This is a genomic window from Streptomyces sp. NPDC101181, from assembly GCF_044767975.1.
GTDB lineage: Bacteria > Actinomycetota > Actinomycetes > Streptomycetales > Streptomycetaceae > Streptomyces.
The window spans coordinates 1-111,110 of the sequence record NZ_JBIWOX010000010.1 but is presented as its reverse complement, the minus strand read 5'-3'; the positions used below and the strand labels follow the sequence as shown (position 1 = coordinate 111,110).

Genomic DNA, 111,110 nt, shown 5'->3' with positions numbered 1-111,110 from the left:
TCCGCGCCGAGGCTGCGGAGGTGGTCGTGGTTGCGGGGGCTCGCGGTGCCGACGACCCGGCAGCCGGTGTGCCGGGCGATCTGGACGGCGAGCGACCCCACGCCGCCGGCGGCCGCGTGGACCAGCACGGTGTCGCCCTCGCGGACCTTCAGGGTGCGGTGCAGGACCTGGTACGCGGTGAGCCCGGCCAGTGGCAGGCCCGCCGCCTCCTCGAAGCTCAGGCTCAGCGGCTTGCGGGCGAGGGTGCGCACGGGGGCCGCCACGTACTCGGCGAACGTGCCGCGCGAGAGGAAGTCCTCGCGGACGTAGCCGATGACCTCGTCGCCCACCGCGAACTCGTCGACGGCGATACCGGGCTGCACGACCACCCCGGAGACGTCCCAGCCGGGGATCACCGGGAAGACCGCTTCGAGGCCGCCCTGGAGGTGGCCCTCGCGGGCCTTCCAGTCGACCGGGTTGACGGCCGCCGCCCGTACCTTCACCAGGACCGTGTCGGGGCCGACCTTCGGGTCGGGCCGCTCGCCGTACTCCAGGACGTCGGCCGAGCCGTACGCGTCGTAGCTGATCGCCTTCATCCCTCGACCTTCCGCGCGGGCCGGGGATGCCGCAACTCAGGGGTACCGGCAGCTCCGGGGCCGTGGCAGGCGCCCTCGCGGGAGAAGCGGCGCGGCAGGCACTGGACGACATACCGACTGGTCGGCATCATGGTGGGCGATCGTTCCGTCGCCCCGGAGGTGCGCCCCATGAGTCCCGTCCCCCCGCCAGGCATCGACCCCGAACGGCTGCGCGCCCACCTCGACCGCGCGCTGCCGGGACTGGTGAGCGGGCCGCTGGAAGCGCGGCTGATCGAGGGCGGCCGCTCGAACCTGACGTATGTCGTCGGCGACGGCGCCGGGCAGTGGGTGGTGCGCAGACCGCCGCTCGGTCACGTCCTGGCGACCGCGCACGACATGGCGCGTGAGCACCGGGTGATCAGCGCCCTGCACCCCACCGCCGTCCCCGTGCCGGAGCCGCTGCTGCTCTGCGAGGACGACACGGTGACCGGGGCGCCGTTCTACGTGATGGAGTACGTGGCCGGGACGCCCTACCGCACCGCCGAGCAGCTCGCGCCGCTGGGCCCCGAGCGCACCCGGGCGGCGGTCCTCGGCCTGGTCGACACCCTGGTCGACCTGCACGCGGTGGACCCGCGGGAGGTCGGGCTGGGGGACTTCGGGCGGCCGGAGGGGTTCCTGGACCGGCAGCTGCGGCGCTGGGGCAAGCAGCTGGACGCCTCCCGCAACCGCGATCTGGCCGGCATCGACGAACTGCACGCCGCGCTCGGCCGGGAGCTGCCCTCCTCCCCCGCGCCCACCGTGGTGCACGGCGACTACCGGCTGGACAACGTGCTGCTCGGCTCCGACGACGACCGGATCAAGGCCGTCCTGGACTGGGAGATGTCCACGCTGGGCGATCCGCTGACCGACCTCGGGCTGCTCGTGATGTACAGCTCCGACCTGGGTCTGCCGGCGTCGCCCGTCTCCACCACCAGCGGGGCACCCGGCCACCCCTCCCCCGCCGAACTGGTCGAGCGCTACGCGGCCCGCTCGGGCCGCGACACCTCAGCGATCGCCTGGTACACCGCGTTCGCCTGGTTCAAGCTGGCCGTGATCCTGGAAGGCATCCACTACCGCTACACCCTCGGCCGGACCGTCGGCGCGGGCTTCGACCGGATCGGCGAGCTGGTCCCGGTCTTCATCGCGCACGGCCTCACCACTCTCCAGGAAGGCTGACCACAGATGGACTTCGCATTCGACGCCCGTACCGAGGAGCTGCGTTCCCGCCTGCTCGCGTTCATGGACGAGCACGTGTATCCGGCCGAGCAGGTCGCCGAGGAGCAGCGGGCGCGGCTCGCCTCGCCGTGGGAGACCCCGGCGGTCGTCGGGGAGCTCAAGGCCGAGGCGCGGCGGCAGGGGCTGTGGAACCTCTTCCTGCCGGACGCGGAGTACGGGGCGGGGCTGACGAACCTCCAGTACGCGCCGCTGGCGGAGATCACCGGCCGCTCCCCGCACCTCGCGCCGACCGCGCTGAACTGCGCGGCCCCGGACACCGGGAACATGGAGGTGCTGTTCCAGTTCGGCACCGGGGAGCAGAAGAAGCGGTGGCTGGAGCCGCTGCTGGCCGGGGAGATCCGCTCGGCGTTCGCGATGACGGAGCCGGAGGTGGCGTCGTCGGACGCGACGAACATCGAGACCCGGATGATCCGGGACGGCGATGACTATGTCGTCAACGGGCGCAAGTGGTACATCTCCGGGGCGATGAACCCGGACTGCGCGGTCTTCATCGTGATGGGCAAGACCGACCCGGACGGCGAGGATATCCGCCGCCAGCAGTCGATGATCCTGGTGCCCCGGGACACCCCGGGTGTCGAGGTGCGGCGGGCGATGCGGGTGTACGGGTACGAGGACCACTCCCACGGGGGCCACGCCGAGGTGGTCTTCCACGACGTGCGGGTGCCCGCCGCCAACCTGGTCGGTGAGGAGGGCGGCGGTTTCGCCATCGCGCAGGCGCGGCTGGGCCCGGGGCGCGTCCACCACTGCATGCGGCTGATCGGGATGGCGGAGCGGGCCGTCGAGCTGATGTGCCGACGGGCCGTGTCCCGTACGGCGTTCGGCAAGCCGCTGGCCGCGCAGGGCGTGGTGGGCAACTGGATCGCGGACGCCCGGGTCACGATCGAGCAGCTGCGGCTGCTGGTGCTGAAGACGGCCTGGCTGATGGACACCGTCGGCAACAAGGGCGCGCACACCGAGATCCAGGCCATCAAGATCGCCACCCCGCGCGCGGTCGTGGACATCCTGGACTCCGCGGTGCAGTTGCACGGGGCGGGCGGGGTCAGCCAGGACTTCCCGCTGGCGGAGCTGTGGGCGGCGGCGCGGACGCTGCGGCTGGCGGACGGCCCGGACGAGGTGCACCAGCGGTCGCTGGCCCGGCGGGAGATCAAGCGGTACGTGTGAGGCGTGGGGATACCTGTTTCCGGAGCCACCGCCCCAGCTCCCGCATCGGCGTCGGTCAGGACGCGCGGGTCAACTCGGCCCTCCACGCGGAAGGGCGGCACCAAGGACGGGGTCCACACTGGCTGACCCTCATTGGGCAGGGCCGACATGATCTGATCCCAGACGCCTTCGATGCGCCACCGCTTGTAGCGGCTGTGAATGCTCTTCCATAGACCGAACCGCTCGGGCAGGTCTTGCCAGCGGCATCCGGTCCGCGCCTTGTGGAACATGGCGTCGATCATTCGTCGGCTCGGGATGAGTCGGCGGTTCGGGTGCTCCGGCTCCCACGCCTTCACGGTCGGCTCGATCAGGACCCAGGTCGCATCGGTCAGCTCGTCCGGCACGAGCCGATCGGCGGCCTTGAACCACTCCGCCATCGAGCAGGACAGCCCGAGCTTGGGCTTGGGCACAGAGCCGGTGATCGTGACGCGCACGTCCAGCAGGCCCAGCACCTCGGCTTGATGCGCGGGGTCCATGTCGGCCAGCCGGGTGCGCGCCATCGTCGCCAGCGCTTCGAGGTCGCGGGCACGCTGGGCGGTGGCCTCGGTCTCCTCCAGCCACGAGGCGGCCTCGTCGCGCAGGTCGGTGAGCTGTCGGCGCTCCTCCACCAGGGCGGCCGTCACCTGGGCCACGGCCGACGCGGGCAGCCCTGCCTTGGCGTACTCCTTAATAGTGGTCGTGATCGCCGTGTCCAGGTTCGCAATCTGGCGGTCGAAGTCTTCGATCCGGTCGGCGTGCTGCACCTGGTCACCCTCAGCCATGCCAACCCACTCAGCCGCCATCGCTTTCAGTCGGTCGGGATTACCCAGCAGGTTGACGACCTGGCCCCAGACCGCTGACTCCATCGCGTCGGCGTCCACCATCTTGCAGGTGCAGACCGTGTCACCGGGGTAGTTCGGGGCGAGGCCGGAACAGCGATACCAGCGGCCATCGCGGCTCGTGCGCGCCATGCCGACGTGATGCGAGTTGCACCCGGTGTGCTCGTTGAAGAGACGCTTCGACAGGGGGTAGGGCTTCGGCTTCGGTCGGCCGACGCCCTTCATGGAGATCGTGGTGAAGTTGCGGCCGAGTACGGCGGCCAGCTCGACCTGGGTTACGCCACGGTCGCGCCGGATCTGGCGCAGGGCGTCAGGGCTGAATGTGCGTGCAGACATCGGGGTTCCCGTCTGAGGTGTGGCAAGGGAGTGCCGAACACGGCGGGATCTGCGGGGTTGCATCACCGAGGCAGACAGGTGAGCCCCTAACCGGGGGCTGTGCCGCCCGGCTGGTACCAGGAGAGCACGGGATTTCAGGCCCGTACAAGTGCTGTCGGGCTTGCGGTTGGCGCAAGTACCTGGAGGGTTGGCGACCCCCTGAGCGCCAGTGACGAGAAGTATTGAGATCATTCACGGGAAGTTAGGCTGGCGAGCCCCCAGGGGTCTCAACATGACGCCAGCCCTCCCCCGGCCAGCACGAGCCCCGAGCCTAGATAAATGCGCCTGCCTCGACTATACTTAGAGAACGAGAGCGTTGATCCAGCTATGGCTACGGCCGGTTCAAATCCGGCAATCACACTTGCGGTTGGTATGGCGCTTTGGCACTTCTACGAGTTCACCAAGGTCATTCGCACGCACCGTAAGGGCAAGACCTGGAGCATCCGCTCCATTTTCACAATTTCAAATCGTAAGGTGGAGGTTGGCATGAAGATTATTGAATTTATTATGTCAGCCGTAAGCGTCGTTGTTGGCGTGGGCCACGTGGTCGTAGCTGAGTGAACGATCTCTGATCGAAGGGGCACCCCGTCTGGGGTGCCCCTTCGCTGTTCCTGCGGCCTGTATGCCCCGCTCCGGGCTCCCGTGGGGTCTCCGGGGGCCTGGCCGGGTGTCTACAGCACTCAGGCCGTTCCCGCCAGCACGAGGCCCCGGAAGAGCGGTAGGCTACATCTCGCAAACCAACTTAGGCGGGGAGTGGGCAACCACCGAAAATCTCCTGAGAGGCAGAAACCTCCGACCGAAGCGAGCGGTCAAACTCGCGCCGAGACCGTTTGTTGGGCGGCCTCAGTAAGGCCAACACGTGCGAAGCGTGGTGGTCGGCTGAGGCTGACGTGCCAAGGTCCGATCACCGGAAAGGTACTCGGACCGTTGAATCTCCCTCTTGGCGTCAAGGTACTGGTGGTCATCATCTGCGCTCTGACCTCCGTCATCGTCGGCATCGTGGCGGGTCTGCTCAAGCACACCCCGGCGTCTCCGAAGGCTCCGGCTGTCCTCTTCGGCGGAGGCGCATTCGGGGGTTCCCTGACCCTGTGCCTGATGTTGATGAGTTCGCTCGGCGTGTTCTAGCCCAGACACCCCACAACGTCATCAACGCGGGTTCAGCGCACGACGCGCCGCGTTGATGACGTTGTGAGCGTCGGACCCGTAGACGGCCGACTCGCTGAGGGTCTTCCAGACCTTCGAGTACAGGGCGATGTTGTCTGCGTCGTCCAACCACATCTCGGCGTGCCAGTCCTCCGCGACCACCAGCCGGTCATCAAGGACCCAGAAGCCGTTGGCGGGCACGATCTTGACGGAGGCTGCGAAGGGGACGACGCCCAACTCGACCGTGTCCATGCCGACCATTCCGGTGAGGCGGTCGAGCTGGGCAGCCAGCACGGAAGGCGGGCAGATCAGCGAGCGCAATGCGGCTTCCCACATCAGGACATGCAGCTTGCGACCAGGCCGGTACAGCCACTCTTGCCGCTGCACCCTGGAGCGCACGGCGGCGTCAACGTCACTGGCTCCGCCCAGCAGTTCGGCGTACCGCTGGATGACGTGGCGCGCGTACTCGGGGGTCTGCAACAGGCCGGGGATCACCGACTCTTCCCAGAGCCACATTTTCGAGGTGCGGTCGATCTCCGCAGTCAGGCCCTCGTGCAGCGGCTTGAAGCCGTTCGCCAGCGCGCGACGCCATGACCGGATGTGGGACTCGAACCCCGCCAGCCGGGCGGCAAGCTCGGGGTATGCGCCCGGCTGCTCGGTCGCGTCGGCCCACGCCCTCAGGTCCTCGGGGGTGGCCGTCTGCTTCGCGTTCTCCAGTTTGCTGACCTTGGAGCCCTGCCACCCCAGACGCTGGGCGAGCTGCTGACCGGTAAGCCGACCACCAGGGCAGGTGAACCGGAGTTCGCGCAGTCGCGCCCCCAAGGCCACCCTGGCTTGCTGGTAGTCAGTGCTCACCGGTCATGCGCTCTATTCGGTTGCGGCGAACTGATCGAACGGCACAGCGTGGTGCATGGCCGCGTCGCGGACCGTGGCGTACCGCACGACCTCGGCCGGTTCGGTGATCAGCTCGATGTCCGTGATGTTGTCGGCGTCGTCGAAGTGCAGCAGGGCGACGATCCTTGAGTCGAAGATCCAGAAGTCTTCGGCAGGCAGGTCGGCCGCGTCCTCGCGCCACAGGTACCGCATGTCCTCGCCAACCGCCGCGTTGTGCCGGGCGTAGTCGAGTAGGAACCGCTGCTCGACGGTCATGGGCTTATCAGCGACGCGCACACGGCCGACCGTCTTGCCTGCCTCGGTCTGGGCCTTGATGTTGACGAACCAGGGCTCGTTGGGGTCGCAGGGCGAGGAACCGGTGGCCATGAACGCTTGAAAGTCGGGGTCCTCACGGTCCGAGGCGTAGCCGCGTCGGGTCTCCAGCCGCCAAGCGGTGTGCTTGAAGGTCTCGAAGAGGCGGCGGAAGGTGGCCCGATCCACGAGGTCCGGCACCCGCTCCATCTCCTTCGGTCCCCAGTTCACAAGCAGTTCGCGCGGTACGGACACCGCTGCATCGCCCTGCCCGAAGTGCTTGAGCTGCGCCAGATCTGCCGGGTCGTTGACGGGCGCGCCTTGCACGATGATCTCGCCGGTGCCTTCGTCTGTGTGCAGGGCGGGGCAGCCATCGACCTTGCTATCTGTGCCGGTGAAGCGCAACTGACGAGCCATGACGCTCTCCCTTCCAGGGGTGTTGATCCAACAGCATGGCCGGGCCGTCGGCTCGGTTCTACGGGGTCAGGCACGGTCCCGGAGAAAACATCGGCAATCTTTCAGACCGGTCGAGCAAACATGAGAAAACAGCGTACCGCCGGGCAACTGCCCACTTCTAGCGTCCCGTTCATGGCAACCAAGGAACAGCAGGACTTCGACCCCTTCGCGGCGATGGAGTCCCTCAGGGCAGCACTGGCCGGGGCGGGGATCGTGCTTCCCTCGCTCGCGGTTGACGTCGCGTCCCCGCAACTGCGGCTCGTGGACCTCGGACGGGTGCGCGCCAACGTGGCCGTGCGGCTGGCCGACGCGCTCCGGAAAGGCGGTCGGGAGTGACCGGCAAAGTTGAGACGAGGCTGTGTGAGGGGCCGCTCCCCTACCCGGCCGGAACGCTGGTGATGGACAAGATCTCGGAGCGCAGTGGCTCCCTGATCTGGGTGCTGGAGGAGCGCACCAAGGAGAAGAACAGGCTCGTCAAGAGCCAGGCGTTCATGCGCCCGCCGGGCGGTGGCATCGAGTGGGACGTGCCTCTGGAACGCATCGTCAGGGTTGAGGAGCCCGAGCGGTGACGCCGACCAGGGTGGCCGCGCTCGTCGGCCCGGGTGACCGGATCGGCTACGAGGGGAAGTGGCGCACCGTGAAGGCCGTCAAAACCGACATCGGCGCGATCGGCGGCCTGTTCGTGGTCGTGGCCTGGGAGGAGGGCGGCACCGACCGCTTCCGCGCCGGGGATGAGCTGCTGCTGGAGCAGCCCGGGGCGGCATAGGCCCGTCGTGGGGTCTCCGTCGCTCTCCCCGGACATAGAGACGCCCCGCCGGGCGGCGAGTACCGGCGGGGCGTCTCTGTGCGCTCCCGTGGCCGTCCGTGGGCTCAGGCGGCGGTGGCCACCCGGAACCGGATCGGAGCCAGAGCGGCACCCCGGGGGATGGGTGTGGGCTGCCCGCGGGAGTAACGCGTGGGCAGCCCCCCGGAGAAGGGGGCGGCCCGGGAGCGGCGACGGTCAGAAGGTGAGCTTCCAGCTGTCGATGTAGCCGGTGTCCTGGCGGGCGACGTCCTGGACCCGGAGCTTCCACGTGCCGTTGGCGGCCTTGGCGGAGGCGTTGACCGTGTACGTCGTGATCACGTTGTCGGCCGAGTCGCCGCTGCTGGAGTTCTTCAGCCGGTAGGCGGTGTTGTCGGGGGCCAGCAGGTCGATGACCAGGTCGCCCCGGTAGGTGTGCTTGATGTCGACGCCGACCTGGAGTGCGGCCGGGGCGTTGCCCGTCCGGCCGGTGACCGCGACCGACGAGGTCACGGCCGCCCCGCCGTCCGGGATGGCCACGTCGGCGTCGTTGGAGAACACGGTGCCGGTGGGCGGTTCGCCGGTGGAGCCCGCGGACAGGGTCCAGACGGCGTGGGCGGCGGCGTCGCTGTTGCGGTCCAGGGCGGTGTCGTTGATGTTGCTCAGGCTGTCGCAGGAGGAGTGGTAGCAGCGGTCGAAGGCCTGACCCGCGGTACCGCCCCACTTCTGCGCCTGGGCCGCCGACTTGGTGTATCCGGCGCCGGTGAAGAGGCCGCCGACGGGGACGCCGATGTTCTTGAACGGAGCGTGGTCGGAGCGGCCGTCGCCCTCGGTCTCGATCTCGGTGGGGACGTTGAGGCCCGCGAAGTAGTCCTTGAACGTCTTCTCGATGACCGGGTCGTCGTCGTAGACGAAGTAACCGGCGTTGGGCGAGCCGATCATGTCGAAGTTGAGGTAGCCGGTGAGCTTGGCGCGCTCGGCGGACGGCAGGTTGTTGACGTAGTACCGGGAGCCGACCAGGCCCAGTTCCTCGGCGCCCCACCAGGCGAACCGCAGGTGCTTGTCGGGCTTCAACTGGGCGCGGGAGACGGCGAGGGCGGTCTCCAGCACGCCGGCCGAACCGGAGCCGTTGTCGTTGATCCCGGCTCCGGAGGAGACGGAGTCCAGGTGTGCCCCGGCCATCAGGACCTTGTTCGGGTCGCCACCGGGCCAGTCGGCCGTCAGGTTGTAGCCGGTGGCGCCGTTGGAGGTGAACTGCTGGAGCGCGGTGGTGTAGCCGGCGGCGTCCAGCTTGGCCTTCACGTAGTCGATGGACGCCTTGTAGCCGGGGCGGCCGTGGGCGCGGTTGCCGCCGTTGTTGGCGGCGATGGTGGAGAACTGCGAGAGGTGGGCCTTGACGTTGGCCAGCGGGATGTCGGGGGCGGCGGCCGCGGCTGCCTCCGGTGCGGCCGCCGGGGCCGCCTGCGCGCCGGGCGCGGCGGTCGCGAGGAGGGCCGCGAGGGCGAGGGCGGCGACGGCCGCCGGGGATCTGCGCAGGGTGAAGCGGTGCGGTCTCATTCACGGGCTCCGGATTCCGTTGGGGACTGACGGAACGTGCGGGGGGTACCCGGCGGCGCGGTGCCCGGCCGGGTCCTGGAGCTGGTGGTGCGCGATGCGTGACCGATGCTCAGGGAAATGACAGTACTCCGTCAAGAGCGGAAACCGGACACGTCTGTTCATTTAACGAACAGCCGTGGGCCCGCGCGTGCCGCCTCCCGGGGAGGCCGGGCCGATGCCGTACCTCCAGGCTCGCCCCCTCGCGCCGAACGGGCCAGCGGGACGTCTCACGATCCGGCCGTCCGGCCACGGCGGACGGACCGCACCCTCTGGGGGCGCGGCGCTAGGGGCGCAGCGCCCGCAGCAGCAGGTCCGCGAGGTGGTCGGCGACCTCCTGGCGGCTGAGCGGTCCGTCCGGTCGGTACCAGGTGGAGAGGTGGTGGACCGAGCCGAAGTGGTAGTCGACGACCAGGTCGGCGGGGGTGGCCGCGGAGAACACCCCGCTGCGCTGCCCCTCCTCGACCAGCGCCCGGAACCGCTCGTGGTAGCGGCGGCGCTCCACCCGTACCTGCTTGTTCTTCTCGGGGCTCAGATGGTGCATGGAGCGGAAGAAGATCGCCGCGTCGTCCAGGTTGTCGATGGTGGTGACGACCACGTCGGCCGCCGCGTCGCGCAGTCGCTCCTCGACCGGGGCGTCCGCGCCCGCGAAGGCGTCCAGGCGCTCCTGCTGGAGCCGCAGCACCCGGGCGTAGACCTCCTGGAGCAGATCCTCCTTGGAGCCGAAGTAGTGGTAGAGCGCCCCCTTGGTGACGCCGGCCGCCTCGACGATCTCCTGCACCGAGGTGCGGTCGTAGCCGCGTTCGGCGAAGAGCCGGGTGGCGGCGGCCAGCAGCCTCCGGGGTACGGGAGAGCCGTTCTGGTCCGTCACCCTGGCCATGAGCCGCAACCCTTCTCGTCCACCGTGCGTGGGCTGTCCCGACGCGGTCCTGGCAGGGAGAACACGACCCCCGCCCCAGGATCTTCCCATTCGCCGCCTTCGGCGGCCCGGCCAGGCTCCCCGGGGCCCCGGGGCGCGGCGCTCCGGCGGCCGCGTTGGGTGGGGCGGCGGTGCCCGTCGTCCCGCTCACGCTCCGCCCGCCTCCTCCCACGTCCGCTGGAGCCGGTTCATACCGCCCATCCAGCGGTCGGGGTCGGTGGCGCGTGCCTGGTAGTACCCGGCGACCTCGGGGTGCGGCAGGACCAGGAAGCGGTCGGCCTCCATCGCGTCGAACAGCGCGTCGGCGACGTCCTGCGGCTCGATCGCCCCCGGCGCGAGGACCAGCTCACCGGCCGAACCGGCGGCGGTGAGCATGTCGGTGCGCACGCCCTGCGGGCAGATCGCGTGGACCTTGACGCCCCGGTGCCGGTAGGTCAGCGAGAGCCACTCGGCGAAGGCGACCGCCCCGTGCTTGGTCACGCTGTACGGGGCCGCGCCGATCATCGTCAGCAGTCCGGCGGCCGAGGCGGTGGCGACGAAGCGGCCGCCGCCGCGCTCCAGCCAGTCGGGCAGGAGGGCCCTGGCCGCGCGGACATGGGCCATCACGTTGACGTCCCAGGCCGCCGCCCAGACCTCCTCGTCGGCGAACGCGTCGCCCGGCGAGGCCAGGCCCGCGTTGGCGCAGTAGACGTCGACGGCGCCTCCCAGCGCGTCCCGTGCCGTGTCCACGATCCCCGAGGCGTCCCCGGCGACGGCGACGCCGCCGATCTCCTCGGCGAGGGGCCCGATCCGCGCGAGGTCGAGGTCGTTGACCACCACCCGCGCCCCCTCGGCGGCGAACCTGCGGGCGAGTGCCGCTCCGATGCCGCCCGCGGCCCCGGTGACCACCACGCCCGCGCCCCGCACCGTGTCCATGCTCGTCCCGCCTCTCTCGCGTCCGCCCGGTCCTGCCCGGTCACAGCGGCAGACTAACCGGTCGGTATGTGACCGGGGAAGGGCCGGGCGCGGGGGGCGCGGACCGTACGGGCAGGGCGGGGGCGGCCGTACGGGCGGCTCGGGAACCGGCTCGGCGCGGGTCGTTCCGCGCCGCTCCGGCCCGCGCTAGCGTGCGTGGGCATGACATCCGGCTCGATCAGGAGCGGTGACGAAGGCATGATCATGGAGGTAGCCCGATGAGTCTGTCCCGACGGGGTCTGCTGGCCGCCGGAGGCGCGGTGAGCGCGCTCGCGGCGACGGGCGCCGCCCCCGCCTCCGCCTCACCCGGACACGGACACGGGCGGGGCCGGGTGCGCACCGGCTTCGACCGGCTGGCGGCCGACGGCTACCGGCTGCTGCGCGGCCGGAAGGTCGGCGTCGTCACCAATCCGACCGGGGTCACCGCCGACGTCCGGCACATCGTCGACGTGATGCACCCGGACTCCCGGGTGAACCTCACCGCCGTGTTCGGCCCCGAGCACGGCTTCCGCGGCACCGCCCAGGCGGGCGGTTCGGAAGGGCGCTACGACGACCCGGCGACCGGACTGCCCGTCTACGACACGTACCTCAAGAGCGGGCAGGAACTCGCGGACGTCTTCACCGCCTCTGGCGTGGACACCGTCCTCTTCGACATCCAGGACGCGGGCGCGCGCTTCTACACGTACATCTGGACGCTGTACGACTGCATGGAGGCGGCCGCGCTCGCCGGCAAGCGCCTCGTCGTGCTGGACCGGCCGAACCCGATGACCGGGCGGGCCGCGCTGGGACCGGTGCTGGACCCGGCGTTCGCCACGTTCGTCGGCCGCCGGGAGATCGCGCAGGCGCACGGGATGACGGTGGCGGAGCTGGCGCTGTTCTTCAACGCGGAGTTCCTGCACGAGAATCCGGTGCGGCTGGAGGTGGTGACGATGTCGGGGTGGCGGCGCTCGGACTTCTTCGACGCCACCGGGCTGCCGTGGGTGCCGCCCAGCCCGAACATGCCGACACCCGAGACGGCCCTCGTGTACTCCGGCACCTGCCTCTTCGAGGGCACCAACCTCTCCGAGGGCCGGGGCACCACGCGCCCCTTCGAACTGCTCGGCGCGGAGGGCGTCGACCACCGGTGGGCGGCCGCCGCGAACGCGCTGGACCTGCCCGGAGTCGCCTTCCGCGAGGCGTACTTCGCGCCGACGTTCTCCAAGTTCCAGGGGAAGACGGTGGGCGGGGTGCAGGTGCACGTGCGGGACCGGGAGGTCTTCGACCCGGTCCGTACCGGCATCGCCCTGCTGGTGACGGCGAAGGCCACCTGGAGCGGCTTCGCCTGGCGGCCCGACCACTGGATCGACAAGCTCACCGGCAACACCCGGGTGCGCACCATGATCGACGCGGGCGCGGACACCGACGCGGTGGCCGGTGCGTGGCAGGAGGACCTGGCGGCGTTCCGGGCGAAGCGCCGGCGGTATCTGCGCTACGGCGGCTGACGCCGCGCGGGGAGCGGCGCGGGGGCCTGGGCGGGGAGAGGGACCGGTGCTGCTCGGGCGCGACTTCCAGCCGACCCGCGGCCACCGCGTGGCCGGGGGCGGCCCCGCCCCCGCGCCGGGCGCCCCCTGTCGTACCGGTGTCCCGTCGCCCCCGCCCGGGTCGCCGTCCCGGCGTCGCGGAACCGCCGCGCGCCCCCCTGGCCACCCGCCCGCACGCCCTTTCACCACCGCCGGCGTCGCACGGCCGGCATGGGCAGTCTCGGCCAATGGACGGATTTCATCTTTCGATGGAGCCGAAACGGGCAGGCGTACGTCCATTCCTTGACGTCCAAGGACGAGCGACGGAGGTGGCAAGTGCCATGGCCGGTTTCCGGAGTCTGGCGAGACAGGTCCGCGATCCCCGGGGCGATCTGGCGCTGCGGAGGTATTCGCTGCGCAAGTGCCTGGAGAGATTCGCCCCCTACGGCCACCGGGCGACCTGGGATCATCTGTGCGCCCGGCACGGCATCGCTCCCGAGGACCGGGCACCCGATCCGGCGCGTCTGGTGCGCGCGCTGGACGAACTGGAGGAGGCGCGGGCGGTCTGGCTCGCGTACGAGGCGGGTTTCGCCGAGCGGCGGCGGCGCGAGAAGCACGCGGGGCTGCGGCGCCCCGGGTCCTTCGACGACTGGCACCGCCGCACCTGGGGCGGGCACGGGGTGGTCCGGTGCGCCGACCCCGGGGTCCATCCCACCGAACCACTGGCCGAGGTGTTGCGCCGCCTCATCGCCGCGCTCGGCTCCGGACCCGGCTCCGCCTGTCCGGTCTGCGAGGACACCGGCATCGAGTGGCGGCAGCAGCCGGGCGGCGGACCCGGGGCGGGACCGGCGTGCACGGGCTGCGGGATCGCGGTGCCCCAGCCCGCCCTGACGGACCGCACCCTGGCGCGGGCCCGGCTGCTGCGCCACCGGAGGCCCGCCGCGGCGGCCGCATGAGGCCCCGCGCTCCCCTGCCCGTGCGGGCGGGCCCCGGCGCCCGCGCCCCGGCCCGCGCGGCACGCCCACGCCGACCGCCCGGCCCTCCCGTGGAGCGGGAGGACCGGAAGGCCGCGAGGGTGCGGTGGCTCAGGGGCGCAGGACGGCTTTGACGCAGCGGCGGGCGTCCATGGCGTGGAACGCCTCCGGCGCGTCGGCCAGGGAGTACGCCGCGTCGAACACGGCGCCCGGTCGCAACGTGCCGTCCAGCACGTCGTCGAGGAGTTCCGGCATCGTGGCGCGGATGTTCGCGCCGCCACCGCCGAGGGTGAGGTTCTTGCCGAACAGTTCCCACAGCGGCAGCGTGATGCCCCAGGGCAGACCGACGTAGCCGATCCGGCCGCCGGGCCGGGCGCAGCCGATCGCCTGCCGCACCGCCTCCAGCGTCCCGACCGCCTCGATCACCCGGCCGCTGCCGCCGTCGAGCAGGTCGGTCACCTCCGCCGCGCCCTCCTCTCCCCGGGCGGCGACCAGGTCGGTGGCCCCGTGGGTCCGGGCCAGCCGGCGCCGCCACGGGTCGCGGGACATGACGACGATCCGTTCCGCTCCCAGCCGGCGGCAGGCCAGGACCGCGCACTGGCCGACGGCCCCGTCCCCGACGACCACGACCGTGTCCCCCGGGCTCACTCCGGCGTGCACGGCCGCCTCGTGTCCGGTGGACATCACATCGGTCAGGGTGAGCAGCGACTCCACCAGGTCGTCGGGGGGCGCCCCGGGAAGGGGCACCAGCGTCGTGCCGGCCAGCGGGACGCGGACGAACGCGGCCTGTCCGCCGTCGAGCGACGAGCCGTCGGGGCCGAACTCGCCGAACAGCGTGCCGTTCTCACAGGCGATCGTCACGCCGCGGCGGCAGTGCCCGCAGACGCCGTCCGAGGTGCTGAACGGCGCGAGGACGAAGTCCCCCCGGCGCAGGGCCGTCACCCCTGCGCCCACGTCCTCGACGACACCCACGAACTCGTGGCCGCTGCGGACCGGCCGGGGCAGGGGCGACAGCCCCCGCAGCACCGACAGGTCCGAGCCGCAGACTCCGGCCGCCACCACCCGCACCAGCGCGTCCCCGGGCTCCTCGATCCGGGGTTCTGGCACCTCCTCCACGCCTACGTCTCCCGGGGCGCGCATGACCACAGCGAGCACGGCGTGACCTCCTCTCAGACTCCGGCGAGCGCGGTGCTGCGCATGAGGAACTCGGACAGGTACCCGTCGTGCGGCATGTCCGGCGGCAGCCACCAGGTGGGCCGGTCCAGGCCGTAGACGTTGCGGACGGACGGCTCGTCGAGCAGCGCCTCCACCAGCCCGGCGTTCCCGTCCGGCACCGCGGCCACCAGCGACCCGCGCAGCGGCGCCACCCCGTGCTCGCGGGCCCAGGGGGCGACCCAGACGCAGGGGAACGGCATCTCCAGGCCGGTCTGCGCGGCCAGGGGGTTCTCCAGCAGGTGCACCGCGGGGCGCAGGGCGGCGCTGCCGTCACCGAGGTCGTGCACGAGGCTGCCGCCGAGAACGGGCTCGCAGCCCGCCGCCCCGCGGCGCAGGGCCTCCTCGACCCCGCGCGCCTCCGCCAGGGGCAGGCACGGAAGTTCGGCGTCCTCCTGCTCCGGCGGCCTCGCCCGCAGCGCCGCCAGCCGCTCCGCCAGCGCCTCGGCGAAGCCTCTGGCATCGTGTTCGACCAGGACGGCGGTGGTGTTGAGGCACGAGACACCGCCCAGTCCGCCGACCGAGTCGGCGATGGTGGCGAGATACGGCTCCCATCGCCCGGTGACGAGCACCTTGACCCGGCCGGGCCCCTGCGTCAGGACCGGTGTCCCCGACGCCCCGCCCGCGTACCGGCGTACGGTCTCGTCCCCGCCGAAGACCATGGCGAGGTCGCTGCCGCGGACCAGTTCCCCGGCGGTGCCGTGGTCGCACGGCAGGGTGACCGCCTCGTCGTCGGCGAATCCGGCGGACCGCAGGGCCCGCACCAGCCGGTCGGGGGTGAACGGGTCGCGGCGCGAGGGGCGCACCGCGACGCGGTAGCCGAGGGCCAGCGCCTGGAGCCACAGCGAGTGGACGGCCGGGTGGTTCCCGGACGCGTTGACGCCGAGCACCCTGCCGCGACGGCGCCAGACGACGGCGCCGGTGCCGGGGGCGGTGCCCGCCGCCGGGGGGAGCACGGCCCGGGGGCGGGCCCCCGCCACGGCGTCCACCGCCCCGGTCAGCATGTCCGCGATGACCGCCGAGGCGGCCCGGACCACCGGCAGTGGTACGCCGGTCGAGCGGGCCACGACGGTGTCGTGCTCCTTCGGTGTCAGCCCGCCCAGCCTGTCCGACGCGAAGGCCGCGCCCGCCGCCCGGAGCCGGTCGGGCAGCCCCTTCGCCGCGGGGGCCGGGCGGCGGCGCATCGCGTCCAGGGTCCGGGCGGCGAACAGGGCCGGTACGAGCGAGAGTTGCGCGAGCGGCTCCCCCGTCACCCCCCGGACCGTCTCGCGTCGGCCGGTGCGGTAGGCCCCGGTCGGGACGAGGGCGTCGACGAAGGGCAGGGCCCCGGCCCCGCTCCCCTTCGGCGCGGCGGCGGTCTCCTCCGGTGCGGCCCGCATCAGTACGCCCCCGTGATGACCGGAACGCCGGTGAAGGCTTCGAGGGGGCGCACGTCCGCCACGGAGTGGCCCACCGCGCCCGGTGGAGCGTTCACCCGCCGCGCCCGGTCACGCTCGCGGTTGTTGGGCAGCAGGGCCGACTTGCTGAGGTGGTGCATGACGACCTGGCCGCTCTCGCCGGGGGCGACCGGCTCGCCGCTGCCGGGATCCACCACCGTGTACGTGACGTTCGCCGAGGGCGAGTCGAACACGGAGTCGCCGTCCTCGGTGGTGGGGCGCTCGAACGCGGCGCCCAGTGCCATCGTGCTGCCGTACAGCCCGAACAGGGGTATCCCGGGGAAGATCTCGCCGCTCAGCAGGTCCCGGGTGTCCCGGTCCATGCTGGTCCCGCACCAGGTGATGACCTGGACCTGTTCCCGGACGAGGTCGGCCGTCCGCTCGTCGCGGGCGAGGCGCTCCAGCAGCGGCGGGGGCGCCTGGAGCGCGCCGGTCCGCTGGCTGCGGAGCACGTCGGCCGCCTGGGCGAGCACATGGTCGAGATACCTGTCGGCGTCCTCGTCGCGCCCCTCGCGCAGACAGCGGCGTACCCAGCGGGGGTCGAAGTCGACGGCGAAGCGCACACCGGCCCGGCGGCGCGCGTGCTGACCGGTGAGTTCGGCGTAGTCGTGCGGGCCGCTCGGACCGAGCGACAGCCAGTTCACCCCTCGCGGATAGCCCCGCTCGTCCATGGCGCGCATGGCGCACGCCATCTCGCGTTCCATCCAGTCGGCCAGGTACAGGACCCGTTTGGGGACACCGGTGGTGCCGCCGCTCTCGAACACGCCGATCACCTCCGCTGCCCCGCCGTAGCCCCGGGGCAGCAGGTCCTCCACCGGGGTGTACCGCAGGTCGTCGACGACCTGCGGGAACAGGTGCAGGTCCGCCGGGGTGCGCACGTCCGTCCGCGGGTCGAAGTCCAGGGCCTTCAGCCGCTCCAGCCAGAACGGGCTGCCGGTCTCCGGGTCGAAGTGCCAGCGCATGGCGGCCCGGACCAGGTCGTCGGGGTCCACGTCCGCGTCGACCGGAGCTTCCAGGACCGCCAGCGCGCTCGCCGTGTTCATCCCGCCTCCCCGGGTTGGGGTGTCCGTCGTGACGTGCCGGCGCCCGGCGGCGCCGTGTGGTCCCCGGTCACCGCAGCGTGATCCCGGCCGAGGTGACGGCGCGCAGGAAGTCGCCGCGCTCGACCGCACCGGCCACGGTCTCCAGCTCGTCCGACATGTACCGGTCGCGGTCGAGGGTCGGCGCCAGCGCGCGCACGGTGTCGTAGACGGCCCTGCCCGCCGTGCCGAGCTTGTCGTAGCAGTCGTTCAGGTCCACGGCCTGGGCCGCCGCCAGGAACTCCACCGCGAGGATGCGGGTGTTGTTGGTGAGCACCCGCCGCGCGTTGCGGGCGGAGATCAGGCCCATGCTGACGATGTCCTGGTTGTCGCCGTTGGAGGGGACGCTCTGGGTGCTGGCCGGGCCGATGGTCCGGTTCTCCGCGACCAGCGCGGTGGCCGGGTACTGGGCGCCCGCGAAGCCGCTGTTGAGACCGGCCTCCCCGGCGACGAGGAACTCCGGGAGTCCGTAGCTGAGGTGCCGGTTGAGCAGCCGGTTGGTCTGGCGCTCGGAGAGGACGCCGAGCTGGGTGAGGGCGATGGTGGTGAAGTCCATGGCGAACGCGACGGGCTGACCGTGGTAGTTGCCGCCGTGGAAGACCTCCTTGCCCGGGAAGAACAGCGGGTTGTCGGTCGCGGAGTTCAGCTCGGTGCCGAGCGTGCCCGCGGCGTGCCGCAGGGTGTCGCGCACCGCGCCGAGGACCTGGGGGATGGCCCGCAGCGTGTACGCCTTCTGGAGGTAGACGTCGGTACGGGTCACCTCCTCGCCCGCCCGCCTGCTCTCCACCTCGCCGCGGATCTCGGCGTGGGAGACGGCCAGCCGGCTGTCGGCGAGCAGCGTCCGCAGGTTGGCGGCCGAGTCGATCTGGCCCTGGTGCGGGCGGGCCAGTTCGTGGCCCTCGGCGAGGAACGGGCTCGTGGAGCACCGCAGCGCCTCCAGCAGGAGAGCGGAGACGATCTCGGCCTGGTGCAGCTGGTCGAGGGCGCGGCCGACGACGAGCGACCCCAGCCCGGTCATCCCGGAGGTGCCGTTGATCAGCGCCAGCCCCTCCTTGAAGCGCATCTCCAGGGGCTCGATGCCCCGCTCGCGCAGCACCTCGCCGGTCGGGACCCGTTTGCCGTCGCGGAGTACGTATCCCTCGCCGATCACGGTGATGGCGATGTGCGACAGGGTCGCGAGGTCGCCGCTGGCGCCGAGCGAGCCGATCTCGGGGATCGCGGGGATGATGCCCTCGTTGAGGTAGAGCGCCAGGCGCTCCAGCACCTCGGGGCGGACGGCGGAGTATCCGCGTGCCAGGGCGTTGAGCCGGGCGGCGAGGATGGCGCGGGCCTCGTCCTCGGCGAACAGCGGGCCGACTCCGGCGCTGTGGCTGCGGATCAGGTTGGTCTGGAGCTCCACCTCCTTGGAGGGCTCGACCTGCATGTAGATCATCTCGCCGTAGCCGGTGGTCACCCCGTAGACCGAGGCGCCCTGGCGGACGATGTCCTCGAACTGCTTCCGGCTGGCCGCGGCCTTGTCCAGGACCTCGGGGCTCACCGTGCAGTGGGTGTGCCGCTCCGCGACGGACCGGACGTCGTCGATGCCGAGGTTCTCCCCGTCGAAGGTGATGGTCGCCGACGCTGTGTCGATCGTGGTCATGGTGTGCGTCTCCTCGTGTGGGTCGGGCCCGGCGGCGCGAGGCGCCGCACCGGGTGCCGGGAAATTCACGGCTCCCGCTGATTCGACCACCGGGGTCTTCGCATTCGATACGCCCACAGGGACATCGGTAAATGGCCTTCCGGGCACACCGAAATGGAAGAACGGCTGACGGATGACGACTCCGGGGCGCAATCGCCTGCCCGGAAGGCGACCGGCTGCCCGGCGCACGATCGTCACCGAACTGCCCTGACCAGGGAGAAAAGGCCTCCGACCGGTCCTGGCCGACCGGGCCGGGCACGAGGCGTGGCGCTCGTGCGTTGTTGTCGCGGAATGCGAGCGGGGCCATTCTTTTCCCACCACACCCGGAAAGAGATCCGGCGAGGAGGAGAAGACCATGAAGCCCCCGTTGAACGACCGTTTCAGCAAGGACGCGAGTATCGACGAAATCATGCGGAGCATGGACGAGAACGGATACGCCGTTGTCGAGGATGTTCTTCCGCACGCGACGGTGGACGCCCTGCTGGAGGAGATGACGCCCTGGATCGACGCCACGCCGTTCGGGCCGGACGCGTTCGCCGGCCAGCGGACCAAGCGCACCGGCAGCCTCGTCGCCCGTTCGGCCACCGCGCGCGAACTGATCGTGCATCCCCTGATCAAGGGGATAGCGGGACAGGTCCTGGCGTCCTCGACGGAGTTCCAGTTGTCGCAGACCCAGCTGATCAGCGCCCACCCGGGCTCCGTGGCGCAGAAGCCCCACAAGGACGAACTCGTCTGGGACTTCTTCCCGTTCGCACCCGATCACCATGTGATGTGCCAGTTCTTCTGGGCGCTCACCGACTTCACCGAGGAGAACGGCGCCACCCGGGTGGCGCCCGGCAGCGACGGGACCGACCCGGCGGAGATCACGGAGAAGGACACCATCCCGGTCGAGATGCGCAAGGGGTCGGTCTTCGTCTTCAACGGGAAGGTCGTGCACGGCGGCGGGACCAACCACTCCGACCACGTGCGGCAGGGCCTGATCACCAGCTACTGCTCCGGCTGGGTCCGGCAGGAGGAGAACCAGTACCTCGTCGCCCCGCCGGACGTCGCCCGCACCTTCTCCGAGGACGTCCTGAGGATGATCGGCTACCAGCAGGGCTGCTTCGCCATGGGGTACGCCGGTGACATCGAGGAGCCGATGGACGTGCTCTTCGGGCGCACGTCGGCCACCCCGATCGTGCCCTCCCAGGCCACCCGCGGCGCCGCCAACGAGCGGGCGCGCCTGTGGAGCGAGGACGTCGTGCAGCGCACCGTCTGACTCCCCCGCCCCACCCCGCCCCGCCGACGGCCGACGGCCCCGCACGGGCGGACCTGTTTCCCGCGCCGAACCGAGAGGTGACGATGACGTCCACGGAAGAACAACCCGTATCGGTCATGCCGATCATGAACATGGTCTACGGCCTGTGGGTGTCCCAGACACTCGTGACCGCCCACGAACGCGATCTGTTCGGGCGCTTCGCCGAACGCCCCGGAATGACCCCGGCCCAGCTCGCGGACCTGCTGGAGCTGGCGGAACGTCCCGTCGAGCAACTGGTCACCGCGTGCGCCGCGCTCGGCCTGCTGGAGCGCGACGGCGAGGGGTATCGCAACACCCCCATGACCACGCGCTATCTGCTCCGCGGCGGCGAGGACTACGCGGGCGGCTGGGTGGAGATCGTCTCCCGGCACGACTACCCGGGATGGCTGCGGCTGGACGAGGCGCTGCGGACGAACCGGCCGACCGCCTGGGACAGCGAGCGGCGCGACTCGCTGTTCGACGACGAGAACCCCGTCGTCGTGGAGTCGTTCTGGGAGGGGATGAGCGCGATCTCCCGGCCCACCGCGCGGACCCTGGCCCGGACGGTCGACCTCTCGGGCGGTCTCTCGCTGCTGGACGTCGGGGGCGGCGGGGGCGCGTACGCGATCGAGCTGAGCCGGGCCTGTCCGTCCCTGCGCACCACCGTCTTCGACCTGCCCTTCGTCTGCGACCTGACGCAGAAGAAGGTCGAGCAGGCGGGCTTCGCCGACCGCATCTCCTTCGCCGGTGGCGACTTCTTCTCCGACCCGCTGCCCACCGGTCAGGACGCCGTGCTGCTCTCGATGATCCTGCACGACTGGGACGTGGAGCAGTGCAAGGCCATTCTGCGCAGCTGTTACGAGGCGCTGGTGCCCGGCGGGCGTCTGCTGATCAGTGAACTGCTGGTCGCCGACACCAAGGACGGGCCGCTGGACGCCACGTTGATGAGTCTGTCGATGCTGGTGGAGACCTTCGGGCGGAACTACACCGGTGCGGAGTACCGGGAGTGGCTGCTGGAGACGGGCTTCACCGACGTCGAGATACGCCCGTTCGAGGCGCCCGCCGCCAACGGCGTCGTCATCGCCCGCAAGCCCGGCTGAGTGCGCGGGCGGGTGCGGTGACCCCGCGGTCGGCGGGGACCGGCCCGCCCGTGTCCGCGTCGGCCCCGGTCCGCCTCGGCGGGCCGGGGCCGATGCCGGTTCCGGCCCGCTCCTCGTCCCGCCGCCCGGACCGGTGGGCCGGTCAGATGTAGCCCTCCCGCAGGGCGTAGGCCACGGCGTGGGCCCGGTTGCGCAGATTCAGACGGGTGGTCAGTTTGTACATGACGTCCTTGATCGTGCGTTCGGAGTAGCAGAGTTCGGCGGCGATCCTCGCGGTACCGAACCCCTCGGCGACCAGGCGCATGACCTCGACCTCGCGCGGGGTGAGTCCGTAGGTGGGGAAGCCGGGCGGCGCGGTGGCCGGGGAGCTTCCCGTACCCATCTGACGGATCAGCCGGCCCAGCAGGTCGGCCGGGAGGTCGCCGTCGCCGCGTGCGGCGGCCAGCACCGCCTGGATCAGGCGGTTCCTGGTGGCCTCGTGGCGCCAGACGACCGCGCTGACCCCGTAGCTGACGATCTCCTGGAACTCCTCGTCCTGCAAGGTGTCCAGCACCAGGACGGCCTTCGCCCCGTCTCCGCCGACGGCCCTGCGCATCTGGGTCAGCGTGCCCTGACTGAGCACGTGGTCGACCAGCAGAATCACACCGCCCGGACTTTTTCGCTCCCGTACTTCGATACGGGAATCGCGGTCCAGAGCGCTCAGCGCACCCTCCCGGGATATCGGGTCGCGGGCGTGCACCACCACGGGGACGCGCGGTTCGCATTGTTCCGGGTGGCGGTCCATGGAATGTGCTGTCTCCGCGGGGTTCGTGACATCGGATAAGGCCGGCAAACCTGACCTCCATATCTGCGCGCGCTGGTGGGTCCGTCGGGCGGGACGGAGGTTCGACGCGCTCAGTTCGCCTGCCGGGATTCCGCGCCGGTCAGATTCCCGACGATGTCGGCCGCGAGATGACGGCACGCGGTCGCGCTCAGGTCCAGCTGGGCGGCCGCCTCGTCGAGATGGCCGACGATGAGGAGGATCGCCTCGCCGTGGCGGGCGGCGCCCGCCGTCCCGTCGTGCGTCCGGTGGCCGCCCAAGGGCTCGCCTTCTCCCGGGTTGGCCTGCAACGCCAAGGCCAGGGCGTTGTTGACCAGGGAGGAGGTGACCAGCACCGAGGACAGTCGCTCCAGGCTGGAGCGGCGGCCGGTGACGGCGGCGAACGTGCTGCCGTACAGGGCGTTCAGCCGCACGAGTGCGGTGGCGGTCAGGTCCTGTGCGGCGAGCAGGAGCGGACCGATCCGGCGGAGGGCGTCGGCTCCCGGCGTGTAGGAGACATCGCGTACCCGGACATGGAGGCTCTCGAATTCAGTTGCGAGGCGATGAAGTTGCCGTTCATGATGGTGTAAATCGATTTCTGACATGACGGCACGGCTCCAGGAGATCGCAGCATCGAGAACGGCGTGACTCCGCCCGCCGGGAAAAGAAGTCACCGGCTGACAGGCCTCGCACGCTCAGCCTACTGACCCCCCTCCGGGACACTCCAGGAACGCGGCTAGAACGGCCAGAATGAATTCGATCAGATATCGGCCAATGGCCCGGCATTTTGCGCCACCTTTACCGAGCCCCGAAGAATGTCGATCCGCTCGCTGTTTGTTTGGCGCGGAGCCGCTTCCGATTTCCTCCCGTGCCGGGCGGAGCCACCCCGGCCGGAGCCCTTGCCCCCGAAGCCCGGCCGTACCGGCACCGCGCGCACCGGCGCCCGTATGGCCTTTCGGGCGGACCGCTTCTGCCCGTTTCACCGAACCAGTCGTACCGGTCGGTTTTCTCTTCCCCGTGGGCCTCTCCGGGCGGCCCGCGGGTGCCCTTCCGGCCGGAGACGCACCCCTGTCCGCCGCGCGGGTTCAGGAAGGCCGCTTGCGCTCCGGCATCAGGCGGGAGCCGGTGATCCGGGCGCCGGAGACGTCGTCGGGGTTGGACAGCACGCAGGTCTCCAGGGAGAGGCAGCCGCACCCGATGCAGTCGGTGAGGTGGTCGCGCAGCCGGTGCAACTGCTCGATCCGGTCGTCCAGTTCGCGACGCCAGGCCGCCGAGAGGTGGGCCCAGTCGGCGCGGTTGGGCGTGCGCTCCTCGGGCAGTTCGGTCAGCGCCTCGCGGATCGTGGCCAGGGGGATGCCGACGCGCTGCGCCGCCCGGACGAAGGCGACCCGGCGCAGCGCGTCACGGGGGTAGCGGCGCTGGTTGCCGCTGGTGCGGGTGGAGCTGATCAGGCCCTTGGACTCGTAGAAGTGCAGGGCCGAGACAGCGGCGCCGCTGCGCGCGGAGAGCTGGCCGACCGAGAGTTCCTGGAGTGACTGCGGGATCTGGGGCACTCCTCCAACCTACTGCCGGTCCTCCACGGGAACGCCGCTCCGTCGTTGACAGGGACGCGCACCGCCATGATGCTGAGCAAGCGCTTGGACATCGCGCCGGAGGGTGCGGTGAGCCGGAGGTCAGGGAGCGGGAAACATGACAGAGGCCAGGATCTTCACGTCCGCGCGGGAGCTGCGGGACGCCGTGGGCGAGCAGCTGGGACACAGCGACTGGCTGGAGGTGGACCAGGAGCGGATCGACCGGTTCGCCGAGGCGACCGGCGACCACCAGTGGATCCACGTGGACCCGGAGCGGGCGAAGGACGGCCCCTTCGGCACGACGATCGCCCACGGCTATCTCACGCTGTCGCTGCTGCCCGCGCTGGTGCCGCAGGTGATGCGGGTCGAGGGCATGAAGATGGGGATCAACTACGGGACCAACAAGGTCCGTTTCCCCTCGACGGTCCCGGTGGGCTCCCGGCTGCGGGCCACGGCGGTGCTCCGGGACGTCACGGAGGCGGGCGGCGGGGTGCAGGTCACCGCCGTCGTCACGGTCGAGCGCGAGGGCGGCGAGAAGCCGGCCTGTGTCGCCGAGTCGGTCTCCCGCTACTACTTCTGATCCCCGCCGCCCCTGTTCCGGTCACTCCCGGCCGGGGGCCGTACGGGCTCCGACCATCCGCAGGACGAGACCGGCGTACAGCTCGCCCACCTCGTCGGGCGTACGGCTGCCCTGGGCGTTGAACCAGCGGGCCACGTCGATACAGAGGGACAACACCGCGAGCGTGGTGCCCGGGACGTCGGGGACGTCGAACTCGCCGTCCCGCACCCCCTCGCCGATGATCCGGCGCACCACCGCGTCGCTCCGGCGGCGCAGCGCGACGATCCCGGTGCGGTGCTCCTCGCCGAGGGCGTCGAGTTCGTACTGCACGACCCGGGCGGTGGTGTGCCGCTCGGCGTGCCAGCGGACGAAGGAGCGGACGGCTCCGGCGAGCCGCTCGGCGGCGCTGCCGTCCCGTCCGGCCTCGGCCTCCAGGACGTTCAGCGCCCGCTCGTGGCCGATCGTGCTGATCCGGTGGAGCAGCTCTTCCTTGGTCTTGTAGTGGATGTAGAGCGCGGCCGGACTCATCCCGGCCCGCCCGGCGATGTCCCGGGTGGTGGTCGCGTGGTAGCCGCGCTCGGCGAAGGCGTCCACGGCGGCGACGAGGAGCCGCCGGGCCGCCTCGGGGGTGACCTCGGCCCAGGGGGCGTCCTCGCCGCTCGTCTCCTCCGCCGCACTCATCGTCCAGGGCCCCTCTCCGTCAACCGGACGAACACCATACCCCGAACCTGAGCAAGCGCTTAGGGGGTGTTCCGCCCGCTTCCGGCCAGGGGTCAGAGCTTCTGGAAGGGGTCGTGGTCGGCGAGGATCTTCTCCAGCCGGGCCTGGTCCACCCGGCTGACGATCTGCCCGGCCTCCTGGCGGTCCCGGATCACCTTGGCCAGCGTGAAGCAGGACGTGACGAGGTAGAGCACGCCGATGGCGAGGAAGCCGCGCACCCAGGGGTCGGCGTCGAGGTGGAAGATGCCGAAGGCCATCGCGCCCATCGCCACCGCGAAGGAGGCGAGGGCCTGGCCGTAGAAGGCGGCGGTGTTCTGCTGCTTGACCGGTGTCGTATCGCTCATGGACCGAGCATCCGCCGATGTGGTGCGCGCCATATCCGCGCCCGTACTCACCCCCGTACTCAGACACCCGCGCCCAGCCACCCGTACGGGCCGCCGGGCCGCCGGACGCGTCGGCCCGGCGGCGGTCAGAAGGCGGAGACGCCGGTCAGGGCGCGGCCGATGATGAGCTTCTGGATCTGGCTGGTGCCCTCGTAGAGGGTCATCACGCGGGCGTCCCGGAGGAGCTTGCCGACGGGGTACTCGTCGATGTAGCCGTAACCGCCGAAGACCTGGAGGGCGTTGTTGGCGCAGCGGACGGCGGCCTCGGAGGCGTACAGCTTGGCCTGGGAGGCGGCGGTGGCGAACTCCTGCCCCCGGTCGATCAGGTCGGCGACCCGCCAGGTCAGCAGCCGGGCGGCGTCGACGTCGACGGCGATGTCGCTGAGCAGTTCCTGGACGAGCTGGTGGCGGGCGATGGGCTTGCCGAACTGCTCGCGCTCTCCGGCGTAGCGGACGGCCGCGTCCAGGGCGGCCTGTCCGATGCCGACGCAGCCCGCCGCGACCGACATCCGCCCCTTGGCCAGCGCGGACATGGCGACGGTGAAGCCCTTGCCCTCCGGGCCGAGGAGGGCGGACGCCGGGATCCGGACGTCCTCCAGCACCAGTTCGGCGGTGGCCTGGCCGCGCAGGCCCAGCTTGCCGTGAAGGGTGCGGCGGGCGAGGCCGGGGGCGTCGGCGGGGACGAGGAAGGCGGAGACGCCGCGGTGGCCGGGGGTCTCGTTCGTACGGGCGAAGAGCAGCACCACGTCGGCCCACGTGCCGTTGGTGATGAACGTCTTGGTGCCGTTGAGGACGTAGTCGTCGCCGTCGCGGACGGCGCGGGTGGCGAGGTTCCCCGCGTCCGAGCCGGTGCCGGGCTCGGTGAGGCCGAAGCAGCCGAGCGCGTCGCCGGAGGTCAGCGGGGGCAGCCACCGCCGCTTCTGGTGCTCGCTCCCCCAGGACGCGACGGTCTTGGCGACCAGGCCGAGCGATACGGAGACGATCCCGCGCACCGAGGAGTCGCCGCGCCCCAGCTCCTCGGTGACCAGGCAGTACGCGAGGTGGTCGCCGCCGGAGCCGCCGTACTCCTCGGGGACGGTCAGGCCGAGGAAGCCGAGGTCGCCGAGCTTCTTCACGATCGACCTGTCGACATTCTCGGCACGGTCCCACGCGACGACATGCGGGGTGACCTCGCGGGCGACGAAGTCCGCGGCCAGCTTCCGGACGGCTTCCTGCTCCTCGCTGAGCGTCAGGTCCATCGCGCGGCACCCCACTTCTCGTCAGCGCGTTAATTAGCACTGCTAGTTTTTTGTTCGGGGGCCCTACTATGGGCCGCATGGCCCGTCCGCGCAAGCCCCTCCTCAGCAGAGACCGCATCGTCGAGGCGGCGAGCGCGCTCGTGGACGCCGAGGGGCTCGACGCCGTCTCCACCCGCCGTCTGGCGGCCGTCCTCGGGGTCAGCGGGCCCTCGCTGTACAACCACTTCCGCAACAAGGAGGAGATCCTCGACGCGGTCGCCGACGCCGTCTCCGTCCAGGTCGACCTGTCGATGTTCGAGGAGTCCGACCCGCGCGACTGGCGCGAGGCCCTGCACGACTGGGCGCTGTCCTACCGGGCCGCCCTCGCCGCGCACCCGCACATCGTGCCCGTGCTCGCCCGGGGACCCGGCCGCCGCCCGGCGGGACTGCGGGTCGCGGACGCGGTGTTCGGCGCGATGGTGGGCGCGGGCTGGCCCCCGGCACAGGCCACCCGCATCGGGGCGCTGATGCGCTATTTCATCACCGGGTCGGCGCTGGGATCGTTCGCCGGGGGCTTCGTCGACGACGAGAGCGCCTACGACCCCGCCGACTACCCGCACCTGGGCCAGGCCCACCTGCTGGCCGACCACCAACGGCAGGTGGACGAGGGGGCGTTCGAGACCGGGCTGCGGGCCCTGCTGGACGGGCTGGGGACGCGGTACGAGGAGTACCGCCGCGACCCGGGGGCCTGAGCGGCGGACCGGGGGGCTGCTGCGGCAGGACACCGGGTTCGCGCTGACCGACGCGGGCCCGGACCGGTTCGGCGCGCTCGGCGTCCCCCCGGACCGCTCCGTCCGGCGGCCGCCGGCGCGGGGCTGCCTGGACTGGACGGAGCGGCGGCCGCACCTCGCGGGGGCCGCGGGCGCGGCGCTGTGCGCCCATGTGCTGGAGCGGGTCTGGTGCGAGCGGTTCGGTACCGGGCGGGCGGTCCGGGCGGCCCCGGACGGGCTGCGGGCCCTCTCCGAGCTGCTGGGCATCGAACCCGCTTCGCCGGACGGCCCGGCCCCCGCCGGCTGACGGTCCCCGGCAATTCGGTGGGGGCCGAAGCGTTCCGGCTCTACGGTCGTGACCATGACGACGCCCCCGGCCTCCTCCGCTCCCCCGGCCGCCCCCGCTCCCGCCCTGCCCTGGCGGGCCACCGCCGCCGCCTGCGTCACCGTGCTGCTGTGGGCCTCCGCCTTCGTCTCGATCCGCAGCGCGGGTGAGGCCTACTCCCCCGGTGCGCTGGCCCTCGGGCGGCTCGCGTCGGGCGGGCTGGTGCTCGGGGTGATCCTGCTCGTGCGACGGGAGGGGCTGCCGGGGCGCGGCGCCTGGCGCGGGATCGTGACCTCCGGGGTGCTGTGGTTCGGGCTGTACATGGTGGCCCTGAACTGGGGCGAACAGGAGGTGGATGCCGGGACCGCGGCGATGCTGGTGAACATCGGGCCGATCCTGATGGCGCTGCTGGGCGCCCGGATGCTCGGGGAGGGGCTGCCGCGCCGCCTGCTGCTGGGAATGGGCATCTCGTTCTCGGGTGCGATCGTCGTCGGCCTCGCCATGTCCGGGCACGGCGGCTCATCCGTGCTGGGGGTGGCGCTCTGCCTGCTGGCGGCGGTGGCGTACGCGCTGGGCGTGGTGAGCCAGAAGCCCGCGCTGGCGTACGGCTCCTCGCTCCAGATCAACACCTTCGGCTGTCTGATCGGCGCCGTCGCCTGCCTGCCGTTCACCGGGGTGCTCGTCTCCGAGGCGGGCCGGGCCCCGCTCCCGGCCACGCTGAACATGGTCTACCTGGGCGTCTTCCCGACCGCGCTGGCCTTCACCACCTGGGGCTACGCGCTGGCCCGGACCACGGCGGGCCGGATGGGCGCGACCACGTACGCGGTTCCGGCGCTGGTGGTGCTCATGGCGTGGGTGCTGCTGGACGAGGTGCCGACCCCGCTCGGCGTCCTCGGCGGGGCGCTGTGCCTGGTCGGGGTGGCGGTCTCGCGCAGCCGCCGGCGGACCGGGCCGGGCGCCGCGACCCCGGCCCCGGCGCCCGGCACGGACAGACACCCGCTCGGACACCCCCTAGAACACGACCAGGGCCCGGCCGCCCCGGCCCGCGGTCATGTGGTCGAAGGCGGCGGGGATGCCGTCCAGACCGATGCGGTCGGTGACCATCATCGACAGGTCGAAGCGGCCCGCGCGGATGTGGTCGGCCAGCGCGGGCAGGTCGCGGGCCGGGTCGCTGTCGCCGTAGACGCACCCCGTCAGGGAGCGGCCCCAGTGGAAGATCTCCAGGGCGTTGAACGTGACCTCCTGGTCCTTGCCGCCGATCCCGACGACCGTGGTGCGGCCGCCGCGCCGGGTGGAGTCCCAGGCGGCCCGGATGGACACGGGCCGCCCGACGCACTCCACGGCGACGTCCGCGCCCTGGCCGCCGGTGAGTTTCCGGATCTCGCGCGGGGTGGTGGCGGAGGCGACGACGTAGTCGGTGGCCCCGGCGCCCCGGGCCAGCTCCTCCTTGGCCGGGGAGACGTCGACCGCGATGATCCGGGAGGCGCCCGCGATCCGGGCGGCCTGGAGGACGGCGAGGCCGATGCCGCCGATACCGAGGACGACGACGCTCTCGCCCGCGCGGACCCGGGCGCTGTGGTGGACCGCGCCGTAGCCGGTGAGGACCGCGCAGCCGAGGAGTGCGGCGTCGGTGAGGGGGATGCCCTCGGGGGCGGGGAGCACGCAGTTCGCGGCGACGACGGTCTCCTCCGCGAAGGCGGCCACGTTGAGGCCGGGGTGGAGATCGGTGCCGTCCGCCGTACGGGCGTGGAGATGTGCCGCCCCCTTCAGCGCGTCGGCGCAGAGCCACACCTCCCCGATGCCGCAGTGGAAGCAGGTCCCGCAGGAGGGCGCCCAGTTGAGGACCACCCCGTCGCCCGGCGCGACGTGCGTGACGCCCTCACCGACCGCCAGGACCCGCCCGGCGCCCTCGTGGCCGAGTACGGCGGGCACCGGGACCCGCAGGGTGCCGTTGGACAGGGACAGGTCTGAGTGGCAGACCCCGGCGGCGGCGAGCCCGACGCGCACCTGGCCGGGACCGGGCTCCGGCAGGACGATGTCGGTGAGCTCCAGCGGAGCTCCGACGGCGGGCAGTACGGCGGCGCGGACCACGGGCAGGCTCCTTGCGGGAGGGGTTTCCGCCCGCGGACAGGGGTGCCGTGAGCGGACGGACGGATGTCTCGTGCGGACGGGGCCGCGGGTTCAGAACTGGAGCGACTTGGTCTGGAGGTACTCCGCCAGGCCGTGCGGGCCCAGTTCGCGGCCGACCCCCGACTGCTTGTAGCCGCCGAACGGGGCCATCGGGTTGAACCGGCCGCCGTTGATGTCGACCTGTCCGGTGTCCATCCGGCGGGCGAAGGCCACCGCCTCCGCCTCGTTAGCGGCCCACACGGCGCCCGCGAGCCCGTACACGGTGCCGTTGGCGATGCGCAGCGCGTCCTCCACGTCCTCGTAGCGCAGGATCGCGACGACCGGACCGAAGATCTCCTCCTGGGCGATCGTCATGTCCGGGGTGACGTCCGCGAAGACGGTCGGGCTGATGTAGTAGCCGGTCTCCCGGGGGGCGTCGGGGCCGCCCGCGATCAGCCGGGCCCCCTCCTCGACGCCCTTCTCGATGTAACCGCGCACCCGGGCCCGCTGCTCGGCGTTGACGAGCGGGCCGACCCGCTCCCCGACGACGTACTCGGTGACGGCGTTCGCCGCCAGCTCCACGGCCTCGTCGTACCGCTCGGCGTCCACCAGCATCCGGGTCCAGGCGCTGCACGTCTGGCCCGAGTTGGTCATCACGTTGGCGATCCCGGCGCCGACGGCCCTGGCGAGGTCGGCGCCGGGGAGGATGACGTTGGCGGACTTGCCGCCCAGTTCGAGGGCGACGCGCTTGACGGCGGCCCCGGCGGTGGCTCCGATGAGACGGCCCACCGCGGTCGAGCCGGTGAACGAGACCAGGTCGACGTCCTCGTGGGCGGCGAGCGCCTTCCCGGCGACCGGGCCGAGGCCGGTGACCAGGTTGAAGACCCCGGGCGGCAGACCGGCGGCCTCGGTGGCCTCGGCGAAGAGCTGGGCGGTGAGCGGGGTGTCCTCGGCGGGCTTGAGGACGACCGTGCAGCCCGCGGCGAGGGCGGGGGCGACCTTGGCGACGATCTGGTGGAGCGGGTAGTTCCAGGGCGTGATCGCACCCACCACCCCGACCGGCTCCAGGAGCACGGTGGAGTTGCCGATCCGCTCCTCGAAGCTGTGGCGGGCGGCCAGTTCGGCGTACGAGGCGGCGACCAGGACGGGGACGCCCGCGTGGACCATCCGCGAGAGCGGCAGTGGCGCGCCCAGCTCGGCGGTGATCGTCGCGGCCAGCACGTCCTTGCGGGCGGACAGCGCGTCGGCCAGCGCGGTGAGCCGGGCGGCACGCTCGGCGGGCGGGGTCGCGGCCCACGCGGGGAAGGCGGCGCGGGCCGCCCGTACCGCCGCGTCGACGTCCTCGGCGGTCCCCGCCGGCACCCGGGCGATGACCTGCTCGTCCGCCGGGTTCACGACCGGGATCGTGTCCTGCCCGGCGGCGGGCCGCCACGCGCCGTCGATGTACATCTGGTCATGGGCCTGCATGGCTGTTTCCTCCCGGACGTGCGGTGCGGAGCGCCGAAGCCGTGCGGCGGGCGCGGGGCGACCGTCGCACCCGCCCAAACTAGCGCTGTTAGTTTTGGGATGCCAGAGAGCCCCACAGACTCCCGTCACGCCCCCGTATCACCCTTCCCCGCAGCGGACTTGCCGGAACAGCAAGTCTCCTCGCCCGGCGACGGCCCGCCCGGCAGACTGGGCCCATGCCCACCTCACCCCGCCCCGCGCGCCGCCGCGACACTCCCCCGCCCCGGACCGCCAACAGCGAGGCCGAAGTGCTGCGCGGGTTCCTCGACTACCTCCGTGAGTCCGTCGCCGCGAAGGTCGAGGGCGCGCCCGAACCACAGGTCCGTACCGCCCAGGTGGCCTCGGGCACCAATCTGCTGGGGCTCCTCAACCACCTCACCTCCGTCGAGCGGGCCACGTTCCTCGGGGACCGGGTCACCGACTGGCAGGCGACCCTCCACGCCGCGCCGGACGCCGGGGTGGACGAGGTCGTCGCCCGCTACCGGCAGGCGGTCGCCGAGGCGAACGCGGTCCTCGACGGATGCGCCGACCTCGGCGCCCCGGTGCCCCGGCCGGGCGGGTCCGCGCCGAGCGTGCGCTGGGCGCTCACCCACCTGATCGAGGAGACCGGCCGGCACGCCGGGCACGCGGACATCCTGCGCGAACTCATCGACGGTTCGACCGGGCGCTGACCTCCGGGGCGCCGTCGGCCCCGGGGCCGTCCGCGGCGGCGGTCTCGGGCGACGCACCGGTCCGGGCGGCGCCCGGCGGCGCGCCGCCCCCGCGCAGCCCGAGCCCGGCCGCGCCCAGCAGCAGCACCCCGAGCAGGACGAACGGAGCACCCACCCCCGCCGCACCGGCGATCAGCCCGGCCCCGGCGGGCGCGGCGACCTGGCCGAGCCGGTTGCCGGTGAGGCGCAGGGCGAGCGCGGTGGAACGGGCCCCCTCGGGGGCGGCGCGCACCACGGTGGTCATCGACAGCGGCTGGCCCACACCGAGACAGAACCCGAGCACGCCCAGCATCACGGCGAGGACCGGTACGGACACGGGCAGCGCGACGCCCGCGCAGAGCAGCGCGGCGAGCAGGCAGCTGACGGTCAGCAGGGCCCGGCGGCCGAGCAGCCGAAGCAGCGGGGTCATCACCAGGCGGCAGGCGATGGTGGCGGCGGCCCGCAGGCTGAGCAGCAGCCCGACGGTGGCCGGGGCGATGGAGCGGTGCTCGCCGACGACCGGCAGGTAGGCGGTGAGGATGTCGGTGGCGGAGAGCACGGCCAGGCTGATGAAGATGCCCGCCGGGACACCGCGCGTCCCCAGGATCGAGCGGACCGGGACCTTGCGGTCCGGCTTTCCGGCGGCGGAGCCGGTCGCCGTGCGGTGCTCGATGCGCCACAGCGAGGTGAGGGCGGCCGCGGCGACCCCCGCCGAGACGAGGAGCGCGAGGGCGCTCGTACGGTCCAGCGCCCCGCCCTCGGCGGAGATGAGGCCGCCCGCGGCGACCGGGCCGACGAGCTGCCCCAGGGACGCGCCGATGGTGAAGTGCCCGAAGTCGCGGTCCTGTTCCGCGGGGGCGGACTGCCGGGCCACGATCGACTGCGCGCCGATGACGAAGCAGAGGTGGCCGAGGCCCATCACCCCGCTCCAGGCGGCCATCGCGGGCAGCGAGGAGGCCGTCGCGCTCAGGGCGCAGCCGCCGCCGATCAGCAGCACGCCGAGCGGCAGCAGCGGCGCGCACCGGCCGTGGTCGGTGCGGCGGCCGAGCGGGACGGCGACGAACAGCGGGAGCAGGGCGTACACCCCGGCGATGACGCCGACGGCCGTCTCGTCCGCCCCGAGCGCGAGGGCCCGGTAGGAGACGGCGGGCCGCGCCATCGACACCGCCCCCTGCGCGAAGGCGAAGGCGATGACGAGGCGTAGCAGCCAGCCCCGGCCGGGCCGGGTTCGCGGTGCGGATGGCATCAGGGGTGTCCAGGGGTGCGGGGGCGTCAGATCGTGCCGAACAGGATGCCCGCCCCGAGCACCACGAGCGAGGTGAGGACGGCCCACTTGACGGTGAAGCGGGTGTGGTCGCCGAACTCGACCTTCGCCATGCCGACGAGGACGTACACCGCGGGTACCAGCGGCGAGGACATGTGCAGCGCCTGGCCCGCCAGGGAGGCGCGGGCGATCTCCAGCGGGGAGACGCCGTGGGCGGCGCCCGCCTCGGCGAGGACGGGGACGACGCCGAAGTAGAAGCCGTCGTTGGACATGAAGTACGTCAGCGGCAGGCTGAGCAGGCCGGTGACGATGGCCATGTGCGGGCCCATCGCGTCGGGGACGGTGGAGACGACCCAGTCGGCCATGTGCTCGACCATGCCGGTGCCGGTGAGGACACCGGTGAAGACGGCGGCGGCGAAGACCATGCCGGAGACGTTGAGAACGTTGTCGGCGTGGGCGGCGATCCGGGCCCGCTGGTCGGGCATGTGGGGGAAGTTGACGGTGAGGGCGAGGGCCGCGCCCAGCAGGAAGAGCACCGGAATGGGCAGCAGCTCCATGATCATCGCGGTGAGCAGCGCGACGGTGAGACCGGCGTTGAACCAGTAGAGCCTGGGGCGGAGCGTGGGCCGGTTCGGGTCGAGGCCCTTGAACTCCTCCTCGTCGTCCCCGGCATCCCCGGACGCCGTGTCCCTCCCGACGCCCGCACCCGGCGCGGCGGGGTTCTCGCGCAGCGGACCGCCACCGCCCGTGCCGCCCGCGGCGGCCGTACCGCCGCCGACCGTCACGGTCTCCAGCTCCGGCTCCGGCTGCCGGACGAGCGTCTCGTCCAGGCTGAGCACGCCCAGGCGCTTGCGCTCGCGGCGGCCCAGTACGTAGGCGAGCAGGAACACCGCGAGCAGTCCGACGGCCAGCGCCGGGATCATGGGGACGAAGATCTCGGAGGCGTCCAGCTTGAGGGCGGTCGCCGCGCGGGCGGTAGGGCCGCCCCAGGGCAGGGTGTTCATGACGCCGTTCGCGGTGGCCGCGACGCCGGTCATCACCACCAGGCTCATCTTCAGCCGTTTGTAGAGCGGATACATCGCCGAGACGGTGATCATGAAGGTGGTGGAGCCGTCCCCGTCCAGCGAGACGATCGCGGCGAGCACCGCCGTACCGACGACGACCCGCATCGGGTCGGCCTTGCAGAACCGCAGGATGCCCCGGACGATCGGATCGAACAGGCCGACGTCGATCATCACGCCGAAGTACACGATGGCGAACATCAGCATGGCGGCGGTCGGCGCCAGGTTGCCGACGCCGTCGATGACGTAGTCGCCGAGCTGCGCTCCCTGTCCGACGGCGACACAGAATAGCGCGGGGATCAGTACGAGCGCCGCGATCGGCGACATCTTCTTCGTCATGATCAGGACCAGGAAGGTCGCGATCATGGCGAAGCCGAGGATTGTCAGCATGGGGGATACCTAACGTTCATCCTTGAACTCCCACCGGTCTCGGCGGTCCGGACGACGTTAGGGTCCCTCCCGAAGAGTTAACAAGACGTTGACGCGTGAGCAATACGAGCAAAACCCCAGGTCAACGCGGTGGTGTTAGGGGGCGGGGGTCACCGAGACCGGGATGGCGTTCAGCACCGCCGTCCCCGAGAGCGGGTCCAGGAGGGTGCCGTCGAGCAGCTGGTTCACGTTGGCGCCGGGGTGGGCGGCGGCGACCGCCATCCGGGTTCCGGGGCGGCTGTGGCCCCACCCGTGCGGGAGGCTCACCACACCGCTGCGCACGGTGTCCGTGATCTCGGCCGGGGCCTCGATCGCACCGCCCGACGACGCGATCCGCACGGTGGCCCCGTCCACGACCCCGAGGCGGTCCGCGTCGTCGGGGTGGACCTGGAGGGTGCAGACGTTGCTGCCGCCGGTGAGCGAGCCGACGTTGTGCATCCAGCTGTTGTTGGACCGCAGATGGCGGCGGCCGACCAGGACGAGCGGGGCCGGGCGGCCGCCCAGCGCCCGGCGCAGGCGCGGCAGATCGGCGGCGATCGGGGCGGGCAGCAGTTCGACGCGGCCGGAGCGGGTGCGCAGGACCTCCGGGAGGCGGGGTCGCAGCGGGCCGAGGTCGATGCCGTGCGGGTGGGCCAGCAGCCGCTCCAGCGTCAGGCCGTACGGGCCGAGCCGCAGCATCAGGTCGAGGCGGCGTTCGGGGCCGCTGTCGCCGGTGAGCTCGCCGGCTAGCTCGGCGGGGGCGCCCGCCCGGGTGAGGGCGGTGGTGACGGCGAGGTCGTCGACGGCGGCGGGCGGGGTGCCGTGCGTCCCGCTCACGGCCAGGATCAGCCGGGCGTGGATCTCGCTCTCGTCCATCCGCCCCTCCTCCAGGGGGACGGGGGCGCGGGTGTAGCGGACCTGGTTGCGGACGGCGAAGGAGTTGAACGCGAAGTCGAAGTGGGCGCTCTGCGAGGGCGGCGGCGGGGGCAGCACGACGTCCGCGTGGCGGGAGGTCTCGTTGAGGTACGGGTCGACGCTGACCATGAAGTCCAGCCCGCCGGAGAGGGCCGCGTCGAGCCGGTCGCCGTCGGGTGCGGAGAGCACCGGGTTGGCGGCGAGGACGAGCAGGGCGCGGATGCGGTCGTCGCCGGGGGTGTCGATCTCCTCGGCCAGTGCGGCGATGGGCAGTTCGCCCTTCGCCTCGGGGTGGCCGGAGACCCGGGACGCCCAGCGGCCGAGCGCGAAGCCCTTGCCGGGGGCGGCGGGGCGGGGTGCGCGAGCTGTCGCGGAGAGCGGGAACAGCGCACCGCCGGGGCGGTCCAGGTTGCCGCTGAGGATGTTGAGGACGTCCACCAGCCAGCTGGCGAGGGTCCCGTGCTCCACGGTGCAGCTGCCGATGCGCCCGTAGACGGCGGCGGTGGGGGCGGCGGCCAGTTCGCGGGCGAGCACGGTGATGGTGCCCGCCTCCACGTCGCAGGCGGGAGCGACCGCTTCCGGGGTGAAGTCGTGCAGGGCCGCGGCCAGTTCGTCGAGCCCCTCCAGGTGTTCGGCGAGCGCTCCGGGGTCGGCGAGCTTCTCGGCGAGGAGGGTGTGCGCGATCGCCGCCAGGAGCAGGGCGTCCGCGCCGGGCCGGATCGGCACGTGCCGGTCGGCGAGGCGGGCGGTGCGGGTGCGGCGGGGGTCCACGACGGTGAGGGTGCCGCCGCGTCGGCGCAGGGCCCGGAGGCGGCCGGGGAAGTCGGGGGCGGTGCAGAGGCTGCCGTTGGACTCCAGCGGGTTGGCGCCGATCAGGAGGAGGTGTCCGGTGCGGTCGAGGTCCGGTACGGGGATGGCGTTCGGGTCGCCGAAGAGGAGGCCGCTGGAGACGTGCTTGGGCATCTGGTCCAGGGTGCTCGCGGTGAACACGTTGCGGGTGCGCAGGGCCCCCAGCAGCAGCGGCGGATAGAGGGAGCCCGCCATGGTGTGCACGTTGGGGTTGCCGAGGACCACGCCGACGGCCTGGGGGCCGTGCGCCTCCGTCAGGGCCGGTATCCGCGCGGCGACGAGGTCGAACGCCTCGTCCCAGGAGGCGTCCCGCAACTCGCCGTCCGCGCCGCGCACCAGGGGGGTGCGCAGCCGGTCGGGGTCGGCGTCGAGGCCGCCGAAGGACGCGCCCTTGGGGCAGACGAAGCCCCGGCTGAAGATGTCGTCGTGGTCGCCGCGCGCATTGGTGACGGTCGTCCCCTCGATGGTGAGGGTCAGGCCGCAGGTGGCCTCGCAGAGGGGGCAGATGCGCGGTGCGGTACGGGAGTCGTGCGACATGGGCCCTCCCCGGGGCGGCTGCGGCGACGGCACACGGACGGGGCCGGGCGGGGGTGGACGCCCGGCCCGCCCGAGCATACCGACCGGTACGCATGGCGGGGAGGCGTCGAGCGGTACGGATCGATGACCGTGCGGCCCCGGCGGGCGCAACGGCGGCACCGGCCGGGGGTTTCAGGCCGTCCTCGCCGACCGGTCCGGCCCCGGCGGGCGCACGGCGGCGGCATACGCGGGCGGCAGTCGGGGGGGCCAAGCGGCCCGGAGCACCCCCGGCACCCACGGGGCCGCATCGGGCGGCGGCGGGCGGGGACACCGGACGGCAGCGAGGGGAGGCGGACCCGTGCGGCGGGCGGCGCTCGTCAGTCCAGGGTCTGCGCGAGGTAGGACCTGACCAGGGTCCGGGTCTCGGCGACGATGGCCCCGTCCCCCGACGGGTGCGTACGGAAGGCGAGTTGCAGCAGGGCGTCGGCCGCTTCCACGCTGACCAGGATCGCCCGGGACAGGCTCTCGTCGGGGCTGCGCCCGAGGTGCCCGGCGAGCAGTCCGGCGAGCCGGTCCGCGAGGCGCCGGTTGGCGTCCTCCGCGGTGTCCCCGGGTTCGGCCGGGAACGGCGGCCCGAAGTCGACCAGGGCGAAGCCGGGGACGGTCCGCTTCATCGCCAGGTACTCGTCCAGCACCGCGTCGATGGCCGCACGCCAGTCGTCGGCGGGGAGGGCGGCCAGCCGGGCGGTGATGCGCTCGGCGTAACGGTCCAGGTTGCGCAGCGCGAGGGCGTCGACGAGTGCGCGCTTGTTGGAGAAGAACCGGTAGACGGAGCCGATCGGCACTTCGGCCCGCTCGGCGACGGCGCGGGTGGTGAGCTGCTCGTAGCCGGACTCGTCCAGGAGTGCGGCGCAGGCGTCGAGTATCCGGGCCAGGCGGTCCGCGCTGCGCTGCTGCACGGGGGCGCGGCGGAGGTTCGGGTTCACGGGAGGCACGGGCCCCATGATGCCGTGGGCCCCGCGCCCGGCAGACGGCGGAGGCCCCCCTTCCGGACCGGCCCGGACCGGCCCGGACGGGCCACGATCGGCCCGCCGCACGCCGTGTGCCGTTGACGTGCCGCGTTCCCATTCCTACGGTGGCCCATAGGATTCGTTGTCCGGCGGATCCGAGGCTTCTTGGGCACCGGGAGTGCGGGATGAGCGCGATCGAGCAGGCGAGGAAGACGGCCGAAGGGCTGGCGTACTCCTCCGGTTTCGGCAACGAGCACAGCACGGAGGCGGTCCCCGGGGCGCTGCCGCACGGCCGCAACTCCCCCCAGCGGGCCCCGCTCGGGCTGTACGCGGAGCAGCTGAGCGGTTCGGCGTTCACCGAGCCGCGCGCCCACAACCTCCGCTCGTGGCTCTACCGGATCCGCCCGTCCGCCGCGCACCCCGCCTTCACCCGGATCAGCAACGGCCGTCTGGACTCGGCGCCGTTCACCGGGTCGGCGCCCGACCCGAACCGGCTCCGCTGGAATCCGCTGCCCGACCCCGCGCCCGGCACGGACTTCCTGGACGGCCTGTGGACGCTCGGCGGCAACGGGGACGCCACCCAGCGCACCGGGATGGCGATCCACCTGTACCACGCCAACTCCCCCATGAACGACCGGGTGTTCAGCGACGCGGACGGCGAGCTGCTGATCGTCCCCGAGCGCGGCGGGCTGCTGCTGCGCACCGAGCTGGGCCTGCTGCGCGCCGAGCCGGGCCAGGTCGCGCTGATCCCGCGCGGGGTGCGCTTCCGGGTGGAGCCGCTGGCAGAGTCCGTGCGCGGATACGTCTGCGAGAACTACGGCCGCCCGTTCGTGCTGCCGGACCTCGGCCCGATCGGGGCGAACGGCCTGGCGAACGCCCGGGACTTCCTCGCCCCCGTCGCCGCCTACGAGGACGAGGACCGGCCGGTGGAGGTGGTGAACAAGTTCTGCGGCAACCTCTGGTCGGCGACGTACGACCACTCGCCCCTGGACGTCGTCGCCTGGCACGGCAACTACACCCCCTACGTCTACGACCTGCACCGGTTCAACGTGATGGGGAGCATCAGCTACGACCACCCCGACCCGTCGATCTTCACGGTCCTGACCTCGCCGTCCGACACTCCGGGGCTCGCCGGGGTGGACTTCGTGGTCTTCGCCCCGCGCTGGCTGGTCGGTGAGGACACCTTCCGGCCGCCGTACTTCCACCGGAACGTGATGAGCGAGTACATGGGGCTGATCCAGGGGGCGTACGACGCGAAGGCGGACGGCTTCGTCCCCGGCGGCGGCTCCCTGCACAACATGATGTCGGCGCACGGTCCGGACCGGGACACCTTCGAACGGGCCAGTGCGGCGGAGCTCACGCCGCAGAAGATCGACGACGGCCTGGCCTTCATGTTCGAGACCCGCTGGCCGGTCACCGCGACCGCCCAGGCGGCCTCCGCGGACCATCTGCAACGCGGCTACGACGACGTATGGCAGGGTCTGACCCGCGACTTCCGGCCATAGAATCCGGTCGGCGGCCGGTGGGCCCGCGGGGGCGGGACAGGACGGGGACGGACATGACCGAGAGCCATGAGCGGGCCGGGGCGGGCGACGGTACGGACCAGCCGCGCCGGCCGCCCGCCTTCGCCCCCGACTCCCTCGTCCTGAACCGGAAGCTGCCGCTCTGGTACCAGGTCTCCCAGTCGCTGCGGGCCTCGATACTGGGCCGCCCCCGGGACGCCCCCGCCCGGCTGCCCACCGAGGAACAGCTCGCCGCGCACTACGGCGTCAGCGTCCTCACGATGCGGCAGGCGCTGAAGGAACTGGAGACGGAGGGGCTGATCAGCCGGCACCGGCGGCGCGGCACGTTCATCGAGCCGCGCGCCCGCCGGGTCTCCCCGGTGCGGCTGCTGGGATCGGTCGACGCGATCGTCGCCCAGCAGTCCGGGGAGGCCACGACGGTTCTCGGCCACGGGATGGTCCCGGTGCCCGGCGATCTCGCGGAGTTCTTCCCGGACTGCGCCGAGGTGGTCAGCTACCGGCGGCTGCGCCGCGACGGCGACAGCGACGAGCCGACCAACTGGGCGGAGAACGCGGTGCGCCCCGAGGTCGCCGCCCGGATCGAGGTGACCGACCTCGAACGCTGGCCGATGACGAAGGTGCTGCGCGATGTGGCCGGGGTGCGGATCTCCCGGATCACCGACACGGTCGAGGCGCGGCTCGCCGACCCGGTCACCGCCGGTCTGCTCCGGGTCCCGCTGCTGAGCCCGATCCTGCACTACACCGGCGTGACGTACGACGAGGAGGGGCGCGTCGTCGACGTGGCCCGGATTCGCTACCGGGGCGACCGTTTCTCGTTCTCGGTGACGGTGGAGGCCCACTGACCGGCCCCCCGGAGGCCCCTGGGTCGCCGTTACGATGCGAAAGGGTCACGGCGGACAGGGGAGGGCATCTCGGTGGCAGCGCGCAGGACGGCGGCGGCCGGAGCGGACGGGGAGACGGGGACCGGGACCGACACGGACACGGGGACCGGGACGGCGACAGGAACGGCGGCCGGGACGGGCGCGGAGTCCGCGGCCCACGCGCCCCGGGACGCCTCCTCGCCGCTGGACGCGTTCGTGCCGCTGGACGAGCTCATGCCGTGGTCGGTGCGGCCACTGCGGACCGGCCGGGCCTGGGTGAGCGGGCCCGACCCGGCCGCGCTGCGGACCCGCTGGGAGCTGCTGGCCGCCGCCGGGGACGCCGAGCAGGACCGGCTGTTCGCCCCCACCCGGTCCCGTACGCCGCTCACCTCGGTCGCCGCGCTGCCCGGCCAGTCCACCGGGACGGGCCGGTTCCGCCGTGAACCGGGCGTCTGCCCCGACCCCGTGCGCATCCTGCACGGCCCGTTCGACGAGCAGTGGCTGCTCCCCGACCACCGGCTGATCGACGCGGCGCGCCCGGAGCTGTGGCGGGTCGCCGACGAGCGGCAGCTGTTCACGGTCGAGCACGGGCAGGTGCCCCGGGCCGCCGGGCCCGCGCTGTCGGTGAGCCGCCTCCTGACCGACGGACACTCCCCCGCCGGGCGGCCGGGCCGCATCCGGCCGCTGTACCGGCGGCCCGGCGCCACCGACCCCAACCTGGCCCCGGGACTGCTGGAGGTGGTCCGCGCGCGGCTGGGGGTGGACGTCACCGCCGAGTCCTTCCTGGCCTGGACCCTGGCCGCCGCCCGGCCCGGCGCGTCCGGCTGCCGGGTCCCGCTGCCCGCCGACGCCGGGGTGTGGGCGCGGGGGGTCGAACTGGGCGAGGAGCTGACCCGGGTCCAGCTGCGCGGAGCCGGGGGCGGGGAGCGGCCCCGGCTGCCGGGCGGGCGCAGGCCCTATGTGCGGGCGGCGCTCCCGGCCCGGCCGGCCGGGATCGGCTACGACGCGGAGAGCGAGGCCCTGGTCATCGGCGACGGCCGCGTCTCGCCGGTGGCGGCCGGGGCCTGGGAGTTCACGGTGGGCGGGGTCCGGGTGCTGGAGCTGTGGTTCGCCCGCCGGGCGGCAGCCACGGGCGCGGGTGCCGGCGAGGCGGAGGGGCTGGCGGCGGTCGGGGCGGGCGACTGGCCCCGGGAGTGGACCTCGGAGCTGCTGGAGCTGGTCACCGTGCTGACCCTGCTGGACGAACTGCGGCCCCGGCAGGAGGCGTTGGGGTCCCAGGTGGACCGTTCTCCTCTGATCACCCCCGGCGAGCTGCGGGCGATTGGGGTGCTTCCGGTCCCGGCCGCGGCGCGCCGCCCCGCGTCGGTGCTCGGCCATCAGGAGGAGGGCCCGGAGGGACAGTTCGCGCTGCTGTGAGGCGCCACGCACCAGGGCCCGTCCTGACCCTGCCGTCGTCACCCAGACGTCGCGCGGCAGACGTCGCGCGGCAGGCGGCAGTGGAACGACAGGCCCCAGGGGCCGGGGGTGGCGAAAGCCCCGGCCACCAGGGTAAGCACGGTCCATGAGCACTCTTCCTCTCCCCCTCGACGGGGTCACCGTGGTGGCCGTCGAGCAGGCGGTCGCCGCCCCCTTCGCCACCCGGCAGCTCGCGGACCTCGGGGCCAGGGTCATCAAGGTGGAGCGCCCGGACGGCGGCGACTTTGCGCGCGGCTACGACACGGCGGCGGGCGGTCTCGCCTCGCACTTCGTCTGGTGCAACCGGGGCAAGGAGTCCCTGGCGGTCGACCTGAAGGACCCGCGCGGGCTGGCCGTGGTGCGGGAACTGGTCGCCGGAGCCGACGTGTTCGTGCAGAACCTGGCGCAGGGGGCGGCGGCCCGGCTCGGCCTGGACGCCGCCGCGCTCTGTGCCGCGCACCCGCGTCTGGTGGCGGTCGACATCTCCGGTTACGGGGCGGGCGGGCCGTACGCCCACAAGCGGGCCTACGACATGCTCGTCCAGTGCGAGGCGGGTCTGGTCTCGGTGACCGGGACCGCCGAGCGGCCGGTGAAGGCGGGGATTCCGGCGGCGGACATCGCGGCGGCCATGTACGCGTTCTCCGGGGTCCTCGCGGCGCTGCTGCGGCGGGCGACGACCGGGCGGGGCGGGCCGGTGGAGGTGTCCATGCTGGACGCGCTGGCCGAGTGGATGGGCCACCCGTTGCACCAGGGGATGCACGGAGCGACGCCCCCACCGCGTACCGGCCTCGCGCACTCGGTGATCGCGCCGTACGACGCCTTCGCCACGGCCGACGGCGAGGAGGTGCTGCTGTCCGTGCAGAACGACCGGGAGTGGCGGCGGCTGGCGGAACGGGCGCTGGGGCGACCGGAGTTGGCCGACGACCCGGACTTCGCGACGAACGCGGCCCGGACGGCGAACCGGGGGCGGACCGACGAGGCGGTGGCCGGGGCCCTGGCGAAGCTGACGGTCCGGGAGGCGGTGGACGCTCTTGAGGCGGCGGGCATCGCCTGTGCCCGGCTGAACTCGGTGGACGACGTGGCCGCGCACCCTCAGCTGACGGCACGGGACCGGTGGCGGGAGGTGGGGTCACCGGTGGGACCGCTGCGGGCGCTGCTGCCGCCGGTCACGCTGCCCGGGAGCGCGGAGGCGCGGATGGGACCCGTACCGGCGCTGGGCGAGCACACCGATGCGCTGCTGCGAGCCCTGGGGATGACGGACGAACAGGCATCGGTGCTGCGCCGGGACGGGGTGATCGCCTGAGCCGACCCGAGCGACGGGCCGGTCCGGTGGACGATGACGTACGTCGGTCAGCGGCGGCTGCCGAAGAGCGAACGCCGCAGCCTCCGCAGCGGTGCGAAGAGCGAGACGCGCGCGCTCCTGCTCCGGCGGCTGTGCGCGACGTCACGCGAGGTCAGCTCCCGCATCAGCAGCGTCGCTTCCGCCGCCTCGCGCTGCGGGACGACGGGGCCGCCGAGCACCGCGAGATGACGGTCGAGGCGCGTACTGGTCGCGCCGCTCCCGCAGGTGATGGCAGGCACTCGCGCCCTGCTCCGCATCGTTATCTGTTCCATGTCACTCCCCACCCGTACGAGGGCACCCGGTCCGGGCAGGTTAACCCTATCGTTCCCCGGAGACACGCGTGTATCCCGGACCCAGAATTGCGCACAGACATACGGAGGTTGACGGACCGTTATCCAATTCGCGCGATTCCCGGGCGTCTTCGGACACATCGGGCGGTTCACCCCGAAGCAGCCCTCGGCCGCCACCCAGGAAGGGGGTGGCGGCCGAGAGGAAGCCGGTACGCGGAAGAAGCGGACGAACGGGGAAAGGGGTCAGGCGGCGGACCTGAAGACCGGCAGATAGCCGCCCGACTGCCCGGCGGCGGTGGGGTGGTAGGACTCGCCGATGTTGAGCCAGTTCACGCTGTGCAGCCAGGAGTCGCCCGAGCAGATCTCGTGCCCGGTGAAGGCCGTCCGGACGTCGCCGAAGGTGAAGCCGTGGTCCGCGGCGCGCTTGGCGGTGGCCGCGTTGAGGTGGTCGGACGCGCCGTTGATGGCCGTGCGTTCCCGCTCGCTGAGACCGGCGACGCAGGAGCCGCTGAGCTGGTAGAAGCGGGGGTAGCCGAGGACGACGACCTGGGCGGCGGGGGCCTTGGCGCGGATCGCCGCATAGACGGAGTCGAGCCGGCCGGGCAGGGTCGAGTCGACGTAGGCGCGGGCGGTGGCGATCCGGTTGAGGCAGGTGGCCTCGGACTGGAGGACACAGGTCGTCATCACGTCGGCGAAGCCGGCGTCGTTGCCGCCGACGGAGACCGAGACGAGGTCGGTCGAGGCGTTCAGCGGGCCGAGCTGACCGCCCGTGACATCGTCGGTGCGGGCGCCCGAGCAGGCGGTGAAGTGGAACGAGGCCGGGGAGTTGGCGGCGGCCCAGAGAGCGGGGTAGGCGCGGGAGCTGCGCTTGCAGCTGGAGCCGTCGTAGCTGCCTGCCCCCACTCCGGAGGAGTAGGAGTCGCCGAGGGCGACGTAGTCGACGGCCTTGACGGACGCGTCGGCGTTCGCCGTTCCCGCACCGGTGAGGGCGAGGACGGCACCGAGCAGGAGAGAGGACGAGAACGCCACGAGTCTGGACATTTTCATGGAACCTCCTTGAGCAGGGGGTATCTGCCTACTCCGTAGTAGCAGCGCCCCGGCCCCTCCGGAAGTGTTCATGCCAAAAATAGATCCGGAGTGCTTCCGTCCGCCCCCGCGCGTTCACCCGGCGCTCCCCGCACCCCCTCAACCGCCCCGGGCGGTCGGGCAGTCGGTGGCGGCGCGCGGTGGAGACGGCATGTCGCGGCGCGCGGCGCGGCGTGCCCCTGGCCGGGCGGGGCGCGCGGGACGGGGGATGGCGCGGGTCAGTCCCCGTACGCCGCTCGCACCGCGTCCCGGGCCAGGGACAGCGCCCGGTCCCGGGTGAGGCCGAGCCGTTCGGCGCTCTCCGCGTAGGTCCGCGCGGCGGCCGCGGCCCGCTGCTCGGCCGCTCCCCCGGCGGCCGCGACGAAGGTCCCGTTGCGCCCCCGCGTCTCGATCACCCCGTCGGCCTCCAGCGCGCGGTAGGCCTTGGCGACGGTGTTGGCGGCCAGGCCCAGCTCCTCGGCGAAGCCGCGTACGGTCGGCAGCCGGCGGCCGACGGGCAGGGCACCGGAGCGCGCCAGCTCGGAGAGGCGGGTGCGCAGTTGCTCGTACGGGGCGACGCCGGAGTCCGGGTCGAGGGCGATCTTGGCGGTCAGCGGCTTCTCGGTCACGGGCCGATTCTCCCCCACCGGCCCCGGCCCGCGGGAGCACCCGCCGCCGGGGGGCGGAGGGGGAAAAGAGGAGGCGGCCGGGGCCCGGCCAGGTCTACCGTCCCCGGCATGACTGTGATCGTGCGTGATTTCCAGCCGTCCGACGCGGAGGCGTGGACCCGGGTCCGCCGGACGTCGGTCCCCTGGATGGTGGCCACCCCCGAGCAGATCCTCCACGACCGGGCTCACGCCCATCCGGCCCAGCACTACCGGCTGCTGGTGGCCGAGGAGGACGGCGCGATCATCGGCACGGCACAGGCGGGCATCGCCCACGAGAGCCCGGAACCGGGGCAGGGCTTCGTCACCCCGCACACGCTCCCCGGGCGCACCGGGCGCGGCGCGGGGGCGCTGCTGCTGCGCACGGCGGAGGAGCACCTGTGCAGGGCCGGGGCGACGGTCGTCTACGCGTGGGCGCTGGACACCCCGGAGAGCCTGGGGTTCGCGCGGGCCCGGGGCTACCTGCCCAGGCGCTCCGCCCACTTCCAGCGCCTGGACCTGGCCCGGGGTCCGCTGCCGCTCCGTCAGGACGTCCCGGCTGGCGTCGAGCTGCGGCCCGGGTCCGATTTCGCGAGCGACCCCCGGCCGCTGTTCGAGGCGGACGCCGAGGTGACGGCGGACGAGCCGGGCGACATCACCACGGCGCTGGACGACTACGAGCACTGGCTGGCGAACACCTGGCGCCATCCGGCCTTCGACCAGCGGCTGACCTCGGTGGCGGTGGTGGATGGGGAAGTGGCGGCGTTCAGCGCGGCGAGTACCGACGGGGAGCGTACGTATCTGAGCGCCATGACCGGAACCCGGCGGGCCTTCCAGGGGCGGGGTCTGGCGAAGCTGACGAAGAACGACTCGCTGCACCGGGCGCGGGCGGCCGGGTACACGGACGCGTACACCTCCAACGACGCGGGCAACGGCCCGATGCTCGCGATCAACGAGTGGTTCGGTTACACGATCTGCGCCACGGAGGTCCGGCATGTCCGCACTCTCTGACCCCCGCGCGGGCCGCCCGGAGGAGCTGGTCGTCGTCCTGACCAAGGCGGGCCGCACCAAGATCCGCTACCCGGCGGAGCTGGTCCGGGACGACGGCGTCCGCGTCACCGTCCGGGCGCCGTGGGCCGCGCCCGGGGTACGGGACTTCGGCTTCGTCCGCTTCGAGCCGGGCGACGTGTTCACCGAGCACTATTGGCGGGACCGGTGGTTCGCGGTCAAGGAGGTCCGCACCGGCGACGGCGGGCTCAAGGGCTGGTACTGCGACATCACCCGGCCCGCCGTGCTCGCGGACGGGGTACTGGCGGTCGAGGACCTGGACCTGGATCTGTGGGTCTCGGCCGACGGCTCGTGCGTACTGCGGCTGGACGAGGACGAGTTCGAGGCGAGCGGCCTGGCCGGGCAGGACCCGGCGGCGGCCGGTGCGGCGGCCTCGGCGTTGGACGAACTGGAACGCCTGGCGAGGTCCGAGGGCCTGGCTCCTCTGCTGGCCTGATCCGACCGGCCCCGCCCCCGGGCCCGATGCACGGCTCCCGGCTCAGGGCCGGCGCGGTCGCTCCCCATACGGCATCCGGCTCAGCTCCGAGGCCGGGAGGCGGCGACCAGCTCCACCTCGTATCCCGCCGGGTCCTCCAGATAGGCGGCGTAGTGCCCGTCGCCGCCCGCGTACGGATGGCGGTCGGGGAACAGCAGGCGCCAGCCGTACGCCGGGGCCTCGGCCGTCAGGGCGTCCAGGGCAGTCCGGTCCGCGACGTGGAAGGCCAGGTGGTTGAGCCCGGGGCGGCGGCGGTCGTGATCATCCGCGACCAGATCCGGGGACTGCTCCAGCACGACATACGCGTCGCCGCGTCGCCAGCTGCGGCCGTGCTCCCAGCGCTGGTAGGGGGTGTGCCCGAGGCGGCTCAGCAGCCAGCCCCAGCCGCGCTCCGCCGCCGCCAGGTCGGGCACCCACAGCTCGATGTGGTGCACCCGCCCCGTGGGATCACCGGCGGCGGACAGCGGAACGGCACGGCGGGTGCCGCCCGGGTCGTAGGCGATCGGATCCCCGTCCCGATGCCAGTGGATCATGAAGCGCTCGCCCGCCCGGTAACCGTCCAGGCCCGCCCGGCCGTAGGCGACCATGTCGTCCGGCAGGGCGGTCAGCGGGGCCCAGACCAGCTCGGAGCACTTCTCCGGCTCGGCGTTGCGCGGCGGGCGGGCCGGGTCGTGCTCCGCGACGAAGAACCAGCCCATGCGGGCGCCGCCGCCGGGTCCCCGGTGCTGCATCACGAGGGCCACCCGCAGCTCGTCGGGGTCCAGCTCCAGGCCGATCTCCTCGGCGGCCTCCCGGATCATCGCCTCGCGGACGTCCTCGCCGTCCTCGGCGTGGCCGGAGGGCATGTGCAGCAGGCCGTCCGCGTACCCGGTGCCCGCGCGGCGGGCGAGCAGGACGTCCGGGCCCCGGCGCAGGATCAGGTGGACGTCGACGACCTCGGTGTGCCGGTACGGGGGCGTCGCGCGGGCCACCAGCGCGTACCGTTCGTCGTCGACCTTCCGGCCCCAGAGCCGGGCGTCGGCAGCCAGGTCCTCGTGGTGGATGCGCTCGGTGTGAGCGGAGAGCAGGCGGGTGAGGGTGGGCGCGGGCAGTCCCACCCCGCCCCACACCCCCTCGACCAGGACGAGCCGCCCGCCGGGCTTGAGCAGGCGGAACCAGTGCTCCAGGGCCGCCGCCGGGTCGGGCAGCAGCCAGACGACGTGCCGGGCCACGACGACGTCGAAGGCCTGCTCCCCCACCGGGGGCCGGGCGGCGTCCCCGACGAGGACCTCCGCCCCGGTCCCGGCGAGCTTGGTCCGGGCCAGCTCGGCCATGCGGGGCGAGCGGTCGACGGCCGTGACGCGGTGGCCCTGGCCCGCGGCGAGCAGCGAGAGGCTGCCCGTGCCGCACCCCAGGTCCAGCACGTCGCCCCGGACGGTCGGCAGCCAGCTCTCCAGCCGCCCGGCCCAGGCGTCGCACACCACGGGGTCGAGCAGCCCGTGGTCGGGCTCCTCGTCGAAGGAGCCGGCCGCCGCGTCCCAGTCGATCGTGGTCATGCTCCGATGCTCTCAGCCGCCACCGGCCGTACGGGAGTCCGCACCCCGGTCGGCGTCCGTACTCCGGTCGGTGCCCGTGCCCCGGTCGCCGCGCTTCCGCAGGACCAGCCGGTGGATCAGCGGCCAGGCCACGATCAGCACCACGATCACGTAGACGGTGACGGAGAACGGGGTGTTGACGAGCCCGGTCACACTGCCGTCGCTGATCTGGAGCGCGCGGCGCAGCTGCTGCTCGGCGGCCGGGCCGAGGATCACCCCGATGACGGCGGGCAGCACCGGCAGCCCGTAACGCCGCATCCCGAACCCGATCAGGCCGATGACCAGGAGGATCACCAGGTCCAGGGACTCGCCGCCGACCGCGTACGCGCCGACGGCGGCGAAGAAGAGGATGCCCGCGTAGAGGTAGGGGCGCGGGATGCGCAGGAGCTTCACCCAGACGGGGGCGAGCGGCAGGTTGAGGGCGAGCAGGAGCACCATGCCGACGAACAGGGAGGCGATGAGGCCCCAGACCAGCTCCGGTTCGCGCTCGAACAGCAGCGGCCCCGGCTGGATTCCGTACTGCTGGAAGGCGGCCAGCATCACGGCGGCGACGGCGGTGGTGGGCAGCCCGAGGGTGAGCATCGAGACGAGGGTGCCCGCGGCGGAGGCGGAGGCGGCGGCCTCCGGTCCGGCGACGCCTTCGATGGCCCCCTTGCCGAACTGCGCGCGGTTCTTGGAGAGTCGCTTCTCGGCGACGTAGCTGAGGAAGGTGGGTATCTCCGCGCCGCCCGCCGGGATCGCGCCGAACGGGAAGCCGATGAAGGGGCCGCGCAGCCAGGGTTTCCAGGTGCGCTTCAGGTCGGGGCGGCCGAGCCAGGGGCGGCCGACGGGGATCGGCTTCCCGGTGGAGCGGCGCAGATGGGCGGCGACCCAGAGGGCCTCGCCGATCGCGAAGAGCCCGACCGCGACGATCACCACGTCGACTCCGTCGGCCAGTTGCAGCGATCCGAAGGTCAGGCGCTGCTGTCCGGTCATCTGGTCCAGGCCGACCAGTCCGATGGTGAGGCCGATGAGCAGCGAGGCGAGCCCCCGGATACGGGAGGCGCCGAGGACGGAGGTGACCGCGATGAAGGCCAGCACCATGATGGCGAAGTAGTCGGGCGCGCCGATGTCGACGGCGAGGGACGCGACGGTCGGGGCGAGGACGACCAGCAGGATCGTGCCGATCATGCCGCCCGCGAAGTGGCCGATCGCGGCGGCGGCGAGCGCCTGGGCGCCGCGTCCGGCCTTCGCCATCGGGTTGCCCTCGATCGCGGCGACCACGGCGGCGCTCTCGCCGGGGGTGTTGAGGAGGATCGAGGTGGTGGAGCCGCCGAACATCGCCCCGTAGTAGATCCCGGCGAACATGATGAACGCGCCGGTCGGGTCGAGTCCGTACGTCACGGGGAGCAGCAGTGCCACGGCCATGGCCGGGCCGATGCCGGGGAGCACGCCGATCGCGGTGCCGAGCAGGACGCCGATCGCGGCCCACAGCAGGTTCATCGGAGTGAGCGCGGTACCGAAGCCGTCGAGGAGGGAGTTGAGGGAATCCATCGGTCAGAGCACCCCCATCAACGGGCCGCCCGGGAGGGGGACACCGAGCAGGTTGTCGAAGACGAAGTAGGTGAGGAGCGAGAGCCCGGCCGCGATGAGCGGGTCCCGGCCCAGATGGCGGCTGCCGAGCGCGTAGGCGGAGCCCCAGAAGAGCAGCGCCCCGGCGGCCGGGAAGCCGAGCGGGCCGATCAGGACGGCGGTCGCGAGGAAGACTCCGGTGAGGAGGAGGACGGTACGCCAGTCGGCGGGTTCGTCGAGGTCGACGTCCTCGCCCCCCTCGGCCTCGCCGCGTCCGCCGCGCAGGACGTCCACGGCGAGCAGCGCCCCGACCAGCAGGAGCCCGGCGCCGACGACGAAGGGGACGGTGCGGGGGCCGATGGGGCCGCGCTGGGCGATGTCGACGCTCATGGTGAAGGCGTCGGTGAGGACGAGCGCGCCGAGGGCGAACAGCAGGGCGCTGACGCCGAGTTCGGAGTGCTCACGCAGCCAGCCGGCGCGGGTGGCGCCGCGCTCCGCCCCGCCGGTCCCGGCGGAGGGGGCCGGTTCGGTGGCTGTGGACGGGCCCGCTCCGGTGGCCGTGGAGGAGGCCACTCCGGTGGCTGCGGACGAGCCGGGGACGCCGTCGGGTCCGGACGAGCCGGGGGATTTGTCCATTCCCGCAGGTCCGGGCGATCCGGCCGTTCCCTCGGGTCCGGGCGGCGGGTTGGTTCCCTCGGGGCCGGGCGAGCCGGTGGGTTCGGTGGTCACAGTCCCAGCTCCTTGAGGACGGTGGCGACGCGCCGGTCCTGTTCGTCGAGGAAGTCGCCGAAGGGTTCACCGACGAGGAAGGCGTCGTCCCAGCCGTTCTTCTCCATCGACTCCTTCCACTGCTCGGAGGCGTGGAGCTCGCGGATGAGACCGGTGAGCTTGTCGCGTTCGGCCCCGGAGATGCCGGGCGGGGCGACGATGCCGCGCCAGTTGGTGAACTCGGTGTCGATTCCGGACTCGCGCAGGGTGGGGGCGTCCAGGCCCGGCACCCGCTCGGGACCGGTGACGGCGAGCAGCCGCAGCTCACCCGCCTCGATCTGGTCGCGGTACTCGCCGAGGCCCGAGACCCCGAAGCCGACCTTGTTGCCGAGGATGGAGGCGAGGAGTTCCCCGCCGCCGTCGAACGGGACGTAGTTGACCGTCTTCGGGGCGATCCCGGCGGCCTTCGCCATGAGCATCGGGGCGAGGTGGTCGGGCCCGCCGGGCGAGGACCCGCCGCCGACGGGCACGGTGGCCGGGTTCTTCTTCCAGGCGGTGACCAGGTCGCCGATGGTCCGGTACGGGGAGTCCTTGGAGACGACGACGATGTCCGGCTCCTCGGTCATCCGGGCGATGGGGGTGGTGTCGGCCAGGGTGCTCGGGGACTTGTTGGTGTGGACGGCGCCGACGACGCCCAGCCCCATGGAGAGCGCCAGCTTGCCGTTGCCGTGTTCACCGACGAGCCGGGTCAGCCCGACCGTGCCGCCGGCACCCGGCAGGTTGAACACCTCGATGTTGTGGGTGAGCCCGGCGTCCTCGGCGTTCTTGGCCATCGTGCGGGCGGTGATGTCGTAACCGCCGCCGGGGGTGTTGGGGACCATGAAGCGGAGTCCGGGAATCTGGGTGCCGGTGTCGGAGCCGTCGCCGGTGGACAGCAGGGGTGGCCCCACCAGCACCAGCAGCGCGGCCCCGGCCAGGGCGAGGGGAGTGCGCAGTCGCACAGGTTCCGCCTTTCGCTGTGAAGTGGGCCACATGTTGCCCGCGCGTTAACAAGCTGTCTCTCTTCCGGAATCAACGGACGTTGTGGTCGTTGCGGTCGCGGCTTAGCGTGTCGGCGTGACGACGGTGCTGGTGGTGGACGACGACTTCATGGTCGCGAAACTGCACAGCCGCTACGTGTCCGCAATGGACGGCTTTACGGTCGTCGGGGTGGCCCACAACGGGGCGGACGCCCTACGGGCGGCCGAGCGGCTGCGCCCCGACCTCGTGCTGCTCGACATCTATCTGCCCGACATGAACGGCATCGACGTCCTGCGCACCCTGCGCGCGGCGGAGGAGCGGGACGCCTCGCACCCCAGCACGGACGCCCTGTTCATCACGGCGGCCAAGGACGCGACGGTGATCCGGGCGGCGCTGCGGGCGGGGGCCCTGCACTACCTCATCAAGCCGTTCAGCCGGACCGCCCTCCAGGACCAGCTCCGCCATGTCGCCTCGCTGCGCACCCGCCTGGACGAGCTGGGCGAGGCCCGCCAGGAGGACGTCGACCAGATCTTCGGCGTCCGCCCGCCCGGCTCCCGCGGCCTCCCGAAGGGCCTGGCCGCCCCCACGGCCGACCTGGTGGAACGCACCCTGCGCGACCACCCCGGGGGCCTGTCGGCCTCCGAGTGCGCCGACGTGGGCGTGCTGTCCCGGGTGAGCGCGCGCCGCTACCTGGAGCACTTCGTGTCCACGGGGCGCGCGGAGGTGACCCTGCGCTACGGGGGGACGGGGCGGCCGGAGCGCCGGTACCGCTGGCGGGGCTGAGGCCCCGGGCCGTCCGGCACCCCGGCCCGCTGTCCGGCACCCCCGTTCTCCGACACCACCACGGCCCGGCGGGCCTGCTCCGTCCGCTGTCCGGCACCCCCGCTGTCCGGCACCCCAACCGTCCGGCGGTCCGGCGGGCCTGCCCCGTCCGGCCGCCCCGGCGCCCGGTCCGGCGGGGTGGACTGGCCGACCCGGCGTCCGGTCCGGCGGGGCCTTTCTGAGCGCCCTCTTAGCCCCTCCTTAACCCCACCATAAAGATCGCCTCCCACCCGTCCCAGCAGGGGTTTTGGCCTGTCCGAGCGACTAGCTTGCTGATCGCCGGGACGGACGCAGCGCCCGGCGCCCCACCGTTGTGCCGCTCCGAAGGAGAACCCTCCATGACCGCTCGTCGCAAGGCCGCCGGGATCCTCGCCCTCGGTTTCGCCCCGCTCGCGCTGGCCGGGCTGACCGCCGCACCGGCCGTCGCGCACGGTTCGATGACCGATCCGGTGAGCCGGGTGTCCGCGTGCTTCGCGGAAGGGCCGGAGAGCCCGACGTCGGCGGCGTGCCAGGCCGCGGTGGCGGCGGGCGGGGTGCAGGCGCTGTACGACTGGAACGGGGTGAACATCGCCAACGCGGCGGGCAACCACCGCGACCTGATCCCGGACGGCAAGCTGTGCAGCGCGGGCAACGACAAGTTCAAGGGGCTCGACCTGGCGCGCGCCGACTGGCCCGCCTCCCCGGTGAAGGCGGGCCGGCACACCTTCACCTTCCGGGCCACGGCCCCGCACAAGGGGTCCTTCGAGCTGTACCTGACCAAGCCGGGCTACGACCCGGCGAAGCCACTGGCCTGGTCGGACCTGGAGGCCGAGCCCTTCGCGGAGGCCACCGACCCGGTGCTGGAGAACGGCTCGTACGTCTTCGACGGGACGATCCCCGAGCGTTCCGGGCGGCAGCTGATCTACACGGTGTGGCAGCGCTCCGACTCCCCCGAGGCGTTCTACGCCTGCTCCGACGTGACGTTCGGCGGCGGTTCGGCGGGCGGCGGCGCCCAGGACGCGGGGGCGGGGCAGGAGGAGGGGCAGCCGGACTCCGGCTCCGAGGCCCAGGCCCCGGCCGCCTCCGCCCCGTCCGCTCCCTCCGAGGACGCGATCACCGAGGGCGCCGAGAAGTCCTCCGTCGAGCACCACGGGCACGGTGACGACGACGCGAGCACCGGAGCGAAGGTGAACGCCGCCGTACCGGCCGCCCCGGAGAAGAAGGCCGAGGGCAACGCGCCCGGCGTCAACACCGCGAGCGGGGAGGAGGTGCTCGCCGAGACCGGTGGGACCGGCAGCAGCACCTACCTCGCCGTCGGGGGCGCCGGGGTGCTCGCCGCCGGTGCCGCCGTGCTGTTCGCCTCGCAGCGCCGCCGGGCCGCCGGGGCGACGGGCCGTCACGGCCGCTGACCACCGCGTCGCCTCCCCCACTCCTGCCGCGTCCCTCCGGGACGTCGGGCGCGGCAGGCCATGACGGGCCGGGGTCCACCGTCCACCCCACCGGACGGCGGGCCCCGGCCTGCTGTCATGACCGGCCCTCGGGGCGGCTCGGATCAGCCGACCACCGAGGAACAGGTGGTCGGGGTGGCACGGGCCGGGTCGAGAGCGTTGGCCACCTCGTGGAAGACGATCCGGGAGACGGTGGCGATCGCCACGTGCTCGGACAGGTCCAGCGGACACAGGTTCTGGAGCAGGACGTTGCGTACGTTCGGCCCGTCCAGGAACTGTGTGCGGTACGGGGTGACGACCTGGTCGTACTGGGTCGCGATGACGGTGTAGCGGACGCCGGGGACGGTGTCGCCGCCGGCGTTGAGCTTGGTGATGAAGGGGGAGCCCGCGACCTGGTCGGCGAGCGCGGGGGTCTTGTCGTCGATGAACTTCTCGACACCGGGGAAGTACGGCAGCAGCTTGGTGAGGCCCAGCAGCGTGGTGCCGTGGTTGCTCGGGGCGATGCCGACGAGGGCGTTGACCTTGGGGGCGCCGCCGAGGAACTTCAGGTAGTAGTTCGGCATCATGCCGCCCTGGGAGTGGCCCACCAGGTCGGCCTTCGGGGCCCCGGTGGCGGCGAGCACCTTGTCGACGAACGCGTCGAGCTGTCCGGCCGACTTGTCGACGGGGCCGAGGCCGTGGAAGAACGGCACGCCGGGGAGCTGGCCGTAGTCGAGGGAGAAGACGCAGTAGCCCCGGTTGACCAGGTAGGGGGCGAGGCCCAGCCAGTTGTCGACCGAGTTCCCGAAGGTTCCGTGGACCAGGACGACGGGGCGGGGATGGGCGGCGGAGGGCTTGCAGGAGTAGTCGTTCCAGCCACGGGAGGTGGCGGTCGCCGCGGCGGGGGACGCCGCGTTCGCGGTCGCGGCGGGGGCGACCAGGAGGGTGACGGCGAGGAGGAGGGCGGCGAAGACGCTGCGCGTGCGGGGAACGCGCGCAGCACGGAACCAGGGCAGCATCGGGTGGTCTCCTTGCGGCTCAAGGGAGGTGCGATGGCGGTGCGCCCTGTGGCCCGGACCACAAGCTTTGCGTGCTCACGCCAAATTACGCACGAGTAAGGTTCGGTGGGAAGTTACGCGTCGGTAAAAACTGGCGCGGCCTCAGCATCCTTCGAGCGGCGGCCCCACCCGCGCCGTCCGGGCCGTGCGACCTCGCAGGATTCACCGGCCCGGCCCCGGACCCGGCCCGCGGCCGGTACGCCCCCCTCGCTCCCGGCCCGTCCCCGCGCGGACGCCACGGTCCCTACAACCGCGCGGGCGCCCCGCGTCCGGTCCGCCCGTCCTCGCGCGGGCGCCACGGCCGGCCGGTCCGAGGGCGTCCGCCCCTCGCCTTCCGCCATTCAGCCCCGCCCCGCCTGCGCGAGGACCGGTCCGACCGGACCGTTGGGGCATGACTTTCGTCGACGAGGTGAAGAACGCCGTCACCCCCCGCGCCGCCCTGCTCGTCATCGGGGTGCTCGGGCTCCAGTTGCTGTTCATCGCGTCCTACGTAGGAGCCCTGCACAAGCCGAAGCCGACGGACGTCGCGTTCGGGGTGGTGGCCCCGCAGCAGATGTCACGGCAGCTCGTCGAGCAGCTGGACGGGCTTCCCGGCGGCCCGCTGGACGCCCGTGCGGTGAGCAGCGAGAGCGAGGCGCGCGCGCAGATCATGAACCGGGAGATCGACGGCGCCTTGGTCGTCGCCCCGCAGGGTCGTACGACCGACACCCTGCTGGTCGCCTCCGGCGGCGGAACCGCGCTGGTCACCGCCCTGGAGCGGATTCTCACCGAGGCGGAGGCCTCCCAGGGGCGGACCGTGAGCCCCGTGGACGTCGCCCCGGCCTCCGGGGAGGACTTCAACGGACTCTCGTCCTTCTACCTGGTCGTCGGCTGGTGCGTGGGCGGCTATCTCTGCGCCTCGATCCTGGCGATCAGCGCGGGCGCCAAGCCCGCCAACCGGCAGCGCGCGCTGATCCGGACCGGGACCATGGCGCTGTACTCGATCGCGGGCGGCATCGGCGGCGCGATCGTCATCGGACCGATCCTCGGCGCGCTGCCCGGCAGCTTCTGGGGGCTGGCCGGTCTGGGCGCCCTGGTGGTCTTCGCGGTCGGCATGATCACGCTCGCCCTCCAGGCCCTCACCGGTATCGTCGGCATCGGCCTGGCCGTCCTGATCATCGTCGTCGCGGGCAACCCGAGCGCGGGCGGCGCCTTCCCGCTGCCGATGCTCCCCGACTTCTGGCGCGCGATCGGCCCCGCCCTCCCGCCGGGCGCGGGCACCTGGGCCGCCCGCTCCATCGCCTACTTCCAGGGCAACGCCGTCACCGGACCCCTGCTGGTGCTCTCCGCTTGGGCGGTCGCCGGCACGGCCGTGACCCTGCTCCTCTCGATGCGGCGCCGACCGGAGCAGGTGCCGGAGGGAGGCGCCACCCTGGCCCGGTGACGTCCGCCCCGACTCCGCCCTCCCCGTCTCTCTGATCCACAGGTTTCCGTCAGCCCCCGGGGCCGCCGATGGCGGCCCCGTCCGACGTCCGCCCCAACACCTGGTGACGGGTTGACGCCACCCCTAGACATGACAGGTGCATGGCTACATCGTGGAGCCGCCTCGTGCGCCCGGCGAGGAACACGGCCGGGACAACTCCCCACCACCCCCACGGAGGTCGCTCATGCGCCGTCGGCTCACCGCCCCGCTCCTCGCGGTCGCCCTGTCGCTCCCGCTCACCCTGATCACCGCCGGTTCCGCCGCGGCAGCCCCGGCCGACAAGCCCCGGGTGCTCAGCTCCTGGACCCAGACGAGCGCGTCCAGCTTCAACGCCTGGAGCGCGGCCCGGAACAACCAGGGCGCCTGGGCCGCGTACGGCTTCGACTGGTCGACGGACTACTGCAGCAGCTCCCCCGACAACCCCTTCGGCTTCCCGTTCAAGAACTCCTGCGCACGGCACGACTTCGGCTACCGCAACTACAAGGCCGCCGGGGCGTTCCCCGCCAACAAGGACCGCGTCGACTCCGCCTTCTACGAGGACCTCAAGCGCGTGTGCGCCGCCTACTCCGGCGCCAAGCGGACCTCGTGCGACAGTACCGCCTGGACCTACTACCAGGCGGTACGCGCCTTCGGCGTCGCCCCGGCGCGCGCGGAGAAGGGCAACCTGCCGCAGGCCGCCTGAGCACGGGGAAGGGCCCCCGGCGCGTCGCGCCGGGGGCCCTTCCGTTCCGCGGTCGGGCGGCTGCCCGTGGGACAGGGTCAGCCGATCTCGGCGCCGTAGGCCTCCAGTGCCTCCGGTACCGGCTGGAAGAACGTCGTACCGCCCGAGGAGCAGTCGCCGCTGCCGCCCGAGGTCAGACCGAGCGCGGTGTCGCCCGCGAAGAGGGCGCCGCCGCTGTCGCCCGGCTCGGCGCAGACCGTCGTCTCGATGAGACCGTTGACGATGTCGCCGTTGCCGTAGTTGACCGTGGCGTCCAGCCCCGTGACCTCGCCGTCGTGCACCTGGGTGGTGGAGCCGCTGCGGGTGACCGCCTGGCCGACCGTCGCGTCACCGGCCTGGGCGATCGCCTGGGTGGAGCCGTCGTAGAGGTTCACCTCGCTCGGGTGCTCGGTGTCCGAGGTGTACTTGACCAGGCCGTAGTCGTTCTCCGGGAAGCTGGAGCCCTCGTTCGCCCCGATCTCCGAACCGCCCTGGGTGTCCGACCAGCTGGTCACCGACTCGGTGCAGTGCCCGGCGGTCAGGAAGTACGGTTCGCCGTCCTTGACCACGTTGAAGCCGAGCGAGCAGCGGGAGCCGGAGCCCCAGATCGCGTCGCCGCCCGCGATCAGCGGCTTGAACTCACCCTTGGCGCGGTTCAGTTCGGCCTTTCCGCCCAGCCCCTCGACCACGGTCGAGAGCTTCTTCCAGGCCGCGCCGTCGACCGTGCTGTCGGCCGTGACACGCACCTTGTTGGTCACCGGGTCGACCGCCCAGGAGGTGCCCGGGATGGTCGCCCTGTCGGTGAGGGTCTGCCGGGCCGACTTCAGCTCGGCGAGGGAGTTCTCCACGACCTTGGCCTTGCCGCCCGCCTGGCGGACCTGCTCGGCGGCGGCCTGGTCGGTGACGTTGACGACGAGGGCCTTCGCCTCCGCGTCGTAGTACGTTCCGGCCGCGTCCGCGCCGAGATCGCGGTCGAGGGTGTCGGCGAGCTTTCCGGCCGCCTCCGCGCTGAGCTTCTGGGCCTCGAACCGCGGTACGTCGTCACTGGCGTTCGCAGTCTGGAACGTCAGACCGGCTGCCACCAGAGCGGCGACGGCCGATCCCGCGACCATCGTGCGCTTCCTGGATACGCGTCGGTGCTTCAACTTCGGCCTCCTCCTGTGGGGCCGTGCACGGAACATGTGGGGTGTTCGTGCACGGAGGGGATGGGCGGCCCACTATTCCGACCCGTGGAAACGCACACAAGGTCGACTTCCGGACGTGCACACGACAGTGACGCTTCGCCCGCGAGGTGTTCACTTACCCCGGGTCACGCCACGTCGGTTCCGTTCGCGAACACGCGCGGCGGTCGACGGCGGCCCCCGGGGGTGTGGACCAGCCCTGTCCGGAAGACGACCCCTCCAGTCCGGATGGTGTGCCCACCTGTCCGGATGTCGCCGGAAATCGTCGGCGGGAGCCTCCCCGGACCTTCACGGTTCCCACCGCCGGACAGTGCCCGTAACGCCTCTGATGGGTCATCATCGAAACGGCGGCACACGCCGGGCACACCGTGTCCGGACCGGCCGGGGGACCGATCTGAGGAGGCGCGGGTGCGCGATCGGGTGCGCGCGGCGGACGGGCGGCATCTGATGGTGGAGCGGCTGGGCGATCCGCGGGGCCGGCCGGTCTTCCTGCTCCACGGGACCCCGGGCAGCAGGCTCGGGCCCGCTCCTCGCGGCATGGTCCTCTACCAGCGCCGCACCCAGCTGATCACCTACGACCGTCCGGGGTACGGCGATTCGGACCGGCACGAGGGCCGCCGGGTCAGCGATGTCGTCGAGGACGTCCGGGCGATCGCCGACTCGCTGGGCCTGGAGCGGTTCGCCGTCGTGGGCCGCTCCGGCGGGGCCCCGCACGCGCTGGCCTGCGCGGCGCTGATGCCCGAACGGGTCACCCGGACCGCCGCCCTGGTCCCGCTCGCCCCCTGGGACGCGGCGGGGCTCGACTGGTTCGACGGGATGGCCACCTCCAACGTCGACGCGTACTCCACGGCGGCCGCCGACCCGGAAGGGCTCGCGGAGTCCTTCATCGTCCGGTCGGCACAGATCCGGCGGGACCCGGCGAAGCTCCTGGACGACCTGCGCCGGGAGCTGACCGACTCCGACCGGGTGGTGGTCAACGACGCGGGCATCCGGTCGATGCTGCTGCGCAACTACAGCGAGGGGCTGCGCACGTCGGCGTACGGCTGGATCGACGACGCCATCGCCTTCTGCACCCCCTGGGGGTTCGAGCCGTCCCGGATCAGCGGGCGGGTGCTGCTCTGGCACGGGGAGAAGGACGTGTTCTCACCGGTCGGCCACTCCCGCTGGCTGGCCGGGCAGATCCCGGGCGCCACCGCCGTACTGGAACCGGCGGCCGCGCACTTCGACGCGTTCGCCGTACTCCCCCGGGTCCTCGACTGGCTGCTGCACGACCGGGCCGGACCGGACCGGCCGCTGCCCTCCGCCGTACCGCTCTGACGCACGGCCGGGAACGCCGCGGAAGCACCGCCCGGGGCCCCTCGCACACGCACCCGGCGCGGCCCGCTCGCGTACGGGCCCGGCGCGGCGGCCGGGCCCGTAGCCCCGGTCACACCGCCAGCGGCTCCAGTTCGCGCTGGAACCTCCGCTCGTCCCGCGCCGTCCGGGTCAGCGGATGGTCGTCGCCCAGCTGCCGGGCCAGCTCGGCGACCAGCTCCGCCCGCAGGTGCAGGGCCTCGTCCTCGCGCCCCATGGCGTCCAGCGTGACCGCGATGTTCGAGGTCATCGCCAGCGTCTCCGGGTGATGGGCGCCGAGGGCCTCCTTGAGCCGGCCCGAGACCGTGCGCTCGGTTTGCAGGACGATGTCGAGACCGCCCAGTTCGGCGGTGGTGTTGGCCAGGTTCATGACGCAGAACAGGGTGTGGGGGTGGTCGTGGCCGAAGATGCCCCGCATCGCGTCGACCACCCGGCGGTGCACCCGCTCCGCCTCCTCCGCCTCCCCCGCGCCGGAGAGGTAGATGCCCAGGTTGTTCCAGGCGGCCAGGGTGGAGGGGTGGTTCTCCCCCGGCACCTTCCGGTACTGCTCGACGACCTCCCGAGCGGTCTCCCGGGCCTGGGCCGGCTCGCCCGCCGCGAACAGGTCGGCGGCCAGGTTGAGGTCGCAGGCCAGCGAGTCGGGGTTGGCGGTGCTGTCCTTGGCCCGGTAGCGGGCGCGGGTGGCGACGGTCAGCCGGTGCGCGTCCTCCAGCCGCCCGGCCCGGCGCAGCGACACCGCCAGGCTCTTGGCGGCGCTCAGGGTGGTGGGGAAGCTGCGCCCCAGGGTCCGCTTGCAGCTGTCGTAGGCCCGGCTGAGCAGCCCCACGGAGTCCTCGTAGCGCCCGACCTCGCGCAGATCGCGGGCCAGGTTCATCGCGGAGGACAGGCTGTAGGGGTGCTCCGGGCCGAGCACCTGGGAGCGCAGGTCGTAGACGTCCTGGTCGATCTCGCGGGCGCGGGCGTACTGGCCGACGCTGCGCAGGTTCAGGGCCAGGTTGTTGGCGGCGGCCAGGGTGCGGGGGTGGGAGTCGTGGAAGATCTGGCCGAACCCCTCGTGGGCCTCGGTGGCCATCTCGATCGCCCGGGTGTACTCCCCGAGCAGCCCGAGGTCGATGGCGAGACTGCTGGTGGTCATGTAGGTGTGCGGGTGTTCCGGGCCCAGCACCTCGCGCTGCCGCTGGAGCGTGAACTCGTCCAGCTCCCTCGCCTCCACGTAACGCCCGCGGGTGCGCAGGATGTTGGAGAGGTGGAAGCAGAGGTAGAGGTATTGCAGGTCCCGCTCCCCCAGCGTCTCCTGCCAGATCTCGCGCAGCTCCTCGCCGAGGAGGCCCGCGGTCCGGATGTCGCCGCGCTTCCACAGGTAGCGGACCCGGTCGATCAGCAGCCGACGGGTCTCCGGCTCCTTGCAGTTACGGGCGTCGGAGGGGCCGAGGTGCGGCCAGATCGTCGCGAAGCGCGGCCAGGTCTCCGGGTTGTCGATCGGCTCGTCGTCGTCGGGCCGGGCCCCGGCCAGGATGCGGTGGACGACGTGCCGGGCCTCGCGCTGCTCCTCCTCGCCGAGCTGTGCCTTGATCACCGCCTGGACCAGCCGGTGCACCTGGATGGAGTTGGAGACCTGGTCGACCTTGGCGAGGGCGAACCGGCCGATCTCCCGGATGACCCGGCCCAGCACCAGCTTCTCCTGGAGCGAGGAGTCGTACGGCTTCAGCGCCTCGATCATCTCCTTGCTGTAGAGGAGGTTGGCGGAGATGGGCTCGGGGGCGAAGAAGGCGCAGAGCTGGAGCAGCCGCACGGCGGCGGGTGAGCGCTCGGCGAGCCGGGTGATGGAGATGTTCCAGGTGGCGGCGACCGGCTCCGGGTAGCCCGGGGGCTGGTTGAGCGCGAGGACCTGGGTGGCCTGCTGGGCGAGCTGTTCGAGGTAGGTGTCGATGGGGGTGGCGGTCTCCGCGATCCAGGCCGCCGCCTGTTCCACGGCGAGCGGCAGGTCGCCCACGGCCTCGGCGACCTGGTCGGCGTCCTCGTCGCTGAGCCCCGGGGCCCGGCGCCGCAGGTGCTCGACGGACTCCTCGCGGAGGAAGACGTCCACCGGCAGCGCGTCCCCGTGCTGGGACCAGCTCTGGTTGCGGGAGGTCACCAGGATGTGGCCGGAGCCGCTCTGCGGGAAGTAGCGGCGCAGCTGTTCGGGGTCGTCCGCGTTGTCGAAGACCAGCAGCCAGCGGTCCGAGGGCACCCCGCGCCGCAGCAGGTCGACGGCCTCCCGCGAGGCGGCCGCCATGTCCTCGCCGCCCTGGGCACCGAGCCGCACGGCGAGTTCGGCGAGGGAGGCGACGACGTCGTCGGGCTGCTCGGACGATATCCACCACACCAGGTCGTAGTCGGCCATGAAGCGGTGCACGTACTCCAGCGCCACCTGGGTCTTGCCGACGCCGCCGAGTCCGTACAGGGTCTGCGGCTGGGGCAGGACGACGGCCAGACCGCCGCCGAGCTGGTCGCGCATCCGCTCCAGGACGAGGGAGCGGCCGGTGAAGCCGGGGTTGCGGGGCGGCGCGTTCCAGATCCTCGGTACGGTGCCGGGGAACCGGGGCCCGGGGGCGACCCCGTCGGTCAGCTGCACCGGCCGGTCCAGGGCGCGCAGCAGGGCCGTGGTGGCGTGCACCTCGTCGAGGCGGAAGAGGTCGACCGGGTTGCGGTCGATGTAGGGGGCGCTCAGGCGTACGTCACCGACCCGCAGGGGCAGCAGTCGGCGGCGGCCGCCGCCCGGGTCGTCGGCGACCACCCGTTCCCACAGCTCCACGCCGTGCTGCGACGTGAGGTAGGCGGCGGAGAGCAGCACCAGCGTGCGGGCGGCGTTCTCACCGGCCGGGCCGGGGGCGTCCCCGGGCCTGCGGTCGGCGGAGACGTCGCGCGGGACGACCCGGAAGCCGGCCCGGGTCAGGACGGACTCGATCCAGTCGGCCCACATCCGGTTCTCGGCCACGTAGCTGAGGAAGAGGTCGGCGGGGAGGGCGGGCCTGCGCCGGGTGAAGGCGTCCCGGATGCGCAGGCGCACCTCCTCGCCGACCGGGGGCATCGAGGTGATCTCGCGGTCGGTGATGACCGCGGTGAGCCGTTCGAAGGCGGAGAGGAGGGAGTTGGTCAGCCCGGACTCGTCGCCGAAGGTGGCGAGCGTCTCCTCGTAGGCGTAGTAGGGGCGGTAGGGGATCTCCACGGCGCCCCAGTAGGCGGTGAGTTCGTCGGCGGACAGGTCGCGGGGCAGCCGGTCGAACCTGAGCCGGGCCAGGGCCCGTCCGGCGTCGGCCTTCTCCTTCTCGCCCTCGTCGATGCGCATGGGGACGGGGTAGATGGCGATGGGGCGGCCGGTGTAGCGCTCGGCGATCTGGCGGGCGACGGAGGCGGCGCCGTCGATGGACTGGTCGCTGAGGGTGAAGCAGTCGACGAGGACGTCCGGGAGGTGGACGGTGCAGATGTCGGCGATGTCGCTGAGGCCGGTGCGGCTGTCGATGAGGACGTAGTCGTAATTGGCCTTCATGTCCTCGCGCAGCGCGTCGAAGAAGCGGCCGCCGCCGAGGCGGTCGTAGAAGTTGTCCCAGTCGAAGGTGGAGACGGTCGCGGAGTACTCGCGGTTCTGCCGTCCGGCGGAGACGAAGTCGAGGGTGCCGCCCCGGGGGAACTCCCAGCCGAGGGTCTCCGGGGTCAGCGACACGGCGTGCGGCTGGATACGGGCGTAGTCGCGGTGCCAGTCGTCGGCGCGCTCGGCGGGGCTGATCGTCGCCCAGGCGTACTCGGTGATCAGGTCGATGACGCCGGTGGTGGCCCCGAGGGTGGCGGGGTCGAGGAACGGGTGGAAGAAGCGGTGGAGCCCGGGGGCTTCCAGGTCCCAGTCGACGGCCAGCACCCGCTTGCCGTTGGCGGCGAGGATCCAGGCGGTGTTGGCGAGGGCCATGGTGCGCCCGGTACCGCCCTTGTACGAGTAGAAGGTGACGATGCGTCCGTCACGGCCGGTACTCATATGTCCTCCGCTTCCGTCGCTGAGAGACCCCGTACGTCGTGCGGACCGGGTGTGCGGCCGGTGGCGCCCATGGGGCCGGTGAGCCGGGTCCGTTCGCCGGGTGTACCGCCGGTGCCCGGCGGGTAGGCCGTCGCGTGCTTCAGATACTGCTGGGCGGCCACCTCGACGACCTGGGGCAGGATCTGCCCGAAGGCCTCCATGCTGGGGACGCCCCGGGCGGCGGCCCGGCAGAAGGTCCGGCCGTGGCGCATCTTGGCGGGCATGGTCGCTTCGAGGCGCGCGGTCAGTTCGGCCTCCGCGGCCCGGCTCTGGTGGTCATCGCGGCTCCAGGGCACGACCACGGTCACCCAGGCGCGGTTCCCGGCGTCGAAGGCGGCGAGTCTGCGACGGCGGTCCTCGTCCTGGAGGGCCCAGCGGTCGACGATGAGGATCTCCGGGGTGCTGGGCGGCCCCTTGCCCTCGGGCCGGCCGGGCTCCTCGTCGAACGAGGTGATCCGTGCCTGGTAGTTGAGCGAGCGCACCAGCTCCTCGGCCACGTAGGCCAGCGGGCGGGCGGCGTCGGGGTGGTAGGGGTTCCAGTCCTGCGGGTGGTCGCCGTAGTAGTCGGCGTCGCGCCCCTCGGGCAGGTCGTGGCGGGTGGGGGCGGCGATGGTGATCCGCATCGGCCGGGGAGCGCCGACCCCGCTGCTGGGGGAGCCGAAGGCGCTGGGGGCGAGGCGGTAGTCGACGGGGCGGCCGCTGTCGATGCGGACCGCGTCGGCGACGCTGACGATGCGTTTGGCCAGTTCGTAGACGGCCCGTTCGTACTCCTGGGCGAAGAGTCTGAGCTTGATCAGCCCGTAGAGGCCGTCGCTGACGTAACGCTCCCCGAAATCCCGGTGGTTGAACTGTAACCGCTCGGCGGAGCCCGGGAGCTGGCTGGGCGGGACGGGCACCCAGAGGGCGGGGACGATGGCCTCGGCCGGCTGGTTGGAGCGGGCCCGGTGGTGGATGGCCCGCTGCTCGAAGGCGTACCACTCCTTGCCGCACATCTCGCTCGCGAAATAGCGCGGCGAGAACAGCGGGACGAAGACCCGGCAGGTGGCGAGGACGTCGCCGAGCCGTTCCGACCAGCCTTCGCCGGAGCGTATCTCCCGGTCCATGAATCCGGCGGGGGCGCCCGCGGGCAGGTCGGTCATGGCCAGCACATGGCCGCAGAGATCCTGGAAAAGCCGCTCGACCCACATATCGGGGTCCGTGCCGCCGCCGTATCCCGGCGTGTGGGCGTAACTCAGAAAGAAGTACGGCCGATGGTCCGCCGCTCGCTGCTGCGTCGATGCGTGCACACGACCCCCGTCCTGTGTGAGCACCCGCACCCAAGGCCGGTCACGAATGCGAGCGGATTCATCATTCCGGAATGGACCTTGTTCCACCCCCCTGGCGTTCAGTCATTCAACGCCGCTTTCCAGTCATTCATACCCAGGTTCCGTCAGAGACTTTCGTGATCGAAAGCAGCCCCGGGGTGCTTGCTCCCGCTTGTCCCCGTGTGTACCGCGCCGCTCCCCCGGTGGGCGCTCCCGCTGGTCTCCTTGCGCAGCAGGTCCAGCAGCCGCAGCCCGTCCACCGTCGGCTCGGCCGCCCCTTCGAGGAGGTCGAGCGCCTCGGGCACACCCTGGAGCCGGCGGGGGTCCAGGGCGGCGAGCCCCACGCGCTCATGGGTGTCGGCGAGCAGCCGGGAGAACGGCACCTCCCGCCCGGACCAGGGCGAGCGGTGCGTCCAGCTCCCGTCCGCCGCGTAGAGGTCGGTGACGTCGAGCAGGGCCCGCAGGACGGTACGCCGGTGGCCCCGCAGCACGGCGTACGCCAGCTCCCGCGCGTCCCGGGTCACCGGCAGGCCGAGCGCCCCGTAGCCGTACGGCCGCTCCGCGGCGCGCCCCGCTCCGCCGGGTGCCGGGGCGAGGAGGGGGGTCAGCGTGGTCAGCCCGGTGGCCGCGGCAGCGGCCTGCTCCGGGGCGGCCTCCGCCAGCAGCGTCCACGCCTCGGCCAGGGCCGCGGCCCAGCGGTCGGCGGCGGCGGGCGTCAGGCGGGGTGCGGCGGGGGCGGTGAAGCAGTCGCGGTACGGGTCGAGGTCGTCGAGCCGGAAGGCGGGCGCGCCGGAGGCCGCGAGGCGGCGGAGCGGGCGCCAGCCGGGGGCGTCCCGGCCGTCCAGCACGACCGCGCGGCGGCCGCCGTCCTCGCCCCGGACCTCGAACCCGTCGCCGGTGGCGCGCACCGAGACGCGGCCGCTCTCCCCCGGGCCGTCGACCCGCAGTTCACCGAGGGTGGGCAGGACGAGACGTCCGGCGCGGTACGGGACGGCGACGTCCGGGCCGAGGCCGGCCCGGACGGCGGCCGCGGCGAGGTGGGCGTTCAGCCGCAGCGCCCCTTCGGCGGCCCCAGGGCGCCCGGCGCGCAGCCCTTCGAGGACGTCCAGCAGCCAGGTGCGGGCGTAGGGGTGGGCCAGCACCTCGTCCAGGGCGGCGGCGCCCGCCTCACCGGCCTCGATCGCGGCGGCGAGCGCCCACGCCTCGTCCCACGCGCGGCCCGCGCGGCCGTCGAGGTCGGCGTGCAGCCGGGCGAGCAGCGTGCGGGTCAGATCCCGCTGGGCGGCGGCCAGTTCCGCCGGATCGCCGAGGGTCGGGGAGACGGTGGCCGACCCGGTGCGCTGCTGGACGCCCCGGACGAGCGCCTCCAGGTCGGCGCAGTAGACCGAGGGGTTGTCGAAGCCGTTGGCCGGGTGGTAGCGGTGGGTGTAGAGCCCGCCGCCGCACGAACGTACGACGGGGCATCGGCGGCAGGTGTCGCTGACCCCGGCGAGGCCCTGTTGGCGGGCCCGGACGCCGGGGTGGGCGGCGACCTCGTCGAAGGAGTGCGTGAAGACGTCGAAGCCGGTGGCGGCGGCCCCCTCGTAGGCGCTCTTGAGCGAGTCGGCCTGTTCCAGCTGGCCGTCCGTCTCGACGACGACGAGGTCGGTGGGGGCCAGGCCCAGGGACTCGGTGAGGCTGGGGCCGCCGCCGAGGGTGGAGAGCACCGAGGAGAAGAGGCGGACCGGGACCGGCCGTCCCTGCTCCTGCCAGCGGTCGAAGACCGCGAGGAGCCAGGTGGCGTACGCGGCGGGCGAGCCGTCCGGGCGGGGCGGCGGTTGGTCCCAGGTGGCGTGCGGGAGGAGGAAGTCGACCAGGGGCGGTTCCAGGTCGGTCAGGGCGTCCAGGACCGCGACCGGGTCGTTCCGGATGTCGATGGTGCACAGGAGGCCGAGGTTGAGATGGCGGTAGCGCTCCTGGCCGAGCAGGTGGACCGCACGCAGGACCTGGGGGTGGCTGCTGCGCCCGTCGGCGAAGCGGCGGTGGCGGTCGTTGGCGGCCTTGTCGCCGTCCAGCGAGATGCCGACGCGGAGGCCGAACTCGTCGAAGAGGTCCAGATAACGCGGGCTGAGCTGGAGGCCGTTGGTGTGGATGCGCAGATCCAGGTCGGCGACGCCCGCGAGCGCGGAGCCGAACTCCTCGCAGACGGTCCGCAGTCGCGCGGGACCGGCGAGCAGAGGCTCCCCTCCGTGCAGGATCACTGTCACGGAGGGCAGTGCGTGAGTCCTGGCGTGCTCAGCGAGACGCTGAGCGGTCCGCCGAACGACGTGGTCGGAGATGACCTTGGGCCTGGTTCGCCAGCTCTGATCCGCGTGTTCGTAGACATAGCAGTGGTCGCAGGCGAGATCGCACCTGCTGTGCACCTTCAGAACGATTTCACGGAACGGGACCACGGGTCCTGTCATTCCGTCAGTCTATCCAGCGGCTGACATCACGTCATACCGGCTGGTGCCCGGCTCAGAGCGCCGAGTTGAAGGTGGCGGTCCGCACGGAACGGCCGGCCGTCGATACGAACACCCGCCCGAGCTTCTGCGCTGCGGCGGCGTCCGAGGCCTCGATCTTCGCGAGGGGCACCCGACTCGTCTTCGCAACAGCGAAGGAGGGAGAGGATTCGTAGGTCTTCACGGCCGTCCTTGAGGGGTTCGTTCCGGACATGGAAGGGGGACCGGCAGCTGCGCCATTGCAGTGTCCGGCGGCACGACTTTACCCTCGTGGCCTCACTGCGCAACTCATAGCGCGCGGGCGCGACCCCCGGTGAACGCGGCACTGCTCCGAATGGATCGGAATTCTCCATTCCGGCATCAGGAAAAGGCCCGCGGTACACCCGCGGGCCCCTCTCGGGACAAAGGAGCGATCATGGCGGCGATTCCTGAACCCCTTCAGAGCATGGTCTTCAGGAACGCCGACCTGCCCGCCTTGTTCCACCACACGGACGCCGTCGCCATGTCCCGCCGACGGGAGGCGGTGAACACCACGCGCGGACAGCTGGCACTGCTCGCCCTCGGGGCGCTCCCCGCGGCCCTGCCGTGGCAGGTCCGGATCGGGGGCTCGGTCCAACTCCTGGACTGCGCAGCGGTGTTGGCGTACGCGGGTGTCCTGATCGCGACCTTCCTCGCTTCCCGCCGCAAAGCAAAGTCGCACTGGCAACTGAATCGCTCGGCGGCCGAGTTCATCAAGTCCAACTGCTGGCGTTACGCGGTCCACGGTTCGCCCTTCGACAGCTCGTCCGGACACCCCGAGGCACTGTTCGCCAATCGCCTGGAAGAAGGTCTCCAGGAACTGCGGAAAGTGGGCTGGCGGGATCCGCGCGAAGAGCTGACGGATTCCGGCGGCCTCATCACGGAATCCATGCGGGAGTTACGGAACAAGGCTTACACCGTCCGCAAGGAAACATACGTACGGGACCGGCTCATCGAACAGCGGCGCTGGTATCGAAGACGTCAGCAGGAATCGCGCCGCGGGGCGCTGCTGTGGTCGGGGGCCGTGGTCGCGCTGACGCTCCCGGCGCTGGCGCTCAGCGTGCTCCAGACCTTCGGGGCGGGGCGGTCCTTCGGGCTGACCGGGGTGCTGTCCGCGGCCGCCGCCGCCTGCCTCGCCTGGAACGAGACGCGCCGCCACCATCCGCTGGTCTCCGCGCACTCCCTGGTGGAGCAGGATCTGGAGTCGATGCAGGCGGCGATGGAGACCACCCTGACCGAGCGGCAGTGGCCCGCGGCGGTCTTCGAGACCGAGCGGATCGTCTCCCCCGAGCACACGGACTGGCTGGTCAGACACCGCGTCTGAGCCGGGAGCCCTGACGCGGGCTCAGCCGCGCAGCACTCCGTCGCGCCAGATGACGGTGACCGGGCGGCCCCGCGCGCGGGCGTAGGTGACGATGTCGCCGGTCCCGCCGAGGCCCCGGGCCGGGCGGCCGTCCCAGACGGCCAGCAGCAGGTCGCAGTGGTCGGCGATGTAGGCGCCCGCCGCGTAGTAGGCCTCGTCCGTGGAGTGCGCGAAGTCCAGCCGGACCTCCTGGGCGGCCTGCGCTCGGAGCTCCCGGTAGCGGGCCAGGTCGGCGGGGTTGTCGAAGCAGGCCTCGTAGTCGCCGCTGGGGATCACCGCCGTCAGCTCCGCGCCGCAGGCCAGGGCCAGGCGGGCGAAGAGCTGATCGGCCCCGGCCGCCAGGCTGGAGAGCACGTGTGTCGCGCCGTCCGGGCCGCACAGCTCGGCCCGCAGCCCGGCGAGGACATGGGCCTCGGCCGCGGCGGGGATGGCGCGGTGACCGGTGACTCCGATGCGGTTCACGGACCTGCTACCCCCTGCTGCCGCGGGACGCGCGCCAGGGATCCGTTCGCCCCCGTCACCCCGTCCGGACGGACCGTCGTGGCGTCATCCTCTCAAGAGCCGCCCGGCGAGCGGGAGCCCCCGTCCGGAGTTCCGGACGGGGGCTCGGGGGGTGCGGACACGGCTCCGGGCGTGGCCCGGCGCGCCCGTCAGTACACGCTCACGCCGTACGCGCTCAGCGCCTCGGTGACCGGCTGGAAGAAGGTCGTTCCGCCGGAGGAGCAGTTGCCGCTGCCGCCGGAGGTGAGACCGATCGCCCGGGTGCCGGAGTAGAGGGGGCCGCCGGAGTCGCCCGGCTCGGCGCACACGTTGGTGCGGATCATGCCGTAGACGACGTCGCCGCCCCCGTAGTTGACGGTGGCGTTGAGGCCGGTGACCGATCCGCTGCGGGTGCCGGTGGTGGAGCCGCGGCGGGTGACGGCCATCCCGACGGTGGCGTTGGCGGCGCTGGTGATGTCCTGGCCGCCGACCGTGCCGTCCTTGGGGATGCTGGTGTTCGAGTAGCGCACGATGCCGTAGTCGTTGTTCGGGAAGCTGGACCCGGAGGTCGACCCGAGCACGGTGGTGCGGGCGGAGTTGGCGTACCAGGTGCCCGTCCCGTTGGTGCAGTGACCGGCGGTCAGGAAGTAGTAGGTCGAGCCGCTGCGGACGTTGAAGCCGAGGGAGCAGCGTCCGGTGGCGGAGTAGATCGCGTCGCCGCCGGAGATCAGCTTGTTGAACTTCCCGGGGGTGCGCTCGATCGTGAGGGCGGAGGCGTTGGCTCCGGCCGCCTTCTTGATCCGGTCGATCTCGGCCTGGCCGACCGTGGAGTCCACGGTGACCAGGAGGCGCTTGGTCTGCGGGTCGATGTTCCAGGCGGTGCCCGCGATGTCGGCGCCGAGCACGGCGTCGCTCGCCGCGCTCAACTGGGTGGCACTGAACGTACGGGGGGCTTCGGCGTTCGCGGTGGGGATGGCCATGGCCGCGACGGCGGCGAGCCCCGCGAGGACGGCCATGGTACGGACGCGTCTCGCTCGGTTGGAGCGGTCGTTGGTGCGCTTGATCCTCACTTCGGGTTCCTCCGAGGGGAATCGGGGGCCCTCCTGTGGGGTGGCGGGCCCGTGAGGCGCAGTCGGGGGCCTGCCCGGATTCCGGAATTGCCGTGCCCCTGACAATCGCTGCCCGGAGTATCGAGGCGGCCGCGCGGCAGACGCAAGCATGCCTTTCGGCCACGCGGGCCCCCTGGGTATCCGGCCCCGGGAGCCGTGGGGCTGCCGGGGCCGGACGGGCGTCCTTCGGGGTCAGGTGTCGACGCGGTTGCGCTCCCCCGCCGCGACCGCGGCGGTGAGCGTGTTCCCCGGGGGCGGGAAGGGACAGATGAAGTGATCGGCGAAGGCGCACGGCGGCAGCAGCGCCCGGTTGAGGTCGACCTCGACGCGGCCCTCCCCGTCCGGCGCTCCGGGGCGCAGGAAACGGAAGCGGTAGCTGCCGTTCCCGCTGGTGGCGTCGGCGAAGACGGCCCACAGCGAACCGTCCGGTTCGACCGCCACCTGGAGCGTGTGCTGCTGCCCGTCCACGGTGAAGGCGAGCTCCCCGCCGAGCCCGAGTCCCCGCTCCACCCCGTCGGCGTTGGCCACCCGTACGGTCCGGTCGTCGCCGTACGGACGGAAGGTCCCGGGCACCCTCCAGCGGGGGTCGTACGGGGTGGCCTCGATGGTCGAGAAGGCGTGCCGGGCCGGTGCGTCCGGGTCGAAGTCCCGTACCGCCCAGAGCCCTTCGCGGCGCAGCACCACCAGCCGCCGCTTCCCCGCCGTCAGCCGGGAGTCGTCGATGGGGCCGCGGTCCGCGCCGAGCCGGACCTCGCCGGTCAGCGGCGTGCCGTCGACGGCGACGCCGTCCTGCGGGGCGGCCGTGAGGACCACCGCCTCGCCGTCCTCGCGCCAGTGGCCCGGGACGGCCGGAAGTCGCCCTTCCGGGTAGTCGGAGAGCCAGTGGGTTCCGGTCAGGGAGAGCGGGCCGTAGGGGGCGGCGACGGCGGCGACGCGCCCCTCGTGCCAGCGCCGCCACTCCTGGGCGGCGTCCGGTCCGCCGCCTCGCTCCTGCTGCTGTGCGTCCGTGCTCATGCGGTCAACCTTTCCATACCGGCTCGGGCAGGCCGAGGTGCGAGCGCAGCGTGGAGCCGGTGTATTCGGAGCGGAAGGCCCCGCTCTCCTGGAGGAGCGGGACGACCCGGTCGACGACGTCGTCCAGACCGCCCGGGGTGAGGTGGGGGACGAGGATGAAGCCGTCGGCCGCCCGTCCGTCGACGAACGAGGTCAGGTCGGCGGCGACAGTCCGGGGCGAGCCGATGAAGGACTGCCGGGTGGTGGTCTCGATGACGGTCTGCCGCAGCGAGAGCCCCTTGGCCGCGGAGACGGCCCGCCAGCGGGCGATCACCGCGACGGGGTCGGCGTGCCGGACCCGGCCCTGGACCAGACCGGAGTCGAGGACCGGGTCGATGCCCGGGAGCGGCCCGTCGGGGTCGTACGCGGAGAGGTCGGTGCCCCAGACCTGTTCGGCGGTGAGGATCGCGGTCTGCGGGGAGACCTGCTGGGAACGGATCTCGTGCGCCCGCTCCCGGGCCTCGGCGTCGGTGTCGCCGACGACCACGGTGACGCCGGGCATGATCTTGAGGCTGTCGGGTTCCCGGCCGTACGCGGCGAGCCGTCCCTTGACGTCGGCGTAGAAGTCCTGGCCCGCCTCCAGCGTGCCGTGCCGGGTGAAGACGACGTCGGCGGCCGAGGCGGCGAACTCCCGGCCCTCGGGCGAGTCCCCGGCCTGGATGACGACCGGGTGGCCCTGCGGGGAGCGCGGCACGGTGAACTCTCCGGAGACCGTGAACTGCGGCCCCTCGTGCGAGAACGGCCGCGGGATGCCGTCCGGCGTCCACGAGTCCCACAACTGCCGTGCGGTGGAGACGAATTCGGCGGCCCTTTCATAGCGGTCGGCCCGGTCCAGATAGCCGCCGCGGCGGAAGTTCTCGCCGGTGAAGGCGTCGGACGAGGTCACCACGTTCCAGGCCGCCCGGCCCGCGCTGAGGTGGTCGAGGGTGGCGAGGCGGCGGGCCAGTTCGTAGGGCTCGTTGAAGGTGGCGTTGACGGTGGCGGCCAGACCGAGCCGTTCGGTGACGGCGGCCAGCGCGTTCAGCACGGTCAGCGACTCGGGCCTGCCGACCACGTCGAGATCGTGGATGCGGCCGCCCTGCTCGCGCAGTCGCAGCCCCTCGGCGAGGAAGAAGAAGTCGAACTTCCCGCGCTCGGCCGTCCGGGCGAGCTCGTCGAAGGAGGAGAAGTCGATCTGGCTGCGCGAGCGGGGGTCGGCCCAGACGGTGGTGTTGTTGACGCCGGGGAAGTGGGCGGCGAGGTGCAGGGGGCGAGGCACGGTCAGGCCTCCTCGGCGGCCGTCTTGGCGGTGGCGTACCGGCTGGCCGGGCGGGCCAGGCCGAGGTGTTCGCGCAGGGTGCCGCCGGGATGGAAGGTGCGGAAGAGACTGCGGTGCTGGAGGAGGGCCACGGTGCCGTTGACGATCCTTTCGAGGTCGCGCTCGGGGGTGATGGGCGTGAGGTGGAAGCCGTCGGCCGCGCCCCCGTGGTGCCAGCGGGCGATGAGGTCGGCCAGGTCGACGGGGCCGCCCCGGAAGTAGGTGCCGCCCCCGGCGAGCCGGGGTCCGCGCACCGGTCCGCTTTCCGGGGCGCTCTCGGCGTCGCCCAGGTCGACGGTGAGGGCGATCAGGACCAGCGGCGCTCCGGGGGCGCGCCCGTGGGCGGCGGCGCGGTCGCGGATCTCCTCGCGGACGGCGGCCGCCGCCTCGGGGGTGGTGGCCCGGATGTGGACGACGTCGGCGTGCCGGGCGGCCGCTTCGCGGGCCGGCCCGGTGGTGGCGTCGATGACGGTGACGGGGCGGCCCTGCGGCGGGCGCGGCACGATCGCCGGGCCCCGGACGGTGAAGGCGGTGCCCTCGAAGTCGACGTAGTGCAGCTTGTCCCGGTCGATGAAGCGGCCGGTGGCGGCGTCCCGGATCTCGGCGTCGTCCTCCCAGCTGTCCCACAGCCGCGCGGACACGTCGGCCACCTCCCCGGCCTCCCGCCACAGTTCGGCGGGCGGGGCTGCCGGGCGTCTGCCGAAGAGCCGGGCCTCCGCCCCGGTGGTGGAGACGTCGGCCCGCCAGCCCGCGCGGCCCCGGCTCACCCAGTCCAGGGTGGCCACGGCCGAGGAGACGTGGAAGGGCTCGGTGTGGGTGGTGGTGACGGTCGGGACGAGACCGACGCGGTCGGTGGCCGGGGCGATCCGGGCGAGGACGGCGAGCGCGTCGAGCCCGGGGCGGGCGAAGGAGTCGTCGAGGGTGACGTAGTCGAGTGCGCCGTCCTCGGCGAGCCGGGCGAGGCGGAGGTAGTGCCCGGCGTCGTAGTGCGGAGTGCCACCGATCTCGGCGGCCAGGTGGAGGGGGGTACGGGCGGACATGGCGGGACCTCTCGGATCGGCGGTCGGGCGGGGGCCTCACGGAGGCGTCATGGCCGGGCCGGACGGAACGCGGCCACGACGGTGCTCCGAGCCCCGGGGGTCAGTTCTCGGTCCTGGGCAGACCGGGCGGGTTGATCTCCGACTTCTGCACGGCCTCGCTGCCCAGCCCCCAGCGCCGGAGCACCTCGGCGTACGAACCGTCCTGGATGATGTGGTCGATCGCGGCGGCGTACGCCTTCACCAGACCGCTGTCCTTCTTGGTGGTGGCGGCGATCTTGCCCTGAAGGCCGCCGCCCGCTCCGGAGAGCCGGCCGACGATCTCCGACCGGCCGGCCGTGGCGACGTGGTAGGCGGCGGTGGGGCTCGGGCCGAGGTGGGCGTCGATCCGGCCGGACTGGAGGGCCAGGTAGTAGTCGGTGTCCTTCTGGAAGTACGTGATGTCCACGGGCTCGCGTCCGGCCCGGACGTTCTCCTCGCTCCAGTCGAGGAGGATCCTCTCCTGGTTGGTGCCGGAGGAGACCGAGATCTTCTTCCCGGCGACGTCGGCGGGCTCCTTCACCTTCCAGCCGGAGCCCTTCCCGGCCTCGAAGGCGATGTTGTCGAGCCGGTAGGTGGCGAAGTCGTACTTCTCCTTGCGCTCCTCGGTCACCGTGACGTTGGACAGGACGGCGTCGAACTTGGAGCTGTCCAGACCGACGAAGAGGTTCTCCCAGGAGACCTCCTCGAACCGCGGCTTCAGCCCCAGGGTGTCGGCGACGAGGGTGGCGATGTCGATCTCGGAGCCGATGCGGGTCCGGTCGTCGGTGGCGTAGAAGCCGAGTGGCGGCGAGGCGTCGGCACTGGCCCCGATCCGCAGGGTGCCGCGCTCGCGGACCGCCTCGGGGAGGAGACCGGCGGCGGCCGGGTCCTTCTTCCCTCTGATGCGGTCCTGGTCGGGGCCGATGTTGACCCCCGTGTCCCGCTCGCCCCTGGGGGCCGCCAGGTCGGCGTCGGGGCCGGAGCCGCCGCAGGCGGAGAGCAGACCGGTGGCGGTGAGAGCGGCGAGGGCGAGGGGGATGGTGCGGCGGACGGACACGGACGGGCTCCTTGGAAGAGGGAGAGGACATGGCAGAGGGAGAGAGGGGGTGAGGGAAGCGGGGAAGGGAGAGGGTCACAGAACCTTGGAGAGGAACGCGCGGGTGCGTTCCTGGGCCGGGCGGTCGAGTACCTCGGCGGGCGGGCCCTGTTCGACGACACGGCCCTCGTCCATGAAGACGACGGTGTCGGCGACCTCGCGGGCGAAACCGATCTCGTGGGTGACGACGATCATCGTGGTGCCGCCCTGGGCGAGATCCTTGATGACGTCGAGGACCTCCCCGACGAGTTCGGGGTCGAGGGCGGAGGTCGGCTCGTCGAAGAGCAGCAGCCGGGGCTCCAGGGCCAGGGCGCGCGCGATCGCCACGCGCTGCTGCTGGCCGCCGGAGAGATGCCCGGGGTAGGCCGCCGCCTTGTCGGCGAGGCCGACCCGGTCGAGCAGCTTCCCGGCCGCCGCCACGGCCTCCTTGCGGGGGCGGCGCAGCGCCGAGACCGGGGCCTCGATGATGTTCTCCAGGACCGTGAGGTGCGGGAAGAGGTTGAAGTTCTGGAAGACGAACCCGATCCTGGTGCGCTGGCGGAGCACCTCGCGTTCGCGGAGTTCGTAGAGCTTGTCGCCGTCCCTGCGGTAGCCCACGAGGGCGCCGTCCACGCTGATCCAGCCCTGGTCGACCTTCTCCAGGTGGTTGATGGTGCGCAGCAGGGTGGACTTGCCGGATCCGGAGGGGCCGAGGATGACGGTGACCTCGCCGGGCCCGACGGACAGGTCGATCCCGCGCAGCACCTCCAGGGAGCCGAACGACTTGTGCACGGAGCGGATCTCGACCATGGCGTCGCTGGGTGCGCTCATCGCACGGCCCCCTTGGCGTAGTGACGTTCGACGTAGTGCTGGAGGACGGAGAGCACGGTGGTGAGGAGGATGTACCAGACGGTGGCGACCATCAGCAGCGGCACCACCCGGCCGTTGCGGCCGTAGACGACCTGTACCTGGTAGAAGAGTTCGCCGATCGCCATGACGGAGACGATCGAGGTGCCCTTGAAGAGCGAGATGATCTCGTTGGCGGCGTTGGGCAGGATCGAGCGCATGGCCTGGGGAAGGACGATCCGCCGCAGCTGCCGCAGCCGGGGGATGCCGAGGGCGGCGGCCGCCTCCAACTGGCCGCTGCCGACGGCCAGTACACCGCCTCGTACGATCTCCGCCGCGTACGCCGCCTGGTGCAGGGCGAGGCCGAGGACGGCGGCGCTCATCGCGCCCACCAGGTTCATCGTGCCGAAGGCGAAGAAGCCCGGCCCGAACGGGATGCCGAAGGTCAGGTCCTCGTACAGATAGGCCAGGTTGAACCAGAACAGCAGCTGCACGATGAGCGGGATCGAACGGAACGCCCAGATGTAGCCGTAGGCGACCGAGCGCAGGAACACGCTCGCGGAGAGCCGCATGAAGGCCAGGACGATCCCGAGGGCGAAGCCGATCGCCGTTCCGTAGAAGGTCAGTTGGAGGGTGATCCAGACGGCCTCCAGGATGGTGGGCGCGGTGAAGAACCGTGCGAAGACGTCCCATTCCCAGCCCGGGTTGGTGATCAGCCCGTTGACGAACTGGGCGAGCAGGACGGCCGTCGCCGCGACGGCGACCCAGCGCCAGGGGTGGCGCAGGGGGACGACGGTCAGCTCGCCGTGGTCCGTCCCGGGCGCGCCGCCCTTCGTCGCTTCGGGTGGACCGGGTGCGGGTCCGGCGGGTGGGCCGATGGGTGGATCACTGGTCAGCGACATGAGGCGAGGTCCTTGGGAGCGGGGATGGGGGTGGTACGGGAGGGGGGTGCGGGGTCCGGGCGCGGCGGGCTCAGGAGGCGAGGCGGCCGTCGTGACAGGAGAGGTCGCGCAGGAACGCGAGCGCGGCGCGCGCGGCGGCGTCGTTCTGCCGGAAGGCGGGTCCGCCGGTACGGGGCCGGGTGAACGCCCCGCTGCTGCGGGCGGTGGTGAAGGGACCGAGCGCGAAGCGGCGCGGGTGCGGGCGGCCTTCCCGGTCCAGGACGCGGCTGTCGGCCGGGTCCACGGCGAGCAGCCCGTCCTCGGTGACGGCCGCCCCGTGCTCGTACAGGGTGCGCAGCAGAGCGCTGGCGGTGTGCCGCAGCGAGGGGTCGGGCAGCCGGGCCTCGACGAGGGCGCGGGCCTCGGTGCGCACCCCGGGGAGGGTGGTGGTGGCGGCCCGGAAGACGCCGTGGTCCTCGTCGGCCTCCACGGTGAGGCCCGCCCCGAGGAAGCGGACGACCCCGGCACGGGAGAGCGCGAGGAGCTGTTCGAGCCGGGGGCCGGGCGGCCCCGAGGCGAGGTAGCTGAAGAAGCCGTGCCACCGGCCGCCGATGTCACCGAGCCGGATCAGCTGCCCGTAGACCGAGAGCAGCCCCAGGAACACCGCGAGGTCCTGGCTGTGTTCCGGGTCGTGACGGCGGGCCAGGTCGGCGCTGATGTAGGAGCGCAGGGCTTCCTGGAGGGATGCGGGCGATGCGTGGCGGACGCCGTCGAGCGGCCGGTCCAGCGCGTCGAGGTCGAGCCGGTCGGCGGGGTCGGGGACGGCCTCGGCGACGAGGGCGGCCAGTTCGGGGCTGTCCGGGTCCGCGGCGGCGTACCTCTCGGCGAAGACCTCGTGGGCGAGCGCGGTGCGCTCGGGGTGGGCGGTGAAGAGCCGGTGGTAGTGCGCGTGGCCCAGCTCCCTGGCTATCGCGGGCCACACGTCGCGCCGGAAGTCGAGCGGCCCGGCGGCCTCCAGCAGCCGGTCGGCCCAGGCCCGGTCCACGTGGCGGGGCAGCGGCGGACGCTCGCCGGTCCAGCCGTAGCCGATCTTCGCGTGGTACGGGACCCCGCGCCGTGATCCGACGTACAGCACGGGTTCGCGGCCCGAGGGGACGTAGACCCCGTTCTCGTGGCGTCCGCCGCGGCCCTCGGTGAGCAGGACCATCAGGTCGACGAAGGCGAGCCCGAAGCCCCGGACGATGACGGGCTCCCCCGGCCCCAGGGCGTCCAGGTCGCTGTCCGCGGTGAAGTCCGGGGGCAGGTGGACCAGCCCGTGCCGCCGTGCGAAGTCGCCCAACGCGCGCTGTTCGGGGCCCTGTTCGGAGTCGAGGTGGCCGACGGTCAGGACGACGAGGTCGGCGAGGAGGGGTGCGGCGCGGCCGTGGAGCCGGACGCGCTGGCGGCCGTCGCGCGGTCCGGTGACGCGGAGGGCGGTGGTGCGGTGCTCGTGCACGGTGACGCCGGGCGGCAGGGCGGCGACGGCCCGCTGGTGGGTCCAGCGCAGATAGGCGCTCTGGAGCCGTCGGCTGGGGAAGTCCTGGCCGCTCAGCCCGCGTATCTCGGCCAGCACGGCGGGGTCGGCGTCCGGGGTGACGCGGCCCGCCCGGACGTCGTCGGCCCAGACGTCCAGGGCCGGGCCGGGCGCCACGGGCCCGGCCATCTCGACCGTCTCGTCGGTGAACATGGTGACGTCCTGGGCCATGGAGTTCATCCACAGCAGCGGCGACTGGTCCGGCCGCCAGATCCGCCCGCCGCCCGCCGGATGGGGGTCGACCAGGTGGATCTCCAGGGGCTGGTTCCCGTACAGCTCGACGGCGTTGGCGGCGATGCGCTCGATGATCCCGGTGCCGCGCGGGCCGCCGCCGATCACCACGAGGGTGGCCGTGGCACTCATCGCGCACCCGCCGTGCCGCGCGCGTAGTACCGCTCCACGTGGCGCTGGCCGATGCTGAGCAGCGTGGTGACGAGCGCGTACCAGAGGGTGGCGACCAGGAGCAGCGGGATGACCTGGTAGGTGCGGTGGTAGACGAGCTGGACGGAGTACAGCAGGTCCTGCACGGCGATGACGCTGACGATGGAAGTGCCCTTGAGCGTGCCGATCAGCATGTTCCCGGCGGGCGGCACGATCGAGCGCATGGCCTGCGGCAGCACGATGCGCCGGAAGCGCCGCCAGGGGCCGAGTCCCAGCGACTGGGCGGCCTCCACCTGCCCGCGCTCGACGGAGAGGATGCCGCCGCGCACCACCTCGGCGGCGTAGGCGGCCTCGTGCAGGGTCAGCCCGATGACGGCGATGGTGACCGGGCCGAGCAGGCTGACGGTGTCGACTCCGAGGACACGCGGGTAGAGCGCGCCGATGTTGAACCAGAACAGCAGCTGGACCAGGATCGGCGTGGAGCGGAAGAGCCAGACGTAGCCCCAGCTCACCGCCTGGAGAACCGGGTTTCCGGAGAGGCGGAGCACGGCGAGGAGCGCGCCGAGCGCGAAGCCGAGCACCATGACCACCGCGGTGAGCCAGAGGGTGAGCCAGAGGCCGCGCAGCACGGAGGCGGTGGCGAAGTAGGAGACGACGACGTCCCACTGGAAGGCGTCGTTGCGCAGCACCGAGTTCAGCGCGAGGGCGAGCAGGACGAGGACGGCTACGGCCGCGCTCCAGCGGCCCGTCCTGCGGACCGGAACGATGCGCGGCACCGCGGCGTCGTCGACCGGCGGCGGAGAGGAGGGTGCGGAGGAAGGGGGCAGCGATACGGCCTGCGGGGGCATGCGGAAGCTCCGTGGATGCTCAGCTCGAACACGGGGCGTACCTTCACACCTGAAGCCACACACGGACCGGGCCCCTCAGCGCCGGTCCGCCCTCGAGACAACCCGTGGACACCGGGCGCTGTCAAGCCTGTCCACACTATGAGCCGTACGTCTCACCGTGGTTGACGCACAACCGGATGCCTGCTCCACTTGGCGCATGCGTCCACAGCAGTGGCTGGTCACCCGCTCCCACATCGACTTCGGTCGCGTGTGGTCCTCCTCCTGTTGAGCTGACCCCCTGCTGTCCGGTTCTTCCCGCTCACGCCGCTCTTCGAGGCGTTCGAGCCTCCCTCCCCGCGTGACTTCACCCGCGCCACACCGCGTCGCCCTCCCCTCGTACCGCTGAACCTCCCGTCGTACCGCCGCGCCTTTCCGCCGCCCCTTCGTGCCGCCGCGCCTCCACTCGGCCGCGGCCCGGGGCGGCCGGCCTTTCCTGACGACCCCCGGAGAGACTCCGCCATGCGCCGATTTAGGCATACCGCCCTGTTCGCTCTGATCACCGCCGCAGCGCTGACGCTGACCTCCTGCGCCGACCCGGCGGACGGGACGGGCGCCGGCCAGGGCGCGGCCCGGGGCGGGACCCCGACGACGGACGTGGTCTCCGGGGTGGCGAAGGACGAGGCCGCGGCGAAGCTGCTGCCCGCCCGGGTCCGTGCGTCGGGCACCCTGCGGATCGCCACCTCCGTCGGCTCCCCGCCCGGGGCGTTCTACGAGGAGGACGGCTCCACGGTGTCCGGCGCGGACATCGACTTCGCGGACGCCGCCGCACGGGTGCTGGGCCTGAGACTGAAGCGCGAGGTGGCGTCCTTCGAAGCGATCCTGCCCGCACTCGGCAGCGGCAAGTACGACCTCGGCACGGGGAACTTCGGCGTCACCGACGAACGCCGCGAAACCATCGACTTCGTGACCTACATCAACGACGGCCAGGGCTTCGCGGTCCGCGAGGACAGCGGCCTGAAGAAGATCACCGACCTCACCCAGCTGTGCGGCCTGACCATCGGCACCGGGGCCGGCACCACCTTCGAGGTGACGCTCCAGGAGAACCTGCCCCGGTGCGCCGAGGCGGGCGAGAAGCCCTACGAGATCGCGACCTACGCCGACCCGGCGGCGATCTGGCTCTCGCTGGAGCAGAACCGCAGCGACGTGGTGATGTCCACCATCAACGGGCTGCGTTACGCGGTGAGCCGGCAGAAGGGGCTGCGCTTCCTCAACGAGTTCCAGCGGCTCGACGTGGGCTTCGCCTTCACGAAGGGCACGCCGCTGGCCCCGGCCTTCCAGGCCGCCGTCAACCGGCTGAAGAAGGACGGGACCTACGACCGCATCCTGAAGAAGTGGGGCACCACCGCTTCCGCGATCGAGACCTCCCGGATCTCACCGCCCGAGCTGGGCTGACCCGACGTCAGCGCGGCGCGGGCGGGGCGGCGGACGGTTCTCAGCAGTCGCAGCCGCAGGAGTCCCCGCAACAGCAGCAGCCGTCACCGCACTGGCCGCAGCAGTCGCACGCCTCGCAGCAGTCGCCGCAGTCCTGGCACGGCGCGTCGCGCCGCTCCCGGCTCCAGGGGTCCTCGTAGCTCCCGCAGCACAGCTGGCAGGTGCAGGCGAGCCCGGCCCACACCAGGCACCCGGCGATCAGCCCGCGCCGGTCGCGGGGCGGCTGCGGCACAGGCGGCGGGGAGCCCGGACCGCCCGGTGCGTACGGGTTGCCGGGGGGCGGCCCGTAGGCGCCGTCCGGAGCCGGCGGCGCCTGCCCCGTCCGATGCGAGCAGGCCGGGGTGCCGAAGGCCCGGTCGACCGAGCGGCGCAGTTCGTGGGCGAGGAGGACGTGGACCAGCGCCTGGTCGGCGAAGTCCACCTCGCGCAGCGCGAGCCGTACGCCGTGCAGGGCGTCGTCGCAGAGGCGGCGCGCCTCGGCCGGCGGGGTGCCGGTGACCGTGAGCGGGTTCCAGGCGCCCGACGCGGCGTCAGCTTCCCGGTCCTCCACGGCGTCCAGCAGATGCGCGAGCCGCCCGAAGAGCCGTCCGGCCTCCGCGAGCGGCTCGGCGTTCCCCGGCTTCCCGGCGAGGTGGGCGGTGTGCGCGAAGGCGGCGGCGGTGGCCGTCTCGGTCGGTTCGGTGACCGTCAGCAGCGGGGTGCCGGGCCCGGCGAGCGACTCGATCCCGGTCTGCCGGTCGACCGCGTCGACCAGGAGGGCGGTGTCGAAGCCGAGGGTGGCCGCGGTGCGCGCGCCCGCCCGGTCCCATCCGGCGGCCACCCGGCGGGCGGCGGCGGCGACCGGGCGGCGGGCCAACAGCCCGTCCCGGTCGGCGACGTGGTCGCGGACCTTGGCCGAGGCGAGGACGAGCGAGACGGCGGCGGCGAGTCTGGCCCCCTCGCCCATGGCGACCGGTGCGGTGCGCAGGGCGCGCAGCGGGCAGGGCCCGGCGGTCCGGCGCCCGGCCGGGGTGGGACCGGTCTGAGCCTCCGTCAGGACCGAGACGATCAGGCCGTCATAGTTCGTCACCACGCGAGCGAATTGTCCGTGACCCGCCCTCAGGGCCAGGCAGAGACCGCAGAGATGGGCCATCCACTCGGTCCGGAGCCCTTCGGAGAGCCGGTGCGTACAGGGCCTGACGATTCCGAACACGACGATCCCCCGAGAGCCGTTGCGGCCGGCGCGCGCCGCTCGCGCACCGGAGCGTCGCATCGTACCGAGCGATCCGTTCACCCGTACGTCCCCTCCATCACCCGTACGGACGGAGGATCATATTTTATTTTTGCAACCCTCCTTATCTGGGTGGAAGCCTGACGAATCGCCACATCTTCTGCACCAGTACCGTCACGAATCACCTGCGCGGCGACTATCCACTTGGCGCGGTATCCGCATCATGGACGACCATAGGGATACGAAAGAGATGTGGAACACCACAGAACCGCGGTGAGAGGAGGCGTCCATGGGATCGGTGCGCAAGGCGAGTGCCTGGCTGGGCCTCGTGGAGGACAACGACGAGCGGTACTACGACGACGATTACGCCGAGGGCACGGAGACCGGCACCGGCCACCAGGCGGCCTGGACCACCGACCCCCGGGTGCAGGTGGCGGCGGAGGCGGCCGAGCAGCAGGACCGCCGCATCGCCACGGTGACCCCGGACAGCTTCCGGGACGCCCGCGCCATCGGTGAACTGTTCCGGGACGGCGTCCCGGTGATCGTCAACCTCACGGCCATGGACCCCGCCGACGCCAAGCGCGTGGTGGACTTCGCCGCCGGGCTGATCTTCGGTCTGCGCGGTTCGATCGACCGGGTCGCCACCCGCGTCTTCCTCCTGTCCCCCGCCGACACCCAGGTGGTGGCGGGGGAAGCCGCCGGCGCCAAGACCGACGGCTTCTTCAACCAGAGCTGAGCAGGGCGCTCGCCGGACCGTCCCGGTCAGCGCCTCCGGTCGGCGCGCGCGGCGGCGCGCCCCGCTCACCGGAAGGCGTCGAGACCGGTGAGCGCCTTGCCCAGCACCAGCTGGTGCATCTCCACGGTGCCCTCGTAGGTGAGCACCGACTCCAGATTCGTGGCGTGCCGCATCACCGGGTACTCCAGCGAGATCCCGTTGGCCCCGAGGATCGTCCGCGCGGTGCGGCAGATCTCGATCGCCTCCCGCACGTTGTTGAGCTTGCCGAAGCTGACCTGCTCCGGCCGGAGCCGTCCCGCGTCCATCCGGCCGCCCAGGTGGTGGGCGAGCAGGATGCCCTTGTGCAGTTCGAGGGCCATGTCCGCCAGCTTGGCCTGGGTGAGCTGGAAGCCGCCGATCGGCCGGCCGAACTGTTCCCGGCTCCTCGCGTAGTCGAGGGCCGCGTCGAAGCTGGCCCGCGCCGCGCCCATGGCGCCCCAGACGATGCCGTAGCGCGCGTGGCTCAGACAGCTGAGCGGGCCGCGCAGCCCCCGCGCGTGCGGGAGCACCGCGTCGGCGGGCAGCCGCACCTCGTCCATGACCAGCTCACTGGTGACCGAGGCGCGCAGCGACCACTTGTGGTGGATCTCCGGCGCCGAGAAGCCGGGGGCGTCGGTGGGGACCACGAAGCCCCGGATGCCCCGGCCCTCGTCGCCCTCGTCGGTCTGCGCCCAGACGATCGCGACCCCGGCGACCGAGCCGTTGGTGATCCACATCTTGCGCCCGGTGAGCACCCAGTCCTCGCCGTCGCGCCTGGCGTACGTCCGCATCCCGGCCGGGTCGGAGCCGTGGTCGGGCTCGGTCAGTCCGAAGCAGCCGATCGTCCCGCCCGCCGCCATGCCCGGCAGCCAGCGCTGCTTCTGCTCCTCGGAGCCGAAGCGGTGGATGGCGTACATCGCGAGTGAACCCTGTACGGAGACGAGCGAGCGGATGCCGGAGTCGGCCGCCTCCAGCTCCAGGCAGGCGAGTCCGTACTGGACGGCGGTGGCCCCGGCGCAGCCGTACCCGTCGAGGGACATGCCCAGCGCCCCGAGCGCGCCCAGCTCCCGGGCCAGCTCCCGGACGCCGGGCAGCTCGCCCTTCTCGTACCACTCGGCGATGTGCGGCAGGACCCGGTCGGCGGCCCAGGTGCGGACGGTGTCGCGGATGGCGAGGTCGTCGGGGCCGAGCAGGTCGTCGAGGCCGAGGGGGTCGGCGGCGTCGAACGGCGGGAGCTTCGACGGCTTCGCGGACTCGGTGCTGGACATGGGGGGTGCCTCCGGCGGCTCGCACGGTGCTCGATGGGGCCGGGAGACGCTCCGGCCCCGGGAAAACTAGCAGTGGTAGTCAGGGCGTCGTGCTGACGTTACGGCTCAGCGTCCCGCCCGTCCAGAGCCGGTCGCCTCGGCGGGCTCGCGCCGCGCGGGCAGGGTCAGACGCGGGCTCTCACGGCGATCGGGCCCGGCCGGGCGTACGGCCCCGGGCGTCCGCCGCGCGGAGGGCACGGGGGTCCCGGCGGCCCGCTCGAAGGCGCCGGGTGCGTCGGTTTCGGCGTCGGCCCGGGGGCAGGGCCCCTTCGGCGGGCAGTCCATGGTCCGCGGCAGCCGCAGCGCGGCGAGCGCCCCGAGCAGCAGCAGACCGGCGCTGACGAAGAGGGTGATGTGGAGTCCGCCGACGAAGGAGCTCCGGGCCGTGGTGCGCAGCAGATCACCCAGCGGCCCGCCCAGCTGTGCGGCGACCTGGTACGCCTCGCCCAGCGAGTGGGAGGCCTCCTCCCCGGCGCGGGCGGGGACGCCCCGCTCGCTCAGGGAGGCGAGCCCCGGGGCGTAGGCGGCGTTCATCACGCTGCCGAGGAGGGCGATGCCGAGGCCCGCGCCCAGCTGGTAGGAGGTCTCGCCGATCGCCGCTGCACCGCCCGCGCGCTCCGGCGGGGCGTCGCTGAGCATCGACTCGTACGCCCCGAAGAGCGTCGTCTGGAGGCCGAAGCCGAGCAGGACGAAGGCGGAGGTCATCAGGGCGGGGCGGTCGTGCTGGCCCATCGAGGTGAGCAGCAGCACCGAGGCGGCGGTGAGGACGAAGCCCCAGCCGACCATCCGCCGCGGGCCGAGTCGGCGCAGGGTGTACGAGCCGGTGGCGCCCGCGGCCATCGCGGCGAAGGTCAGCGGCAGCAGCCGCAGCCCGGTCTCCAGCGGGCCGAGCCCCAGCACCAGCTGGAGGTACTGCACGGCGATCAGCTGGAGGCCGACCAGGGCCAGCATGGCGAGGACGATGCAGCCGACGGCGGTGGAGAAGGCCGGGCGGGCGAACATCGCCATGTCGACGAGGGGGTGCGTACGGCGCTTCTGGCGGCGCACGAAGAGCGCCAGGAGCGCGACGCCGAGGGCGAGCGGGGCGAGGGCGGCCGGGTCCAGGAGGTCAGCGCCGCCGCCGACCCGCTTGACGCCGAGGACGAGTCCGAGGACCCCGGCCGCGGCGGTCAGCGCGCCCAGCACGTCCCAGGGGCCGTCCGCCCCACCGCGCGACTCGGGCAGCAGCCAGCGGCCCAGCGGCAGGATCACGGCCATCAGCGGGATGTTGACGAGGAAGACCGAGCCCCACCAGAAGTGCTCGACCAGGGAGCCGCCGATGACAGGCCCGGCGGCCGCCCCGGCCGCGGCGACCGCGGTCCACACGCCGATGGCGAGGGCCCGCTCGCGCCGGTCGGGGAAGACCTGCCGCAGGATCGACAGGGTGGCGGGCATGATCATCGCGCCGCCCACACCCAGCAGGGCACGGGCCGCGACGAGGACGGCGGAGGAGTCGGCCGACGCGGCGAGCGCGGAGGCGGCGCCGAAGATCGCGTAACCGATGAGCAGGATCCGGCGCCGCCCGATCCGGTCACCCAGGGTGCCGAACAGGATGAGGAGCGAGGCGCAGACGAGGGGGTAGGAATCGGCGATCCACAGCAGGGCGCTGCCGCTCGGGCGCAGATCCTCGGTGAGTGCCGGTACGGCGACGTGGAGCACGGTCGCGTCCAGCGCGACGACGAGAAGACTGAGACAGAGGACCACGAGGACGACCCAGCGGTTGGCGTCGTCGGCGGCTCGGCGCAGCCGGACTCCGGCCGTGGTCGTCCCGGACATCTGTCTACCTCCCGATGATTCCCTCGCGCCCGGCGGACCGGCGGCGACGCGGGCCCCTGGGGCGCCGCGGACATGTTCTGCCGGCCGGGCCGGGCGCCGACGGGCGAGTGCGCCGTCAGCGTACGCGAGTTCGGCGAGGTCACACGTGGTCCATCTCATACGCCGGCCCGCCGCACCGTGTCCCGTACGCCCTGCCGGTGGGGGCGCGGGGGCTCCCGGCGGGGCCCCGCACAGGCCCGCGCGGCGGCCTCGGAACGGCCGCGGCGGGGCGGGGCGCGCGGGCGGGTTCCTCCCCCGAATGGCGGGATCAATTCCGGCGGATTCCCATGGCGGAGATTTCCCCGGCGGATCAAACACGCTTCCGAACGAACCCTGCGGGTAATTGGCCGCAAGATCGCGGAGATTGTTCTCCGGGCCGGAAAAAGATGACCGCCTGAGACAAAGTCCACATCACATCGTCATCACAAAGCGGCCGGATTGGCCTGCTCGCGCGCTCACTCGCTGTAACGTCGATTGGGTGCGTACCGACATCTTTGCCCGCCTGGACCGGGAGCCGGAACCGCCGAAGATAGAGGCACCGCGGATGAGCCGTCACCGCATCGCCCTCTTCGGGGGGACTTTGGCGTTCTATCTCGCCATCGTCGTCGCCGTGCTCATCACGTCCTGGCTGGTGGCGCTGGACTGGAAGGTCATGCTGTTCCGGCCCTACCAGCAGTGGCCCGAACTGCACGCCTTCCTCGACTACTACGTGGTGCTGGGCCAGCGTGGTCCCACGGCGGTGATGGTCGCCTGCTGGCTGGGCTGGCGCTCCTGGCGTCAGCACACACTCCGGCCGCTGCTGGTCCTCGGCACGGCCCTGCTGCTGCTCAATGTGACGGTGGGCGCGGTCAAGCTGGGCCTGGGGCGGCTCGGTCCGCACTACGCGACGCAGATCGGCTCGGCCGAGATGTTCGCCGGCGGCGATATATTTCCCTCCGGACACACCGCCAACGCCGTCGTGACCTGGGGAATCCTCGCTTATCTGGCCACCACGCCGCGCGCGCGGCGCTATCTGTCGGCGCTCTCCGCGACGGTCTCGCTGGGCGTCGGCCTCACCACCGTCTACATCGGTACGCACTGGCTGAGCGACGTCCTGCTGGGCTGGGCGGCCGGGCTGCTGATCCTGCTGGCGCTGCCCTGGTTCGAGCCGCTGATCGCGCGGACCGAGGCCTGGATCTTCGTGCTGCGCGAGCGGTGGCGGGAGCGCCGCCGCGGCGGCGCCCGCGAGGAGCCCGTCGTCGAGCAGGGGCCGCAGCCGGTGCTGCTGCCCCAGTCGCTCGGCACCGAGGGGCTGGCCGCCGAGGCCGCCGCGATCGACCCGGCCCTCGCGGCCGGCCGTCCGGCACCCGGCTCCATGGCACGGGCCCACGCGGCGCAGCCCGTGCGTCCGGGCGGCTGAGTCCCGCTCCCCGTGCCGCGGGGGCGGTACGCACAGCCCGGCCCCCGGTCATGGGGGGGGGGCCCCCCCCGGGGGGGGGGGGGGGGCGCGGGCGGGGGCGGGGGGGCGGGGGGCCCCCGGGGGGGGGGGGGGGGGGGCCCCCCCCCCCCCGCCGCGGCGCCGCCCCGCCCCCCCGGGGGGGGGGGGCCCCCCCCCCCATGCCGGGGGGCCGGGCCTGACGGGCCCGACGGGGAGGTGGTCCGGGTCAGCCCACCCAGCAGCGCGTCACCGTGCCGTCCTCGACCTGGAAGTTGATGCGTCCCTGGCGGAACTCCATGGTGAGCATGGTGCCCGGCGGAACCGCCCGGACCGTGTCCCAGCCACGGCTTCTGGCCTGCTGCTCGGCGGCGTCGGCGCCGAGGCCGACGTAGGAGTCGGCGGCGTCGTCCGGCTGTGCGGGAGGGGTCGGTAGAGATGCCATGCCCTCACCGTAGGCGGCCCCGGACCGGGACGGAAGGCCGGGCCGCAAGGGGCCCGCACGCATCCCGGTGTGCCGTGGCGGTCACGCTTGTGTCACAGGATCCCGACACCTGTATACCCGGGGATATTCACTCGAACGGGCCCCTCACAGGCGTCTGTACGAAATAGCCGAAGCTCCTGACCCGCACTCCGGCAGGAAGCGGCACGGCGCTCCGGAATCACCGGGATGACCTGCTTCTTTTCCTGTGAGCAGGGGTGTCACCCAAATGGCCGGACACCGCGATTTTCCGTCCCATTAAACCGGCCGTGCTTTTCCGCACGCTTCTCTCACGTCTCACCATCGCCGAGTGCCCGGGTGAGCCGGTTCCGGGCCCGGCGCATCACCTCGGTCAACTCGGGGGGCTCCACCACCTCGAAATCGATGCCCATCATCAGCACATGGATCACCAGCACGGTGAGGTCGGGCGCGCCCGTGACCAGCCGGCAGGTGTCCTCGTCCACGGCCTCCAGCACCCCGGCGGACGGCGACACCTGGCGGGCCGCCCGAGCCAGCGGGGCCTTCAGCAGGATCACCGCGCGGGCCGGGTAGGCGGAGACCGCGACGCCCTGGGAGACGTACGCCGCGAGGTCCTCGGCGGGCGGCGGGCGCGGGGTGAAGCGGGGGCCGTGCGGTGGGGCGGGGGTGATCCGGTCCGCCCGGAACGTACGCCAGTCCGCCCGGTCCAGGTCCCAGGCCACCAGGTACCAGCGGTGCTCGGTGCAGACGAGCCGGTGCGGCTCCACGGTCCGGCGCGAGAGGTCCCCGCCGTGGGTCCGGTAGGAGAACCGCAGCCGCTCGGTGTCCCGGCAGGCGGCCGCCAGTTCGGTGAGCACGGCCGGGTCGACGGCGGATTCGTCCGGGCCGCGCAGCATCGGCACGGTGAAGGCGCCGAGCGCGCCCACCCGGCGGCGCAGCCGGTCGGGCAGCACCTGTTCCAGCTTGGCCAGGGCCCGCACGGAGGTCTCGCCGATGCCCTCGACGCCCTGGCCGGCCGCCGTGCGCAGGCCGACGGCGACCGCGACCGCCTCGTCGTCGTCCAGCAGCAGGGGCGGCAGCCGGGCGCCCGCCCCCAGGTGGTAGCCGCCGCCGGTGCCCCGGCTGGCGTTCACCGGGTAGCCCAGCTCGCGCAGCTTGTCGACATCCCGCCGCAGGGTGCGCGGGGTGACGCCGAGCCGGTCGGCGAGGTCCGCGCCGGACCACTCGCGGTGGGCCTGGAGCAGTGAGAGCAGACGCAGCAGCCGCGCGGAGGTCTCCAACATGCCGGGGAGTCTGCCAGGGGTTGCGGACAGCACCTGACCGCAACCCTCCTCACCCGGCGTCCGGACCGGGGGCGGGGACGGTGGCCAGGTGGAAGGTGGGCACTCCGACCCGGTCGGCGGCGCAGTCGGCCCGTACGGTCGCGGTGGTCACGCGCTCCCTCCCTTGCGGAGCATGTCGGCGGCCTTGTAGCGCAGGGCGTACGCCCCGTCGAGCACGCCGCCCCGGGTGCGGTGCAGCGCGGTGCGCAGCGCGCCGTTGCCGCGCCCCCGGGCGCCGCGGGTGAGGAGTCCGGTGAACAGGCGCTCGTGGCGTTCGGCGATCCGTACCGGGTCGAAGCGTTCGGAGGCCGCCAGCGCGGCCCGGCCCATCCGGTGGCGCAGCGCGTCGTCCCCGATCAGCTGGAGCAGGGCGGCGGCGATCGCGTCCGGGTCGCCCACCGGCACGAGACGGCCGTCGACGCCGTCCTCGATGATCTCGGCCGGTCCGTGCGGGCAGTCGGTGGCGACGACCGGCAGGCCACCGCGCATCGCCTCGACGATGGTCATGCCGAAGGACTCGCGGTGCGACGTGACGGCGGCCACCGAGCCCTTGGGCCACTCGGCCTCCATGGGGTTGGCCGCGCCCATGAGGAACACGTGGTGGTGCAGGCCCAGTTCGTCGATGAGGGCGCGCAGGGCCCCCTGTTCGTCGCCGGTCGCGTCCCCGCCGCCGTAGATCCGCAGCCGCCAGTCGGGCCGGGCGGCGGACACCTGGGCGAACGCCCGCACCAGCAGGTCGTAGCGCTTGACCCGGTGCAGGCGGCCCGCCGCGACGACCCACTTGAGGTCGCCCCCGGCGGGCGGGCAGGCCGGGGCGGGGACCGCGTTGGGGATGGCCTCGACGCGGACCCCGGGCAGCCGCAGCCGGCTCCGGTAGTCGTCCGCGTCGGCCCGGGTGACCGTGGTGAGCGCGTCGAGCAGGGTGTAGCGGTGGGCGATCTCGCGGCGCAGCCGGTAGCTGTGGCTGTCGAGCGTCAGGTGCTCCTGCCCCACGCGCACCGGTCCGCGACGGGTCTGGCGGCTGAGGTGGACGTTGAGTCCGGGGCGGGTGCCGACGACGACGTCCGCCTCGACGGTCCGCAGGTGGGCGGCGATCCGGGCGTCGGTGAGCCTGCTGTACTGCCGGTGCCGGGTGTCGCCGCGCGGGAACACGGCGGCGGGACGGGCGTGTTCGGCGGCGTCCCCGTCGTAGGACGGGCTCTTGCGGCGCAGGTCCACGAGGTGGCTCATCGTCACACCCTCCGGTGCGCCGAGGGCGGGAGTGTCGCGGTGGCGGAAGACCGAGACGATCTCGACGTCGTGCCGCTCGGCGAGCGTACGGGCGAGCGTGAAGGTCGTCCGGATCGTCCCTCCGATTCCGTAAGCGTTGTGGAGAAGAAAGGAAATATGCATGGCGTCGCCGTTTCCCCCTGGTCGACCTGGTCTGTCGGGACTGTACTTCCCGGCGTTTCTCCCTGCGCATGTGCGCGGAATCCGGAGGGAACGGGGAAATCCGCGCACCGCGCTCCCGCCTCCCTGCCGCACCACCGCTGACCTGCTGTTTCCGGACGCCAATCGTCCGCTTACCCCTCGGCCGCACGGTGTTCCGCACCCGTCCGTGGGCACCGGTGCTGGAAACCGGTCGCCTGCCCGTCACCCGTTCGCCGACGCTTTCCTCGATGCTTGACGGAGAAAAACACCGGCGGGTTGCCCGCGCGCGGACAAAGAATTTCTCCGAAAGCGACGGGCGCGGTCACGGCCCGCCGGGGAGACCTGCCGCGGCTTCGCCGCGTCCCCGGGTGCACCGGTCCGTGCCGGACTTCGGTGCGCCCGGGTGCGTGACCCCGGCCACCGCTCCCGCGTTGTCTCTTCATGAGCCGGGAACCGCCCGGCCCACGCACCGAGTTCGAGGAGCCACCCGTGCCGCGCATGCTCGACGTCAGCCAGGACGTACGCGCCGAGATCGGCGACGACGAAGCCGACCGGCTGCTCGTCGGCGACGACACCCCCGGCAGCTACGACTGCACCTCCTGCCGCACCCCCGGCGACTCCGACCAGGAGCGCACCAGCACGGTGCTGTTCATCGGGGACGAGACCGCCGTGCTCGCGTTCGCCCACGCGACGTGCATCCCCTCACAGGTCGTCAGGGTCGCGGAGGACCAGCTCCAGGGCGCGGTGCGCGGCATCACCGGCAGCGAGCAGAACGCATCGGAGGGACTCATGCCCGAACAGGCCGTCCTCGGCATCACCAGCGGTCTCGTCCTCATCGAGGACGATCTGCGCCCGGCCCTGGTCGTCGAGCCGACCGGGCCGGTCGCCCGGCCCGGCACCGACGGCAGCGGGGGCGACGAGTTCCTCCAGCTGCTGCTGGAGCAGGGTTTCCGCCCCGCCCCCGATCTCGCCACCCTCCCCGAGGTGCTGCCCGGCTGGTCGGTGCTGCTGGCGGTGGGCCAGCTGCACGCCGTGCTCCAGCCGGGCGCGGGCGGCGGCAACCCGGTCGCCTGGTGGCAGGCCCACCAGCCGCTCCAGGTGACCGAGGGCTGGCGGAGCGCGGTCAACAAGTCGCAGACGGTCCTGGTCTTCGCCGCCCCGTCCGGGACGATCGGCCAGCAGCCGCGCGAGGACCTGCTCCGGGACGCCCTGGAGAAGGCCGCGGTCAACGGCCAGCTGGTCGCCGCCGCGATGCCGCTGGCCGGGACCTGAGCGTGAACCCGCAGCTCGGGCGGGTCCCCCGGACGGCGTTTTCTCCGGTGGGACCGCATCCGACGGGCGGTGAGGTCGTTGGCACCTATGTGCACTCATACGACTCCTCCCGCCAGCATCAGAGTCAGATTCCCGGTATGCGTCCTTCGCAGGATCCGTCCGGGGGCCTGTCCGCCACCCCGATCTACGACGCGCTGTACTCCGAGTACCGGCGCTCGTTCCGGGCGCTGCCGGGCGACCGGAGCGGCGAGGAGAACCTCGGCTTCCCGGCCTTCAGCGCCGGTCTCTTCGCCTCCAGGACCCCGCTGAGCGGTCACCCGGCCCCGTCCGGGCACGGTGCCCACGGCGGCCAGAGCCAACAGCACACCACCGGGAGCCTCGGCTCCTGGCAGCGGGTGGGACGTCACGCCGGACGGCCCCGGCCCGCGGCGCTGCCGCCCGGGTCACGGAACTCCTGACCGCCCGCGGCGGCACCCGTACGACGAAGCCCCGGTCCGCTCGCACAGGAGCGGACCGGGGCTTCGTCGTGCGGCTACTTGTTGCGGCCGCGCTTCTCGCGGACCCGGACGGAGATGTGGATCGGGGTGCCCTCGAAGCCGAACTCCTCACGGAGGCGGCGCTCTACGAAGCGGCGGTAGCCGTGCTCCAGGAAGCCGGAGGCGAAGAGCACGAACCGCGGCGGCTTGGTGCCGGCCTGGGTGCCGAACAGGATGCGCGGCTGCTTGCCGCCCCGCACCGGGTGCGGGTGGGAGGCGACGATCTCCCCGAGGAAGGAGTTGAGGCGGCCGGTGGGGACGCGGGTCTCCCAGCTCTCGATCGCGGTCTCGATCGCCGGGACCAGCTTCTCCATGTGGCGGCCGGTGACGGCGGAGACGTTGACGCGCGGGGCCCAGGAGATCTGCGCCAGCTCCGTCTCGATCTCGCGCTCCAGGTAGTAGCGGCGCTCCTCGTCGAGGGTGTCCCACTTGTTGAAGGCGACGACGATGGCCCGCCCGGCCTCGACGGCCATGGTGATGATGCGCTGGTCCTGGACGCTGATGGACTCGCTCGCGTCGATCAGGATGACGGCGACCTCGGCCTTCTCCAGGGCGGCCGCGGTGCGCAGCGAGGCGTAGTAGTCCGCGCCCTCCTGGAGGTGGACGCGACGGCGGATACCGGCCGTGTCGATGAACTTCCAGGTGACGCCGCCCAGCTCGATCAGCTCGTCCACCGGGTCGCGGGTGGTGCCCGCCAGCTCGTTGACGACGACGCGGTCCTCGCCCGCGACCTTGTTGAGCAGGGAGGACTTGCCGACGTTCGGGCGGCCGATCAGGGCGACCCGGCGGGGGCCGCCGAGCGCGGTGCCGAACTTCTGCGCCGGGGCGTCCGGGAGGGCTTCGAGGACCGCGTCGAGCATGTCGCCGGTGCCGCGGCCGTGCAGCGAGGAGACCGGGTAGGGCTCGCCGAGGCCGAGGGACCACAGGGCGGTGGCGTCCGCCTCGCCGCTCTGGCCGTCGACCTTGTTGGCGCAGAGCACCACGGGCTTGCCCGCCCGGCGCAGCAGCTTGACCACGGCCTCGTCGGTGTCGGTGGCCCCGACGGTGGAGTCGACCACGAAGACGACCGCGTCGGCCGTCTCGATGGCGTACTCGGCCTGGGCGGCGACGGAGGCGTCGAGGCCCAGCACGTCCTGCTCCCAGCCGCCGGTGTCGACGACCTTGAAGCGGCGGCCCGCCCACTCGGCCTCGTAGCTGACCCGGTCGCGGGTGACGCCGGGCTTGTCCTGCACGACGGCCTCACGGCGGCCGATGATCCGGTTCACCAGGGTCGACTTGCCGACGTTGGGGCGGCCGACGATGGCGAGCACGGGCAGCGGGCCGTGACCGGACTCGTCCAGCGCGCCCTCGACGTCGTCGCGGTCGAAACCCTCCTGCGCGGCGAGCTCCATGAACTCCGCGAACTCGGCGTCGCCAAGTGCTCCGTGCTCGTGGCCCGAGCCCTCGGAGTGATTCTGGTCGTTCATGAAGTCCGTTCCTCTTTGCATCATCATCGATGGACCGCGGTCAGCGCGGCCCACTACTCAAGTCTGGCCTATCGCCCGGTGAGGCGCCTGGCGCTCTCCAGGTGGGCAGTGAGCCTGCCCTGGATCCACAGGGTCGCCTCGTCCAGCGCCTTGCGGGTCCGCCGCCCGTCGCCGGCGCTCGCGTCGAACGCCTCGCCGAAGACGACGTCGACCCGGCCGCGCAGCGGGGGCAGCCCCCGTATCAGCCGTCCCCGGCGCTCGGTGCTGCCCAGGACGGCGACGGGGACGATCGGGGCCCGGCCCCGTACGGCGAAGTACGCGAGCCCGGCCCGCAGCGAGGCGAAGTCGCCCTCGCCCCGGGTGCCCTCGGGGAAGATCCCGAGGACGCCGCCGTCCGCCAGGACGCCCAGCGCGTGGCTGATCGCGGTGCGGTCGACGGTCGTGCGGTCCACCTCGATCTGGCCGATCCGGTGCAGGAACGGGTCGAGGGGGCCGACGAACGCCTCCTTCTTGATCAGGAAGTGCACCGGCCGGGGCGCGGTCCCCATCAGCATCGGTCCGTCGATGTTGTGGGAGTGGTTCACCGCGAGGATGACCGGTCCGGCGGCGGGGACGCGCCACGCGCCCAGCACCCGGGGCTTCCACAGCCCGTACATCAGGCCGATGCCGATGGTGCGCCCGACGGCCGCTCCGCGCGGCGTGGGCGCGCCGGTGGCATCGCTCACGCGGCCACCCGCTTCCCCTCGACGAGGGTGACGACACACTCGATGACCTGCTGGAGGGTCAGTTCGGTGGTGTCCACCTCGACGGCGTCCTCCGCCTTGGCGAGCGGGGAGGTCTTGCGGCCGGAGTCGGCGGCGTCCCGGAGAATCAGGGCCTCGCGGGTGGCGGTCAGGTCCGAGCCCTTGACCTCGCCGCTGCGGCGGGCTGCGCGGGCCTCCGGGGAGGCGGTGAGGAAGATCTTGAGGTCGGCGCCGGGCAGCACGGTGGTCCCGATGTCGCGGCCCTCGACGACGATGCCGCCGGTCGCGGCCGCGGCGATGGAGCGCTGGAGGGCGGTGATGAGCGTGCGCACCTCGGGGACCGCGCTGACGGCGCTGACCTTGGAGGTGACCTCCTGGGTGCGGATCGGGCCGGAGGCGTCCTGGCCGTCGACCGTGATCGTCGGGGCGGAGGGGTCGGTGCCGGAGACGATCACGGGCTTGGCGGCGGCGGTCGCGATCGCCTCCGGGTCGCTCACGTCGACGCCGTTGGCCAGCATCCACCAGGTGATCGCCCGGTACTGCGCGCCCGTGTCCAGGTAGCTCAGGCCCAGCTCTGCGGCGACGGCCTTGGAGGTGCTCGACTTGCCGGTGCCCGAGGGCCCGTCGATGGCGACGATCACGGAGGGGCGTGCGGTTTCCACGGTGGTGGACACCTTCCTGGTACACGGGTCGGGGACGGACGGGCCCGCGGAGGGCCTCGTACCAGGTTACCGAGTACCGGGCGGGCCCTTGTACCCCGTACGGGCCAGCGGCCGCGCCCGGTGGCCGGGGCGTCAGCCGCGGATCGACCAGCCCCGCTCCTGGAGCGCCGCGCCGAGCACCGGGGCGGCGCTGGGCTCGACCATGATCTGGACCAGACCCGCCTGCTGGCCGGTGGCGTGCTCGATGCGGACGTCCTCGATGTTGACCCCGGCCCGGCCCGCGTCGGCGAAGATCGCGGCCAGCTCCCCCGGCTTGTCGCCGATGAGGACGGCGACGGTCTCGTAGGCGGCGGGGGCGGCGCCGTGCTTGCCGGGGACCCGGACGCGGCCCGCGTTGCCGCGGCGCAGGACGTCCTCGATGGCGACGGCGCCCGCGCCGCGCTTCTCCTCGTCGGCGGAGTGCAGGCCGCGCAGGGCGGTCACGGTCTCCGTCAGGTCGGCGGCGATCCCGGCGAGCACGTCGGCGACCGGGCCGGGGTTGGCGGAGAGGATCTCCACCCACATCCGGGGGTCGGAGGCGGCGATCCGGGTGACGTCGCGGATGCCCTGCCCGCACAGCCGTACGGCGGTCTCGTCGGCCTCCTCCAGCCGGGCGGCGACCATGGAGGAGATCAGCTGCGGGGTGTGCGAGACGAGGGCGACGGCCCGGTCGTGGGCGTCGGCGTCCATGACCACGGGGACGGCCCGGCACAGGGCGACCAGCTCCAGGGCGAGGTTGAGCACCTCGGTGTCGGTGTCCCGGGTCGGGGTGAGGACCCAGGGGCGCCCCTCGAAGAGGTCGGCGGTGGCGGCCAGCGGGCCCGAGCGCTCCTTGCCCGCCATGGGGTGCGACCCGATGTACGGGGCGAGGTCCAGGCCGAGCGCCTCCAGCTCGCGGCGCGGGCCGCCCTTGACGCTGGCCACGTCCAGGTAGCCCCGGGCGGCCCCGGCGCGCATCGCGGTGGCGAGGACGGTGGCGGTGTGCGCGGGCGGTACGGCGATGACGGCCAGGTCGACGGGGCCGGACGGCGGCTCGTCCGTGCCCGCTCCGAGGGCCGCGGCGGTGCGGGCGGAGTCGGCGTCGTGGTCGGCGAGGTGGACGTGGACGCCGCGGCCCGCGAGCGCGAGGGCGGCGGAGGTACCGACGAGCCCGGTTCCGATGACGAGGGCGGTTCTCACTGGGCGAAGTCCTTGCGCGGGGCGGCGGTCGCACCGGGGCGGACGTGGCCGGCCCCGGCGCGCGCGAGAGAGGTCTCGACGTGCACGAGGATACGGACGCCCCGGGGTGTGCCCCCCTCGATGTCCGGTTCCCGCCCCGCGCGGTCGTCTCCGGGAACGTCCCGTCCGCCACTCGGGCGGGTGCACGGTCAGCCCGGTTGCTTCTCCTGGGACCCTTCCGCCGCCACCATGGCCTGCATCCTGTCCGTCCCCGCCCCGCCATCCGAGGAGAAGCCCGTGAACGTACAGCGAAGGACGGTGCTGGCCGCGGGAGCGGCGGGCGCCACCGCTCTGGCGACCGGCTGCGGATCGTCCGGCGAAGGGGGCGGCAGCGGGGAGGCGAGCCCGGCGCCGAGCGGGACCGGGGAGGCCTCGGGCGGGGCGGAGCTCGCCAGGACGGGGGACGTCCCGGTCGGCGGCGGCACCGTCCTCAAGGAGCGGAAAATCGTGGTGACCCAGCCGACCGAAGGCGAGTTCAAGGCGTTCTCCGCCGTCTGCACCCACGCGAGCTGTCTCGTCTCGACGGTGAGCGACGGCACCATCAACTGCCCGTGCCACGGCAGCAGGTTCAGCATCACGGACGCGGCGGTCGAGGCCGGCCCGGCGACCCGGCCGCTGCCCGCCGAGCAGATCACCGTCGCGGACGGGACCATCCGGCTGGTCTGAGGCGGAGCGCCGGACGGACCGCCTCGGCGAGGGGAGCGAAGCGCGATGGCCCGTTCCCCCGCGGCCGCCGGGGCCCGCCCGGTCGGCCGTGGAGGACTTCCTCGTACGGGCCCGGCGGGCCCCGGCGGCGGGTGGTCCCGGCCGGCCGCGCTCACACCGTCCGGGGGCCGCCCGCCTCGGCGGTGACTTCGGCCAGCTTCTGGAACTCGCCCAGGTCGTAGTTGGCGAGCGTGGAGTCGAGGTTGGTCAGCGCGCCGAGCCGCTCGATGAAGCCCTGGGGGTCGTACTCGATCTGGAGGGCGACGCGGCTCGACGTGTCGTCGAGGCGGTGGAAGGTGACCACTCCCGCGTGGTGGACCCCCTCGGTCGTCTTCCAGGCGATGCGCTCCTCGGGGATCACCTCGGTCAGCTCGGCGACGAAGTTCTTGTCCGCGCCGGGCAGCGAGAGCTGCCAGGCGAAGCGGCGGTCGTCCAGGGGGTCGACGCGCTGGACGTGGCTGAGGAACCTCGGCCACTGGGTGACGTCGCTCCACAGGGACCAGACGACGGCCACGGGCGCCTTGATGTCGACGGTCTCGACGAGTGAGGAGGACACGGATACCACCAGACCTTCGTACGGGAACGGGTTCGCCCTCTCGTACCCGGTCGGACGCCGCTCAGGCGTCCCACAGTGCGGCGAGGGACAGCAGGTCGCTGCGGTACTCGATGCGCTCGGACCACTCCTTGGGCCAGGCCGCCGCCCCCAGGTGCGCCCCGGCCAGTGCCCCGGTGATGCAGGCGATGGAGTCGGAGTCACCCCGGGTGCAGGCGGCCCGGCGCAGCGCGGTGACGGGGTCCTCGGGGAACAGCAGGAAGCAGTGCAGGGCGGTGGCGAGGGCTTCCTCGGCGGTCCAGCCGTCGCCGGTCCGCTCGCACGGGTCGGTCTCCGGCGACGGGTCCCGCAGCGCGTCCTGGACCGTGGCCAGTGCGGTCAGGCACTCCGCCCAGCCGCGGCTGATGAACGCCCCGGGTGAGGCGTCGTGCGTGAAGCGCCACAGGTCCTCCAGCCAGCGGGGGTGGTAGCGGCCGCTGTTGTCGTAGGCGTAGCTGCGCAACTGGCCGATGAGGCCGAGGGGTTCGGCCCCCTGGGCGAGCAGGTGCACGGCTCGGGCCAGCAGGTCGGAGGCGGCGAGCGCGGTGGGGTGGCCGTGGGTGAGGGCGGCCTGGAGCTGGGCGGCCCCGGCGCGCTGTTCGTCGCTGAGGCCGGGGACGAGGCCGAGCGGGGCGACCCGCATGTTGGCGCCGCAGCCCTTGGAGCCGGTCCGGCTGGCCTCCTGCCAGATCCGGTCGCCCTCCAGCAGCGCGCACGCCTCCAGGCACGTGTTGCCGGGCGCACGGTTGTTGTCGGGCGCGTGGTACCAGGCGACGAACTCCGCGCGGACCGGGCCCACCATCCGTTCGGGGGTGAGCAGTCCGCTGTCCGTCGCGGTACGGATGCCCCGGCCGAGGGCGATGGTCATCTGGGTGTCGTCGGAGACGACGGCGGGGTCCGGGAGGGGCAGCTGCCGCCAGGGGCCGTACCTGGCGAGGATCGAGGGCACGTCGTCGAACTCGGTGGGGTAGCCGAGCGCGTCGCCGAGGGCGAGGCCGGTGAGGACGCCGGTCGCGGCCTGCTTGGTGAGGGGCGGGGTGGCGAGGGTCATCGGTCGGGTCCTTCCGTTCCGGAGGGGGAGGCGTCGGGGCGCGGGGGGCGCAGCAGCGGCGGGTGCAGGGCGGTGGCGTCGCCCGCGCGGTAGAGGGCGGCGGGTTTTCCCCGCCCGCCGGTGCGGCGGGGCGGGCCGTCGACGGGCCGGACGAAGCCGGGCGTGCCGAGGACCTTGCGCCGGAAGTTGGGGCGGTCCAGTTCGACGCCCCAGACCGTCTCGTAGACCTGCTGGAGCTCGCCGAGGGTGAACCGGTCGGGGCAGAACGCGGTGGCCAGGCTGCTGTACTCCAGCTTGGCCCCGATCCGCTCGTGCGCGTCGGCGAGGATGCCGTCGTGGTCGAAGGCGAGGGGTTCGGTGGCGGCGGCGTCCCACCACCGGGCGCTCGCCGCGTCGCCGCCGCCGCGTGGTTCGGGCAGGTCGGGCAGGAGAGCGGCGTAGGCGACGGAGACGACCCGCATCCTCGGGTCGCGGTCCGGGGCGGTGTAGGTCCGCAGCTGTTCGAGGTGGAGGGCGCCGACGGTGTCCTGGCCGAGGCCGGTCTCCTCGGCCAGTTCGCGGCGCGCGGCGGTCTCCGCCGACTCGCGGGGCAGCAGGAAGCCGCCGGGCAGCGCCCACCGGCCCCGGAACGGCTCCTGGCCGCGTTCGACGAGCAGCACGTGCAGCCGGGCTCCGCGGACGGTGAAGACGGCGAGGTCGACGGTGACCGCGAACGGGGCGAAGGCGTGCGGGTCGTAGCCCTCGGGGGCGGGGGTGCTCATCGTTTCTCCGGGAGGGGCGCGGCGAAGTCCCAGCCGGTGGCGAGGAGTTCGTCGACGGCGGTGACAGCGGCGGCGAGCCGTGTCCGGGGCGGGCCGGTCATTTCGATGAACGGCCGTCCCGTGCGGGTGAGTTCGGCGCGGAAGCGGTCGGTCATCCAGGGGCGCAGCTCCGGGCCGTCGCGCAGCCCGTCGTCCTCGAAGGCGACGCCCTCGTGGTCGGTGAGCAGCCACAGGTGGTGCGGGGCGGCCCGGTCCGCGATCTCCTCGACGAGCCGGTTGCGGCCGCCGACGTACCGTTCGTGCCAGAGGGTGGTGGCGAAGGAGTCGGTGTCGCAGAAGAGGACGGGGGACCCCGCGCGGGCGGCGGCCTCCTCCCGGTCGTTCTGGGCCTGGGCGATGAGCGGGAAGTCACCGGTGGTGAAGGTGACGTCCTCCCAGGCGGCCCCCGGCCACCGCGCCCGCAGCGCGGCGAGCTTCTGTTCGCTGTACTCGCGGCCGTACTCGGCGACGTGACCGGTGCGGGCCCACACTCCCCCGCGCGCCCGGAAGTGGGCGGCGAGGTCACGGGCGAGGGTGGTGGTGCCGGTGGACTCCGCGCCGAGGACCACGACCCGGCGGGCGAGGGCGGCGCGTACGGGCGGCCGCAGGTGGTCCCAGCAGCCGACGGGGTCCGCGCGGACCGCGGTGCCCGAGACGGGGAAGCGGGTGCGCCCGGGGTCGACGAGGACGGATTCCGCGCCGAAGCGGCGGCCCAGCTCCCGCCCGTACGCCTCCGAGGTGAAGACCGCGTCGACGGGCTCGGGGACGGCGGTGGTGAAGACGGCCATGTGCGCGTCCCAGACCGCCGGGTCGTTGACGTCCATGGGCGTGTCGTCGACCGCGCCGGTCACCGTGGTGTCCGGGTGGATCTCCCGCATCCAGGCCACCCGGTCGGCGAGCGGCACCGACTCCACGGAGGCGGCGCAGACCAGCACGGTCAGCCGCTCGCAGCGTTGCCGGGCGGTCTCGACGAGGTGGTGGTGGCCCGCGTGCGGCGGGTAGAACTTGCCGAGGACCAGGCCGTGTCCGTAGCGCTTCACGCGGCGGCCACCTCCGCCGGGCGCGCGGTGCGGGCGGTCAGGTCGCGGTGCCAGGCGCGCAGGCCGATGAGGCAGAGCACGAGGAAACCGGCGTACAGCAGTGAGGTCGGATACAGCCCTTTGTGCGCGTAGAGCGGGATGTGGACCACGTCGGCGGCGATCCACAGCCACCAGGACTCCAGGCGCTTGCGGCACTGGCCGTACGTCGCCGTCAGCGACAGGGAGGTCGTCACCGCGTCCCAGAACGGGACGGTGGAGTCGGTGGCCCGGGACAGCAGCAGCGTGATGCCGGCGGTCCCCACCACCCCCGCCGCGAGCAGCCAGACCCATTCGGTGCGGGTCGTCCTGCGCACCGGCAGGCCCGAGGTCCCTGGTCCACCCCCGTGGGTCCAGGTCCACCAGCCGTACGCGGCGAGGGTGATGAAGACGATCTGGAGGCCGGCGTCGGCGTACAGGCCGGCCTGGGCGAACAGCACGATGAAGAAGAGGTTGTTGGCGATGCCGACCGGCCAGTTGGCGATGTGCTGGCGGGCCACGAGCCAGACGCAGAGCGCGCCGCTGCCGAAGCCGAGCACCTCGGTCCAGCTGACCGGGGTGTCCAGGATCGTCACGAGGGGCTGCCGCAGGGGGTCGAGCACGTCCGCGAGACTCACACCCGCCTCCTTCTTTATGGTCAACTTGACTATAAAGGGTGGGCGGGAACGGCGGAAGGCCCGTGGCCGGTTCCGTTCAGGTTTCTGAACGGAACCGGCCACGGGCCTTCGTTCCGGGGGTGTCCGCCGTGGCGGAGCGGGTCGCTAGAGACCGACCTCGCGCATCAGCATGCCGACCTCGGTGTTGGTCAGACGGCGCAGCCAGCCGGACTTCTGGTCGCCGAGCGGGATCGGCCCGAAGCTGGTCCGCACCAGGCGCTCCACCGGGAAGCCCGCCTCGGCGAGCATCCGGCGCACGATGTGCTTGCGGCCCTCGTGGAGGGTCACCTCGACCAGGTAGTTCTTGCCGGTGTTCTCGACCACGCGGAAGTGGTCGGCGCGGGCGTAGCCGTCCTCCAGCTGGATGCCGTCCTTGAGCCGCTTGCCCAGGTCGCGCGGCAGGGGGCCCTGGATGGCGGCGAGGTAGGTCTTCTTCACGCCGTACTTGGGGTGCGTGAGGCGGTGGGCCAGCTCACCGTGGTTGGTGAGCATGATGATGCCCTCGGTCTCGGTGTCGAGGCGGCCGACGTGGAAGAGCCGCGTCTCGCGGTTGGTCACGTAGTCGCCGAGGCACTGGCGGCCGTCCGGGTCCTCCATCGAGGAGACGACCCCGGCGGGCTTGTTCAGCGCGAAGAAGAGATACGACTGGGCGGCGACGGTGAGGCCGTCGACCTTGATCTCGTCCTTGTGCACGTCGACGCGCATGCCCTGCTCGACGACGATCTCGCCGTTGACCTCGACGCGGGCCTGCTCGATCAGCTCCTCGCAGGCGCGCCGCGAGCCCATGCCCGCGCGGGCGAGGACCTTCTGGAGCCGCTCGCCCTCCTGCTCGGCGCCCGGGTGGGTCTTGGGCAGCGTGATGTCGGGCTTGTTCGCGTACCGGTCGCGGTTGCGCTGCTCGATCTTGGCGTCCAGCTCGCGGGGCCGCGAGGGGTTGCCGCCGCGCCGGAAGCCGCCGCTGCGGCTGCCGCCCTGTGCGGGCTTCGGACCGCCCTTGGCACCGCCGCGCGCGGCCGAGCCGCGCCCCTTGCGGGGGCCGGCCTGCTCGCGGGCGCCGGGGGCGTCGTTGCCCACGTCGTAGCGGCGCTCCTCGGGGCGGGGGCGGCGGGGACGCTTGTCCTGCTCGTCGCGGCCGCCCGTGGCGCCCGGACGGCCGCCCTGGCCGCCGGCGCCGCGCGCGCCGCCGCCGCCCTGACCGCCGGAACGGCCGCCCTGGGCGCCGCCGCGACCGCCCTGGCCGCGCCCGCCGCCCTGACCGCCGGGACGACCGCCCTGACCGCCGGGACGACCGCCTTGGCCGCCGCTCCGGCCGCTGCCGCCGCTTCCGCTGTTCCTGCCACTGCTTCGCATCAAAATTCCGTCTTGTCGTCTGCGTGAGTATCCGGGGTGTCCGGTGCGTCCGGATCGAACGACGGCACACCCTCTAGCGTCTCAGCCTCGATCGCGTCCGCCTCCGGGAGGAAGGGCGCGAGCTCCGGGAGCTCGTCCAGGCCACGCAGGCCCATGCGCTCCAGAAAGTAGTTCGTCGTCCTGTACAGGATCGCACCTGTTTCGGGTTCCGTGCCCGCCTCGGCCACCAGCCCCCGCTGGAGGAGGGTCCGCATGACCCCGTCGCAGTTCACTCCGCGCACCGCCGAGACCCGGGAACGGCTCACCGGCTGCCGGTAGGCGACCACCGCCAGCGTCTCCAGCGCGGCCTGGGTGAGCCGGGCGTGCTGGCCGTCCAGGACGAAGCCCTCCACGGCCGCCGCGTAGGCGGAGCGGGTGGAGAACCGCCAGCCGCCCGCCACCAGCCGCAGGTCGAAGCCCCGGCGCTGCGCGGTGTACTCGTCGGCCAGTTCCCGCAGCGCGTCCGCCACGGCTCTGCGGGGCCGCTGGAGCACCTTGGCCAGCCGGTCGACGGTGGCGGGCTCGTCGACGACCATGAGGACCGCTTCCAGGGCGGGCTTCAGGTCCAGCGAGGCGACCGCCCCCGGGTCGTCCCCTCGCGTCGGCTGCTCGCTCATTCCCGTACGCCCTCCTCTTGCGGGGTTCCGTTCAGCTCCTGGTCGAACTCGTCCGTCACCACCGGCTCCGCGCCCTCCCCGCCGCACCAGGCCACCAGCAGGTCGCCCAGCGCCTCGTCCTGGTCGAGGGTGACCGCCTTCTCGCGGTACAGCTCCAGCAGCGCGAGGAAGCGGGCCACCACGGTGAGGGTGTCCGGCGCGTCCTCGGTCAGGCTCCGGAAGCTCACCGCTTCCCCGGCCGCCCGCAGCCGCTCCACCACCAGGCCCGCCTGTTCGCGCACGCTCACCAGCGGGGCGTGGATGTGGTCCACGTACACCTGCGGCTCGGGCCTGGGCTGCATCGCCTTCACCGCGAGCCGGGCGAACCCCTCGGGCCCGATGCTGATGACGACCTCGGGCAGCAGCGCCGCGTGGTGGTCCTCCAGGCCGACGGTACGGGGGTGGCGGCGGGCCTCCGACTCCAGGCGGGTCTGGAAGATCTCGGCGATCTGCTTGTACGCGCGGTACTGGAGCAGCCGGGCGAAGAGCAGGTCCCGGGCCTCCAGGAGCGCCAGGTCCGCCTCGTCCTCCACCTCGGCGGCGGGCAGCAGCCGGGCGGCCTTGAGGTCGAGCAGTGTGGCGGCGACGACGAGGAACTCGGTGGTCTGGTCGAGGTCCCAGTCCGCGCCCATGGCCCGGATGTGGGCCATGAACTCGTCGGTGACCCTGGACAGCGCGACCTCGGTCACATCCAGCTTGTGCTTGGAGATCAGCTGGAGGAGGAGATCGAAGGGGCCCTCGAAGTTCACCAGCCGGACCGTGAAGCGCCGGTCCTCGCCCTCCGCCGCGGGATCGGCGTCCGCCGCCGCGACGTCGGCCGCCACGGCCTGCTGTACACCCTGCGGCGCGGCCTCCGGCACGGGAGCCGCCGCGGCTTCCGCATCGGACGGCCGGACGGCCTCCGGGGTCTGCGGGGCCTCCGGCTCCGCCGGCGTCCCGGGGCCCCGGCCCAGGGTGCGGCGGCGCGGGGCGGCGGGTTCGAGGGGCGTCGGCATGGTGGTCCAGGGGTGGGGCGGGTTAGGGGCGGGCCCCCGCCGGTCGGCGGGCCCCGCCCCGGCAGGCTACCCGCGCCGCGCCGGTCAGCGGCCGCGCAACCGCCGTACGAGGATGCTCGCGTCGCCCCGGGACTCCAGGTCGGCGAGGACCACCGCCACCGCCTCGCGGACGATGCGGCCGCGGTCGACGGCGAGTCCGTGTTCGCCGCGCAGGACGAGCCGGGCGTGTTCGAGGTCCATCAGCTCCTCGGCGGAGACGTAGACCGTGATCTTCTCGTCGTGCCGCTCCCGGCCGCTGGGGCGGCGGTTGGCCCCGCGGCCGCCACGCCTGCGCTGCGGCTGGACCGCCGCCGCGGGCTGCTCGGCCGGAGCGGCGGACGCCGCCGGGCGCTCACCGGACGCGGGCTTGGCGGCGGGGCGTTCGCTCTCGCCCCCGCGGCCGCGCGCGTCGCCGCTGTCGGCGTCGGCCGCGCTGTGCTCCTCCCGGTCGGCCGCCGGGGCCTGGCCCGCGGGGTCGCTCTCCCCCGCGGGGGCGGGCACCCGCGGTTCCCCGGTGGTCTTGCGCCGCCGGTCCGCCGGGGAGGACGGCTGGAGGCCCATCCCGCCTCCGGTGGTACGGAACAGTTCGTCGGCCCCGGGCAGACTCACTCGGCGTGACACCGGGCGAGCACCTCCCTGGCGAGCTGGCGATAGGCGGCGGCGCCGACCGAGTTGGAGGCGTAGGTGGTGATGGGCTCACCGGCGACCGTGGTCTCCGGGAAGCGGACCGTGCGCCCGATGACGGTGTGGTAGACGTGCTCGTCGAAGGCCTCGACGACGCGCGCCAGGACCTCGCGGCTGTGCACCGTACGGGAGTCGTACATGGTGGCGAGGATGCCGTCGAGCTCCAGCTCCGGGTTGAGCCGCTCCTGGACCTTCTCGATGGTCTCGGTGAGCAGCGCGACCCCGCGCAGCGCGAAGAACTCGCACTCCAGCGGCACTATCACCTTGTGCGCGGCGGTCAGCGCGTTCACGGTGAGCAGGCCGAGCGAGGGCTGGCAGTCGATCACGATGTAGTCGTAGTCGGCCATCAGCGGCTTCAGGGCGCGCTGGAGGGTGGACTCGCGGGCCACCTCGCTGACGAGCTGCACCTCGGCCGCGGAGAGGTCGATGTTGCTGGGCAGCAGGTCCATGTTGGGGACCGCGGTCTTCAGGAGGACCTCGTCGGCCGCCATGCCCCGCTCCATGAGCAGGTTGTAGACGGTGAGGTCGAGTTCCATCGGGTTGACCCCGAGGCCGACCGAGAGGGCGCCCTGCGGGTCGAAGTCGACGAGGAGGACACGGCGTCCGTACTCGGCGAGCGCGGCGCCCAGGTTGATGGTCGACGTGGTCTTGCCGACGCCGCCCTTCTGGTTGCACATCGCGATGATCTTCGCGGGGCCGTGGTCGGTCAGGGGGCCCGGGATCGGGAAGTAGGGCAGGGGCCGTCCGGTCGGGCCGATGCGCTCGCGGCGCTGCCGCGCGGCGTCGGGCGCGAGGGTGGCCGCGTACTCCGGATCGGGCTCGTACTCGGCGTCGGGGTCGTAGAAGTGCCCCTCGGGCACCTCGGCGAAGTCGGCGAAGCGGTCGGTGTCCCGGCTGCTCTCGTTGCCGGCCGTGGCGTTCACGTGTGGGCCGTCCATCATCTGGGGGGCTGTCGTCATGTGCTGTTGGGTGGCGAAGGTGCGGACCGCGACGGAGCCGACAGCTTCGGGCCCGGTCGGGCTCAGACCCCGTGCGGGCGTTCCTGGTTGACCACCCCCAGGAGTAATTGTCGACTCATTCACAAGTCGTCTTACCTCCTTGGACGTGACCAGGAAACTTATCGATAGGTCAGCGTGGCACCATGCCGACGATTGGCGACTCTATGGCGTGTCACCGGTCCGCAGCAACACAATCCGTCGGACCCGGGCCGATGTGTCGGCAATCGAACGTCTTCCTGTCAAGGGTGCACAGCGGCCAAGCCACCCATTTCACCGCTGAACGAAACGGGTAAAGGGTTACGTTCGAGGCGAGTTGCGCACAGGCCTCACGGGGTCGGATACGCGTCCGGCCGGACCTCGCTGAGCAAGGTCCGGCCGGACGCGCGATGTTGACGAACCAGGTTGACCCGTCAGCCGAGCAGGGCGCTCAGCTCGATGTGCGCCAGGCCGTGCGCCTCGGCCACCTCTCGGTAAACCACCTGGCCCTCATGGGTGTTGAGGCCCTTGGCCAGCGCGGCGTCCCGGCGCAGGGCGTCGGCCCAGCCGCGGTTCGCGAGCTCCACGATGTAGGGCAGCGTGGCGTTGGTGAGCGCGTAGGTGGAGGTGTTCGGGACCGCGCCGGGCATGTTGGCGACGCAGTAGAAGACCGAGTCGTGCACCTGGAAGGTCGGCTCGGCGTGGGTCGTGGGGCGCGAGTCCTCGAAGCAGCCGCCCTGATCGATCGCGATGTCGACAAGTACACTTCCGGGCTTCATCTTGGCGACCAGCTCGTTGGTGACCAGCTTCGGTGCCTTGGCTCCGGGGATCAGCACGGCGCCGATGACGAGGTCGGCCTCGACGACGGCCCTCTCCAGCTCGAAGGCGTTGGAGACGACGGTCTGCACCGTGGTGCCGAAGATCCTGTCGGCCTCACGCAGCTTGTTGATGTCGCGGTCGAGCAGAGTGACGTGGAAGCCGAGTCCCACGGCGATCTGGGTGGCGTTCCAGCCGGAGACGCCGCCGCCGATGACGACGGCCCTGCCCGCGCGGGTGCCGGGGACGCCGCCGGGGAGCACACCGCGGCCGCCGACCGAGCGCATCAGGTGGTACGCGCCGACCTGCGGGGCGAGGCGGCCCGCGACCTCGGACATCGGGGCGAGCAGCGGCAGGGCGCGGCCCGCGGTCTCGACCGTCTCGTAGGCGATCGCGGTGGTGCCGGAGGCCAGCAGCGCGTCGGTGCACTCGCGGGAGGCGGCGAGGTGCAGATACGTGAAGAGCGTCTGGCCCTTGCGGAGGCGGTGGTACTCCTCGGCGACCGGCTCCTTGACCTTCAGCAGCAGGTCGGCGGCGGCCCAGACCTCGTCGGCGGTGGCCAGTATCCGCGCGCCGGCGGCGACGTACTCCTCGTCCGGGATGGACGAGCCGGCACCGGCGTCGTGCTCGATGACGACCTGGTGGCCGTGGCGGACGAGCTCATGCACTCCGGCGGGGGTGATCGCCACCCGGAACTCGTTGTTCTTGACTTCGCGGGGGATGCCGACCTTCACGTCGATCACGGTCCTTGGCTCGGAGGGTCACCCGGGCACAACAACGCAGACCCGGACATAAACAGCATAAATGGAGACACCGCAGAGGAACGCGGCAGAGCCAGTCTAATGAAGGACTTCATGCTGTCTAGCCTTACAAAGCATTAACTTTCCGTCGAAGCACTGCGGATTTCGTAGGCAGAACTCTCCTCGCCCAGCAATCTATCGGCCGCGATACGGTGCAACCCGGCCGCCGCCGGGTCACCGAGCCTGTCCAGCGTGTCGGCCAGCCGCAGCTGGAGCGCCGCCTGAAGCCGCACGTCACCGGCGCGCCGGGCCAGCTCCACGGCCTCCCGGCAGGTCTGGAGCGACTCGTGCGGCCGCCCCGCGTACTCCTGGACCCGGGCCGCCTCGCTGAGCGCCCGCGCCTGGGCCGCCGGGCCGCCGAGCCTGCGGTGGCCCGCCGCGGCCGCCCGCCAGTTCCGCAGCGCCTCTCCGTAGCGCCCGGCGTAGGTGTGGACGGCGCCGAGCCGCCCGTACAGCCGCGCCTCGTCCTCCCGTTCCCCCTGGGTGAGGCGCTGGGAGAGCGCGCGGCCGTACCAGTCGGCGGCCCGGTGGTAGTCCCCCAGCTCCTCGTACGCCCCGCCCACGGATTCCATGGCGCGGCCGGTCGCGTAGAAGTCCTTCGCGGCCCGCCCGGCGTCCAGCGCGGCCCGGTAGCGGGTCAGCGCCGCCCGGGTGCGGCCGGTGCGGGCGTCCAGGTCTCCGAGGTTCAGCAGGGCGGCGGCCTGTTCCCGGGGCAGTTCGCGGCGGAGCGCCACGTCCAGCACCAGGCCGTGCAGCCCGTACAGCTCGGGCGCGGCCGCCTCCGTCCCCCGGTGCGCGGCCAGCGCCCGGACCAGGGCGGCCACCAGCCGCCGGGCCAGGGTGTCCAGCTCGCCGTCGGCGACCGCGAGCCGGGCGGAGGCCAGCAGGGCGGGCTGGCGCTGCCGCAGCCAGACGCCCGCCTCCTCGGCGTTGGGGAAGCGCAGGGAGCGCGGCAGCCCGGCGAGCTTGCGACGGGCGCCCGCGTCCTCCGGTTCGGTGACCGCGCGGCAGGACTGGAGGCGGCGCACGGTCCGCTCCAGCATCCGGGCGCGGGCGAGCTGGATCTCGGCGGGCCGCTCGCGGTCCTCCAGAAGGTCCCGCAGCATCGGGGCGAGACAGCCGCGTACCGCGTACTGCGGGTGGGCGGCGCCGTCCGTCCGCACCAGTCCGAGCCGGACGAAGTCGTCCAGCGTCGAGCGGGCGGCCGAGACGGAGCAGCCCGCCAGCGCGGAGGCGGTGTGGGCGTCGGCGAGCCCGGCGGGGGCCAGCGCCAGCAGACGCAGTATCCGGGCGGCGGCCGTCGGCAGTGAGTCGTGGACGAGCCGGAAGGCGCGGGCCAGCGGACGGGCCCCGGTGGGCTGTTGGTCCCCCGCGTCGGGCAGTCCGCGCAGCTGCCCCGCGACATCGGCGACCGAGGTCCTCGGGTGGGCCGCGAGCAGACCGCCGACCAGGGCGAGGGCCGCGGGCTGCCCGCCGCACTCCTCGGCCAGGGTCTGGGCGGTGCGGGGGTCGACGGTGACCCGGACCTGCCCGATGGTGCGGGCCAGCGACCGCGCCGCCGCGCCCGCCTCCAGTCCGCCGAGGGTGCACGGGCGTACGTCGGGGATGCCGGTCAGCGGACCGGTGGCGGTGGCGACGACCAGGCAGTGCGGGTTCTCCGGGAGCAGCGGGTCGACCTGCTCGGCGTCGGCCGCGTCGTCGAGCAGCAGGACGACGCGGCGTACGGCGAGGGCCTCGCGGACCATCTCGGACAGCTCGTCCCCGTCGGCGCCGGGCGGGACCGCGAGGCCCAGGAGGCCGAGGATCTCCCCGGCGGTGCGTTCGGTGGGGACGCGTTCGCCGCCGGGGTCGGTGAGTCCGGCCCGGAGCACCCCGTCGGGGTAGTCGCCCGAGCCCGTGCCGCGGGCGGTCCAGGGCAGCGCGCCCGCCGCGCCCGAGGCCGCCTCCGCGACGTCGGCGCCGGTGAGGGCCGCGGCCAGTTCCTCGGCGAGTGCGCTGCGGCCGGAGCCGGGGCGGCCCGCGATGAGCAGGACCCGGGCTCGGGGGGTCTTGCGGCCCGCGAGGGTGTCCAGACCGGCCCGCTCGATGTCCTCGCGCAGGGCCTTCAACTCGCGTTCGCGGCCGAAGAATCGGGGCGCGGCGCCGCCTGACGGATCCTCGGCTCCCGAGGCCTTCACCGGGCCGCTGATGTCCACCGCCTGATCGGTCACGAGCCACGCTCCACTTCGCTGCACGCGGTGCCCGCCGGAACTCCGGTCGGGGCCTTTCGAGCGTAGTTCAGCGAGGGGGACGATCCCGGCGGAGCGGCGCGGAGGACCAGGGAACATCCCCCGATCGGATCAGCATCTTGTCATTTCTTATGATCGTCGTTTTTTGCGATCAACATGACCAACGGAGTTCCGGCCGGGGCGCCGGAGGAGCGGGAGGTGACGTCAGGCCTCGAAGGGCCTGGCGGGCCAGGGCGCCTCCGCGGGGCGCAGCGAGTCGGCCCCGTCGCCCGCGAGCACGGCGGTGAGCGCGAGCACCCCGACGACCAGGCAGTTGTTGTGCAGGTCCCCCGCGATCACCGAGCGCACCAGCTCCGGCAGCGGGATACGGGCCTGCTCCATGTCGGCCTCCTCCTCCTCGACCGCGAACCGCTCGCCCTCCGCGTCGGACAGGCCGCGGGCCAGGAAGATGCGGACGGCCTCGTCGCAGCCGCCGGGCGTGGTGTAGACGTCGGTCAGCACCCGCCACTCCTCGGCCTTGACGTGCGCCTCCTCGTACAGCTCGCGCTGCGCGGCGTGCAGGGGGTTCTCACCGGGCACGTCGAGCAGCCCGGCGGGGATCTCCCAGAGCCGCTGGCGTACCGGGTGGCGGTACTGGCGTACGACGATGACCTGGTCGTCCTCGTCGATGGCGAGGATGGCCACCGAACCGGGGTGGACCTGGTAGTCGCGGCCGTGGACCGACCCGTCGGGCATCACCACCTGATCGGTGCGGACGCTGGTCTTGTTGCCGGTGAAGGGGGTGACGGTCGCGGTGACCTGCCACTCCTCGGGCGTGTCCTTGATACCCACTGTGCGTCCTCCCACGGACGGAGACGAGAAACCGGGGTGGGGGGGGGGGGGGGGGCCGCCCCCCCCCCCCCCCCCCGCCCCCCCGCCCCCCCCCCCCCCCCCCCCCCCCCCCCCCCCCCCCCCCCCCCCCCC

Annotated in this window: 101 protein-coding genes and 3 pseudogenes (1 of these 104 running past the window's edge); 35 read left to right on the top strand and 69 right to left on the bottom strand. The window is 72.9% G+C overall.

The features are described from left to right. Window positions 1-575, bottom strand: the 5' portion of a protein-coding gene (locus tag ACIRRU_RS16965; protein ID WP_403680990.1) for an NADP-dependent oxidoreductase. It extends 361 nt beyond the left edge of the window; the window shows 575 of its 936 coding nt (coding positions 1-575); it begins with the start codon at window positions 573-575; its stop codon lies beyond the left edge, outside the window. Between the two features lie 168 nt (window positions 576-743). On the opposite strand from ACIRRU_RS16965, the gene ACIRRU_RS16960 reads away from it, so the two are divergent. Both ACIRRU_RS16960 and ACIRRU_RS16955 read left to right on the top strand, forming a co-directional pair. Continuing rightward, window positions 744-1,769 (top strand): phosphotransferase family protein, encoded by a 1,026-nt coding sequence (locus tag ACIRRU_RS16960; protein WP_403680988.1) that lies wholly within the window; start codon window positions 744-746, stop codon window positions 1,767-1,769. 6 nt (window positions 1,770-1,775) lie between these two features. Then, the gene (locus ACIRRU_RS16955) at window positions 1,776-2,990 is read left to right on the top strand and encodes an acyl-CoA dehydrogenase family protein (RefSeq protein ID WP_403680985.1); all 1,215 of its coding nucleotides are present in this window, start codon (window positions 1,776-1,778) and stop codon (window positions 2,988-2,990) included. Window positions 2,991-3,148: 158 nt separating this feature from the next. Here ACIRRU_RS16955 and ACIRRU_RS16950 read toward each other — a convergent pair. Next, window positions 3,149-3,406: pseudogene (locus ACIRRU_RS16950) on the bottom strand (transposase); the annotation flags it as partial. Between the two features lie 81 nt (window positions 3,407-3,487). On the opposite strand from ACIRRU_RS16950, the gene ACIRRU_RS16945 reads away from it, so the two are divergent. The 3 genes from ACIRRU_RS16945 to ACIRRU_RS16935 all read left to right on the top strand — a co-directional run bounded on the left by ACIRRU_RS16945 (window position 3,488) and on the right by ACIRRU_RS16935 (window position 5,347). Then, on the top strand, window positions 3,488-3,868 hold the full coding sequence (locus tag ACIRRU_RS16945) for a hypothetical protein (RefSeq protein ID WP_403680982.1): 381 nt from the start codon (window positions 3,488-3,490) through the stop codon (window positions 3,866-3,868). Between the two features lie 681 nt (window positions 3,869-4,549). Next, window positions 4,550-4,783 (top strand): hypothetical protein, encoded by a 234-nt coding sequence (locus ACIRRU_RS16940; RefSeq protein WP_403680980.1) that lies wholly within the window; start codon window positions 4,550-4,552, stop codon window positions 4,781-4,783. Between the two features lie 366 nt (window positions 4,784-5,149). Then, window positions 5,150-5,347 carry a hypothetical protein gene (locus ACIRRU_RS16935; RefSeq protein ID WP_403680978.1) on the top strand — a complete coding sequence of 66 codons (198 nt, stop codon included), beginning with the start codon at window positions 5,150-5,152 and terminating at the stop codon, window positions 5,345-5,347. Window positions 5,348-5,368: 21 nt separating this feature from the next. Here ACIRRU_RS16935 and ACIRRU_RS16930 read toward each other — a convergent pair whose 3' ends face one another. Beyond that, window positions 5,369-6,220 carry a helix-turn-helix domain-containing protein gene (locus ACIRRU_RS16930; RefSeq protein WP_403680975.1) on the bottom strand — a complete coding sequence of 284 codons (852 nt, stop codon included), beginning with the start codon at window positions 6,218-6,220 and terminating at the stop codon, window positions 5,369-5,371. Window positions 6,221-6,232: 12 nt separating this feature from the next. Next, on the bottom strand, window positions 6,233-6,967 hold the full coding sequence (locus tag ACIRRU_RS16925; protein ID WP_403680971.1) for a DUF6879 family protein: 735 nt from the start codon (window positions 6,965-6,967) through the stop codon (window positions 6,233-6,235). A 171-nt stretch (window positions 6,968-7,138) separates the two neighbouring features. On the opposite strand from ACIRRU_RS16925, the gene ACIRRU_RS16920 reads away from it, so the two are divergent. Genes ACIRRU_RS16920 through ACIRRU_RS16910 form a run of 3 tightly spaced genes read left to right on the top strand, consistent with a single transcriptional unit; the run spans window position 7,139 to window position 7,772 of the window. After that, window positions 7,139-7,342, top strand: coding sequence for a hypothetical protein (locus ACIRRU_RS16920; RefSeq protein ID WP_403680969.1), 204 nt, complete (start codon window positions 7,139-7,141; stop codon window positions 7,340-7,342). Beyond that, the gene (locus ACIRRU_RS16915; protein WP_403680968.1) at window positions 7,339-7,575 is read left to right on the top strand and encodes a hypothetical protein; all 237 of its coding nucleotides are present in this window, start codon (window positions 7,339-7,341) and stop codon (window positions 7,573-7,575) included. Before ACIRRU_RS16920 ends, ACIRRU_RS16915 begins: the two co-directional genes overlap by 4 nt. Next, window positions 7,572-7,772 carry a hypothetical protein gene (locus ACIRRU_RS16910; protein ID WP_403680966.1) on the top strand — a complete coding sequence of 67 codons (201 nt, stop codon included), beginning with the start codon at window positions 7,572-7,574 and terminating at the stop codon, window positions 7,770-7,772. Before ACIRRU_RS16915 ends, ACIRRU_RS16910 begins: the two co-directional genes overlap by 4 nt. Before the next feature lie 234 nt (window positions 7,773-8,006). Here the strand turns inward: ACIRRU_RS16910 and ACIRRU_RS16905 are convergent, their stop codons facing one another. The 3 genes from ACIRRU_RS16905 to ACIRRU_RS16895 form a co-directional block, all read right to left on the bottom strand. Beyond that, entirely contained in the window at window positions 8,007-9,344 is a 1,338-nt protein-coding gene (locus ACIRRU_RS16905) for a M28 family metallopeptidase (protein ID WP_363204642.1), read from the bottom strand. Window positions 9,345-9,666: 322 nt separating this feature from the next. Further along, window positions 9,667-10,260: a TetR/AcrR family transcriptional regulator gene (locus ACIRRU_RS16900; protein WP_403680964.1), complete on the bottom strand. Its 594-nt coding sequence runs from the start codon at window positions 10,258-10,260 to the stop codon at window positions 9,667-9,669. Between the two features lie 186 nt (window positions 10,261-10,446). Then, window positions 10,447-11,214: an SDR family oxidoreductase gene (locus tag ACIRRU_RS16895; protein ID WP_403680961.1), complete on the bottom strand. Its 768-nt coding sequence runs from the start codon at window positions 11,212-11,214 to the stop codon at window positions 10,447-10,449. 257 nt (window positions 11,215-11,471) lie between these two features. Between ACIRRU_RS16895 and ACIRRU_RS16890 the strand changes: the two genes are divergently transcribed. Next, window positions 11,472-12,734, top strand: coding sequence for an exo-beta-N-acetylmuramidase NamZ domain-containing protein (locus tag ACIRRU_RS16890; RefSeq protein ID WP_403680959.1), 1,263 nt, complete (start codon window positions 11,472-11,474; stop codon window positions 12,732-12,734). A 359-nt stretch (window positions 12,735-13,093) separates the two neighbouring features. Next, window positions 13,094-13,708 (top strand): hypothetical protein, encoded by a 615-nt coding sequence (locus ACIRRU_RS16885; RefSeq protein WP_403680956.1) that lies wholly within the window; start codon window positions 13,094-13,096, stop codon window positions 13,706-13,708. Between the two features lie 129 nt (window positions 13,709-13,837). On the opposite strand, the gene ACIRRU_RS16880 is transcribed toward ACIRRU_RS16885, so the two are convergent. The 4 genes from ACIRRU_RS16880 to cmdF form a co-directional block, all read right to left on the bottom strand. Continuing rightward, on the bottom strand, window positions 13,838-14,881 hold the full coding sequence (locus tag ACIRRU_RS16880; protein ID WP_403680953.1) for an alcohol dehydrogenase catalytic domain-containing protein: 1,044 nt from the start codon (window positions 14,879-14,881) through the stop codon (window positions 13,838-13,840). Window positions 14,882-14,895: 14 nt separating this feature from the next. Then, window positions 14,896-16,317, bottom strand: a complete 1,422-nt coding sequence (locus ACIRRU_RS16875; protein ID WP_403680950.1) for an aldehyde dehydrogenase family protein — start codon at window positions 16,315-16,317, stop codon at window positions 14,896-14,898. Then, window positions 16,317-17,417, bottom strand: a complete 1,101-nt coding sequence (locus tag ACIRRU_RS16870) for a phenazine antibiotic biosynthesis protein (protein WP_403680948.1) — start codon at window positions 17,415-17,417, stop codon at window positions 16,317-16,319. The genes ACIRRU_RS16875 and ACIRRU_RS16870 overlap by 1 nt, the downstream gene beginning before the upstream one ends. A gap of 67 nt (window positions 17,418-17,484) precedes the next feature. Then, a complete protein-coding gene (gene cmdF, locus ACIRRU_RS16865) occupies window positions 17,485-19,092 on the bottom strand; it encodes a tyrosine 2,3-aminomutase (protein ID WP_403680945.1) in 1,608 nt (535 codons plus the stop codon). A gap of 394 nt (window positions 19,093-19,486) precedes the next feature. On the opposite strand from cmdF, the gene ACIRRU_RS16860 reads away from it, so the two are divergent. Together ACIRRU_RS16860 and ACIRRU_RS16855 are read left to right on the top strand one after the other, a co-directional pair. Continuing rightward, window positions 19,487-20,389: a phytanoyl-CoA dioxygenase family protein gene (locus ACIRRU_RS16860; RefSeq protein WP_403680942.1), complete on the top strand. Its 903-nt coding sequence runs from the start codon at window positions 19,487-19,489 to the stop codon at window positions 20,387-20,389. 83 nt (window positions 20,390-20,472) lie between these two features. Next, a complete protein-coding gene (locus ACIRRU_RS16855; RefSeq protein WP_403680939.1) occupies window positions 20,473-21,507 on the top strand; it encodes a methyltransferase in 1,035 nt (344 codons plus the stop codon). A gap of 142 nt (window positions 21,508-21,649) precedes the next feature. On the opposite strand, the gene ACIRRU_RS16850 is transcribed toward ACIRRU_RS16855, so the two are convergent. The 3 genes from ACIRRU_RS16850 to soxR form a co-directional block, all read right to left on the bottom strand. Further along, the gene (locus ACIRRU_RS16850; RefSeq protein ID WP_403680936.1) at window positions 21,650-22,291 is read right to left on the bottom strand and encodes a response regulator transcription factor; all 642 of its coding nucleotides are present in this window, start codon (window positions 22,289-22,291) and stop codon (window positions 21,650-21,652) included. Window positions 22,292-22,401: 110 nt separating this feature from the next. Next, on the bottom strand, window positions 22,402-22,911 hold the full coding sequence (locus ACIRRU_RS16845) for a hypothetical protein (RefSeq protein WP_403680934.1): 510 nt from the start codon (window positions 22,909-22,911) through the stop codon (window positions 22,402-22,404). A gap of 480 nt (window positions 22,912-23,391) precedes the next feature. Beyond that, on the bottom strand, window positions 23,392-23,859 hold the full coding sequence (soxR, locus tag ACIRRU_RS16840; RefSeq protein ID WP_363204646.1) for a redox-sensitive transcriptional activator SoxR: 468 nt from the start codon (window positions 23,857-23,859) through the stop codon (window positions 23,392-23,394). 136 nt (window positions 23,860-23,995) lie between these two features. On the opposite strand from soxR, the gene ACIRRU_RS16835 reads away from it, so the two are divergent. Then, complete coding sequence (locus tag ACIRRU_RS16835; protein WP_403680931.1) at window positions 23,996-24,457, top strand: MaoC family dehydratase; 462 nt, start codon at window positions 23,996-23,998, stop codon at window positions 24,455-24,457. 21 nt (window positions 24,458-24,478) lie between these two features. Here ACIRRU_RS16835 and ACIRRU_RS16830 read toward each other — a convergent pair whose 3' ends face one another. The 3 genes from ACIRRU_RS16830 to ACIRRU_RS16820 all read right to left on the bottom strand — a co-directional run bounded on the left by ACIRRU_RS16830 (window position 24,479) and on the right by ACIRRU_RS16820 (window position 26,777). After that, window positions 24,479-25,117 (bottom strand): TetR/AcrR family transcriptional regulator, encoded by a 639-nt coding sequence (locus tag ACIRRU_RS16830; RefSeq protein ID WP_403680929.1) that lies wholly within the window; start codon window positions 25,115-25,117, stop codon window positions 24,479-24,481. A 92-nt stretch (window positions 25,118-25,209) separates the two neighbouring features. After that, window positions 25,210-25,500: a YiaA/YiaB family inner membrane protein gene (locus ACIRRU_RS16825; RefSeq protein WP_363204649.1), complete on the bottom strand. Its 291-nt coding sequence runs from the start codon at window positions 25,498-25,500 to the stop codon at window positions 25,210-25,212. Between the two features lie 125 nt (window positions 25,501-25,625). Then, complete coding sequence (locus tag ACIRRU_RS16820) at window positions 25,626-26,777, bottom strand: acyl-CoA dehydrogenase family protein (protein WP_403680927.1); 1,152 nt, start codon at window positions 26,775-26,777, stop codon at window positions 25,626-25,628. A 77-nt stretch (window positions 26,778-26,854) separates the two neighbouring features. Here ACIRRU_RS16820 and ACIRRU_RS16815 point away from each other — a divergent pair, with 77 nt between their 5' ends. The 3 genes and pseudogenes from ACIRRU_RS16815 to ACIRRU_RS16805 all read left to right on the top strand — a co-directional run. After that, window positions 26,855-27,508: a TetR/AcrR family transcriptional regulator gene (locus ACIRRU_RS16815; protein ID WP_403680925.1), complete on the top strand. Its 654-nt coding sequence runs from the start codon at window positions 26,855-26,857 to the stop codon at window positions 27,506-27,508. 13 nt (window positions 27,509-27,521) lie between these two features. Further along, window positions 27,522-27,833, top strand: a pseudogene (locus tag ACIRRU_RS16810) (transcriptional regulator); the annotation flags it as partial. 54 nt (window positions 27,834-27,887) lie between these two features. Further along, a pseudogene (locus tag ACIRRU_RS16805) lies at window positions 27,888-28,847 on the top strand (DMT family transporter); the annotation flags it as partial. A 15-nt stretch (window positions 28,848-28,862) separates the two neighbouring features. Here ACIRRU_RS16805 and ACIRRU_RS16800 read toward each other — a convergent pair. Further along, window positions 28,863-29,942, bottom strand: coding sequence for a Zn-dependent alcohol dehydrogenase (locus ACIRRU_RS16800; RefSeq protein ID WP_403680922.1), 1,080 nt, complete (start codon window positions 29,940-29,942; stop codon window positions 28,863-28,865). A 90-nt stretch (window positions 29,943-30,032) separates the two neighbouring features. Continuing rightward, window positions 30,033-31,427 (bottom strand): aldehyde dehydrogenase family protein, encoded by a 1,395-nt coding sequence (locus ACIRRU_RS16795; RefSeq protein WP_403680920.1) that lies wholly within the window; start codon window positions 31,425-31,427, stop codon window positions 30,033-30,035. A gap of 215 nt (window positions 31,428-31,642) precedes the next feature. On the opposite strand from ACIRRU_RS16795, the gene ACIRRU_RS16790 reads away from it, so the two are divergent. After that, window positions 31,643-32,137 carry a DinB family protein gene (locus ACIRRU_RS16790; RefSeq protein WP_403680918.1) on the top strand — a complete coding sequence of 165 codons (495 nt, stop codon included), beginning with the start codon at window positions 31,643-31,645 and terminating at the stop codon, window positions 32,135-32,137. Here ACIRRU_RS16790 and ACIRRU_RS16785 read toward each other — a convergent pair. From ACIRRU_RS16785 to ACIRRU_RS16770, 4 genes are all read right to left on the bottom strand, one after another. Next, on the bottom strand, window positions 32,112-33,401 hold the full coding sequence (locus ACIRRU_RS16785) for an MFS transporter (RefSeq protein WP_403680916.1): 1,290 nt from the start codon (window positions 33,399-33,401) through the stop codon (window positions 32,112-32,114). The genes ACIRRU_RS16790 and ACIRRU_RS16785 overlap by 26 nt on opposite strands. 26 nt (window positions 33,402-33,427) lie before the next feature. Continuing rightward, the gene (locus ACIRRU_RS16780) at window positions 33,428-34,870 is read right to left on the bottom strand and encodes a CitMHS family transporter (RefSeq protein ID WP_403680913.1); all 1,443 of its coding nucleotides are present in this window, start codon (window positions 34,868-34,870) and stop codon (window positions 33,428-33,430) included. A gap of 135 nt (window positions 34,871-35,005) precedes the next feature. After that, window positions 35,006-37,189 carry a molybdopterin-dependent oxidoreductase gene (locus tag ACIRRU_RS16775; RefSeq protein WP_403680911.1) on the bottom strand — a complete coding sequence of 728 codons (2,184 nt, stop codon included), beginning with the start codon at window positions 37,187-37,189 and terminating at the stop codon, window positions 35,006-35,008. Window positions 37,190-37,545: 356 nt separating this feature from the next. Then, on the bottom strand, window positions 37,546-38,172 hold the full coding sequence (locus ACIRRU_RS16770; protein WP_403680910.1) for a TetR family transcriptional regulator: 627 nt from the start codon (window positions 38,170-38,172) through the stop codon (window positions 37,546-37,548). Window positions 38,173-38,363: 191 nt separating this feature from the next. Between ACIRRU_RS16770 and hmgA the strand changes: the two genes are divergently transcribed. The 4 genes from hmgA (at window position 38,364) to ACIRRU_RS16750 (ending at window position 43,319) form a co-directional block, all read left to right on the top strand. Continuing rightward, complete coding sequence (gene hmgA, locus ACIRRU_RS16765) at window positions 38,364-39,683, top strand: homogentisate 1,2-dioxygenase (protein ID WP_403680908.1); 1,320 nt, start codon at window positions 38,364-38,366, stop codon at window positions 39,681-39,683. 53 nt (window positions 39,684-39,736) lie between these two features. Further along, window positions 39,737-40,543: a GntR family transcriptional regulator gene (locus tag ACIRRU_RS16760; protein WP_403680906.1), complete on the top strand. Its 807-nt coding sequence runs from the start codon at window positions 39,737-39,739 to the stop codon at window positions 40,541-40,543. Between the two features lie 72 nt (window positions 40,544-40,615). Next, window positions 40,616-41,977, top strand: coding sequence for a type ISP restriction/modification enzyme (locus ACIRRU_RS16755; RefSeq protein ID WP_403680904.1), 1,362 nt, complete (start codon window positions 40,616-40,618; stop codon window positions 41,975-41,977). 145 nt (window positions 41,978-42,122) lie between these two features. After that, complete coding sequence (locus ACIRRU_RS16750) at window positions 42,123-43,319, top strand: CaiB/BaiF CoA transferase family protein (protein ID WP_403680902.1); 1,197 nt, start codon at window positions 42,123-42,125, stop codon at window positions 43,317-43,319. Between the two features lie 47 nt (window positions 43,320-43,366). Here ACIRRU_RS16750 and ACIRRU_RS16745 read toward each other — a convergent pair whose 3' ends face one another. The 3 genes from ACIRRU_RS16745 to ACIRRU_RS16735 all read right to left on the bottom strand — a co-directional run bounded on the left by ACIRRU_RS16745 (window position 43,367) and on the right by ACIRRU_RS16735 (window position 45,327). Then, on the bottom strand, window positions 43,367-43,630 hold the full coding sequence (locus tag ACIRRU_RS16745) for a hypothetical protein (protein ID WP_363204664.1): 264 nt from the start codon (window positions 43,628-43,630) through the stop codon (window positions 43,367-43,369). A gap of 261 nt (window positions 43,631-43,891) precedes the next feature. Continuing rightward, window positions 43,892-44,695 (bottom strand): SGNH/GDSL hydrolase family protein, encoded by an 804-nt coding sequence (locus ACIRRU_RS16740; protein ID WP_403680899.1) that lies wholly within the window; start codon window positions 44,693-44,695, stop codon window positions 43,892-43,894. Window positions 44,696-44,952: 257 nt separating this feature from the next. Further along, window positions 44,953-45,327 (bottom strand): GntR family transcriptional regulator, encoded by a 375-nt coding sequence (locus ACIRRU_RS16735; RefSeq protein ID WP_403681247.1) that lies wholly within the window; start codon window positions 45,325-45,327, stop codon window positions 44,953-44,955. Window positions 45,328-45,450: 123 nt separating this feature from the next. On the opposite strand from ACIRRU_RS16735, the gene ACIRRU_RS16730 reads away from it, so the two are divergent. Both ACIRRU_RS16730 and ACIRRU_RS16725 read left to right on the top strand, forming a co-directional pair. Beyond that, the gene (locus tag ACIRRU_RS16730; RefSeq protein ID WP_403680897.1) at window positions 45,451-46,368 is read left to right on the top strand and encodes a GNAT family N-acetyltransferase; all 918 of its coding nucleotides are present in this window, start codon (window positions 45,451-45,453) and stop codon (window positions 46,366-46,368) included. Continuing rightward, the gene (locus ACIRRU_RS16725; protein WP_403680894.1) at window positions 46,352-46,861 is read left to right on the top strand and encodes a DUF402 domain-containing protein; all 510 of its coding nucleotides are present in this window, start codon (window positions 46,352-46,354) and stop codon (window positions 46,859-46,861) included. Before ACIRRU_RS16730 ends, ACIRRU_RS16725 begins: the two co-directional genes overlap by 17 nt. Before the next feature lie 80 nt (window positions 46,862-46,941). Here ACIRRU_RS16725 and ACIRRU_RS16720 read toward each other — a convergent pair whose 3' ends face one another. The 4 genes from ACIRRU_RS16720 to ACIRRU_RS16705 all read right to left on the bottom strand — a co-directional run bounded on the left by ACIRRU_RS16720 (window position 46,942) and on the right by ACIRRU_RS16705 (window position 51,734). Further along, window positions 46,942-48,435, bottom strand: coding sequence for a trifunctional class I SAM-dependent methyltransferase/NUDIX hydrolase/VOC family protein (locus tag ACIRRU_RS16720; RefSeq protein WP_403680892.1), 1,494 nt, complete (start codon window positions 48,433-48,435; stop codon window positions 46,942-46,944). Window positions 48,436-48,447: 12 nt separating this feature from the next. Next, window positions 48,448-50,007, bottom strand: coding sequence for a tripartite tricarboxylate transporter permease (locus tag ACIRRU_RS16715; protein ID WP_403680889.1), 1,560 nt, complete (start codon window positions 50,005-50,007; stop codon window positions 48,448-48,450). 3 nt (window positions 50,008-50,010) lie between these two features. Further along, complete coding sequence (locus tag ACIRRU_RS16710; protein WP_403681245.1) at window positions 50,011-50,661, bottom strand: tripartite tricarboxylate transporter TctB family protein; 651 nt, start codon at window positions 50,659-50,661, stop codon at window positions 50,011-50,013. A gap of 89 nt (window positions 50,662-50,750) precedes the next feature. Then, window positions 50,751-51,734 carry a Bug family tripartite tricarboxylate transporter substrate binding protein gene (locus tag ACIRRU_RS16705; RefSeq protein ID WP_403680886.1) on the bottom strand — a complete coding sequence of 328 codons (984 nt, stop codon included), beginning with the start codon at window positions 51,732-51,734 and terminating at the stop codon, window positions 50,751-50,753. A gap of 124 nt (window positions 51,735-51,858) precedes the next feature. On the opposite strand from ACIRRU_RS16705, the gene ACIRRU_RS16700 reads away from it, so the two are divergent. Both ACIRRU_RS16700 and ACIRRU_RS16695 read left to right on the top strand, forming a co-directional pair. After that, window positions 51,859-52,536 carry a response regulator gene (locus tag ACIRRU_RS16700; protein ID WP_403681242.1) on the top strand — a complete coding sequence of 226 codons (678 nt, stop codon included), beginning with the start codon at window positions 51,859-51,861 and terminating at the stop codon, window positions 52,534-52,536. Between the two features lie 377 nt (window positions 52,537-52,913). After that, on the top strand, window positions 52,914-53,963 hold the full coding sequence (locus ACIRRU_RS16695) for a lytic polysaccharide monooxygenase (protein WP_403680884.1): 1,050 nt from the start codon (window positions 52,914-52,916) through the stop codon (window positions 53,961-53,963). 143 nt (window positions 53,964-54,106) lie between these two features. On the opposite strand, the gene ACIRRU_RS16690 is transcribed toward ACIRRU_RS16695, so the two are convergent. Beyond that, entirely contained in the window at window positions 54,107-55,000 is an 894-nt protein-coding gene (locus tag ACIRRU_RS16690; protein ID WP_403680881.1) for an esterase/lipase family protein, read from the bottom strand. A gap of 430 nt (window positions 55,001-55,430) precedes the next feature. On the opposite strand from ACIRRU_RS16690, the gene ACIRRU_RS16685 reads away from it, so the two are divergent. Both ACIRRU_RS16685 and ACIRRU_RS16680 read left to right on the top strand, forming a co-directional pair. Next, window positions 55,431-56,462 (top strand): DUF3533 domain-containing protein, encoded by a 1,032-nt coding sequence (locus ACIRRU_RS16685; protein WP_403680879.1) that lies wholly within the window; start codon window positions 55,431-55,433, stop codon window positions 56,460-56,462. A 223-nt stretch (window positions 56,463-56,685) separates the two neighbouring features. Continuing rightward, entirely contained in the window at window positions 56,686-57,183 is a 498-nt protein-coding gene (locus ACIRRU_RS16680; protein ID WP_403680877.1) for a phospholipase, read from the top strand. A 77-nt stretch (window positions 57,184-57,260) separates the two neighbouring features. Here ACIRRU_RS16680 and ACIRRU_RS16675 read toward each other — a convergent pair whose 3' ends face one another. Then, a complete protein-coding gene (locus tag ACIRRU_RS16675; RefSeq protein ID WP_403680874.1) occupies window positions 57,261-58,346 on the bottom strand; it encodes a S1 family peptidase in 1,086 nt (361 codons plus the stop codon). 444 nt (window positions 58,347-58,790) lie between these two features. Here ACIRRU_RS16675 and ACIRRU_RS16670 point away from each other — a divergent pair, with 444 nt between their 5' ends. Beyond that, a complete protein-coding gene (locus ACIRRU_RS16670; protein WP_403680872.1) occupies window positions 58,791-59,699 on the top strand; it encodes an alpha/beta fold hydrolase in 909 nt (302 codons plus the stop codon). Window positions 59,700-59,808: 109 nt separating this feature from the next. Here ACIRRU_RS16670 and fxsT read toward each other — a convergent pair whose 3' ends face one another. The 4 genes from fxsT to fxsA all read right to left on the bottom strand — a co-directional run bounded on the left by fxsT (window position 59,809) and on the right by fxsA (window position 67,751). After that, window positions 59,809-63,744 (bottom strand): FxSxx-COOH system tetratricopeptide repeat protein, encoded by a 3,936-nt coding sequence (gene fxsT / locus ACIRRU_RS16665; RefSeq protein ID WP_403680870.1) that lies wholly within the window; start codon window positions 63,742-63,744, stop codon window positions 59,809-59,811. Next, window positions 63,741-65,069 carry an FxsC protein gene (fsxC, locus tag ACIRRU_RS16660; protein WP_403680867.1) on the bottom strand — a complete coding sequence of 443 codons (1,329 nt, stop codon included), beginning with the start codon at window positions 65,067-65,069 and terminating at the stop codon, window positions 63,741-63,743. The genes fxsT and fsxC overlap by 4 nt, the downstream gene beginning before the upstream one ends. Window positions 65,070-65,212: 143 nt before the next feature. Further along, window positions 65,213-67,531: a radical SAM/SPASM protein FxsBH, inactivated beta-hydroxylase extension form gene (gene fxsBH, locus ACIRRU_RS16655; protein WP_403680865.1), complete on the bottom strand. Its 2,319-nt coding sequence runs from the start codon at window positions 67,529-67,531 to the stop codon at window positions 65,213-65,215. A gap of 52 nt (window positions 67,532-67,583) precedes the next feature. Further along, window positions 67,584-67,751 carry an FxSxx-COOH cyclophane-containing RiPP peptide gene (gene fxsA, locus ACIRRU_RS16650; RefSeq protein ID WP_403680863.1) on the bottom strand — a complete coding sequence of 56 codons (168 nt, stop codon included), beginning with the start codon at window positions 67,749-67,751 and terminating at the stop codon, window positions 67,584-67,586. Between the two features lie 231 nt (window positions 67,752-67,982). Here fxsA and ACIRRU_RS16645 point away from each other — a divergent pair, with 231 nt between their 5' ends. Continuing rightward, a complete protein-coding gene (locus ACIRRU_RS16645; protein ID WP_403680860.1) occupies window positions 67,983-68,909 on the top strand; it encodes a DUF4231 domain-containing protein in 927 nt (308 codons plus the stop codon). A 21-nt stretch (window positions 68,910-68,930) separates the two neighbouring features. Here ACIRRU_RS16645 and ACIRRU_RS16640 read toward each other — a convergent pair whose 3' ends face one another. From ACIRRU_RS16640 to ACIRRU_RS16595, 10 genes are all read right to left on the bottom strand, one after another. Then, window positions 68,931-69,410 (bottom strand): hypothetical protein, encoded by a 480-nt coding sequence (locus ACIRRU_RS16640; protein WP_403680858.1) that lies wholly within the window; start codon window positions 69,408-69,410, stop codon window positions 68,931-68,933. A 188-nt stretch (window positions 69,411-69,598) separates the two neighbouring features. After that, window positions 69,599-70,498, bottom strand: coding sequence for a S1 family peptidase (locus ACIRRU_RS16635; protein ID WP_403680856.1), 900 nt, complete (start codon window positions 70,496-70,498; stop codon window positions 69,599-69,601). A 231-nt stretch (window positions 70,499-70,729) separates the two neighbouring features. Further along, window positions 70,730-71,551, bottom strand: coding sequence for a DUF1684 domain-containing protein (locus tag ACIRRU_RS16630; protein ID WP_403680853.1), 822 nt, complete (start codon window positions 71,549-71,551; stop codon window positions 70,730-70,732). 4 nt (window positions 71,552-71,555) lie between these two features. Next, complete coding sequence (locus ACIRRU_RS16625; protein ID WP_403680851.1) at window positions 71,556-72,848, bottom strand: NtaA/DmoA family FMN-dependent monooxygenase; 1,293 nt, start codon at window positions 72,846-72,848, stop codon at window positions 71,556-71,558. A gap of 2 nt (window positions 72,849-72,850) precedes the next feature. Continuing rightward, window positions 72,851-73,927, bottom strand: coding sequence for an LLM class flavin-dependent oxidoreductase (locus ACIRRU_RS16620; protein WP_403680848.1), 1,077 nt, complete (start codon window positions 73,925-73,927; stop codon window positions 72,851-72,853). 100 nt (window positions 73,928-74,027) lie between these two features. Continuing rightward, window positions 74,028-75,002 (bottom strand): ABC transporter substrate-binding protein, encoded by a 975-nt coding sequence (locus tag ACIRRU_RS16615; RefSeq protein ID WP_403680846.1) that lies wholly within the window; start codon window positions 75,000-75,002, stop codon window positions 74,028-74,030. 75 nt (window positions 75,003-75,077) lie between these two features. After that, window positions 75,078-75,830, bottom strand: coding sequence for an amino acid ABC transporter ATP-binding protein (locus tag ACIRRU_RS16610; protein ID WP_403681240.1), 753 nt, complete (start codon window positions 75,828-75,830; stop codon window positions 75,078-75,080). A 17-nt stretch (window positions 75,831-75,847) separates the two neighbouring features. Continuing rightward, on the bottom strand, window positions 75,848-76,768 hold the full coding sequence (locus tag ACIRRU_RS16605; protein ID WP_403680843.1) for an amino acid ABC transporter permease: 921 nt from the start codon (window positions 76,766-76,768) through the stop codon (window positions 75,848-75,850). A gap of 70 nt (window positions 76,769-76,838) precedes the next feature. After that, window positions 76,839-78,683, bottom strand: a complete 1,845-nt coding sequence (locus ACIRRU_RS16600) for an FAD/NAD(P)-binding protein (protein WP_403680842.1) — start codon at window positions 78,681-78,683, stop codon at window positions 76,839-76,841. Beyond that, window positions 78,680-79,549, bottom strand: a complete 870-nt coding sequence (locus ACIRRU_RS16595; RefSeq protein WP_403680839.1) for an amino acid ABC transporter permease — start codon at window positions 79,547-79,549, stop codon at window positions 78,680-78,682. The genes ACIRRU_RS16600 and ACIRRU_RS16595 overlap by 4 nt, the downstream gene beginning before the upstream one ends. A 498-nt stretch (window positions 79,550-80,047) precedes the next feature. Between ACIRRU_RS16595 and ACIRRU_RS16590 the strand changes: the two genes are divergently transcribed. Next, window positions 80,048-80,980 (top strand): ABC transporter substrate-binding protein, encoded by a 933-nt coding sequence (locus ACIRRU_RS16590; RefSeq protein WP_403680836.1) that lies wholly within the window; start codon window positions 80,048-80,050, stop codon window positions 80,978-80,980. Window positions 80,981-81,020: 40 nt separating this feature from the next. Here ACIRRU_RS16590 and ACIRRU_RS16585 read toward each other — a convergent pair whose 3' ends face one another. Beyond that, a complete protein-coding gene (locus ACIRRU_RS16585) occupies window positions 81,021-82,211 on the bottom strand; it encodes a DUF5685 family protein (RefSeq protein WP_403680833.1) in 1,191 nt (396 codons plus the stop codon). 307 nt (window positions 82,212-82,518) lie between these two features. On the opposite strand from ACIRRU_RS16585, the gene ACIRRU_RS16580 reads away from it, so the two are divergent. Next, window positions 82,519-82,965 carry a cell division protein SepF gene (locus tag ACIRRU_RS16580; RefSeq protein WP_363204693.1) on the top strand — a complete coding sequence of 149 codons (447 nt, stop codon included), beginning with the start codon at window positions 82,519-82,521 and terminating at the stop codon, window positions 82,963-82,965. Between the two features lie 65 nt (window positions 82,966-83,030). Here ACIRRU_RS16580 and ACIRRU_RS16575 read toward each other — a convergent pair whose 3' ends face one another. Then, the gene (locus tag ACIRRU_RS16575) at window positions 83,031-84,251 is read right to left on the bottom strand and encodes an acyl-CoA dehydrogenase family protein (RefSeq protein WP_403680830.1); all 1,221 of its coding nucleotides are present in this window, start codon (window positions 84,249-84,251) and stop codon (window positions 83,031-83,033) included. A 105-nt stretch (window positions 84,252-84,356) separates the two neighbouring features. Continuing rightward, window positions 84,357-86,105, bottom strand: coding sequence for an MFS transporter (locus tag ACIRRU_RS16570; protein ID WP_403680827.1), 1,749 nt, complete (start codon window positions 86,103-86,105; stop codon window positions 84,357-84,359). 517 nt (window positions 86,106-86,622) lie between these two features. Here ACIRRU_RS16570 and ACIRRU_RS16565 point away from each other — a divergent pair. After that, window positions 86,623-87,543: a phosphatase PAP2 family protein gene (locus ACIRRU_RS16565; RefSeq protein ID WP_403680824.1), complete on the top strand. Its 921-nt coding sequence runs from the start codon at window positions 86,623-86,625 to the stop codon at window positions 87,541-87,543. A gap of 244 nt (window positions 87,544-87,787) precedes the next feature. Here ACIRRU_RS16565 and ACIRRU_RS16560 read toward each other — a convergent pair whose 3' ends face one another. The 3 genes from ACIRRU_RS16560 to ACIRRU_RS16550 all read right to left on the bottom strand — a co-directional run bounded on the left by ACIRRU_RS16560 (window position 87,788) and on the right by ACIRRU_RS16550 (window position 90,732). After that, window positions 87,788-88,003, bottom strand: a complete 216-nt coding sequence (locus ACIRRU_RS16560; RefSeq protein ID WP_363205261.1) for an I78 family peptidase inhibitor — start codon at window positions 88,001-88,003, stop codon at window positions 87,788-87,790. Window positions 88,004-88,329: 326 nt separating this feature from the next. Further along, window positions 88,330-89,301 carry a helix-turn-helix transcriptional regulator gene (locus ACIRRU_RS16555; RefSeq protein WP_403680822.1) on the bottom strand — a complete coding sequence of 324 codons (972 nt, stop codon included), beginning with the start codon at window positions 89,299-89,301 and terminating at the stop codon, window positions 88,330-88,332. Window positions 89,302-89,448: 147 nt separating this feature from the next. Continuing rightward, a complete protein-coding gene (locus tag ACIRRU_RS16550; RefSeq protein ID WP_403680820.1) occupies window positions 89,449-90,732 on the bottom strand; it encodes a glycosyltransferase family 4 protein in 1,284 nt (427 codons plus the stop codon). Window positions 90,733-91,239: 507 nt separating this feature from the next. Between ACIRRU_RS16550 and ACIRRU_RS16545 the strand changes: the two genes are divergently transcribed. Both ACIRRU_RS16545 and ACIRRU_RS16540 read left to right on the top strand, forming a co-directional pair. Continuing rightward, window positions 91,240-92,022, top strand: a complete 783-nt coding sequence (locus ACIRRU_RS16545; RefSeq protein WP_403680817.1) for a hypothetical protein — start codon at window positions 91,240-91,242, stop codon at window positions 92,020-92,022. A gap of 137 nt (window positions 92,023-92,159) precedes the next feature. Then, window positions 92,160-92,480: a hypothetical protein gene (locus tag ACIRRU_RS16540; RefSeq protein WP_363205257.1), complete on the top strand. Its 321-nt coding sequence runs from the start codon at window positions 92,160-92,162 to the stop codon at window positions 92,478-92,480. Between the two features lie 74 nt (window positions 92,481-92,554). Here ACIRRU_RS16540 and der read toward each other — a convergent pair whose 3' ends face one another. The 4 genes from der to ACIRRU_RS16520 all read right to left on the bottom strand — a co-directional run bounded on the left by der (window position 92,555) and on the right by ACIRRU_RS16520 (window position 96,647). Next, the gene (gene der, locus ACIRRU_RS16535) at window positions 92,555-94,024 is read right to left on the bottom strand and encodes a ribosome biogenesis GTPase Der (RefSeq protein ID WP_403680814.1); all 1,470 of its coding nucleotides are present in this window, start codon (window positions 94,022-94,024) and stop codon (window positions 92,555-92,557) included. A gap of 68 nt (window positions 94,025-94,092) precedes the next feature. Next, window positions 94,093-94,749, bottom strand: coding sequence for a lysophospholipid acyltransferase family protein (locus ACIRRU_RS16530; protein WP_403680811.1), 657 nt, complete (start codon window positions 94,747-94,749; stop codon window positions 94,093-94,095). Next, window positions 94,746-95,441 (bottom strand): (d)CMP kinase, encoded by a 696-nt coding sequence (gene cmk, locus ACIRRU_RS16525; protein ID WP_403680808.1) that lies wholly within the window; start codon window positions 95,439-95,441, stop codon window positions 94,746-94,748. The genes ACIRRU_RS16530 and cmk overlap by 4 nt, the downstream gene beginning before the upstream one ends. Window positions 95,442-95,561: 120 nt before the next feature. Continuing rightward, complete coding sequence (locus tag ACIRRU_RS16520; RefSeq protein WP_403680806.1) at window positions 95,562-96,647, bottom strand: prephenate dehydrogenase; 1,086 nt, start codon at window positions 96,645-96,647, stop codon at window positions 95,562-95,564. 276 nt (window positions 96,648-96,923) lie between these two features. Between ACIRRU_RS16520 and ACIRRU_RS16515 the strand changes: the two genes are divergently transcribed. Then, window positions 96,924-97,352 carry a Rieske (2Fe-2S) protein gene (locus tag ACIRRU_RS16515; RefSeq protein WP_403680803.1) on the top strand — a complete coding sequence of 143 codons (429 nt, stop codon included), beginning with the start codon at window positions 96,924-96,926 and terminating at the stop codon, window positions 97,350-97,352. Window positions 97,353-97,503: 151 nt separating this feature from the next. Here the strand turns inward: ACIRRU_RS16515 and ACIRRU_RS16510 are convergent, their stop codons facing one another. From ACIRRU_RS16510 to ACIRRU_RS16450, 13 genes are all read right to left on the bottom strand, one after another. Then, entirely contained in the window at window positions 97,504-97,947 is a 444-nt protein-coding gene (locus ACIRRU_RS16510) for an SRPBCC family protein (RefSeq protein WP_403680800.1), read from the bottom strand. A 61-nt stretch (window positions 97,948-98,008) separates the two neighbouring features. Continuing rightward, a complete protein-coding gene (locus tag ACIRRU_RS16505) occupies window positions 98,009-99,034 on the bottom strand; it encodes an ADP-ribosylglycohydrolase family protein (protein WP_403680797.1) in 1,026 nt (341 codons plus the stop codon). Next, window positions 99,031-99,795 carry an NUDIX hydrolase gene (locus tag ACIRRU_RS16500; protein WP_403680795.1) on the bottom strand — a complete coding sequence of 255 codons (765 nt, stop codon included), beginning with the start codon at window positions 99,793-99,795 and terminating at the stop codon, window positions 99,031-99,033. The genes ACIRRU_RS16505 and ACIRRU_RS16500 overlap by 4 nt, the downstream gene beginning before the upstream one ends. Next, window positions 99,792-100,874, bottom strand: a complete 1,083-nt coding sequence (locus ACIRRU_RS16495; RefSeq protein WP_403680792.1) for an AAA family ATPase — start codon at window positions 100,872-100,874, stop codon at window positions 99,792-99,794. Before ACIRRU_RS16495 ends, ACIRRU_RS16500 begins: the two co-directional genes overlap by 4 nt. Beyond that, window positions 100,871-101,527, bottom strand: a complete 657-nt coding sequence (gene pnuC, locus ACIRRU_RS16490; protein WP_403680789.1) for a nicotinamide riboside transporter PnuC — start codon at window positions 101,525-101,527, stop codon at window positions 100,871-100,873. The genes ACIRRU_RS16495 and pnuC overlap by 4 nt, the downstream gene beginning before the upstream one ends. A 144-nt stretch (window positions 101,528-101,671) precedes the next feature. Next, window positions 101,672-102,916, bottom strand: a complete 1,245-nt coding sequence (locus ACIRRU_RS16485; RefSeq protein ID WP_403680786.1) for a pseudouridine synthase — start codon at window positions 102,914-102,916, stop codon at window positions 101,672-101,674. Further along, window positions 102,916-103,572, bottom strand: coding sequence for an SMC-Scp complex subunit ScpB (gene scpB / locus ACIRRU_RS16480; RefSeq protein ID WP_403680783.1), 657 nt, complete (start codon window positions 103,570-103,572; stop codon window positions 102,916-102,918). Before scpB ends, ACIRRU_RS16485 begins: the two co-directional genes overlap by 1 nt. Next, a complete protein-coding gene (locus ACIRRU_RS16475) occupies window positions 103,569-104,606 on the bottom strand; it encodes a segregation and condensation protein A (protein ID WP_403680780.1) in 1,038 nt (345 codons plus the stop codon). Before ACIRRU_RS16475 ends, scpB begins: the two co-directional genes overlap by 4 nt. An 84-nt stretch (window positions 104,607-104,690) precedes the next feature. Further along, window positions 104,691-105,254, bottom strand: coding sequence for a hypothetical protein (locus ACIRRU_RS16470; protein WP_403681237.1), 564 nt, complete (start codon window positions 105,252-105,254; stop codon window positions 104,691-104,693). Then, window positions 105,251-106,270 carry a ParA family protein gene (locus tag ACIRRU_RS16465; protein WP_403681236.1) on the bottom strand — a complete coding sequence of 340 codons (1,020 nt, stop codon included), beginning with the start codon at window positions 106,268-106,270 and terminating at the stop codon, window positions 105,251-105,253. The genes ACIRRU_RS16470 and ACIRRU_RS16465 overlap by 4 nt, the downstream gene beginning before the upstream one ends. 467 nt (window positions 106,271-106,737) lie before the next feature. After that, window positions 106,738-107,853 carry an alanine dehydrogenase gene (gene ald / locus ACIRRU_RS16460; protein WP_403681234.1) on the bottom strand — a complete coding sequence of 372 codons (1,116 nt, stop codon included), beginning with the start codon at window positions 107,851-107,853 and terminating at the stop codon, window positions 106,738-106,740. 143 nt (window positions 107,854-107,996) lie between these two features. After that, on the bottom strand, window positions 107,997-110,129 hold the full coding sequence (locus ACIRRU_RS16455; protein WP_403680777.1) for a tetratricopeptide repeat protein: 2,133 nt from the start codon (window positions 110,127-110,129) through the stop codon (window positions 107,997-107,999). Window positions 110,130-110,351: 222 nt separating this feature from the next. Next, window positions 110,352-110,978 carry an NUDIX hydrolase gene (locus ACIRRU_RS16450; RefSeq protein ID WP_363205241.1) on the bottom strand — a complete coding sequence of 209 codons (627 nt, stop codon included), beginning with the start codon at window positions 110,976-110,978 and terminating at the stop codon, window positions 110,352-110,354. Window positions 110,979-111,110 lie beyond the last annotated feature (132 nt).

Excerpts from the sequence above, each read along its gene's own strand:
- ACIRRU_RS16630 (WP_403680853.1), bottom strand. The coding sequence starts at position 71,551 with ATGAGCACGGACGCACAGCAGCAGGAGCGAGGCGGCGGACCGGACGCC.
- fxsT (WP_403680870.1), bottom strand. The coding sequence starts at position 63,744 with ATGAGTACCGGCCGTGACGGACGCATCGTCACCTTCTACTCGTACAAG.
- ACIRRU_RS16850 (WP_403680936.1), bottom strand. The coding sequence starts at position 22,291 with ATGGACCGCCACCCGGAACAATGCGAACCGCGCGTCCCCGTGGTGGTG.
- ACIRRU_RS16720 (WP_403680892.1), bottom strand. The coding sequence starts at position 48,435 with ATGACCACGATCGACTGGGACGCGGCGGCCGGCTCCTTCGACGAGGAG.
- ACIRRU_RS16875 (WP_403680950.1), bottom strand. The coding sequence starts at position 16,317 with ATGCGGGCCGCACCGGAGGAGACCGCCGCCGCGCCGAAGGGGAGCGGG.
- cmdF (WP_403680945.1), bottom strand. The coding sequence starts at position 19,092 with ATGACCACGATCGACACAGCGTCGGCGACCATCACCTTCGACGGGGAG.
- ACIRRU_RS16795 (WP_403680920.1), bottom strand. The coding sequence starts at position 31,427 with ATGCAGGCCCATGACCAGATGTACATCGACGGCGCGTGGCGGCCCGCC.
- ACIRRU_RS16690 (WP_403680881.1), bottom strand. The coding sequence starts at position 55,000 with ATGCTGCCCTGGTTCCGTGCTGCGCGCGTTCCCCGCACGCGCAGCGTC.
- ACIRRU_RS16715 (WP_403680889.1), bottom strand. The coding sequence starts at position 50,007 with ATGGATTCCCTCAACTCCCTCCTCGACGGCTTCGGTACCGCGCTCACT.
- ACIRRU_RS16815 (WP_403680925.1), top strand. The coding sequence starts at position 26,855 with ATGGCCCGTCCGCGCAAGCCCCTCCTCAGCAGAGACCGCATCGTCGAG.
- ACIRRU_RS16925 (WP_403680971.1), bottom strand. The coding sequence starts at position 6,967 with ATGGCTCGTCAGTTGCGCTTCACCGGCACAGATAGCAAGGTCGATGGC.
- ACIRRU_RS16610 (WP_403681240.1), bottom strand. The coding sequence starts at position 75,830 with ATGGTCGAGATCCGCTCCGTGCACAAGTCGTTCGGCTCCCTGGAGGTG.
- ACIRRU_RS16855 (WP_403680939.1), top strand. The coding sequence starts at position 20,473 with ATGACGTCCACGGAAGAACAACCCGTATCGGTCATGCCGATCATGAAC.
- ACIRRU_RS16760 (WP_403680906.1), top strand. The coding sequence starts at position 39,737 with ATGACCGAGAGCCATGAGCGGGCCGGGGCGGGCGACGGTACGGACCAG.
- ACIRRU_RS16920 (WP_403680969.1), top strand. The coding sequence starts at position 7,139 with ATGGCAACCAAGGAACAGCAGGACTTCGACCCCTTCGCGGCGATGGAG.
- ACIRRU_RS16540 (WP_363205257.1), top strand. The coding sequence starts at position 92,160 with ATGCGTCCTTCGCAGGATCCGTCCGGGGGCCTGTCCGCCACCCCGATC.
- ACIRRU_RS16485 (WP_403680786.1), bottom strand. The coding sequence starts at position 102,916 with ATGCGAAGCAGTGGCAGGAACAGCGGAAGCGGCGGCAGCGGCCGGAGC.
- ACIRRU_RS16790 (WP_403680918.1), top strand. The coding sequence starts at position 31,643 with ATGCCCACCTCACCCCGCCCCGCGCGCCGCCGCGACACTCCCCCGCCC.
- ACIRRU_RS16590 (WP_403680836.1), top strand. The coding sequence starts at position 80,048 with ATGCGCCGATTTAGGCATACCGCCCTGTTCGCTCTGATCACCGCCGCA.
- ACIRRU_RS16770 (WP_403680910.1), bottom strand. The coding sequence starts at position 38,172 with ATGGGGCCCGTGCCTCCCGTGAACCCGAACCTCCGCCGCGCCCCCGTG.
- ACIRRU_RS16555 (WP_403680822.1), bottom strand. The coding sequence starts at position 89,301 with ATGTTGGAGACCTCCGCGCGGCTGCTGCGTCTGCTCTCACTGCTCCAG.
- ACIRRU_RS16775 (WP_403680911.1), bottom strand. The coding sequence starts at position 37,189 with ATGTCGCACGACTCCCGTACCGCACCGCGCATCTGCCCCCTCTGCGAG.
- ACIRRU_RS16550 (WP_403680820.1), bottom strand. The coding sequence starts at position 90,732 with ATGCATATTTCCTTTCTTCTCCACAACGCTTACGGAATCGGAGGGACG.
- ACIRRU_RS16940 (WP_403680980.1), top strand. The coding sequence starts at position 4,550 with ATGGCTACGGCCGGTTCAAATCCGGCAATCACACTTGCGGTTGGTATG.
- ACIRRU_RS16905 (WP_363204642.1), bottom strand. The coding sequence starts at position 9,344 with ATGAGACCGCACCGCTTCACCCTGCGCAGATCCCCGGCGGCCGTCGCC.
- ACIRRU_RS16465 (WP_403681236.1), bottom strand. The coding sequence starts at position 106,270 with ATGATGGACGGCCCACACGTGAACGCCACGGCCGGCAACGAGAGCAGC.
- ACIRRU_RS16695 (WP_403680884.1), top strand. The coding sequence starts at position 52,914 with ATGACCGCTCGTCGCAAGGCCGCCGGGATCCTCGCCCTCGGTTTCGCC.
- ACIRRU_RS16475 (WP_403680780.1), bottom strand. The coding sequence starts at position 104,606 with ATGCCGACGCCCCTCGAACCCGCCGCCCCGCGCCGCCGCACCCTGGGC.
- ACIRRU_RS16750 (WP_403680902.1), top strand. The coding sequence starts at position 42,123 with ATGAGCACTCTTCCTCTCCCCCTCGACGGGGTCACCGTGGTGGCCGTC.
- ACIRRU_RS16890 (WP_403680959.1), top strand. The coding sequence starts at position 11,472 with ATGAGTCTGTCCCGACGGGGTCTGCTGGCCGCCGGAGGCGCGGTGAGC.
- ACIRRU_RS16680 (WP_403680877.1), top strand. The coding sequence starts at position 56,686 with ATGCGCCGTCGGCTCACCGCCCCGCTCCTCGCGGTCGCCCTGTCGCTC.
- ACIRRU_RS16830 (WP_403680929.1), bottom strand. The coding sequence starts at position 25,117 with ATGAGTGCGGCGGAGGAGACGAGCGGCGAGGACGCCCCCTGGGCCGAG.
- ACIRRU_RS16570 (WP_403680827.1), bottom strand. The coding sequence starts at position 86,105 with ATGTCCGGGACGACCACGGCCGGAGTCCGGCTGCGCCGAGCCGCCGAC.
- ACIRRU_RS16595 (WP_403680839.1), bottom strand. The coding sequence starts at position 79,549 with ATGCCCCCGCAGGCCGTATCGCTGCCCCCTTCCTCCGCACCCTCCTCT.
- ACIRRU_RS16730 (WP_403680897.1), top strand. The coding sequence starts at position 45,451 with ATGACTGTGATCGTGCGTGATTTCCAGCCGTCCGACGCGGAGGCGTGG.
- ACIRRU_RS16505 (WP_403680797.1), bottom strand. The coding sequence starts at position 99,034 with ATGACCCTCGCCACCCCGCCCCTCACCAAGCAGGCCGCGACCGGCGTC.
- ACIRRU_RS16645 (WP_403680860.1), top strand. The coding sequence starts at position 67,983 with ATGGCGGCGATTCCTGAACCCCTTCAGAGCATGGTCTTCAGGAACGCC.
- ACIRRU_RS16745 (WP_363204664.1), bottom strand. The coding sequence starts at position 43,630 with ATGGAACAGATAACGATGCGGAGCAGGGCGCGAGTGCCTGCCATCACC.
- ACIRRU_RS16620 (WP_403680848.1), bottom strand. The coding sequence starts at position 73,927 with ATGTCCGCCCGTACCCCCCTCCACCTGGCCGCCGAGATCGGTGGCACT.
- ACIRRU_RS16900 (WP_403680964.1), bottom strand. The coding sequence starts at position 10,260 with ATGGCCAGGGTGACGGACCAGAACGGCTCTCCCGTACCCCGGAGGCTG.
- hmgA (WP_403680908.1), top strand. The coding sequence starts at position 38,364 with ATGAGCGCGATCGAGCAGGCGAGGAAGACGGCCGAAGGGCTGGCGTAC.
- ACIRRU_RS16825 (WP_363204649.1), bottom strand. The coding sequence starts at position 25,500 with ATGAGCGATACGACACCGGTCAAGCAGCAGAACACCGCCGCCTTCTAC.
- ACIRRU_RS16500 (WP_403680795.1), bottom strand. The coding sequence starts at position 99,795 with ATGAGCACCCCCGCCCCCGAGGGCTACGACCCGCACGCCTTCGCCCCG.
- ACIRRU_RS16600 (WP_403680842.1), bottom strand. The coding sequence starts at position 78,683 with ATGAGTGCCACGGCCACCCTCGTGGTGATCGGCGGCGGCCCGCGCGGC.
- ACIRRU_RS16885 (WP_403680956.1), top strand. The coding sequence starts at position 13,094 with ATGGCCGGTTTCCGGAGTCTGGCGAGACAGGTCCGCGATCCCCGGGGC.
- ACIRRU_RS16780 (WP_403680913.1), bottom strand. The coding sequence starts at position 34,870 with ATGCTGACAATCCTCGGCTTCGCCATGATCGCGACCTTCCTGGTCCTG.
- ACIRRU_RS16685 (WP_403680879.1), top strand. The coding sequence starts at position 55,431 with ATGACTTTCGTCGACGAGGTGAAGAACGCCGTCACCCCCCGCGCCGCC.
- ACIRRU_RS16575 (WP_403680830.1), bottom strand. The coding sequence starts at position 84,251 with ATGTCCAGCACCGAGTCCGCGAAGCCGTCGAAGCTCCCGCCGTTCGAC.
- ACIRRU_RS16835 (WP_403680931.1), top strand. The coding sequence starts at position 23,996 with ATGACAGAGGCCAGGATCTTCACGTCCGCGCGGGAGCTGCGGGACGCC.
- ACIRRU_RS16955 (WP_403680985.1), top strand. The coding sequence starts at position 1,776 with ATGGACTTCGCATTCGACGCCCGTACCGAGGAGCTGCGTTCCCGCCTG.
- ACIRRU_RS16725 (WP_403680894.1), top strand. The coding sequence starts at position 46,352 with ATGTCCGCACTCTCTGACCCCCGCGCGGGCCGCCCGGAGGAGCTGGTC.
- scpB (WP_403680783.1), bottom strand. The coding sequence starts at position 103,572 with ATGAGCGAGCAGCCGACGCGAGGGGACGACCCGGGGGCGGTCGCCTCG.
- ACIRRU_RS16605 (WP_403680843.1), bottom strand. The coding sequence starts at position 76,768 with ATGTCGCTGACCAGTGATCCACCCATCGGCCCACCCGCCGGACCCGCA.
- ACIRRU_RS16785 (WP_403680916.1), bottom strand. The coding sequence starts at position 33,401 with ATGCCATCCGCACCGCGAACCCGGCCCGGCCGGGGCTGGCTGCTACGC.
- fxsBH (WP_403680865.1), bottom strand. The coding sequence starts at position 67,531 with ATGACAGGACCCGTGGTCCCGTTCCGTGAAATCGTTCTGAAGGTGCAC.
- ACIRRU_RS16860 (WP_403680942.1), top strand. The coding sequence starts at position 19,487 with ATGAAGCCCCCGTTGAACGACCGTTTCAGCAAGGACGCGAGTATCGAC.
- ACIRRU_RS16820 (WP_403680927.1), bottom strand. The coding sequence starts at position 26,777 with ATGGACCTGACGCTCAGCGAGGAGCAGGAAGCCGTCCGGAAGCTGGCC.
- ACIRRU_RS16960 (WP_403680988.1), top strand. The coding sequence starts at position 744 with ATGAGTCCCGTCCCCCCGCCAGGCATCGACCCCGAACGGCTGCGCGCC.
- der (WP_403680814.1), bottom strand. The coding sequence starts at position 94,024 with ATGAACGACCAGAATCACTCCGAGGGCTCGGGCCACGAGCACGGAGCA.
- ACIRRU_RS16870 (WP_403680948.1), bottom strand. The coding sequence starts at position 17,417 with ATGAACACGGCGAGCGCGCTGGCGGTCCTGGAAGCTCCGGTCGACGCG.
- ACIRRU_RS16895 (WP_403680961.1), bottom strand. The coding sequence starts at position 11,214 with ATGGACACGGTGCGGGGCGCGGGCGTGGTGGTCACCGGGGCCGCGGGC.
- ACIRRU_RS16580 (WP_363204693.1), top strand. The coding sequence starts at position 82,519 with ATGGGATCGGTGCGCAAGGCGAGTGCCTGGCTGGGCCTCGTGGAGGAC.
- ACIRRU_RS16560 (WP_363205261.1), bottom strand. The coding sequence starts at position 88,003 with ATGGCATCTCTACCGACCCCTCCCGCACAGCCGGACGACGCCGCCGAC.
- ACIRRU_RS16845 (WP_403680934.1), bottom strand. The coding sequence starts at position 22,911 with ATGTCAGAAATCGATTTACACCATCATGAACGGCAACTTCATCGCCTC.
- ACIRRU_RS16710 (WP_403681245.1), bottom strand. The coding sequence starts at position 50,661 with ATGGACAAATCCCCCGGCTCGTCCGGACCCGACGGCGTCCCCGGCTCG.
- ACIRRU_RS16740 (WP_403680899.1), bottom strand. The coding sequence starts at position 44,695 with ATGAAAATGTCCAGACTCGTGGCGTTCTCGTCCTCTCTCCTGCTCGGT.